The sequence below is a fragment of the Legionella sp. PATHC039 genome (assembly GCF_026191275.1).
Classification (GTDB): Bacteria; Pseudomonadota; Gammaproteobacteria; order Legionellales; family Legionellaceae; genus Legionella; species Legionella pneumophila.
Window position 1 is genome coordinate 57672 of sequence record NZ_JAPHOP010000002.1, and the last position, 114716, is coordinate 172387.

Consider the following 114716-nt stretch of genomic DNA (forward strand, 5'->3'; position numbering starts at 1 on the left):
TTGCATCCGCTTGCTTGAATCCAATTTTTGCAGCACTTAAGGATGCTTCAAACGAAACGCGAAACTGGCCAAAACAGGCTTTTAAATCACTCTCGGATTCTTTTTTGATTTTATCAATAACGATATAGCAATCTGTATGCGTTAATCGCGGTGAAAGCATCGTGTTGGTTTTAAAACCATGGATGGCGGCTTTTTGATAAAAGGCCTTAAGGTTATCTCCTAACAGGCTTAAATTTTCAAATTCGCTTTTTGCAAACTGGGAAGTAAACGCTTCAATATCATTCCCAACTTGATTGTGTTTGACGCAAATCAACTGTAAGGTGAACTCATGCGACACTTTAGATTGAAGCAGCGTATCCAGTTGTTCCGCTATGTGTTCATTCGCACCTGTTAAAGGAATAATGCGATAAATTAATCCTGCGTTGTATTCGTTAAAAAATAGCTTCGATTCCTCATCAAAATATTGATAAGGCAGTATTTTTTCAGTAAACGAAGGATATTGATGTGTCTTGAGGTCAAAATCGAGATCATTGCCCGTTAGCCCTTTGTCATTCCAGGTCTCCTTTAGCAACTCATAAGTATCTTGGACCCATTCTATAGCGTTTGTAAACATGGCTTCTCTCCTGTGAACTGGTCAGCGCCTACTTATAACCTGAATAAAGAACCTGGCTTTTTGCTTGCTGCACGAATTGACCATCGGGTGTGTAGCGTTTTTCCTGTACCATGCGATTCACCATCTCCATGCTTTGACAACCACCCCTGTCAGCAAAGGGGCATCTGGCATCCTCGTTGTCCAGGATGGATTTGGAGCAGGCAGATAACTGCGACACTAAGAAAAGGGTACTCAATAAAAATAGAGGTTTAATCATGAAGTGGCTCCTCATTTTGTACGGTTGAAAATAATGGGGTAGTGGGTTGTCCTGGTTGATTTAATAGTGGATTCTCAACAGGATTAACGGTTTGAACCATGGGCTCTTGATTATTGGACTGCATCAATGAAGCGCCATTCACAGGGTGTGTATTTAATTCATAGGCACGGCTTACAGTGGTTGTAACCCCAGACTCGTTTTGGGCACGTCCTTCATTGATGGCGCGTCCTGACTCATACACCTGATGTTCTTTGTCTATCCAAAAGCCTTTAGTAAATAAAACTGAAACACGACGACCAGCACGTGCCACAACCAGTGGATGGTAAATATCGGCAATGCGCATTACATAATCTGAAATACGATTGGCAGGATTACTAAGCGCACCACCAGCAGCCGATTGAGCAAGGGTTGATGCCTGCCCATAGGTTGTAATGGTGCCTGCCCCTGGATTGATTGTTTGAGCGGTATTTAAATTCTTTAAACCATCACCAAATCCTGCCAGCATGCCTGCCGCTGCCGAATAGGTTAACAGAGGTTTTGTTTTTAAAATGGAAGTCCCGCGTAAATCCTGCATGGCATCCAAATCAAATACAGAGCCGTAGGCCTTTTGTTCAAAATTGATATTGTTTCCTGCGCAAGACAGTGTTTCTAAATGCATCACCACGGAGCTTCCTGATAAATCACCATAAGTGGATACCAGTGCGACACAGTCTTCCAGATGAGAATGCTGGTTGTTAGGCATGATTCCTCCGCTGGTAAGGCGGATTAAAGCAGTTCCCATATTTTTTGAGCCGTTTATTCCTGCATCACCTAAAACCCCAGTCAGCAACACTCCTTCAACAAAGGTTCCCGCCCAAACGTAATTTTTAGCGGTTCGTACTTCCTTGTTTCTTTTGTTCCGGTTGTTAAATTGCACTGTTTCCAGTCCTGATTTTGCCAGCAGTTCGCGCTCTGCCTGATGCTTTTTCTTTTGCTGTGCTTCCATTTCTTCACGAGTTGGCGGCCTTACGGTGACCAGGCTTGCCTGACGGGTAGAAACCAGTGCAACCTGTAATTGTTCGTTCATTTTTTTATTTTCTTCTTCAAGGTGTGCAAGCTGCTCTTTCATGGCCTGGATCAAGGCTTTTGTTTCCGAATTTTCTGTATTCACAGGTGCTGCTTCCTGCTGTTTTTTATGATGTTCTGCCACTAACTCTTTTAAAGAATCAATTTGTTGCTGCTGTTGCAGAAGGAGTGCTTCGTCACTGCCCTGGTTAAAAGTACTTTCAAAAATACTCTCGAACGAAGCTTCTTCCTGGTGGATTGGCTTTTTTTTCTCAGCCGATGAGTAACAATAAAATCCATAGGACGCGCCACCCACCAGTAATAGAATGGCTGCATGCTTCAATTGTTCCTTTTTAGCGAGCTTATTGGCGTTTTGAGGCTTTAGCGTCAACCATTGTTTTATTTTTTTAAACATTACCTACTCTCCTTCCAACTCATTTTAAGCCGCTCCTGGTTTATCCCTGATTGCTGTATAACCCGTATAAATAAGCGATTTTTTTAGGTGGGAGTGCCTCATCACTTAATGACAGGGACTCTGCATCCTTATGGGCAAATAAGGCTGTTGTAAGCGCTAGTTCATGATTTGATGTATTTTCTAACCGATAGACATAGCCCGTGAAACGCTTACCCTGATATTGCTTTTCAAGAGTTACCTTAATGTTTTTTTTAATGTAAAAAGGACTTGGAATAACCCGTTTCTCATTAAATTCTTTGGGAGTCTCCCCTGCTTTCATGGCAGCGATTGCCTCATCTACTTCGCTGGCATCAGGGGTATCCAGTTTCACAAATTTCAATTTTGTTTGAGCGCGAGGCACAAGTCTTAAGGTTTTTCCAACCGATTCATCAGGTGTCAAGGTAAGTGATACGTGATGTCCTTTATCTGTAGTTAGGAACAGGGTAATGGGAACTTGAAAATTGGGCTTTATATACACCGAAGAATCCGTGCTTTCGGGATTATCCATCTCACTTTTATCTACTGTAATAGCATGCTCTGGGTAACTTAATTTAGTGATCGATTCCCCTTCAACAAACACACGATTAAAGTTAATACTCGATAAGGTCAGATTAAACTGCTCTCCTTCTTCAAAAGCGATGATCGAAGGAGCTGTGCTTGCACCAACAATTCCTGAGCACAAACAACTTATAAGAAAAATGGTTTTTTTAGCTTTATCATAAATTGAGTTAGTCATGGTGTATCTCCTGAATGGACACAAGATTTAAAAGGCCTGATTGATGTGAAAACTGAACTCGATACATTTTGTGTTGTGGCTTTAATTGAAGTCCATGGCTTGTGCGATACAACTGCCCTTCGATTTGACCTTGGTTTTTAGTGACATCCACCGATACTTTTTCAGCGTAAAATACTGAGCTTACGTTTTTGTCATGTACTGTTTTTCGCTCGGCATCCAATAGTTTGGAAAACGATTCCTGGTATTTCGCTGGAATCAGATGAGACAGCATGGTGTAGCGTGCATCAATGGTTTCAGGGTTGTAGGTCAGGCGTAAGTCGGCTGCTTTCTGCGTCATTTCTTTCAGGTACTCGGGTGAATAGCCTTTATCACCAATGCTAAACTCAGAACCAGTGCACACTGGAAGCCAGTGAACCTGCTTATGCAGTAAGGTATAAAAATTTAAGGCACAAAGAACAATAACTGCAAACGTACTCGATAGCGCCCAAATCAGCGTCAGCTTGAATAACAGTCTGTTTTTTGCAATCGCATTATCACGAAATGAAGTATCCATTAAATCACCTGATATAAATTCGGTTGGCAGAATCGGGCAAAGCTCGAAATAAAAGGGACGTTAACCGGTGAGGCAGCGACCAGTATACGATGGCAAACAGACTCCGAAGAGGCAGTCCGCCATACTTGATATGCATCGCAACGCTTAGGGCTGCGCCTATCATAAAAAGCTGATAGGCAAGTCCTGTTAAAAGCCCAATTCCCGTGAGTAAAAAAATGGGCAGGCCTGTGGTAACAGGAATACCCGCAATTTTGGGCTCATCAGAGAGCATAAAGGTTTGGTAATTGCGAGCCATTATTTCAATGCCCAGTGAGTAAACACCATCAATACCGGAACACCCGCAAGGACTGCGATATTTTTGGTTTTGATGTAGGCATAAGCCCCTGCAAGCCCTTCTGCTAACAAAAGAAAATAAGGGAGATCTGAATCCGCTCCAAAGGTTGCCTTTACTTCCTCTTTTAATCCAGAAAGCCGATTCTCAGCAGCGAAACAAGAGTCAGGCATCAAACACAACAGTGCCAAACCAATCATTAAAAAAGGGAGCAGCTGCCTGGCATACAGATATCCTTTAATGCTCAAATCGTTCATTGCTGTTCTATAGTTCATCACATTCTCCTTTTTTGGTTAAAAAAATCCCCTGAGCCCCAATTTGTGCTCATTTTTTATTCTTTTTATTTAATGAATCGTGTTTTTGTGGTTTTATAAAGAGCGTTTATCCATTCATGGTTACTCCTTTATCGAGCATGCTTTGACTTAATAGGTGGTTGTTCTTTTTAAGTTCAACTAAAATTTGTGTCAGTAGGTGATTTGCAGAATCCAGTTTTTTGAACAAAGCCACATACTCAACTGCTTTGGCTACGTCAGGAACCTCCTTATCCATTGATAGCAAAAGCGTAAAAAGCGCTCCACCGGAAAGAATGTGTTTAAAATATTCGACATCCTGTTCATCATTTTCAGTTGAAACGGCAGTCAGATTCTGATTAATCTTAAAGTTGTTTTCAGGCAGTGTTGTGGGCTCTGCGTGAATAACTCCAGTCACAACGATGAGAGTCATCGACAGCATGAGTGTTTTAATCGGGTTCATTAAGAGCTCCTTTTATTTTTGTTATGAACTTAAGCCTTTAAACTTAGTCCGATGTTTGGTCTGTTTCTGGCATGTCGATGTTCTCAAGTTCACTTTTCATCACAATGACTCGTGCAAGATAGGGTTTTACCTTCGGTGATAAATGTGTACAGTAGCTTCTTACATTGCTGATTGCTTTTAATTCATTGTATCCATAAGCCATAGAAACAACTGCTCTGTCTTTTTTATGATGCTGCAATTGCGCTCCTGCTGATTCCAGGTAGGCTGCAGCAATTGCGACATCTCCAGAACATAAATCGGAGTTGTTTTCTTCGGCAATCTGGTTTAGTTGATAAGACGTCTCAAAAATTCGTCTTTCTAAATCGTAGTGATTCGAACTGGTTGCAACAGCACAGGGTGAACCCAGTGCGGTGATGATAAGTCCTGCTATTACATTGATTCTCATTACTATTCCCTCTTTAACTAATTATTGTTTTTTTAAATCCTATGCGCTTTTTTTCATGAAGCTCTAATCAGGCTGCATCAAAAAATGCCCGCTAATGTTTTTACCAGACCTTGTTCCAGTGCTGGTCTTGCCTCTGCAAAACTCAGATTGACTTTATCGGCATTGGATACCACCCGCGTTCTATAGCGTTGGTAATCACTGTGTTTGCTCAATGTCTGGGTGGTTCCAGATGCAGTGCCATTTTGAAGGTTGGAATTAAACTGTTCATGAACGGCACCCTTTCCAACGCGCTCAGAAATTTGTACATCGGTAATCATCGTGTAATTCACTGCCTTGACTAGAGAATCTGCAGCCAAACCAATAATTCCTCCACCAATACCTGCACCAATCATGGTGCTTGAATGACCGCTTAATGCACCCAGTGCAGTTCCTGTTGCAGCCCCCGCCAATGCACTGCCATACCCGCCACCTAGCGCAGACTGACTTGCAGACACGCTCATTTTTCCAACCTTTAAAATATTGGCTTGTAGCAGGTAATGGGCTTTGGATGGATTTCCAACCACTTTATAGCCATGTTCTTCTAATGCCTGCTTTAGTGACTTATCAATGGATAATGACTCTTGAGAAGTATTCTTAATTGTGATGTAAATCGTTTTTTGACTTTGAGCCACAGGATCAAGAAAAATCGTTTGGCTGAGTTTTGTATCTGTTTCTAAGTTACGATGTTCAATTACTGTTGATGTAGCAGCACAGCTCACCAACAGGGCAAAAGATCCAGTTAAAGCTAAAGTGGTAATTGCCTTTTGTATCTGGTTAATGCATGGTTTCATTTTATTCCCTTAACTCGTTAGTATGATGATTTGATTGGTTAATGAGTCTGTACGCCACGCTCTTCCTTCCACTTACCAGGCTTATTTAAAAACAGAGATTGTTCATTTTTAATTTTTTGATGTATTTCCTGACGATGAATAATTACATCTTGTGGTGCATCGAACCCTAAGCGGACTTGATTCCCTTTAACACCGAGCACGGTGATATAAATGTCATCATTGATTAGTACGGTTTCGCCTATTCTACGTGTAAGTATTAACATGCTGTGTTCCTTTTATTGGTTAGTGAATTGAATATTCTTTTTTTTGTGAATCAATTTCGAATCGAAGCGCTTCGCATGCCAATCGTGCCTCCATCGCAATGTGCCAGAAATCGCATTCAGGGATTTCCTGATAGGCCAGAGCCAATGACTCGGAGCAGGCGTTTAAAAGACAGTACAGCTCTTCCTTTGTAAACAGTTTTAAACATGGAATTTGTTTCATCATGCAACTCCCAATAACTGGCGAATTTTCGCAAGGTGTGTTGTTGCAATGTCCTTTGATTGAGGCAAAGCGCACAAGACCTTCTCTTTAATTTCCGGGATCTGGTGTCCTTGTCTCATTAAATGACATACCTGTTCATAGGCTTCTTTAAATACTGCAAAAGAATGGCCTTCATTATCAATTTCCAGAAATTTAAGCCCCAGTCTTTTAGCAGTAAATTTAACCACTGCATGACTCCAGTTTGGGTTCGTTGAATAAGCGCTGTTTAATACCTCCCTATGCGCCTGGGCAGCAGAAGGCAGTCGCAAATCACTATAAAAGCCAAGACACAAAGCTCGAAACTGCAGGCAATTGGGTGGAAATTCACAAAACTTGTCGCCTTTATTCAAAGCCATTAATCGTTCCACACCACTGTCTAATGCTTTTGGAGTTAAATCTTTAAGTGCGGCAAACCAAACTCCCGTATCTTTCACTCCATGCTTACTGATAAAAAGTTGCCCGTATATTGCGGTCAGCTTCATCCAGAGGCTGGACAAGTGTTCCTTCGATAAATGCACCGGAGTTGAGTTCACTGTCCTGGGTGTCCCAGAGTGAGTCGATTGAAATGCCATGATGTTCGCTGACTCGTTCAAGTGCTGTTTGGTTAAGAGTGCTTTGATTGGTACCACGCTCATTGTGATGACTCCTTAATTGTCCTTGTGCCTTTTGTTGTTTGTTTTGGGTATATTGGGAATCTCTTTCCAACCAGTTAATGAATACTGGATTAAAATCAGCCCATTGAGTGTTGTGTTTTTTGTTATGTTTTATGAATGCCTGAATTTCTTTTAAATCGGTGACTTTGGTGAGTCCCATGGAAAATGCCATTTCGATGGTTTTTGGGTTTGGATAAAAGTCGTCATGAATTTGTTTTTTGCTGCAACAAAAATCATTATTCGCAGTTTGAGTTTGTTTGTTTGAGTTAGTTATATTAAATATTTTAATATTCTTTGCAGGACTTTTGAGTGTGTTAGCTTCTCTGTTAACTTCTATGTTAGATTGTACCTCCAACTTTCCTTCTATATCAGAATCCATAAGGGATTTAGGTGAATTAAGATCTGTGTTAACTTCTTTCTTTCTAATCAATTGATTATAGATCTGAGGAGCCTCAGGGAACATAAATTTTAAATTTTGCCCTTCAGTTATAACTTTAAAGTATTCACCACACTCATGTTCTATAGACTTTATGAAATTTCTGATGGTTTGCTTGGATGGAATACCACTGTTGATTCGACCTGGAGCGGATTTAATCTCCAAGGCTTTTGATAGATCACGATAACTAATATCAGATACAATGCCTGTAAGAGGATTTGCAAGATTTAATAGCTCATAAATAATTAATCTAGGACCATAGGGCAATAATTGAAACTTTTTTTCTATTTGTTTCCTAGCATTAATGTATAACTCAACATCCAACTTCATCAACAAGTCCTTTTATTTACATAATTTATTTAGATAAGAGTATCAGTTTATGGTAAAAATTACAATGATATTTTTACCATAAAGGTAAATTTATAATGCTTTATCACACCTAGAATGCTATAACGCATTGTATTTTGATGTTTTTTAAACTATTTTTTTGGTAAATTCTTACGAAGATTTATTAACCATTTTGGTATATCATAGAATAAACATGTATCTGACTGAATTATTTAAATATGAGCAATCCTGTAATAGACAATGTTTCATCCCCCGAGTCTCGGGGCAAAAGAATAAGATTCATACGCGAGCATCTTCTGTCTTTTACACGAGAAGATTTTTGTCGCGATTCTAATTTTACTGCTCAATCATTAAAGGGATGGGAATTGGCTTGGGGAGGGGGTTTATCCCAACAGGGGGCTGTAAAAATCGTTAAGCGATCTAAAGAGTTAAATATTTATTGCACAGAGTCATGGTTAATGCATGGCATTGGTAAAAATGCCACAAGAATCACAAAAGATTTAGATATCCAAGAGGGTGACGAAAGCCACATAGCTAAAGAATTACTACTATTCAGAGAACTACAAAACTCTATTGACACTGTCATAAAAGATGATGGCATGATACCTTTCTTATACCCTGGCAATTATGTTGGCGGTATAATAGTCAACAATATTGAGAGTGCCATTGGCAAAGATTGTATTATTATTGCGGACAATGATGAAGTATTCGTTAGGATCTTAAAGCATGGAGAAGAACCAGCTCGCTATGACTTAGTTTGTTTAAATGAAAAAACCACATTAGTGAAAAAAGAAATAAAAAATACCGCTATTAAATTTGCTGCCCCAATTGTATGGATCCGCAGAATATTTCGAGAAAGTAATTAATGAAAGCTTACAAAAAAGATATTTTGCCACATCAAGAATTTTATATAGTCAGATTTACTAAAAGCTCCAGCCTACCTTATGCTCTTTTCATTCATGGTGGTCCTGGCCTTAATTGTGGAACCATAGAGTATCTTATTGAGCATCATAATTTATTTAATCCTCTGCAGTGCAATATTATTCTATATGATCAACGAAATTGCGGTAAATCTAATAAAATTAAAAAGCTAGTACTACAGCAAGATAATATAATTGATTTGCAAAAAATAATTCTATACCTTGCTGACCATTTTAATCTTAACATCAATGCATTGATTGGACATAGTTATGGTGCAAAACTTCTTTTTGATTACTACAAAAGTTATGAGTCTACCATCCCTGGCGTTTTTGTTTCTACCGCTAAATCAATACTAACGCCTCGTTTGAATAATTTAATGCTTGACCTATCCTATTTGAAAAAAAGTAATTTAGACCTATATAACAAAATATTAAAAGAAATTAATAATCTTGATCTTAATAAAATCTGGGAACTATCAGAACAATTAACTCCAGTTTTCCAAGAAAATAAAGACAGGCCTTATCTGTATTGGGCCAATTTAGAATATTATAATTTGGTCCAAGATATTCAAAAGCATATCAATTTACCATTAAATACAAACACGTTTATCAGTGTAAGAAAAGATCTTTATTCAAAAGAGGCGAATTTTTCTGTTAATATTGATGAGCTTAAAATCCGCAAATTATGGATAAATGGTTTTCATGATTTTGTCATTAACGGACACCAAATAGTATTGTCAAACAATCATGAAATTATAACTTTCAATAAATCTTCCCACTACCCACATCTAGAAGAGAATGATCGTTTTAGTGAGCTTTTAAATGAATTTATTAAGTAGCTCTAAGGCCATCATATTATTATTTTCTATACTGATATCCACTGTTGTTTACGCACAATCTAAAATTAAAATATGTTTAACCGGAAGAGTTGTTGAAAATTTAAAATCATATGGCCAGTCTTTTTTAAATGCGGCATATCTTGCCAAAGAAGAAAATGATCCTGCTAATAAAGTTGAAATCAAGAGTTATTTTTATAATAACAGACCATTGGAGCCAATGCATATTTATAATCAAATGGTAAATGACTCCTGCTCCGCAATTATTGGGTTTGAATATCTTTCCGACTTGTTATTAGCTGTAAAAGAACAGAAAAATGACACCATACCTATTTTTACTTCTTACGCTAGCACCACTAACTCTGATCAATTACCCAAGAATATTTTTATCTTTATGCCCAGCTATAATTACCAAGCTGATAAAATGATGAGCTACTTACAAGATCGTTATAAAAATATAAACAACGTGTTACTTATAACGGAAATTAACCGTGATGAGATGCTAAAGTATAAGGAAGTGTACTCCAGCACTCTAAAAAAAGAACACATACAATATTCTACATTCGATTTTCTAGAAAATGACAGCGATATAGAGGGAAAACTGAAGAAATTTTTGAATGAGCGAAAATATCAATACGTTTTTTTATTGTCAGGTGCAATAGCATCAGCAAAAATTGCCAATATTATGAATAACCATTGTACTGTTTTTATTGGCACAGAAAACTTTGGTTCTTCAGTCAGTCAAACATTTTTTATGCGACTAAATGATAAAGTCATTCGTTCTCATTTTATCCGTAATTTGGATTTTATACAGCCCTATGATGCTTTAACCAGATTTGAAAATATTTATGTTCAAAAATACCATGAAAAACCCACTGTATTGGCAGTATACACTTATGATTCAATGAAGATCATTTTAAAAGCATTGGATAGAACCGGTATCGTCAATACAAATAGCATATTAAATACTAATTATACAGGAATTACTGGAGCTTATTTAAAAAACGGTCAATTTTATCGATCGACCAATTACGTTATTTTATCAGTTAATAGCAATGGATATGCTTATGAAAAATAAAAGCTCTTCAATCAAAGCAATTTTTATCAAGAAAATGGCATATTCTGCTCTAATCCAATTTATTATTTTTGGATTTATACTCATGCTTGCAAAAGATTATTTTCATAATCAGATGAGTGTTTTTTCCAGAAATTTAATTATTAATGACTCATTTACCACTGATGAAATTGGTAGGTATCAGCTGCTTAATAATAAGGATGCTCTTGATTTAGTACTATACAATTTAGGTAATGAACGCAAACTAGACTCAATAAAATTTGTTCCTTTAAAAAATAAAATAGAAGATGTAGGTACTTGCGAAGAAAACAGCAAAAGCAATTACCTTCTATGCAAAAAAGATAATGGGCAAATTTCTGGTATAACATTAATTAAAAATGATGAAAAGATATTGGGCTCGGTGGTTGCAAGTAAGCAATATAATTCCATCTATACTTTGCCAGTATCCTATGGTCTTTTGTTAATTTTATTGATCGTACTTGGAATATTTCTTTTTAATTTCTTATTTTTATTCCTTTCCATGAGAAAGAAAATAGCAAACAATACCGAATACTTGCTCGATTTCATTTCATCACATCAAACTAATAATGCTGTTGATTTTGCAAAAGTTGAAATTAATGAATACAGACAAATTGCTAATAAATTTATTGATGAACATCGACAAATAATCAATTTACAGAAAGAAAAAGCCTATTACGAGGTAAGAAAAAATATTGCTGAGCTTGTTGCTCACGATATTCGATCACCATTAGCGGCAATAAATACCGCAGTAGCTGATGTAACATCAATTCCTGAAAATAAACGCATTATGATCAGAAATGCAGCTAAAAGAATCAATGATATTGCTAATAACCTACTCATACAATCAAAAAATAATTTGCTTGACTGTAAGAGTAGCGAAATAAATATGAATAATTCTCCAGAATTAATATTTGTTGTTTTAGATAATATCGTTGCAGAAAAAAGATATGAATATTACGGAACCAACATTCAAATCAACTTACTTGGGTCGGACTACTCATATAATTGTTTTTCTAACATACACCCTGATTCTTTTAAGCGTGTTCTATCCAATCTCATTAATAATGGTATTGAAGCAGTTAATTCTAATGGCTCTATTATTATCTCTCTAACCTGCAATGCTACCCATGTCGAAATTATTATAGAAGATAATGGCTGCGGCATTCCTCGCGATATCTTGCCAAAGGTTACGGAGCAAGGATTTAGCTTTAATAAGAAAACTGGTGCTGGTTTTGGCTTATCTTATGCTAAACAATATTTAGAGCAAATCAATGGTTCAATGCATATTCACTCCGAAGAAAAAGTTGGAACAAAAATTCAGATCACTCTAATTCGGTCTACCCCTCCTAGCTGGTTCTGTGATTCAATGAATATTAGGCATGGTACTAATATTGTCGTATTAGATGACGATATATCCATCCATGATGCATGGAATGAACGGTTTTCAAATATTTCACACGTTAAAATGTTTCATTTTTATAACGCGATCGACTTATTACAGTATAAAGTTGATCCAGAAATCCCAGTATTATATTTAGTAGATTATGAGCTGCTCGCTGATGTTAAAAATGGTTTAGATGTGATTGAAGAGCTTAATTTAAATGGCAAAGCTATTTTAGTTACCAGTTGCTTTGAAGATATTGCTATACGAAATCGGTGCGAAAATATTGGTGTAAAAATCATACCAAAATCTTATGTACCCTATATTAAAATTATTGAAACTCCAAAGAAAGAACATATAAATACGGTTGTTTTTATTGATGACGATGAAATGATGCGAATGACTTGGATCTTTGCTGCTGAAGAGGCTGGACAATGTATTTCAACTTATTCTTCATTTGATGAGTTCATAAATGAAATAAATAATTATGGTGAGAATACTCTTATTTATATTGATTCAGATCTAGGAAACAATGTTAGAGGCGAGGATTGTGCAAAACTCCTTTTTGATAAGGGCTTTATTGATGTTCATCTTGCCACTGGCCATTCAAGAGATCGATTTAGCCAAATGCCATGGATTAAATCCATTGTTGGTAAAGAACCACCTTTTCGATTTGCACACGGGAATTTAACATGAACTCAACGGATAAAGATAAATTAAAACACGATTTTTTAAACTCAATTGTTATCATCAACAGCATGACAAAATCGGCTTCGAGTTTCATTAATACAATTTCACAGTCAATGGAGACCAGCGATATTAATCAAAAACAGATGGAAAAATTTTTATATTCCATGAGCACTATTCGTGAGCAGACTGTAAAGATTGAAAATTATTTTCTATCTCTTTTGAATGAATAATTCTGCCAAATTATCTCTCTGCTAGATATGAGGAATATGAAACCACCCTTCCCCAATTTATAGAATCAGTTAAATGATCTTTGGTAATACTGTAGTAGTAATTGTTATCTAGCTTTTTCGCATCAAATAAATAGTTAATCCACTCACTTATTGGTTTTTTATATTCTTTTTCTGATAACAAGAATAATATTTTCTCTTTTTTTGCAACAGCGGCTATAGTCTGTTTGGGTAGTTCATATCCCTGCATTAAATCTAATTGATCAGATAGCTCTTTTACATGTCTAATGATAAGCCATGTAGGTTTGGCATCTTTATCAAGAAATAAAACACTCCCTGAATTATCAACTAGATAATATTCAACAGCCTGTGCTTGCAGTAAAACACTGGCAAATAATTGTTGATATAATTCATTACCAAATAAATCACTAATGGAGTTTTCATACGCATTAACTATATTCTTTGTTAACTCTCTAAAATAGCGCTGAGTTAGGTCATCGACAGCTAATGTAATTTCTGGATATAGATTTTCGCTTGTCTTGAGTATAAATTTATCAATTAAACCGTTATTGAACGCGCTGATCGCTGTATCTTTATCTGCTTCTGCCGTTAGCATAATTTTAAAGATTTTTTTCTCTTTAATTTTTTTGCAAAATTCAATTCCATTAATAACGGGCATTTGATAATCCACTACTAACAGTGGGGCATGCTCAAACCTTGCTTTATCATAAATCAGGTTTAACATTTTACTAACATCAAAGCCAATAACCCGATCATTAGTAGTATCTAGATTAACATCATTCATCAATTTGAAAATTGATTGGGTAACATCCTGACTATCATTATCAATCAGATGAAAAGCCATATCTGAGCTTGTAAGTGTCAGTATATTAAATTTTTCGCCAAATTCTAAATCTAACGCATCCAAAAATGCACGGTTATCATCTAAAAAAATGACTTTTATCGGATGATAAAAACAGGTAGGTCTTGCATCAATAATAGTCATATAGTAATTCCTCTACGTTACAGCTTTAATTGCATCACACCCATGATAAATCGCCAATATTTCAGACTCCTAATTTATACTGTATTGTTCCATTATCATTGCTGTTAAGGAAAATTAAACTAACATGGATGTCGCTTTGTATAATAAATGATTATTCAAATTTTTTCCTCCTCAATTTTATATTTTGTCACTTAAGTTGTAGTTGTTTATATTTTGCGATTAAGTTTGAATACTTTTCCTGTTAATTTTTTTTCTCTCAAACGTTTGTTAATTTGTAATCACCATAATTTGCTTTAAAATTTGCCGCCTCATAAATCTACACCATTCCATAACCCCCATGTGAATTACAGAATATTGTTTATTTTTATTGTTTATAATCAATAAGTTACTAAAATTATCCCCCGGGGACAATTTATGAAACCGATAATTCCTAGTAGAAGTCTCGTAAAATTAAAAGCGCTTGTTGAAACAGAGACAGGATCGAATTTAATAAAAAATTCAACAGTCCAAAAACAAAAAACATCATCCTAAAGATAATTAAGATTATCATAAAATTAGAATGCAACCCTATTAATTAATATTTGTAGATAATTAATTCGTCACACATTTAGTATAGGTTGATTACTTTAATATTTAAAAAACAACAAGCTTTGCTTAAATCAGGAATAAATTTCTTAGATCTATAAATGAGTTAAATAAATACTGCGAGAGAAAAGATCTTATCGTTAAATGGATTATTGAAAAATGTTAAGCGATAAACCTATTTAACTTGATAATAGATACATAGTTATAAAAACTAATTTATCCATTCAAGTAGAGAAGCTAATCTCAGCTCCAACAACACCAGCGATCAATATTCGTTAAAAAAATATAATCTTCGCTATGGACAAAGACAAATAAGCAACCATCCATAATCTTTTATAAAACATAAAGATAGTGTAATGTCCGCATCAACTTTTAAGGAGTAGCTGAGTTTTAAGGATGGGTAAAGCGATAAAAGTGATTATCACGCAAGAGCAAAAACAAACACTTCTAAAACTAAGAGGCTCGCGAACGGGAAAAAATATAGGGGAGCGAGCGTATTATGTTTTACTGTCCTCATCAGGCAAAAGTATAGGTGAAATCTCAGCGCAATTGAGTCGTAATCCACACACGGTGAGATGTTGGATAAAACGTTATTTACATTTTGGCATTTCAGGATTAATAGATAAAAATTCAAGCGGTCGACCGAATCAATTGAGAGAAAAAGTCAAGGAAGAGCTCAACCAATTGCTAAGTGTATCGCCCAAGGAGTACGGTTACCAACAGTCTGGATGGCAAATTAATCTTCAATTAGATCAATTGACTAAAACGGTTGGCTCTGTGAGTGCGACAACAGTAAAGCGAGCACTTCATGAGCATGGATGGGTATATAAACGCTATTCTAAAAAGCCCCCACTGAATGCGCCGAGTAAAGAAGATAAAGCAGCTTATATTGAAAAAATGGTTGCATCGCTAAGTAAACAAAAGTTAGAGCATGAAATAGAAATATTATTTGCAGATGAGTCTCACTTCTCAAACGAACCCTATGTAGAGAGAGGTTGGTTTAAACGTGGCGAAAAAAAACCCGTCCACACCAACAAAATGAGAGAAAGTAAAACATTATTTGGTGCTCTGAGTTTAAGCTCACAAGCTTTTTATTGGAAACAAGCCGAAAGAGGAACTCTAAGATATTTATTCAATTTCTACATCAATTACATAAAAGCTAAACCCAACAAAAAGATAGTGATGATTATTGATAATGGCTCTATTCATCGCAGCAAAAAGGTTTCAAAATTTGTGAAAAAACACGAATGGGTGGAGTTATTTTTTTTACCACCATATTCACCTGAATATAATCCAATTGAGCTATTTTGGAAGTGGTTGAAGAGGAAAATATATGGTGCGAATGGATTTACTTGTATTGAGCAATTGATTGCTCGTATTAGAAAATTTATCTGGCATTACAATGAAAATAAATTTGCTTGACCCTATTCAATTTGAGTTTAACGCATATCGGGAGTTGTTATAAATGTTTTTGGATGGTTACTTATAATAGATTTAACTCAATACGTGGACCCTTATTACGGGCATATATAGCTGAATAACCAAGATACTTAGCAAGAATTAATCACAAACTAACACCGCTACAAAGTAGCAATTGGTATGATTATTTAATCGCAAATGAAGTTATTCTGTTACAACTAGAAATGAAATCTAGAATATGGAAATAACATTCGTTTATATCTATTCCCGAATTTATTCTATTATCAAAGTTAATCAATGTGCGACTTATTCGAGCAAACGCAAAAAGTATAGTGTGGTACTATCCAGTTAAACATATCTTATTGCAGGGTAGAGATTTAATACAAAAGATAAGTATACCCAAACAAACATCAGGATAATCTTTTACTGAGATTCGCAATACCACTTGCCACTCCGAATTTTCAAAGTTTCTAGAGCAAAAGATCCAGCCGCCTAAAATCTAGCATTCATTGCATTAGGTAGATTATGGATAAAAGTTAAAATCTCTCCCATAAATCTACACCATTATCATATAACTACACCACAATACCCCATAAAGCTACACATATGATTAAAAAACCTTTTGAACCCCATATTACTACACAGAAAAACTCATAAACCTACACTATCACTCCCAAATAGATACACAATTATCCTTTCATAAATCATTTAAAATCAATTAGTTACTGTGTTTTATATAAGGAATCTATGAATAGAAGAAAAAAGATATATATTTTTCTTTTTTATAAATTTAAAAGAATAGTACAAATTACCGCTTGCAAATTCATTTCAAAGAAGATAGCCTAATAACAAATAGTACAAAACACCTTATTGTAAGAAGGGGGATGGATGAAAGTAATTACAACAGCCGGAAACAAAGGAGGGATTGGCAAATCAACTATTGCACTCACTCTTGCACAATATCTAGCTAAATGTAAAAACATGAAAGGGGCATTTATTGATTTAGACCCACAAGGTAATTCTTCATCTAGCCTAATTCCAACTACCAGAGATCCTGCTCACCCAACGGGTTATATGCCTAAAGCGCATCCAGAGTGGGATCCTAATAACTTACCAGAAGATGATCCACATTGGGATGGTGTTAGTAGTATTGCAGATATATTCATAGGTAAATCTATTTATCCATACCCAACATGGGTTGACAATTTACATTGTTTCCCTTCTTTTGCTTCATTACTGGAAGATGCACAACGTGTTCTAAAAGTTGATGTAAAAGAAAAAGTTATAAATCGTCTTAAAGAATTTACCGAAATGCTGTCAACCCACAGTGATTACCAATTTGTTATTATTGATACGAATCCACAGTTTGGCCCACTAACAATGGCAGGGTTGCGAGCAGCAACTCATGGACTATTGCCAACCGAACTAGAACAATATGGTATTAATGGAACCATAGGTATGATCCAAGCAATTTCACAAGAGCAACTTAGAAGAGTAAAAGATGACACAATCAAAATAGCGGGAATTTTACCTAACCAAGTTCGTAAAACAGCAGTACATACTAAGTTCCTTAATGACTTGCGTTCGATAGAGAAATCAGAAGAATGGTTGTTACCTCCGATCGCCCAAAGAACTATTTATTCAGAATTGGTAGTAGAAGATGCAAAACCTAATTGTGTATTTAATCTACCGCAAACACATCTAGCTAGAATTGAGAGTGAAAAATGGTGTTCTTATGTATATGACAGGGTATTTCATAATGTATACAACAAAATAGAAGAAAAGGAGGCTTCTTATGGTTAGTAAATTCAAACTAAATCCAGTCAAAACCGGAGAGACAAAGGAAGCCATATCAAGAACACTGGCGATTGCCAATGATTATGCTGGGGAACTGTCAATAGAAGTATTATCCTTAGATAAAATAGAACTTGATCCAGAAAACAATCGTGAACTAGCACTAACTCTTCATGATGCTATGAATGGAATAGATCCTTCTGATCCTGACTATGCAAAAAAGAAAAATGATTGGAAGTCACTTGAGTCATTAGCAAAAACTATACTAGATGATCAGTTAATTAACCCCATATTTGTATACAGGTTTGGGAACAAATGTCGTTTAATCGCTGGTGAACGTAGAACCTTGGCCTCAGCGATTGCTGGTAAAAAGGAAATTATAGCAAGAATTGCAAGTCAACGACCTGTTGGTACAAAGTTAAGAGTTCTACAGTGGATTGAGAATAATGAGCGTGTTGACTTATCTCTGGCTGAAAGAGTTGCGAGCATTGAGGCTATTGTTAAGGAATATTTAAACGAAAATAAAGGAAAAAATGATAACGAGAAAATAACATCAAAAGTTTTAAGTGACTTAACAGGAATGTCCATAACACAATCTCGAAGATATATTCTGATTCTGCAAGCTAGCCCAGACATAAAACAAGCGATTGTTGAAGGAAAAATAGAGAATATAAAGTTAATTGAATTAATTATTTCAGTTGAAAATGCAGAACATCAACAAGTTCTTTTAAAGGCTGCCATAGAAAATCTATCCTTTGAAGCAATTGTTAAGCTAAAAAAAGAACTCGAATTTTCATTAGTTACAAAAAAAGAAATAAGAGGACGTAAACAATTAAATGTTAGTTTAGGTAAGGTAAAACCCAATATTGCCAAAATTATCTTTGATGCCTTAGTTTCAAGCAACATTCTACACGAGAGCATCGTCGAGCAAATGAATATGTTAAGCAATAATGTCCAATGGAATAATGGTAAATCAGTTGAGGAGTGCTTTAAAAAAATAATTCCTCTAATTGCTCAGGAAGTGTGATTAAAATGAATAAACTGAAACTCAATAATAATGAAGACGATAAGAAAATTATTACATTTACTATTAATAAAGAAATTAAAGAGTCACTCAGAGAAATTCTGTTAAATTCTGAAAAATATAATTTAAAAAAGAAAACTGATTGGGTAAACGAAGCCATCATAATGTTAAAGGAAAATCCTGATTACAAAGAAATGGTACTCAATGCAGAAGGGAATAGTGAAAATTTTGTATTTGATAAAATTTACATGACATTTAAGCAACGATGTTTTTTTTCTGATATGAGAAGTGAAGTTGTAAAGGAATATCCTGATATAAGAGGCCCTCAAACTGCCATAATACGCGCTGCTATTTTGAGTAGAATGATGAGGAAAAAATAAGAAAAAAGGCCAAACGGAATGGGTAATGTTCGCTGAAAAAACAATACGTAAACATGTAACAATTATTCATGCATACTCTTTAATGAGTGTATTGCAACGGAAAATTGTCAATGTGCTTTTGTATGAAGCAATAAAAGGAGATGGCCGCATAAATAACCATCAAAATTCGGTCGCTGTCGAATGCAATATGCCTTTTTCTAAGCTGTTAAAAGCAGTTAAGTTCAATAGTAATAATACCCAATATCTAAAAGAGTCCATTGATGGGTTGGCATCATTAAAAATAGAATGGAATTTATTGAAAGATAAGGTACCTACAGATATCTCTTTTTTAAATTTACGAGTTTTACATGGTGCACCTACGTTCTATCAGGATAATACCATCAATTTTTCTTTTCATAAAATCATGCTTGATTTACTAGTTAATCCATCTATATACGGTACTATTGACATTGATCTGCAATCTGAATTTGAATCGAAATATGGTCATGCTCTTTATGAAAATAGTACACGGTTTATTAACTTACAAAAAAATAAAATTATTTCGTTAGATACATTTAGAAAAATTTTAGGAGTTCCTGAAGATAAATATCCAAGTATGCGGGAACTTACAAGAAATGTCATTTCGCCTTCATTAGAAGAGGTTAATGATCGAGCTAATTTTGCTGTTAGTTTGGATCCAATAAGAGTTGGTAGAAAAATTACTGGATTTGAGGTGTTAGTCCAGAATAAAAAAAATACAATAAAATCAGAAGTCAGCTGTATTGATTATGAAAATGAGAAGATGCATAAAGAAATAAAAGTAACTTTTGGTATATTAAATGAGTCTATATTAGAAAATATTATAAATAACTACTCAGAAGAATATATTCAAGAGAAGATTAACTATACCAAGAAATATGCAAAAAAAGAGCGCACAGGTTTTTATCCAATTCCATATTTTATTAGTGCTTTAAAATATGATTATAAATTCAAGGAAGAATCTAAGCCAGACGGTTCTCAAGAAAAAGAATCTAATGAACAAATTGAGTGGGAAAAGAAATTATTCGCTTTACAGGCAGAGCTTAATCATTGGGAAAAACTATCAGGTTATACTAAAGCTGGAGATAATCAAGAGCATGTTAAAAACATGCAGAAATTTGTTCTGGAAACCCGGGAAAAATTAAAGCAACATTATTTAGAGAAGCCCATTAAAATGGAGGCGGTTTAATATGAAATTTCCTGCCTTTGAACCAATTAATCTAAAAAATGACATACAATCCTTGGAAGCAATTGATCTGTGTTTATCAAAAATTTATCCAGATCAAAATCAGGCTAGAAAGTTTTTTAGCGATGCTTCACTAGAAGAACTGGCCTCGTCAATTCGACAGCATGGGATTATACAGCCTATTCTTGTCAAAGAAAGAGATCATAATAGGAATGAATATCAAATTATTGCGGGTGAACGGCGTTGGCGTGCAGCTAAAATAGTAGGATTAGAAAAAATCCCTGCAATCATCAGAAAATATAATAAAGCAAACGGGATGGCAGTTTCTTTAATTGAAAACATTCAAAGAGAAGATTTAAACCCATTGGAAGAAGCACAAGCTATACAGCGGTTAATAGAAGAGTGTTACATGACGCATGGTGAAGTTGCTGAAACTTTAGGTAGATCGCGAACAACAGTTACTAATCTTCTTAGATTGCTTACTCTCACGGATGAAGTAAAAGAAATGTTAAAAATGGGATTACTAGAAATGGGGCATGCCAGAGCTTTATTAAGTTTGTCGAGTATACAACAAGCAGAAACAGCAAAAATAATTATCAATAAGTCTTTATCCGTTAGGGAAACTGAAAAATTGGTTCAGCGCTTAAATATGCCAGAAGATAAACAAGAGTTTTTTCTAGATCCCCAATTTGAACAAAAAACGAAAGATTGGATGGCACAATTATCGAAAAAACTTTCATCCAAAGTTAACATGCATTTTAATGATGGAGGAAAAGGTAGGGTGGTGATAAGTTTTGACTCTTTAGAGGAAGCAGATTGGTTAATGGCCCATCTTAAGGTGGAAGGGTAGGGCTATTTTTTTATTCACAAAATTAGTGGATAACTATGTGGAAAAATTAGAAGATGTTTGCCCTCGAGTCTGTAGTTATAATTTTACTGGTATACTGGAAAAAAATGACCTCCAAATTTTACCTTCAAGAGACGATTGGACTACGGCGAATGGTAAAGTGTGGCAAGAGCTCAGCTTCTTTCTAATCACTATTAGAGCGCTCTTAAATCGGTCTGATTATTTAATGATCACTTTTCTTTTTAGAAATTAAAAAAATAAGTCAAGTTGGAATGCTTTTGTATGAGATAAGTTGTTTTGAACAGTCGTGGAACAATTATTTTGACTCAACTCGGATCTTGGTTTTTCCTTCCTTTTGGCATGGGTTTTATTAGCATATTTTTGTGATACTAAAAGAAACAGCAGATTGTGAAGGGAAAAAATATTTTCACTATACAAAATTTTAAGTCGATAATTATGCTGATAACGGATTTTTATCATGATTAAGAATTGAGCAAACGCATTTGTGTACGTTGAAAAATCCAATATTCTTCTTTGTCCCAACTTGGATTTTATTCGTCCGTTAATAGCGGTGATTGTCCAATCATCTAGTAAATCTTTCTCTAAACGAAGTACATAATAGCGTTTGTCTTTTTCAAAGCGTGCCTCATGGTAGACTTCATTGTAGGTAAAATCCAAATAGTGTAACCAAGGTAAAGTAATAAACCATGGTGTCATTTAGAAAATAGCCAAGTTAGCAATACGTTTCAGGCGATCAGGGTTGTCTTCAACATAAATTGCGGTGGTGACAATGTTGGCATGACCTGCAAGACGAGAGACTGCTTTAATATCAGCGCCTTGCTCAATTAAGCGGGTAATGAAAGTACGTCGACCAGAATGGGAGCTTGCCCCAATGATTCCTGCCTTATCATAGAGTGACTTGAACCATTTTTGCAAACTATTGGGTGTAAAGCGACTTTTACGTTGGGTCTGAAATAAGGGTTTGTCTCGTGCAACAGGTTTTAGGGTATCGAGATGAGCTTGGAGTGCTTTACGGATTTTTTCATTGGCAAGATAAGCGTAACGCTGCTTTTCACCTTTGGTCATTGAGCGCTTCAAACAAATCTCTTCAGTCAATTGATAGTTGTAATCGGCTACATCTGCAATAGTGAGAGAGGCGATTTCTTTCACTCGCAATCCAAGTCCAAAAGAACAATACACAAGGGCACTATTTCTTATAGCGAATTGCCCATCTTTGGCAACAATAAGCAGTCGCTTAAACTCTGCTTCACTTAAGACTCTGGCCTTTCCTTCTTTTGGCATAAAAGACTCAATATTTTCCTGTTATAATGGTATTCTAAATAAATCAGGCTGTCTTGGCAAAAGCAAAAATAAAATTGTGGTTTATAGTAGAGCTTTAGTATGAATACACTCATCGATGCAGCAATAAAATATCTTTCCAATCATTATTGCAGTGAAAAAGAGCTCATAAGGCAATTAGAGAGGGATTTTTCGCATGTACCCGAGTTAGATGCTCAGATTCATGCAACCATAGCTCGCCTTCGGGAATTACATTTAATTAATGATAATCGTTTGGCTGAATCATTAAGTGCCCGTTATATCCATAAAGGAAACCGTTTTATTCAACAAATATTAAAACAAAAGGGCGTTAAAGAAGAGGTGATTGAGCAAATCTTAGAACATATTGAACTGGAAGAAGTTCGCGCCCTAGATGAAGCTCGGAAAAAAATGCGTGGATTTAAAAATGATACAGATGAGACGATAAATACAAAATTGGCTCGTTTCTTAAGTGGCCGAGGTTTTTCCCATGCTACGATAAAAACCGTACTTAAACAGTTAAGTGAAGAACAGACTACTTAAAGTTTTAGATAGTGTAGTGGATGAGTACAACAATCATTTGCATCCTTAAGAAAAGAACACAGTAAATTAAACTCTGAATGAAATGATAAACTTACAACGCATCATGATTATTGGTCGACCAGGAAGTGGCAAATCCACTTTTTCTGTTAAGTTGCAAAAGAGTCTAAATATTCCCTTGTTCCATTTAGACAAATATTTTTTTATTGCCGATTGGGTGCCACGAGAATATGAGGATTTTTTGTCACTCCAAAAAGAATTAGTTGCTAATCCTTGCTGGATTATTGATGGTAATTCCAGTAAATCATTCGAGATACGTTATCGCGAAGCCGACATGTGCTTGTACTTTAATTTACCCAAATGGCTATGTTATTGGCGGGTATTTAAACGCTTGTTTTATAAGGCTTCAGAAATCGATGATAGAGCCGCTGGTTGCAATGAAACGGTACGATGGTCGCTATTAAGTTATATGTGGAACTATGAACAACGGATTAACCCTTTATTAAATGCTTTAAAGAACCAATATCCAAAAGTGAAATTCATTGAGCTGCGTAGTCCATATGATGTGGCGCACTTGATGCGTGTGCTTACACATAAAGAAGAGTACAGTATTGTGACAGGATTTTAATAAATGATGCCGACGAATATGATGATACTCTTGATGGGTATTGCAGGTACCGGTAAAAAAACCATAGGCGAGGCAATTACAACACTGGCTTCTCAGTTTCGATTAGCGCATCACCATGCTTGGATCGATCCGGTTCTAAAACTTCTAGGTAACGATGATCAAGTATTTTGGTCTCTTGATGATAAAGGATGGGCAGCGCTTAACAAGGCCCGAGATGTGATTTTTGATACGATGACTGAGGTTTGTTCTAAAGAAACGAGCTTTGTTATTACCTATGAGCTCTTAGCGAATAATTCTTGGCATCAGGAGTTTTTTAATCAAGTACAAGCCGTTGCTCAAAAACGGGAAGCTATGTTTGTTCCTATCCGATTGATTTGTAATGGTGCAGAGCTTGTTAAACGCTTAAAATATTCAGATCGAAAAGGCTATTTTAAAACACAGGATGAGGCACTCATTACAAAAAGACTGTTTGAAGAAGACGTTTATTTTAGCAAAGAGCCGTATGAAATGACTCTAGATGTTAGCTGTCTTTCAGCAGAGGAGTCAGCGCGTCGTATTTTGGATTGGACTTCCTTAGTTTATGGGAGTAAAAATCAGAATCTTGAATTTAAACCATTGGGTCAAAGAGATTTGAACTTAATGACCCAATGGTTTGCAGAGCCTACGGTAAAACAAGGATACGCACGAAATCAACAGTTTTCTTTGGAAGATATTAGTGCAAAGTACTCACCCCGAATTGAAGGCATTGAGTGTATCCCCAGTTTTATTATTTATTTAAATCAAAAACCAATTGGTTTTATTCAATATTACTGTCTTTCCGACCATTTACCCGAAGGAATTTCAGGACATAATGCTTCCTTGTTTGACGAGGCAACACCTGAACAATTGGCTGGTATCGACCTTTTTATTGCAGAGCCATCGTTTCGTGGAGTAGGGTTGGGCAGACAAATTATAAGGCGTTTTATTGCCGAACAACTCTCCAAATTTAAAGCCGTTGTGGTTGATCCACAAATTGGAAACGAGCAAGCCATTGCGTGCTATCAAAAGGCTGGTTTTCTTCCCACGCAATACAGTGAAGACGCTAATTACCTACTCATGATAAACATGCTTTCTTATAGAGGCTCCTATGAATATTCTTGAAACTTCCCGTCTGATTTTACGTACTTGGAGAGAAGCTGATCTTGATCCTATGTCACTTATTGATCAAGATAAAAAGGTATGCCAATTTTTACCCGGAATAGGGAACAGGAGTGCTACAAAAGCAGGCATTGAGCGGATGATTGCACATGATAAAGAGAAGGGATTTTCTTTGTATGCTGTTGAACTAAAAAATACTGGAGAAATGATAGGATTTTTAGGGTTAATGACCCCTTCTTTTGAAGCGCACTTTACCCCTGCTGTTGAAATTGGCTGGAGACTTTCCTCAACGCATTGGAATCAGGGTTATGCTACGGAGGGAGCAAAAGCGGTTTTGCATTATGCATTTACCTCTTTAAATCTTCCCGAAGTAGTTTCATTTACAGCAGTGAATAATCTAGCTTCAAGACGTGTTATGGAAAAAATTGGTTTACAACATAATACAAAGGATGATTTTGATCATCCCAAATTGGAGCACAATAGTCCATTGAAACGACATGTGCTTTATCGATTATCCAGAGCTGATTATCTGAACAGTAAGAGTATCCAAAAATGATTTGGGAGACCACATTAAAAAAAATTACGGATGAAACGGCAAATCGTGCTGCTAATAAGTGGGTAAAAAACCCTACCCATCTTAAGCTTATCAATAATCAAATTAACTGTGTTTATCGATTTGAATCTAAGAACCAAGGCTTTTACCTTCGCATGACGCATGAAAAAATACGAAAAGCTCATGAACTTTTGAGTGCCATTGATTTTCAGAAGCATTTATATTTGCATCAGGTTCCTATTTGTGAACCGGTTGTATCCCAAGAAGGAAATGATGTCGAAACGGTACACCAAGATGATTTGGAATTTTTTGTTCATGTTTGCCGTGAGGTGCCAGGGCAAATCATGAATTTTGATTATCCAGATAAAAAAGCTTATCTAACATGGGGCCGTGCCCTAGGTCTATTGCATCAAGCCTCGCAAAGTTATGTTGCATCGGAACATCATTTTTTAACTTGGGAAGATTTGTGGCGTGAAACTTGGGATTATGCGCGTCAAGAAGAGGCTCTGATCCAGGATTTATACCAAACCATCACGACACGCTTCAAAACTTTTTCAATCAACTCAGCACATTTTGGCCTAACCCATGGGGACCATCGTCCTGGCAATGTGCTTTATGATGGTGAGAGCGTTCATCTGATTGATTTTGATGAGCCAGTTTATCATTGGTATCTTGCCGATATCGCTAAACCTTTTTTGGACTTATGCAATAAGCCATGGCCTCTCTGGAAACCCCTGTTTGAATGGTTTATAGAAGGGTATAGGCAAATCCGGCCATTGAGTTCAGACGAATTAAAAGAAATGAATCATTTTTCGCAAATGAAAAGCTTGGATATCTACCTTTGGTGTAAATACAACTGGTTTGAAGAAACAGCGCCAGGAGGAAAGCCACGCAATGAGTGGCTTCATGACTTAAAAACTATGGCATTAACGCCTTTGTTTTATGTACCATAATCGATTAAGGCGATTTATATTGGGGTGGGTAATGAATAATATCATGGATGCGCGATAGTTCATTGGTTGGATTCCGGTAGCCATGCGGTTGATTGGCATTAAAACGAAGCCCTTCTCCTTTAGAAAGTTTTTTCCAGCTCCCGCCTAACAAAAGCTCAATGGTTCCATCCACAACAATGACATGCTCAATGACTCCATGTTTATGGGGAGGTGAAAGATGTTCACATTCGGGCAATAACTCAATAACAAACAATTCAAAATGTAACTGCTCATCAAAAGGAAATAGAGGCAGTACTCGTATTTTTTCATCATCTGGATGCAAGGTTTCAGCATGTCCCGCCCTATAAACAGGATTGGTTGAATTATCCAGACTGTCTTCAATAAACGAAGAAAAGGAGGCTTGAAAGCCGCTCGCAATTTTCCATAAGGTAGAAATCGTTGGACTTGATTCTTCTCGTTCAATTTGCCCGAGCATCGCTTTAGAAACGCCGGTTTCAAGCGCTGTTTTGTCTAAACTCCAACCTCGTTCTTGTCTTAATGATTTTAATGTTTTTGCAATACGTTTTGAAATTTCTTGCATGATATCTCTTAATAAAAAAGCTTGTGCGTTTTAGCGCACGGGCATATACTGGTTTATTATGCGTTATAACGCACGAATTGGGAAGTAGATTGTGGAGAACTGTATGGTTGAACACCCTTTTAAAAACAAACTGGTTGCGGTACTTAATAAGCGTATTGAGCCAGGCAAAGTGATGAATGCGCTTGCTCATATGTGTATTGGTTTAGGTTCCGTAATTGGTGAAGAAGAGCTGCGTTTAACCGATTATCGAGATGCAGATGGAGGATCTCACCCTTATATTTCAGAAATACCTTTTATCATTCTTTGTGAGAACCCCAACAAAATTAGAACATTACGCCAGAATGCTTTAGCAAAAAATGTTCTTTTTAATGATTTTACCGATACGATGACTGTGGGTACCTATCAAGAGCAAATTGAAAGAACGGCACAGGTTAAAGAGAATGATCTGATTTACTATGGCATTGTTTTGTTTGGAGATTGGGATGTGGTGACAGAGCTGACTAGAAAGTGTTCTTTGTGGCGATGATGGGTGGGTGATAGCGATGAATGAAGGTAAAAATTTAAGTAAAAGCGCGCAAATCATACAGGATTTTTTATCTCAAAAGGGGATATCGTGTGAGGTCAAGGAACTTGATTCGAGCATACGCACTGCAAAAGATGCTGCTGATACTTTGGGTTGTGGTGTTGCTCAAATTGTGAAATCACTATTATTTTGTACTGAAAAAACCAACAAGCCGGTATTGGTATTAGCAAGTGGTGTTAATCGTGTGAATGAGAGCCTGATTGGGAATCTCATCAATGAATCTATTGGGAAGGCTGATGCAGATTTTACACGAGAAATAACTGGTTTTGCGATTGGTGGGATCCCTCCAGTTGGCCACAAAAATGTTATTAATACGGTTCTTATCGATGAAGATTTGTTATGCCATGAAGTCCTCTGGGCCGCAGCAGGAACGCCCAACGCAGTATTTTCATTATCTCCAGAAGCACTTAAGCAGCTAACCAATGGGATAGTGGTAAAGATTAGAGAGTAAGTTATGCAAAAAATATTTTGGGATAATCCCTATCAACGCCAATTAATGACTAAGGTGGAGTCGGCAAATGAGAATCGACTACTTTTTGCAGAGACTATTGGTTTTTCGTTTTCCGGTGGTCAAGAAAGTGATACAGTTCGCGTGAATGGCCTGATGGTCACTCATTCTGAAATAGAAGATGACTTGATTTATTATACATTACCTTCGGAGCATGGGCTTTCTGAGGGCGATGTTGTCCTTATGGAAATTGACTTCGTTCGTCGCTACAAATTGATGCGTCTTCATTTTGCTGCTGAATTAATCTTTGAACTTGTCCAAAGAATGTTTCCTATTGAAAAAATAGGTGCTCATATTGCTGAGCATAAGGCTAGAATCGATTTTAACTATCAGCACAATATCTCGGATATCTTTGACACTCTCTTGCTTGAATACAATCAAATTATTGCAAAAGATATGTCTATACGCACTGGGTTTTCTGATGAGAAGAGTCAAAGACGTTATTGGGAAATCGAAGGATTCTCTAAGGTTTCTTGTGGTGGAACACATGTAAAATCAACCGCGGAAGTGGGCTATATTACGTTAAAATGGGCGAATGTGGGTAAAGGTAAAGAGCGAATTGAAATTTATCTGGTACAATAAATCAGCCTAAACGTAGAGTGTTGGATGTTAGCCAAAAAAGAAGTTTTTAATACCATAGGAATTACGTGTGAATGCACAAGAAATTACAGTCTTAAATGATTTAAAAAACGACATAAACCAATTGCTGGGATTTCATGAAGAAACACCAAGGATTAATTATGGTCCTTGTGGTGCGTTTGCCAAATTATTTTTTGATGCGTGGAATAGCCGATTTAAGGATAAAGTGCATATTGTTTTTGTGATGGTGACATCCCATGAAGAGTGCTGGCATATTGCATTACGTATGCCTTCAGGAGAACTTTACGATGGTGGAATTGGCCTTCATTGTGAAGAAGTTTATGGAGAAGGTTATTTATTTGAAGACATGATCGAATATGACCATGAACGTTTGGAAAAATGGTCTTATGGTCTTGAACGTGACTATCCACGATTTTGTCCTGACTTTAATAAAGAAGTGGTTAATTCATTGATTACTCATCATCTAGATCGATTGCAATCTCAAGGAATTTGACTTAATGCGTTATTTACCTCAAGAAGCAATTCAAAAATTAAGTAATGAGCATCAACCCGAACCGCGTGCTATTTTTTGGCTGGCTCTGTTTCTCGAGAGGAAGGAATGCAAGCTCAGATATTTGATGAGAATATCGCTATGAAACAAGAACACCAACTGATTTATGAGCTAGAGATTTCTCTTTTAAATCCGCAAACGAGAAAATCGATTACACAACTGAAGCTACTGATTGCTGATGAATTTATTGAGTATGGTGCTTCTGGTTTAATTTACAATAAGAACGACTTACTTGATTCTCTCCCTGAAGAAGAGCCACAGAGCTATATGGTTAATGATTTTTCAGTTTTAGAGGTGTCGTCCGAAGTCATGTTGGCAACTTATAGGGTCACTGTTGCCTCAAAAAGTTCTTTACGTTCTTCTCTCTGGCAATACAAACACAATCGTTGGCAAATGGTGTTTCATCAAGGCACGCCTTGCCAAGAGTAATAATTTATTTTTACAGGTATTATGATGATTACAATAGCCTATTTAAAACATCACTCAGATTGCATACCAGAGCTTGCTAAGATTTGGCATGAAGTATTAGGGCAAATTTGGGTTCCTGATGTGCCCACCTCACGTGTAGAAGAAAATTTACGAAATCATTTAAACATCGAACAGTTACCGCTCACTATCGTTGCCTTTGATGAAGATAAACCTGTTGGGATGTGCTCTTTACGCGTGAATGATGGAATCCGCCCTGAATTAACCCCATGGCTAGGCTCATTAGTGGTATCACCAAGCCATCAAAAACAAGGTATTGCAAGACAGCTTATTCATCGAGTAAAAGAAGAAGCCCAAGCATTAGGGTTTAAAAATCTTTATCTTTTTGCTTTTGATCCTACTCTTCCAGAATATTACAGTCGTCTTGGTTGGTGCATGATTGGCATGGATGAATTTAAAGGACATCCTGTAACAGTTATGGAGATAATGTTGTGAAGATTAGACAGTTGTTTGATACGGATTGGCATCTATGGAAAGAAATTCGTTTGGAAGCTTTGAATAATTCACCAGAAAATTTTGGCTCTTCTTATGAAGATGAAGTGCATATGTCCGATGCTGATTTTCAAAATGGATTAAGTAAAGGATATGTATTGGGCGCATTTGTTGACGATTTATTGGTGTCTTGTGCTGGATTCTATACACTTAACTCAATTAAAACAAAACACCGTGGTGTGCTTTGGAGTATGTATACTCGTCTTGAATACAGAGGGAAAGGTATTGCAACAGCATTAATTCAGACCCTGATCCAACATGCAAAAACCAGCGTTACTCAATTGCACCTAACCTGTGTAGTAAGTAATTTTGTGGCTCAAGCTTTTTATCAAAAGCAAGGATTTCGAATTTATGGTACCGAACCTAAAGCACTTAAAATTAATGATACCTTTTATGATGAATATTTGATGGTATTGGATTTCAATGAGGAACCCATGAAAAAACTGGATACTTATCAGAGCCTTTGTACTGAAGTATATGATTTAAGTAAACCTAATGCACCACAAGATGAATACTCATTCTATCGAAGCTATGCCGCAGAGGTTAAAGGCTTGATTTTAGAGCCTATGTGCGGCACAGGTCGATTTTTACTGCCTTTGGCTGCAGAAGGATTTGATGTTCATGGCTTTGATGCAAGTCAACCAATGCTAGAACGACTGCATGCAAAAGCGAAGAGCAAAAATCTTAAGCCAAAAGCCTGGCATGGTTTTATTGAAGATTTAAATCAATCCGCTAAATATTCTTTAATTTTTATACCCAGTGGTTCATTTGGTCTCATCACAGAAAAGGTGGATATCCAAAAAGCCTTAAAAACCATTTATGAACATATGGAAGATAAAGGACTTTTTGTATTTGAAGTAGAAACACGCTATGCGGTTCCTAAAGAATTAGGTATATGGAGAGGCACAAGATGGCCAAAAGAAGATGGCACAATCATCCTACTCAGCCAATTAGCTATGCTCGATGAGGAGATTTGTTACTCTATAGGTAAATATGAACTGATTGATAACAACCGTGTCATTCAAACAGAGGTTGAGGAATACAAAATTCGAATTTATCAAGATCTTTCTTTCTTGCTCAATTTGCTCAATGAGGTTGGTTTTAGCAATGTACGAACGGTTAAAGCATTTGACCGAAATGCATCGCCTAATGAAACAGACGAAAGTATTGTTTTTGAGTGCAGAAAATAATTGAGGTAATAAATGAATATTCTATGTCCAGAACCACTACAAAGAGGAGATATCGTGGGGCTTATTTCTCCCTCGAGTCCTATTACGGAAAAAGCAATAGAAGTAGGAGTTCATTTATTAAAGTCGAATGGATTTAATGTAAAGTATGCAAAGCATATGTTTGCATCAGAACGATTTTTAGCTGGTAAAGACCGTGACCGTGCACAAGATGTGATGGATTTCTTTATAGACTCAGAAGTGAAAGCAATTATTGCAACCCGAGGAGGACAAGGTTCGCAACGACTTTTACCTTTCTTAGATTATGAATTGATTAAGAAAAACCCAAAACCATTATTCGGGTTTAGTGATACTACAGCGTTGCAATTAGGCCTATTTAAAAACACTGGCTTAGTAAGTTATACAGGGTTTACTTTGACCATTCATTTAAGTACCCAAGTTAAAAAAACATTATTTTCTTCTTTGTTAGGCCAAGAGTACACAATTCGCAAAGGAATAAAGGTTCATGGAGGCGTTAGCCGAGGTACTCTTCTTGGTGGCAATTTAACCCTTATGACTAATTTAATGGGCACGCCTTACATGCCTACTTTTAAAGGATGTATTTTGTTGGTAGAAGATGTTGGCGTCGAGCCCTATAATATTGATGGCATGTTCTCACAATTAGATTTAGCAGGAATTTTTGATGAAGTTTCCGGCGTTATTTTTGGTACATTTGAACAATGTAAAAGTAAGAAGTCGAATCAGAGCGATGGTACGGTAGAAGATGTAATCAATGAATGGGCTTCTAAATTAAAAGTCCCTTGTATTAAAGAGTTTTCCTATGGACATGGTAAGCAAAATTGCATTCTTCCAATTGGCAAAGTAGTTACTTTAGATGCAGATACTACTTGCGTTACGATTCAAAATTAAAAATGAAGAAATAACCACTTGATAAAACTGATGAGAGCATTGGTTTAATAGAGGCATAAATGAATACACAAGAAATACCCAAAGAATATCAACACACTTCACCAGCAGGAGCTGAAGTTCGATTGCTGATGAATAATCATTTAGGTGGAATGGCTCACTGTACTTTGAAGGCAGGCACAATTTCCAAAGCAGTTCGTCATAAAACTGTATCTGAATTTTGGCATGTCCTTTCTGGTGAGGGTGCAATTTGGCGTAAGTTGAACGATGAAGAGAGCATTACCCCTTTAACTGCTGGAGTCAGCATCGATATTCCCTTGGGAACACATTTTCAATATCGAAGTGATGCAGCAGATTTGGTGTTTATTTGCGTTACTATGCCACCTTGGTCAGGCAGTGATGAGGCAAGTTATGTGGAGCATGGTGCCTGGCCTCCTACAGTGGAATACATTAAATGACTTTAAAATTATCGTTTTTAGAAAATCCAAACCCTGATGATGTTCAAATATTAACGAATGGGATTAAGGCGTACGCCAAACAAGCAAGGGGCTTCGAGTCCTTAGATTTCTTTGCATGCTTTATTCGTGATGCAGACAATAGCATTGTGGGTGGTTGTAGTGGTGGAACACTCTATGGAGGACTTCATGTCGATAATCTTTGGGTGAGTGAGTCCATCAGGCATCAAGGATGGGGAACAAAGCTTATGCAAGAGGCATTGAAGTACGGTAATGAGAAAGGCTGTGCTTTTGCAACAGTTAATACTATGGATTGGGAAGCAATAGAATTTTATAAAAAATTAGGTTTCGAACTTGAGTTTGAGCGGCATGGGTTTCAGAAAAACTCTATTTTTTATTTTTTGCGTAAAGAATTTCAGGGAACAAGAGACATCGGGCTCTTAAATGATGATTCAGTCTCGGACTTAAGTCAAAATCTAAAATCGTCTATATCAGAATCTGTAGTGAGAGAAGAGGTTGTCTCAATAAGCAATGCGCCTCATTTTAAGTGGGGACAAAATTGTGATGCATGGTGGTTAAAAAATGATGGTCAGTTTAACGTTCTTTATGAAACGATGCCCTCAGGCAGTTTTGAGGTAAAACATTATCATCAGGAAACAGAACAATTTTTTTATTGTTTGCAAGGACAATTGGTTATTGAGTTTGAAGACTATGAACAGGTGTTACAGGAACAGGAAGGAATAAGTATTAAAGCAGGGATAACCCATAAAGTGAAAAATAGTTCCGGAAATTTGGTTTCTTTTTTGGTAATTTCATCTCCTAATCTAATCGGGGATAGAGTCAATCTGGAGTCATAAAGTGTCTTCTGAACTGATTATCCGCAAAGCATTAATTGATGATGTTCAACATCTTCACCCTTTAATGGAGCAATTGGGTTATCCACAATCGTCTGAAGAGTTGCAAAGACGACTTGAGCTATTTACTAGTGAACTGCATTACGGTGTTCTTCTTGCGGAAATTGCAGGAAAAGTTGTTGGTTGGATTGCTTGGTCTAAGAGCTATCTTTTTGTTTCCGAAACAACAAGATTTCATATTGAAGGCCTTGTGGTCGACCAAAGTTATCGTAATCAAGGAATAGGTAAAAAGCTTATGATTACTGTTGAGGAGTTTGCCAGGCAATTTAGTCCCTGTATCATTGATTTGACATCTGGACTTAGGCGAGCGAAAGAGGGCTCCCATGATTTTTACAAATCGCTTGGATATCAGAATGAAGGTCATATGGCGAAACTGTATTTAAGGAAAATGCTGTGAACATCAAAGAATTACAATCTGCTTTAAAAGTTGAGACAGCAACATTAGATGATTATCCTACCATCCAAAACATGGCACGATTTTATGTATATGAACTCTCGCGTGACTGTGGTTTTATTTCAGATGATTGGGCTTTGCCTTCCGATGGCCTGTATGAAAGCTTCGATTTTAAAAAATACTTTGAAGAGCCGACAAGAAAAGCCTTTCTGATTAAAGTTGGTAATAAATTAGCTGGTTTCGCTCTATTAAATCACGAAGGAGTTTACCCTGATACTGCATGGAATATGGGCGAGTTTTTTATTACTGCTAAGTTTCAAGGCAAAGGTTTAGGTTATTTAGTTTCCTCTGAATTATGGAAAATGCATCCAGGCTTATGGGAGGTTTCTGTGATTCCAGAAAACAAGCGAGGACTTAGTTTTTGGCGCAAGGCTATTTCAAGCGTTACAGCGGGCAATTATCAGGAAGAAATTAAAACAATCAATTATGATACGCACCAACCACAACGAGTTATTTTTCGTTTTGATAGTACAGCACATGAATGCAGCGAGCCTTTAGAAAGCGAGAACGAATATCAAATCCAATTTGTTGATGAGCTTGATGAAGCCACAGAAAAACGCATGACAAAAGGATTTATTGCCTATGAAGCTCAGCATGGTATTGACGTCAATTATCGACGTTTTTCAGTGACCATCTCTTCTGCCCAAGGAAAAATTTTTGGTGCACTTAATGCCTTTACTGCATTTGCAGAAATTTATGTGGATGATATTTGGGTAGACAGTGCTTATCGTGGTAAAGGGTATGGCAAGCAGTTATTGCTTGCTCTAGAACATCACTTCAAAGGCCAGGGCTTTAATAATATCAATTTAGTGACCAGTGCTTTTCAAGCCCCAGAGTTTTATAAGAAGTGTGGCTTCATAGCAGAATTTACGAGAATAAATAAAAAAAATCCCAAGTTAAGCAAGACATTTTTTGTTAAATTTTTTAACGAGGAATCAGAAACACAAGGCACTCTTAAGGCAGCTCATGGTGAATAAAAATCAACTGGAAACAATCTGTAAAAAATTAAAGATGAACCAACCTTGCGACTTGCCTCAAAGAGTTCACGGTGGTCTTTTACATAAAATGTGGTATCTGAAGTGCAATGGCTCGCAATTTGCTGTAAAACAGCTCAATAAAAGGCTTCAGTTAACTGAAGAAGTTAAATCCCAATATGAATTGACAGAAGAGATAGCCTTCCAATTTTCCCAGTGTACTATTCCCGCAGTTCATGCTCTAAAATTAGAAAATAATTACTTAATCCTTTCAGAAGATGAGGCCTTTCTTGTTTATCCTTGGATAACAGCAAAAACATTGGATAAAGACGCTATATCTGAGATGCATGCGCTTAAAATAGCCACTCTTTTGGCTAAAATTCATCGTATTAATCTTAATGTTCCCCAGCTAAGTGCTCAAGAATTTGATATTCATCCCAATGAAAAAATTAGTGTGTTAATAGACCAGTCAGCAAGCAAAAATTTGGTGTTTAAGGAGCAATTAAAAAGTAATCAACGAGTTATAATTGAGCTTAACGATATCTATCAAAAAGCAATACCTATTTTACAAAGTAGTAGTGTAGTAAGCCATGGTGATTTGGATCAAAAAAATGTTTTATGGGATAAAAATGATACTCCATTTCTCATTGATTGGGAGTCTGCGCGAAAACTTAATCCCACTTATGAAATAGTCAATTGTGCTCTTGATTGGAGTGGAATTACTACTCCGCTGTTTAATAAAACTTTATTTATAAAAATGCTAAAAACATATGCGTCTTCTGGAATAACAATAAATCAAGATCATTTGGAAGCTGCTTTTTATGGTGTTCTTGGCAATTGGATCAATTGGCTAGTATATAATATAAACCGTTCTTTTAGTTCTGATAAAGAGCAGCAGGACATTGGTATTGAGCAGGTGCTTCAGGTTTTACCTACTATTATTCAAGTCAAGGCGAGTATTCCAGAATTAACTCAATTAGTAACACATGAATTAGGAATAACCTTTTAACTTTCGCCAACTTTGATTACCATACCGCACGAAAGTAACTTAAGTTTCAAGGAATGCTTCATGACGAACATCAACAATAATAAAGCTGCATTAGTGACCGGAGCCAGCCATGGAATTGGTCTTGAACTTGCTAAAATTCTTTTAGGTGACGGCTGGGTTGTCTATGGAACAGGGCGGGATGTGAGCAGCTTAGAGGATACTAAAGCGCTATTTCCTCGTTTTGTTCCCATTCAATCGGATTTTACTCGCAATAGTGATATCGAACAGGTTGCTAAAACTATTAATGATTCTGGAATACCGCTTCATCTTTTAGTTCAAAATGCAGGAATGAAAAGTCCTCCACGTCCGTTGACCGAATACGATTGTGACAGTATTGACGAAGTTTTTCAGGTTAATTTATTAGCTCCAATGAAACTTACGGCACTACTTGCCGCGCAGATGCCTGAGAAGTCTCGGATTTTATTTGTTACATCAAGAGCAGCTACTCTGAAACTTAAAGAAAGTTCAACATACTGTGCCAGCAAAGCAGGTTTGGATGAAGTAACTGCTATTGTGAGAAAAGAGTTAGCAGAGAAAAATATTGGTGTGTCTTGTATTATTCCAGGAGAAGTGGATACAAGAATTCAAAAAATTTTAAGAGAAACGACTTCATTTCATTTACATAAAATGTTTGATGAAGCTTATCAGTCCGGTCAATTAATAAGTCCGGAAACTTGCGCGGAATTCCTTAAATGGTTTCTTTGCGACTTATCTTTTGATGAATTTAAGCAAAGCAATATGCCCGTTTCCATTTATGAAGAGTGGCACCATCCATTCTGGCTTAAAGATAGGAATCAGTTACCTCCTTTTCCTTTCTAATTTATTTATGAATTTTTATGATTAGTTCCAATAAAAATTCAACTCTGGAGAACAGATGCTTCGTTTCTTCTGTTCCTTTTTCAAGGCATACTCTCTTATGGGGGATATGCCCCACTCTTTCTACAATTGTTTTCTAAAATAGATCCGATCATGTCCTTCTAAATAATTTTTAATTGTCCCTATGTGCTGATAACCTTGTTTTAAATAAAATCCTTCTGCTTGAAAAGAAAAAGTATCTAATGTTGATGCAGGAATACCTCGCTTAATTGCTTCGGCTTCAACGCTGCGTAATAGTTCAGCACCGATACCAAGGCCACGGTATTCTTCCTTAACCCAGAGGACATCAACGTATATTGAGCTTTTATGAGCATACACAATAGCTCCGCCAATAATATTACCCTCCTTACCTTTCACATAGACTGAGTAACGCTCTGGTTTAGTTCCCGTAAAAGGAGCATTATAATTTACTATCCCATCACGAATAATTTTATCTTGCTGTTCCAGTAGATTGGTGTCTATAACAAGCTCTAGTTGGTAATTTATTTGCGATTGATTCATGAGTTATATCTTCTAAAATTAGCTTGAATACAATAAATCATTGACCACTTCCATAGTAATTTCGGGTAGTTTTTGTGTTTGATCAATACACTCTTGGATGGTTATAACCGCTTTTCTAATTTCATTGGGTAACATCTCAGATGGTGCATTGTCGCCTGGCCAAGAAGCATCTCGAGTAGCTTTATCGGGCCAACGAGAATAAGCAAGCCACATACCATCGTTAGTTTTATGCAGGCAAGAACCTAAGGCACCGCGATATTGCACAAAATAGGAAGCAACCTGATGCCAAGCTTTTTGATACTCCATCTCAAGTCCAGGCTTAATAAAGGCTCGGTAAATAACAGCAAAACATTTTTTTGAAAGCAGCTTAAAATGTTCAAGCGCTTCTTCAGGTGTTAAATCCTGGGTACCCAAAACCTCCTCTGCTTTGAATATGTTTATACCTTTGGGAATTGAAAATTGGGAAGTAAAATACATCTGATCAAGGCCTATTCCGAAAGCACAATCCTCATAGCCTAGAACACGAAAGTAATTAATTGATTGCTGATTTTCATTAGTTAAGACATAGTTTCTGAATTTGGGATTATAAAATCCATAAGTCATGTAGTAATGAATACCTTGGCTTTCAAGATGTTGAATGATTTGCACCAAATTCTGGTGCAGTTTTTCAGGCGAATAAAGTTCAATATACATCCCAGCTTTTTCAAGCGTCGAATGTTCATTCTCTGGATAAGGAGGATTCAGCGCCACAAAATCACCAGGTGACGCAATCGAAATCACTTCCATAAAATCCCCGCTTTTGAAGGTAACCCGATTAGCATTGAGTAGAATAGATACTCGGTCAATTTCACTTAAAAACATTTCCAAAGACAAGTTCGCTTTCTCAAGAAATCTATCAGCCTTTTTTCCTTCAAATAGTTCACCTTCACGGTAGATAATGTTTAATTCCTTATCATAAAAAAGGATTCCACCCCATGAATGATTAATGATAAAAGGGAGCAGTAATGCTTTTTCTTCATCAGTTATTTGGTTGTAATTCCTAATCACTTCAAGGAAAAAATCTTTTTTTGATAATGAGGCATCATATTTTTCTACTAATGCTGCATAGGGCTCTTTGATTAGATCTGGTTTGTCTTTAATTAATTGAAGTGTATTAATAAGAATTTTATTGCTGTCATTGATGATATATTCCTCTGCAAGACCGATCTCCATTGCGGCCATACTCCAGGAAGCAGACCCTGCAAAAGGTTCGATTGCTTTCTTGTATTTTTGACCATTATTATTTGCCAATAATACAGAGAGATGCTCATTCAACCAGCTAGTATCAGGGGACATATGCCCTGTCAAATCTGGAAGAGTCAGGTACCTATTTCCGAGATAATGGAGCGGTCCCCCATGATTTTGAGTTAATTGAATAGAACGTGGATTCATAATGGTCACTATGTGGTAAATTTATTTATAAAGCTGCACATCTTAACATGAAATAATAAATTTTTTATTGTATTGAACAAGCATATCTTATTTTTTAATTATTGATGTGGCTCATTATTGTGATATTAAAACATACTATTTGGATTAGCTGATTTTACCGGAATATCTTGTATTGCGTCCCAATGCTCTATGATTTTCCCGTCTTCTAATTTGAATAAATCAAAAATAGCTCTACCCCGAGTGCCAGGCTCACGAATAGAATGTACATGAAGAATAACATAGTCCCCCTCAGAAAAAATTTTTTTAATTTCACTATGAGAATTAGGATAATATTCAATTAAATATTGAATAAATGCTTTTAAACCTTCAGGTCCATCAGCGGCAGCAGGATTATGTTGTTTATAATTTGTTCCCAGGTACTTTGATGCTGCTTCAAAATTTTTTTGATTAATTGCTTTTTTATAAAACTCAGTAACTATTTGTTTATTCATTTTTTGTTGCTCATCAATAAATGCATAGCTATTGTTAATAATTGATAGAAACAAACTTATAGCAAAGATTTTTGATTTATTAATAATCATAAAACACCATTGGTTATTTATTCTCAGGGTTTATCTTGAGATAGCCATCAAAAAATTCGGGTAAATCTTTCAATGCTTGTGCTCTTGCTGCTTCATTAAAACCAATATGATAATGTTCTCCTTTTTCGTCAATAACTTCTTTTGAAACTGGAAACTCAAAGTTATCAAATCCATGCAATGCATTTTCATAAATTTGGATGGAAACATTTTGATTGCTACCAGTACTTTGGTTGACTAACTGAATGCAATCTTGGGTTGTTGCACGATCATCATGTTCTCCAATAAATAGTTTGGTGATTGCCCTTAGTTTTGTTCCTTCTTCAAGTCGATGACATACGCCATAAAAAGAAGCCGCTGCTTTAAAAGAGAGCTTTTGGTATGGTTTCGGATCTTGTTGTGATAACGCCATGATTTTCAATACATCAAAGCCTCCCATAGAGAATCCCAAAAGTCCTATTCGGTCAGGATCAACAGAAGGAAGCTGCTTAAGGTATTCATAGGCAGGAACGATATCATCAAGTTGTGCTTGTGTTGCTCTTTCCCAGCCTACTGAGCGACGATCTTCCCAACCTCTGGGTTTAAAACTGTCTATCATATAGACTACGTATCCATGCTCTTTTAATCGGGTGGCCCAATCATAATTCACTTTTTCGATACCGGTACTCGCGTGCAATAATAAAATAGCAGGGGATCTCATCGTTGCATCAGGAATATAAAGACTGTGATGTGGATCATTGGGATCAAAGATATAATCTTCATTATGTGCTAGTACTTCAGTACACACTAATAAAATAAATAACATAAAAAGCATTTTGGGATGGAAAAACATAATTTTAATTCCTTAGTTTTAAACAGTTAGCTTTAGACTGGATGCCTCATTATTTTCTAGCTTTTCCATGTGCTCTTTTAGATTGCAAATTTCATCAAAACGAGCACCTTCATGAATTCGAGTGAGGGCAGCCGCTTCTTTTTCCTTAATCTCTTCCGCTTTATTAATAGCATTAACTGCTTCTTCTTTATTCATGACAATAATGCCGTCTTCGTCAGCAAATATCAGCTCACCAGGATTTACCTCAACAGAACCACAATTGATTGGTTTTCTTATACTGCCAATTTTATTTTTACTTCCTGATTTGGCGCATTGTCCCTTAGCAAAAAAAGGGATATTTGTTGTTCTGACTTCAGAAACATCTCGACAATTTCCATCAGTAATAATGCCACCAAAACCCTTCGTTTTTGCTACATCTGCACACATGCCACCTGCTACAGCAAGCTTGGTGCCGCAGGAAGCGATAACCAATAAAATGGGAACTCTATCATCATAACAACCAAGGGCAAGCATAAAATCAGGCAAGTCATCCAAAGCCTGCATGGTAGATAAAGAATCTTGAGCCGAGTTAACAGTATAAGCTCTTCCTACAATTCTTGTTTGTGGCGATGTGTTAAAAGAATGAATATCTGAATCCATGAGACGCACACTGGGTAAAGCATCACAGATTAAGGGCGTTGTCAGTTGAGATAATCGCTTACATAGTTCAACATAGCTATGTTCGATCTTTAGTTTCATAATAATCCTTAATATATCGATTCAGTTCTATCCAATTTGTATGAGGTTTTAGGGATAAAATAGGTGAAAATCTCCCTCATTTAATAAAGTTGTTATTTGTTGATAATCTAAAGTATTTGCTGTTTGAGAAGCATTTTGGAATTTCAATCCGATGACGGATGCCATTGCTGACCAGGAGGAGGGTTTAAAATTGTACTGTGTAACATAGCCTTTCTCATAAAGGTTTGTTGTTACAAAATAATCATAACCTCGAGCAATATTATCAGGTTTCCAAAGTATTTCTTCTCCAGGTGCTGGGGTAAGGATAATTTGGTTTGCTTCTGCTATTTCTTTTTCAAGATTGTAATTATCAATACCATAGGTAGATAATAATATTTGTATTTGATATTGCTTGAGTAATTCCTGAGTCAAGCTTTTGAGTTTATCTTTCTGGGATTCGGTGTCTAGATAAACAATATCGGGATCATAAACTTGATTGTCAATTAAAAGTCCACCGCTTTTGATAACAGTACTTTTCCAATATTCATATCCTCTTAGCATTTCACGACCTTTAGAACCATCCTTCCCTGTCAATGGTAAAGCAACTCCCATGCGCAGTTTTTTGTGTGTTCTTTGGGTAAACTCAGGGATGAATGCTAAACCATTTGGTCCAGCATGGGTTGGAATAGAGATGAGTTCAAAATTATGCAAATCTATTTTAGATAAATGCTTGTCTGTTGCATTAGATACATAAGCATATTGACCCTCTGGGTCAATTAAAACGTTAATCGGATTTAATCCGGTGACTAATCGTTTTATCACTTGGCCTGAATGAACATCAATCACTGCAACTTGGTGATCAAAGGGCGCCGGTGCTAATATATAGTTTTGATCAGGAGTAATATCTGAGTAAAGAATCGGTCCTAGATTCAAATTAGTGAATTGTTTTTTAATGGCGAGGGTATCGGGATCAATAAAGACGATCTGATTGACAGCTGATACCATCAAGGAACGATGATCTGGCGTATATTTTAAACCCCGTACAGCTGAGGGCAATGTGAGGTTTCCAGTAATTATTCCTGAATCAGGATCGATTCGAATGACGCCATCTTTACCCGCCATTAACCACAAGGTTTTTCCATCATTAGAAAAAAACAGATTATGTGTATTAGGACTGACCGCAATTTTTTTGACGATGGTTTTGGTATCAACATCAAAGACGAGAATCTTACCGCCTTTTTCCACATTCACAAAAAGTTGTTTTTCAAAAGGAGGTCGTAACTTAACACCATGAGGCGCACTATCGATGTCTGCATAGTCTTTGTTCTCTAGTGATTCAAAAGTAAATAGCCGATATTTCTCGACTTGATTTAATAAATCGATAACAGAAATGGACACACCAGGTATACCAGAGCCACTATCGTAGTCTCTAATGCCGAAATTGCTGACAAAAGCTGTTTTCCCATCTTTTGTAACAGCAATCTCATGAGGGAGGAAGGCAAGTTTCAGGCTACCTTTTCTTGCACCTGTATCGGGATTATAGAAACTGATACGATCGGCATTTTCTTCAACAACAGCTAACGTGGTGTTGATAGAAGAGGAATAAGTGAGGCCATTGAAAATCGATAGAGCAATAAATAGGCTGCTAACTTTTTTGAACATCATTAAATCCCTTTATAAACACAAAAAGTGCCGCCATGATAGTAAGGGAATACGATATTGTCAATATATATAGGTGCCTATATAATAGCGCAAAAAGGAACTATCCATGACATTTAATTTGAATGAACATACTGGTGTCTTGATTAAAAAGGCAGCTCGCTTGTTTGAACGTGTTTCAAATCTCAACCTTGAAGAACTTGGTGTGACCTATAGTCAGACTATTTTTCTGGTTCGCTTGTGGGAGCGGGACGGCCAAACGCAAATGGAACTCACAAAAAGTGCGGGACTGAAACAACCTACCGTAGTAGGTATACTTGATAAGATGGAAAGAGACCAGCTTATCACACGTGTTCGAAGTGAACAGGACAAACGTTGCTATCATTTTTTTCTTACTGAAAAAGCGAAACATGCTTGTCGCGAATTAGAAAAGCAGGGGATATTGATGCAGAATTTGTCTGCGGGTAATTTACCCAATAAAGAAGTTAGCAAGTTAAATGAGAATCTATTATCAATTATAGAAAACCTAGAGCGTTTTATTGAAAAAATTCAGGGGTAGACTTGATGGCCCCATGTTCAGTCACCTGAAATGTAGAAGCAAATTGATCCATCACCAAATCTACATCACGATAAACCATAAATGAAGAATGTGGTGTAGGAACAGGATGATTGTAATTTGCTACAGGCCCTATACAAACTAGATTTTCATGTACCTTTCCGTATGTATCGATCACTTGATAATGATCCGTTAAATGGATGCCACCATAAGGCTTAGTGCTTATTAATCCGGTTTGTGCCAACTTGTCTAATAACATGGGCTTGACACTATTGGGATCTGGTTTGTAACGATATCCAGTTGCATCAATAAGAGTTGCAGCATGCAAGACTTCGCCTGATGTAAATAATAATTGGAATCTGTGATTTACTTCATCATAGCTTACAGAAGCCAAGCTATGATGCTCAATAATTCTATTTTTCTCATAGAGATGGAGCATGATTCTAGCATTCACTGGTGTGATACCAGTCAAATAAGCCATTAAAAGAGAATAGAAGTATTTTAGAAATTGTTCTTTGCCTTCAACATTCAAGCTTTGCCACATGTGAGTATAACAACCACTAAAATAAAAAGTTTTAATAAATGCTCGTAGCTCATCAATATTACCCAGTATGGGATTGTTTTCTGGCAGATGATCAAATTTATTCATTTGATAACGTAAAGTCTCAAGAGCACCAGGGGAATGGGTAGGAGTAATAGGATTTTTAGCATCATTTTGATAAGCATTCCAAAATAATGTTTTTGCTTCGGAAAAGGTTAAACTGTCAGGAAAGCGTTTTTGTAGACTATTTGATAATTCCTGTTGTTTCGTAGTGTCACAACTATCTGTATTGCCTTTGGTTGTTAATATATTAGGATTTCGCGTGACACTGTGTATTTTTCCTGAGTACTGCTTTTTCATAGTTAACCAAAGTGCGGCATCAACAAATGCTGCCTGACCACCAATGATATAAACATCATCTGCTAAATCCCATGCATCTGGATTTCCTGTTGTGTTTTCAAAACGGAGAAAACCTGGTTGATTCTCGACAGTATGAAAAAAAGGATTTGTTAAATGTCCAGTTGTTATAAAAAGTCTATCAGCGATATAATTTTGATCCATGCATGCTATCTGATAATTCCCTTCTTTTAGTGGACAAATATCTGAGATTGGCAAAAAAATTTCTTTGACTGTTATCCCTAGTGATTTAACCAGTGTTTTATGTTTTTCATATTGAGCGCGTAAATAATGACCCACTACAGCACGAGGAATATATTGTTTGTCTCTATGTGGATAATGATCTTGGAGCAACTCTGGATTAGCATCTATCCATTCTGTTAGGCTATCTGTAGTAGAAGTAAATTTGAAACCATCAGCTGGATTATTTAAAGTCCAGAATTCTGGGCTATCAATAGAATAAGCAAATCCTGTAGCAAGGTATTGTGGATTTTGTTCAAAGATTAAGATAGTAATGTCATCGTCAGAATATTTCATTGTTGCAAGCAAGTGACTTAAACGGCAAAAAATAGCATTTCCGCAGAGTCCCATTCCCGCAATAGCAATTACTTTTGGCATTATATCAAGACAATTGTTGGATCAGAGGAAAATTCTAGGGTTTAACCTCGATACTGTCAATTTGTAGATTTCTTATCTTTAAATGACAACAGATTGATCGATCCACATCCTTAATTTAGAGCTAAATCGTCCCTGACGGCAAAGAGTTTTGACGGCCTTTGTAGTGATGCTTTTAATTAAGCGATATTCCCCCAGTACTGCATGTATAGACCAACATTGGTTAATAATTGTATAGTCTATTATTCTTCAGTTTCACTGGTGTAAAATTGAAAGTGTCTTTTAAATAGGAGTCCTTAATGCAGGATGCAATAACGATTGAGAACAATTGGCGCTCTCGTGGCTTTAGTTTTGAGCTTTGGGAAGATCCCCCAGGTCAAATTTGGAAGGATTTTAAGCATGAAACGGATGAGTTATTCATGTTGCTTGAAGGTGAAGTCATTTTAACCGTGGGCAATAAAACGTTAAAACCTGCTATTGGAGGTATTGATTTCAGGAGGAGTAGATCATACGGTTCAAACCAGTTCCACCACAGGAAGTCCTTGGTATTATGGTTACAAAATAAGAAGGTAAGGGAATGACACAAAAGAAAATATCACTAGAAAATGATGCTGTTCTGCAATTCATTGTTGATGAATTAATATCTTTACATCATTGCCATACAATTATTTTATATGGCTCGCGCGCACGAGGAGACTTCACAGTAACCAGTGATTATGATTGCAGGGATTAGGGAAAAAGGAGATAAGCAACGAATTGCACGCTTTGATGAAGCACATCAAGTTTATCATGATATTTTTGTTTATCCCGAGAATGCTTTTGATTCAATTTCTGATGAACATTTATGTATGTCAGATGGCATCGTTGTTCTTGAAAAAGCTCATTTTGGCACAGAGTTATTAAAAAAACTCTCTGCTTTTTTAATATTGCCTGAGTCCCTCCCTCCTGATGAAATTACAGCACGTAGAGTGTGGTATCAAAAAATGCTGGCAAGGGCGTATACTAGAGATTTAGAAGGAAAATATCGCCATATTTGGTCAATCTTCACAATTCTAGAGGATTATTTTGTATTCAAAGAATTGCGTTATCAAGGTCCAAAAAAGCATTCAAGTATTTAGAAACACACGATCCAGAGACTTTATCATTATTTGATGAGGCCATAACGAATATCGATAATTTGGATGCCTTAAATAGGCTAATTACAAGAGTTATAAAGATAGACAAAACGTAGGATAATTATGCCAGAATTAGATATTGAAATTATCAAAGATAATCCAGAGTACTTTCTTGTGAAAAGGCATCTATTATTTTTATTTAGAGTGCCTAGTAATGAAATTTAATATTTATATTAAAATTTTGACTGCGTTCTTTGTGATTTTTTTAATTCTTGTTTTGGCATTTTTTAAATATTTAAAGTCAGTTGAGACAAAGATAGTTGTTAATGCTGGAAAAACGACCTCGCAAGGGCTTTTAATTAGTTTAGAAAAAGAGTTAATTAATAACCCGAAATCAAACTGGGATGCGATAATAAAGAAGAAAACAGATAATGTTATTCATCTTATAGCAATCGACAGTCTAAAACTCACCCTGGTGCAGAATAATCAATTAAATAATGATGAAATCATTTTTTTATCAGGTACAACCTATCAATTTCTAAACGAGGTCATTGTAGAACATACTGCGTATAAAAAAATTGGTAATACCCCATATGCATTAGCTTACAATTTTTCAGATCCTGGCGAAATTATTTTTAATTATATGAATCCTGTTTTAAAACAAGTCGTTCAACATTTATTATCAAAATCAAAAAATACCTGGAGTAATGAACTATTACATTTAGAAAAAATATATGGTTTCCCTCTTCATGTTTATAAAACTAAAAGTAAATACTTACCAGGTAATATAATTAATTCTTTATCAACAAAGCGTCTAGTATTTGAAACAAATAAAAACTCGTCACAAATTGTTATTCTCTATTATCGTTTTAGTGGTGGAATACTCAAAATTGGCCCACTAAGCTATCTGCCAGTTATGGCAAGAATCAGTGATGTTATGTATTATTTTATAGGAACTTTCTTTTTTATATCCCTTTGTCTTATTGCCTTATTTTCATTGCTTTTTGTTAGAAATATGAAAAAGGTGTATCAGATAACTAAAAATTTCAGTCAAGGGAACTTTGATTTTCATCGGAAAATAGGTACTACCTCTGTTTTGTATGGGCTGTATAGAAATATCATCCAAATGGGTGAGCAATTAAAAGAACTGATTGAATCACATAAACAATTGTGCCGGTTTGTCGCGCATGAAATTAGGACCCCTTTGTCAACCATACAAATGGCGACGGATAGTATCAAAAGGAAAAACGCTGAAGATGCATTGCTCAATAAACAGATAAACAGCATACAAGAAGATATTGCAGACATAAATCGCATCGTCAGCACTTTTTTGATTTACTCAAAAATGCATTCAAACGAATTGAAATTAAAACAGTCTGAGACCGATATAATAGTATGGTTAAGAAAGTTATTAGAGTCTTATTCTTCCTCAACATTTGAAATTACATTTTATTCTAATGAGTTAAATTCTTTGAAAGCATACATAGATGAAAATATTTTAAAACACGCTGTTACCAATTTGATTACAAATGCCATGAAATTTGCAGAGCACACTATTTCTTTAACCATTTCGCTGGATAATAGTCATATTTTACTTCACGTAGACGATGATGGCCCAGGCTTGCCGGAGGAGGGTGCGGATGACATTTTTTCTGAATATACAATTGCTGAAGACGCAGGAATTGGAGATAAACATATTGGGTTAGGATTAGCTATTGTTAAAAAAGTTGTTAATCTCCACGGAGGAAAGGTCATGGCTACACAATCACCGATATTAAAAGGTGCTCGATTCACCATAGTACTTCCAATATATTCTTAACGATTAAGATTTTAGTTTTGGAAGTTGGTCCTCAACTGTAGTATCTTTTGAAGTATCCATCTCTTGTTTCATCCCAACCAGTGCGTCGATAACCGCTGTTAACTGGAGTTTTGCATTTTCAAAACGTTTAGGGATAAATTCATCTTCCTCACCATCAATCGCTTCTCCAGTTCCAATGCCTTTTTCAAGAGCGCTGATAACCACACTAAGCTCTGATTCAAACGCCGATAATAGTTCATTACTCCCCGTTGCAGATTGCAAGATTCCATGCAATTTTTCCACTGCATCTTCAGGAATATAAAGAGTGCCCTCACTGCATTTGCTATATTCACGTTTCGCAATAGGTAATGAAAGTAGTTCATCAGCCTTGTGTTGACTCATCTGAAATATTTGTCTAACAGATTGTTTTAGTTCTATGGGAGTTGGTGGCGAATTGCTAGATTTCAAAGATGCGAGAAGCTTATCACTAGCAGTTACTCTTCCATCTTTGCTATGTTCTTGCGCTGTCTCGATAGGAGTCTGTCCTTTTTCATTTCGCACTTCAAGACTAGCACCACACTCTAATAACTTTTTAATGAGATGTAACGGCTCTTTTCTATAATTATAAAAATTCTGTACCGCATAGTGCAAAGCCGTCATGCCTTTTTTATCAGCACTATTAATATCAGCGCCATGTTTTAATAATAAAGCAATGACGCTATCATTACTTGGGTTACCAATAAGGACTTTTCCACAACTTACCATTGCCAGGTTTAACAAAGCTTTATTAGCTAGAATTGACTCTAGCAAGTCTTCATGACCTTTAAATACAGAAGGTTCTTTTAAACCTAAGAGAAGTTCTAGTACATCTCTATCTGTCAGTTGTTCTATAGGGTCCGCCCGACCTAAGATATCACGGACATGTGTTAAATAATTTTCTTGTTCTTTACCTAATATTTGATTTTCCTGTTCAACAAACTTTGCAACATCTTCTCCTTCAAATCGCAATTCTGGAAAACCCTCAATTTTCTTTAAATCTTGAATGTTTAGAATATCTCGATTTAAAGCGATTTTTGCTATCAGTTCATCGGCTCCGTCTTTACCTAGAATTGCACGGGCATATTCTATGGTGTTAACTTTTAGTTCTTTAGCTGTTTGTGTTGAGGCAAATAAAGATTTTCGAACGGCAACTTGATATTCACCATGATGAAAAATAACACTGTTTCCAGCCTTCCAAATATTTCCTGCCATCGATGTGATAGGGGATGCCGGCGAAAGGGATCGGAAGCCGGTCTGTACATCTTGCGCATTCCATGGTCCAGTTCCACCAAACGTGATTTCTGGATGTTTCACTGATACTCTTTCTAAAAATGTTTTTTCCTGTGAGTTTGCTGCAGCATTAAGTTGATTGTCTGTATTACAACCTTCTAAAGTCACAAAAACTTCACCATGATGTGCGGGCAATGCTCGTTTAAAACCATGTAATAAATTATCAAAATTATCATCATATAACTGCTCACTTGGGCCATGGCAATTACCCATACCATATTCGCCACCACCAGCATGGCCCATAATAAATAATTTTGGGTTCTTCTCAAATATATTGTCTAGTTCTTTCGGTAAGTCTCGTTTGAGTTCATCCAAACTACTATAGATTTTTGGGGATTTATCACACTGATCGAAAAAATAATACTTCAAATCAGAGCCTTCTAAATAGACGCCAATTGGAACAAATTGCTTGAACCGTTGTTTTAAGTGAGGATTTATCACCACACCTCTCTGATTTTCAGGCAGTGGATGATCTGGATCTGGTTTATATATTAAGATTTCTATTGCAGCGTCTTTCATGACTCATCTCGACTATTACTTAAAATAATAGGTTGATTTTATCAAAAACACTCGGCTCAAATGTATATATATTGTACAAACGTTCTAAAATGATACTTTTGTCGAGGGCAAATGATTATAGATTTGCGATATATTTGGTGAAGCTTTCATAACTGGACGAAAAATCTCAAGATCGAGGCAAAAGAATTTTTTACTATTTTTCATAAGTCTTACATAAGATCGGTGGCTGTGATCTGTATTTATTCCCAAGCCGCTGATACAAATATATATCCTTTTTTATGGATTGTTTTTATACGATAGGGCTTTTTATTATTATCATTCAATGCTTTTCTTAAACGTGATATTTTTAAATCGATACCTCTATCAACCCCATCATATTCATGCCCAGAAAGAGCATACATAATGCTATCTCGACTCAGCAACCTATCATGGTTCTTAACCAACAAAGCAAGCATTTCAAAGTCACTGGTGCTTATTGAAATTTCTTCATCAAAGAGATGAACACTCTTAGTACTAAAATTGATAGAAAAATTGCCAAATTGAAATTGATTTTGATTATTAACTAAATTGGGTCGACGTAACAATGCCTCTATTCTTGCTTTCAAAACCTCATCTGCAACAGGTTTAGTTAAGTAGTCATCTGCTCCTAAATTTAAAGAGGATACTTCACTTTCAATATCATTAATTGCTGTTAGCATGAGTATTTTCCCCAAATACTCATCTCTAATGGTATGGCATATTTGATCTCCATTCATGCCAGGAAGCATTATATCTAATATGACTAGGCAAGGTTGCTCACGAATGATGCGATAGACCGCTCTATCACCACGTTTTTCAATAGAAACATCATAACCTGCTTCTTGTAAGCTTTCTTTGAGGTAATTGGCTAACTTAACGTTATCTTCTACAAGCAATATTGATTTATCTTTCATTCGTTCTGTCTAAGCCTCTTTAAATAAGAAAACTCTCTAAACAAATTTAGTCTGAATTGATTTTTAAGTTCAGTGTTACATAGATATCAGTAGGTAAGCAAACACACGGCGCATCCGTACATTTTATATACAATTGATCTGTTTTAACTCGATATAATGATAGCTAATGGGCGAATCTGTGGAGATAAATTATGAGCGCTTATGTTAAAAATTTTGATGAACATAAAGAAATCAAGTCTTCACGTGACATTTGCAAATCATTAAAACCTGTTCCCACAGCATATATGGACAATAAACATTGTGAGCATTGCTATCCCGAAAAACGTTCTCATTTTCGAAGAAAATTTTTTAATTTATTCCATTATTTTATATTCAATCCATTTATCTATCTTTTATCTAAACTCTTTCTCCTATCAGAGCATGATTTTTTACGATTCAATAACCTATTAAATCAGTTGGTCATTAATATTTTTCAAAAACTAAAACTATATACCAAGACTCAGACCATTGATAGGAAACAATTCAATAACAGTGTCCTTGCATTTTGGGATGAAGCACAAAAAAGAGGGCTAGAGCTGTATAATTTTAAGGAATCTAACTTGCATACTCTGTATTTTAAGTTGGTCTACAATAAGAAAAAATATTATTTCATACAGACTCCAATCTCTCTTATTTCTCAAAAAAATACACGCTTTGATGAGGATACTAAATATGATAATAAATGGATCTTCAAGAAAAAATTATTAGATAGCCAAATTCCCTGCCCCTTAGGGAGGGTTTTTATTTCCAGCAAAAAAGCCTACAACTATGGCATTTCATTGGGATTTCCTCTTGTGGTTAAGCCATTATCTGAATCTCTAAGTATTCACACTTCATGTACTATTCAAACTCCAAATGAATTAAAAGAAGCGATAAACATAGTAAAGCAAGTTGATTTTCGCGTGCTGGTTGAAAAACACATACCTGGGGATGTTTATCGGTCATTAATTATTAATGATTCATTAATCGCTTGTGTGAGGCGACAACCTGAGAGCATTGTTGGCGATGGTGTCACTATACTTCAAGAGTTAATTGATAAAAAAAATAAAGTTACGTGGAAAGAAGGTCATGGTAAATATCCATATAAAATTACTCCAAATAGCAACTTGATAAACATTTTGTCAGCCCAGGGAGTTGCTCTTAATACGGTAATAAACAAGGGACAACAAATCTTTATTGCAAAAAAAGTTACTATGAGTAGTGGTGCAAAAATCAGTGATGTTACCGATCTGATACATCCTGAGAACAAACTATTATTGGAAAAAGCACATAAAATCCTCAATATACCGCTTACGGGTCTTGATTTTATTTGTCAGGACATTTCTCTTCCATGGCATAAGCAACAATTTGGAATTATTGAAAATAATAGCTTCCCTTACATTGAATTACATCTCAATCCGTCTGATGGGAAAGGAATTAATGTAGCAGGTAAAATTTGGGACTATGTACTCGATGTTTTAAGTCAAAAAAACGAGTAACCCAATAAATGTACAATTTATATACAATTGGGTTTTTTTAACTCGGTATAATAACAGATAAGTAAATCTTTATTCGGATGAAACCATTATGAACTTGCACTGGAGTATTCTCATGAAAAAAGACAAAGAAAAGCATCAGCCTGTCCTTGAATCCATAACGGCAGATGAACCCAAAACCTCTTCTATAGCATTAGCTTTACAACAATTTAGAAAGGAAGCAGAAAAAAAAGAGGCTGCTGAGGAAGGTGCAAAAGTACGCTGTCCGACTTGTTTTAAAGAAATCGCACCTAAGCGCCTTTGTTCCGGACATGGCGCAGGTGGTAGCGGAGGTGATAGTGCCACCTCTGATAAGAAGACATCTGAGGAAAAAGCGAGTCCTGGTGAAGATAAATTCCTAACTAAATCAGGCAAAGTAGTTGGGTCTGAAGATGAATTGGTAGGAGTGTTTGGTTCAGAAGAACTTGATTTAGAGTCTGGTTTTGACCCAGAAATAATTGAAAAATTAATTGCTGATGGGAAATTGTTGGTTGATAGTGATCGTGAATCAATGACTCTTAAGCTTGAATTACAATGTGATCCTAATGAATTAACTCCAAAGCAACGACATGAATTAAAAAAATTCATGGAAGCGATTATAAACGAATTCAGTGAATTTAAAGAAGAAAATCATCTTTCTGATGATTGCATACAAATCCTTCAGGATGAGGAGGGAAACATACATTCTCTTCGCATTACCATGCCCACATTAGCTTTATACGATGCATTTATCCAACAGCTAGCAAATAATTTAGTACCCGTACCCAGTCCGAAAGCACAAGAAAGAGATGAGGTAACAAAAGAGCAAAGCTTTGCTCCAAATCCACTTTCGAGGGAACCCAGGCCGTCTAATAAAGATCAATCCTCCACACAAGAAGCTAATGAGATACATACTAAATCTGAAGATGGGGAACAAGAAATTTTTAACCCATCTCCTTTTAATATGAAGCCGTGGTAATAAAGAGCAGGGGTTTATTGATTATTGAAAAGAACTATTCAAGATCCCCTTTCGTATCCAATAATACGATTACGTAATTGGGAAATACCATTTATGCTTTCTCCAAGACGGAGCCCTTAAGTCTTGGCACAAGAGCGTTGAGGTCATTGGTTGTAGTGTTGATGCTCTTCAGTGGGGCGTCGATTTATAACTGATATTTATTTTTCTGGTTTTCCTATTTATCTGATTGAATGGTGTAGCTTTTTAGGCTATGATTGAAGCTTAGTTGGCTTCAAAATAAAAATCATGTTTGATACTTCAATATTGTTTTCTGAATATCGGCGGCGTGTGCTGGCACTTTTATTGCTTCATCCTGATGAGCGTTATCATGTCCGAGAGATTGCGCGGTTAACGAATACCACAGCGGGTACACTTCATCGAGAACTATCCAAACTTGCTAAATCCAAAGTACTTCTGCGCGAGCAGAGTGGTAATCAAGTTTATTACCAAGCAAATCGAAATTTTCCTATTTATATGGAGCTTACAAGCATTTTAAAGAAAACGTCTGGTTTGGTGGATGTGTTGTTTGATTTTTTAACTCCATTAGCTGAAAAAATTGAAGTGGCTTTTTTTTTGTTCGGTGGCCAAAGGAACTGAAAACCTTGGAAGTGATATTGATGTGCTTATTATTGGTGAGGTTGACTTTACAGAAGCAGTTGAGGCTCTTTATGCTGCTCAAGCTAGTTTAGGGCGAGAAATTAATCCCAAAATATATTCCAGGGAACAATGGAAGGCATCTTTACAAAAACAAGATCTTTTCATTCAGGAGGTTTTAAATAATCCCAAGCTATTTATTATGGGAGCTGAACATGACCTTGGATAATTTAATTGGCATCAGCCTGGAACAAATGGATGTGTATCAATCCGATGAGGTGCAGGATTCATTTGATGGTGTTAAGCCAAGCATTAATGGGTTTTATGCAATAAAAAAAGAACCTCCATTTTTGTCTGTCCCTACCCATGGAGTTGCGATGGTCGCTGTAGTAAGTGGAGCTATTTTTCTTGAGGACTGTGTTTGAACAGGCATTGGCTTTAAGATTAAAATGCCCGCATAGGGAAAACCCATCAATTAATGCTTTTTTGCAGCATTTATTTTGAACTAAAACGAGTAAACTAACATGGAAATAAGAACCGTAGCCTTTGAATCCGATTTAATTATTACCCTGGAAGGCAATCAGAAGGTAGTTATTACTCCCTTTAAGACTCTTGAGCCTGGCAACTTTAAGTTGGGTATTGAGGCTCCTAAAAATATATCCATTAACAGACAGGAAATCCATTTAAGAAAACAAGAACAATTAAAGAAATATGAGGGTTAGGGAAGACTGGTGCTATTTTCGTAATCTGCTGCATCGCAAAGAGGTGAAAAAAATTATTCAATAGGTAGAAAGTAGATTGAATTAAAAGGAGGTTCCTCTATATTGATATGATGGTGATCGTGTTAATGGGTATTTTTGAGCATTAATTGGGAACAAGAAAAGGCCATTCTAATATGTCAGTCAAAATCACACTGTATCGTTGGGAAGGACAATATGGGGCTTTCAAAATCAAAGTCCCTTGTGGTGAATGTTCGCTCACCAAGGATATTATCTTGGATGCGATTGCAACGGATTTAAAAGACATTCCTGTCGAATTGGACATTCATGCCTGGCTTAATGAGTGGTGGAAGCCGTTATTGAAAGGGGCGTGGCATGCCCCTATTGTACTGGTTGAGGGTAAAGTGATTAGCCAAGGCCATGCTCTGAATCGTGGGGTGTTAACTCAAGCGGTGATTGAGGCCCATGCAAAACAAACCACATTAACGGGGAATCATATTTTTGGTAAACCCCATTGCATCCACTGCCAGCATGCCAAACAGTATTTCGAAGAAGCCAAACTTTCTTATGAATTTCACGATGTGGTAAAAAATCCAAGGGATTTGTATGAGATGCTGGCACGGGTTAAGCCCATTGTTGGTGCAAAAACACCGATAACTGTTCCTCAAATATGGCTTGATAGTCAATACGTTGGAGGAGCTGAGGAATTAAGTGCCATTCTTGGGCGAGAGGTTGAGCCTAATCCTGAGCGAGGGATTTGCTCTCTTACCGCAAAAGGCCATGAGAAAAATTAAACCACTGATTAAATCAGTTCAACGTCTTCTGCTTGCAAAGACAATGTGATTAAAGATACCAAAGACTGGAGAAAAAGTAATTATTTTCTTGTGCTGATTATTATTGCACCGCCTAAGATAATCATAGTTCCATGTGAATTAGTCATGATGATTCTCCTTAGGCTCCAATGTGGTGAAAAGAAGGGCAGAGGTTATTCGGTCGATGCTGTTTACACGGATGCAGTAAGTGCTGCAATGCCACCTTTAATCGCCTTAACTCTTCAATTGGTGGATATCATTATTCTGGGGATTTTCCAGCAAGATTTTTATGAATTTACTGTAACTCCAAACGGAACAAACAGTGTTTTCCCATCGATTTGCACTTGGGCGAACATTTTAATAAATCCTACTTTGTTAGGTTTTATATGAAATAGCAATTCAGGTCCTCCTCGTTCCGTATTATTTGTAGGCTCCTTGCCCATTGGATGAACATGAGTTACTGTTTTAAAGTCCTCATTAAAACCAACGATGTGGGCATAAGCACCCATAATGGGCTCTAAGGTATGAACTGGGTTTTCCTTTGCATCGGTGATGTCAATTTTGCCCATGACTGCTTGACCGACGTGCAATGGTGTTTTATCAAAAGACAATTTAAAATGGTAGCCATCAACACTACTTTCAAATAATGGTTGTCGATGAATAGGATTTTCCAATTTCTTTTTTGTCTTTGGGAAAGGTAAATCGGCAACTACATATTCTTGGGTTTTTGTATTAGTCGGTATAAGATCAGCCCATGCTCGATAGGAGGCACTCTTAAGCGTAGGCTGCCATTCAAATTGATAGATGCCTGGTATCGTTGTTTCGACTGGATGGACATGACTATAGTCAAGGAGGCTATCATCGATAATCAACAAATGAATCTTTTGTGTATGTGCTTCAATAAGATCGTTTAAGGTGATTGGTTTATTGTTTTTTGTGTCAATTAATTTGATGAACACCAGTTTCTTGTCCTTTTTATCCATTATCTCTTGAATAGATAATTGCAAGGTATTTTTTGATTTCAAAGAATGTGTTGCTTGATTGTTCATCATGCGCTGATTAGGCTTTTCCGAGAAAGCAGTGGGATGATATAAGTTAATGAATATCAAGCTCATTAGGGTGATGGCAAATTTCTTCACAATATTTTTGTCTCCAAGAAAACCAATTGGTTATAAAATAATTTCTTATAGTCCTATTCTGTAAGCTATTTATTTTGATCAGCATATAGAATGATATCATGATTGTCCTTTTAAGACAGGCATTAAATATAAGTAGAGGTATCTTAAATGTTTATTAGGAGCGTCATCGATGTAATTGATTGGGATGACGAAATTGATGTGATATGTGTCAATTAATAGTTTAATATTTCAAAAAACCAGCTCAAATTTTGAATCGGTTTAGGATACGAAAAAAGTGAGCTAAAAACAATTCAACTATCATTCAATTAATTCAAAACAAAGGGACAAAATTTTCTTTTGCACGCTAAATCTTTTTAGGTTTTTTTGAGGACACATCAAGACATTTTAATTGGGTTTCTCAAAGGTTATTCTTAGCTAACTGTCTGTCAAAGCAGAGAACACTTTGTTTTGACTTATCCATACCAAAGAGTCTATATTGTAATTATTTCCCTTTAAAATCAAGGATAGAAATCATCATGAAACAAAGTCATTGGATGGTTTTGGCGTGTTGTTTTATTCTTACTGCATGCATGAGCAGTGGCACGAGCAGTAAGAATACTAAGAGTCTGGAAGAACATGTCGCTCAAGGCCATGTTGGTCATGGTGGCGGTGGTGGTCGCTAACACTAAAATCTTTTACTCAATCCTAAAGGTTAACATGAGCGCTCACTCTATTAAATAAGAACTATTTGGGCACTAAAAATTGGGATAAAATGATGCGCACCACATCATAATGGATGGCGAATGCAAAGGATGGCTGTTATGGCAGAACAGTGGCACGAAAAATCACCTGCAGATATGGCATTGTTGTTTGAAACTGACTTATCTTTAGGACTATCTGAGAAAGAAGCACAACAGCGGTTAAAAGAAGTGGGACTCAACCTGCTGAGTCAACAGAAAAAAACGTCTCCTTTCCTCATTTTTTTGCAACAATTTGCAAGTGTGGTCACCTGGGTGCTTTTAGGTGCTGTTGTTGTGTCTTTTTTGTTGGATGAAAAAGCCGATGCCATTGCCATTTTGGCCATTGTCATTTTAAATGCCATCATTGGATTTGTTTTAGAATATCGTGCCGATCGCGCCATGCTTGCTCTTCAACAAATGGCCGCTCCTAAAGCCACCGTGTTGCGAGATGGCCGCGTGAGGGTGATAGCTGCTTCTGATATCGTACCAGGAGATATTCTTCTATTTGAAAGCGGTGATTTAATCGCTTCCGATGCTCGCCTTTTTGAATTATCAGCGCTTAAAGTCAATGAAGCACCACTCACCGGAGAATCGATACCAGTCGCTAAAAACCTAGAGATTTGTGCTAAAGAAACGCCTCTAGCCGATCGTAAAAACATGGTGTTTATGGGCACCTCTATAGCCGATGGCACAGGTCGCGCGCTTGTCGTGGCGACTGGTATGCAAACGGAAATGGGGCACATTGCCAAAATGCTGGGTGAAGCGTCTCGTGATGAAACGCCTTTGCAGAAAAAACTCAATCAAGTGGGTTCTCGTCTATTGTGGCTTTGCTTTTTCATTATCATTGCCATTTTTGGCTTAGGTCTCTTACGTAACATCCCTATCTTCAGTTTGTTCATGAGTTCAGTCAGTCTTGCAGTGGCTGCAATTCCTGAAGGATTACCTGCTGTAGTCACAGTGGCTTTAGCGCTTGGCGTGCAGCGTATGGTACGGCGTGCCGTACTGGTAAGGCGATTATCGGCGGTTGAAACACTCGGCTGTTTACAAGTCATTTGCACCGATAAAACAGGAACGTTGACGGTAGGGGAAATGACGGCGCGTAAGCTTGTGACAGCAAGTGATGTTTATAGCATTCAGGGAGAGGGTTATAACCTGACAGGGGGATTTTCACTACAAGGCCAGGAAATTAATGTGTCTGATGACACGTTGTTGCAAGCTACCTTACGAGCAATGACAGTTTGTAATAACGCAGAATTTAGCGAGCAAAATGGACAGACGACAACCGTGGGAGACCCAACTGAAGTGGCTCTTTTGGTTGCTGCAGCCAAAGGAGGCGTTTGGCAAGGGGAACTGCGATCCTCTTATCCTCGCATCAAAGAGTTACCCTTTAGTTCCGAACGCAAACGCATGACGGTTGTGTGTCGACAAGACCATCAAAACATCGCTTTTGTTAAGGGAGCACCCGAACTCATTTTGGAGCGCTGCACCTATATTTTGACCAAAACAGGCATTAAAAAATTAACACCTAATGATAAAGCGCGCATGAAACAATCCTGCGAACTCATGGCCAGCGAAGCATTAAGACTGTTAGCTTTTGCTGAGCGTCAAATAGAGCCTATAGCTTTAGAAAAAGAAGAGGAAGAGATTGAACATAACCTGGTTTTCTTAGGTCTTATTGGTCTTCAGGACCCCCCTCATGCGAGTAGCAAGGAATCCATCAGTCGCTGTAAAAAGGCTGGCATTAAACCAGTGATGATTACAGGAGACCATCCTGATACAGCAAAAGCCATTGCCAAAGAGCTTGGCATTTTGGAGGCAGGGGATCGATTGCTCACTGGCAACGAACTTGAAAACATGTCAGAGGAGGAGTTTAACCATTGCGTCAAAGACATTGCTGTTTATGCTCGTGTGACTGCGGAGCATAAATTAAAAATCGTACGGGCCTGGAAAAAACAACAAATGGTGGTGGCGATGACAGGCGATGGGGTGAATGATGCACCTGCTTTAAAAGAAGCATCTGTGGGGATTGCGATGGGAAAAACAGGCACTGCAGTTACCAAGGAAGCCTCTGACATCATTGTCATGGACAATAATTTCACCTCGATTGTGGCGGGCATTGAAGAAGGCCGGACTATTTACGATAACATTGCCAAAACACTTGGCTTTTTATTAGCAGGCAATAGTGGGGAGTTACTGGTTGTGTTTGTAGCCCTTTTAATTGGTTGGCCATTGCCGTTGCTTCCTATCCAATTATTATGGATTAACTTAGTAACCGATGGTTTACCGGCCATTGGCTTAGCTACCGATATGTCAGAGCCAGGGATTTTGAATCGTCCCCCCAGAGCCACGCAAAAATCCATGATGGATATGGCGTTTTTCAAACGAGTAACCTTTGTGGGTTGTTTAACGGCTTTAGTCACTCTTGGTGTGTTTGCTTATGAATATTTAATCGATAAGGATTTAGTCCAAGCCCAGGATGCGGCGTTTTCTGTCTTAGTAACCGCCGAACTTTTACGGGCCTTTGGAGCACGAAGCGACACGAAGAACATCTGGCAAGTAGGATTGTTTTCCAATTTAAGACTCTTTTTTATTGTGAGCATCAGTTTTTCCCTGCAGGTCTTGATTCATCATATCCCGGCGCTGCGCGAATTATTTGGCATTGAACCGGTCTCACTCACTCAGTGCGTTGTTTGGATTCTATTAGGCATGGTGCCTTTGTTAGTGATAGAAGCTCAGAAGCGGCTAAGGAAGGCACCAAATGAAGCATTTTAGTGTTAAAAAAATGATTTGGACTATTCTCTTAGGTTTTTCATGTTTTACAGGACCAGTATCTTATGCCAAGATACCGCCTGCTTTATCGCAGCTAATCAATGAGGCCACGCAAAACAATCCTCAAATTCGTGCGGCACGCGACCGACTGCTGGCAGCAATCCATGTGATTCCACAAGCGCGTGCGTTACCTGATCCCAAGTTGAATGCAGGGTACATCAACATGTCTGAGAATATCCCTATGGATGTGGATCCAAGGCGAGAGCAAATGTTGGGTGGCCAACAAGAAATTCCTTTTCCTGGTAAACTCATTGTGCGAGGAAGGATAGCAACGCTAGAGGCCAAAAGAGCGGAAGCAGAATATCAAGCCACTAGTTTCGCCGTTATTGCTGAATTAAAACGGCTTTATTACGACCTTTATTTTGTCAATAAATCCATTGAAATCGTACAAAGAAACCAAGAGCTTCTTCATGAAATGGAAAAGAGTTCCGAAGCCAATTACAGTGTGGGGAAAACACCACAACAAGATATTTATCGTGCCCAAACTGAGATTTCTCGTCTGCTGATGCGTTTAGTCATCTTAAAGCAACAACGGGGATCCCTGCAGGCGGGTATCAATCGCCTTTTAAATCGTTCTTTAGAAATTACAATCCATACACCAGCAGTGCTCCCTGTAACGCCAATGTGTCATAATTTAGAGTATTTTTATACGCTCGTTAAGAGCCGAGCGCCGCAATTAATCATGCAGCAACGTGCTGTTCAAAAAGGACGGCAAGCCATCCGCTTAAGTAAAATGGAGTATTTCCCGGATGTGGAAATCGAAGGGGGACGACTTCATGATACGGGAATGCACACCAAAGGCTATCAAGTCTTGTTAAAAGCAACCGTGCCTCTTTATTTCATGCAAAAGCAAAATCATGCCGTGCGCGAATCACTTGCGCGGTATAATGCGGATATTGAGGATTTGCAGACCACCTATCGTATGCTTTCTTTTCAAGTGAAAAATGCTTATTTGTTGGCAGAGCGCTCTGCAAAACTCATTCATCTGATTCAACATACCATCATTCCACAAGCCAGCTTAACATTTACTTCATCGCAAGCCACCTACGGCGTGGGCAAAGTGGATTTCTTAACGATGCTGAATAATTTATTGACGCTGCAAGAAAATGAATTGGAATGGCACGGTGAACTCGCTGAACATGAAAAAGCGATAGCACAAATCGAAGAAAGCACAGGGACGTTCTTATGAATTTTAAGATGATAATCAAGGGTGTGGTTATCTTGAGTTTACTTTCGTTGTTGCAGGTAACTCAGGCGCAACAGGCCATGGATAATCATGACAAGATGGACATGAAACAGTCCACTCAAGGAAATGAGATTGTGATTGATCCGGCTCGTTTACAAGCCATTGGCATTACGTCAGAGCCGGTGCGTCGCCAAGTGGTTGAAAAAATAATCCGTACCGTGGGGCGTGTTGAAGCCGATGAGCGGCGTGTTGCCCATATTCATGTGCGCTTTGATGGGTGGATTGAGAACTTATTCATTAATTTTACTGGAGAAAAAGTCAAAGCAGACCAAGCTCTTTTCACCGTTTACAGTCCTGAATTGGTCGCCACCCAGCAAGAATATTTGCTCGCCCTTAATGCCCAAAAAATATTAAGCAAAAATACGACATCGAGTGCGGCTCGTGGTGCGCAGTCTGCTTTTCAAGCAGCCCACCAAAGGTTGTTGCTGTGGGGGATTTCCGAAAAAGACATTGAGCAATTAAGACGTACGGGCAAAATCACTCGGACGATGACGATTCATTCCCCCATCCAAGGTACGGTGCTTAAAAAAATGGCGCTGGTGGGCATGCGCATTGAGCCAGGAGATGAACTCTATACCATTGCTGATTTATCACGCTTGTGGGTTTTAGGGGACATTTACGAATATGAGCTTCCTTATATTCGTCTTGGTCAAATGGCTGATTTGACCCTTACCTACTTGCCCAATGAATTATTTAAGGCCAAGCTTGATTTTATCTACCCTACGATTGACATGAAAACACGTACAGCCAAGGTTCGCTTTGAAGTGGACAACCAGAAGGAGCAATTAAAACCGGGCATGTATGTGAATCTGGAACTCAAAGTACCTTTGGGTGAACGTCTTGTGGTCCCTAAAAATGCTGTTCTACTCACAGGTGAGCGCGCAGTGGTGTTTATTTACCATGGTAATGGCAAAATTGAATGGCGGGACGTGACCTTAGGGGTTAGGGCAGGGGATTTGCTTGAGATAATCAAAGGGGTTAAAGAGGGCGATCAAATTATTACGTCTGCCAATTTCCTCATTGACTCAGAGAGCCAGTTGAAAGCGGCCATGGGAGGCATGCAACATCAATAGATTTTCTTTCTGAACCGCTATAATGGGAAAGAAGCTCTAATAAAGAGGCGTGATTTGGCCTTGGAATAAAGGGATTTTATGGTCGAACGGATTATTGAATTTTGTGCACGCAACCGGTTTATTGTGTTGCTTTTTGTGCTCGGGTTTTCTTTCATGGGCTACATTGCCTTGAAGAATACCCGTATGGACGCATTGCCTGACATTTCAGACACTCAAGTCATTGTGTATACGACCTGGATGGGGCGCTCGCCCGATCTGATGGAAGATCAAGTCACTTATCCCATTGTAACCGCCCTCTTATCTGCACCAAAGGTTGTTGCTGTGCGGGGATTTTCTGATTTTGGCTTTTCTTATGTCTACATCATTTTTGAGGATGGCACGGATATTTATTGGGCGCGCTCTCGGGTCTTGGAGTACATGAGTCAGCTGGCTGGAAAATTACCTGAAGGAGTGACTCCTCAATTGGGGCCTGATGCGACACCGGTGGGTTGGATTTATCAATACGCCTTGGTGGATGACAATGGCAAGCATAACCTGGCTGAGTTACGCACATTTCAGGATTGGTATTTGCGCTATTGGTTAAGAGCGGTTCCTGGGGTGTCTGAAGTAGCCAGTGTGGGAGGTTTTGTCAAGCAATACCAAGTCAATTTGGATCCAGTCAAAGTCCTTGCCTACAACCTATCGGTTCCTGAGATTGTTGAAAAAATTCGCATGAGTAATAATGACACCGGCGGACGGGTCATTGAGTTTTCGGGTGTGGAGTACATGATTCGTGGCCGCGGGTACATTAAGTCGACCGAGGATATTGAAAAAATTGCCGTGGGCACTAATGCCAATGGCACACCAATTTTATTACGTGATGTGGCAACTGTTCAGCTTGGCTCTGACATGCGCCGTGGGGTTGTCGATTTAAATGGCCAAGGCGAAGCCGTGGGCGGTATTGTCATCATGCGCTTTGGTGAAGACGTGCTGCAAGTAATTGGCCGCATCAAGGATAAATTGAAAGAATTAGCTTCCGCCATCCCGGAAGGGATAAAAATGGTTCCTGTGTATGACCGAAGTAACTTAATCCGGGAAGCGATTTCCACGGCCAATTGGAACTTGATTGAAGAACTGGTGGTGGTTGGGTTACTCATTATTGTGTTTTTAGGTCATTTTCGCTCGGCATTGATTCCTATTATTACTTTGCCGCTGGCAATTTTGATTTCGTTTATCCCCATTTATTTCTTACATGTTGGACTTAATATCATGTCCATCGGGGGCATTATTGTCGCCATCGGCGATATGGTCGATGCGGCCATCATCATGGTCGATAATGCCCATAAGCGCTTGGCGGATTGGGAAGCGAAAGGAAGTCCGGGCGATCGTACCCAAGTCTTGATTGATTCGGCAAAAGAAGTGGGGCCTGCGATTTTTTCATCCCTTTTGGTCATTGCCATCTCCTTCATGCCCGTTTTTACCTTGGAAGCTCAAGAAGGGCGGCTGTTTTCGCCCTTGGCTTATACTAAGAATTTGGCCATTTTCATGAGCGCTTTACTTGCCATCACCTTAATTCCTGTCCTATTGCCTCTTTTGGTGCGTGGTCGAATCATCCCTGAACAAAAACATCCGATTACTCGCTTGATGCAAACAATGTACGCGCCCGTGTTGAGGCTTGCTTTGAAATATCGTCAATTCGTGGTGGGAATTGCCATTGTATTGGCTCTTGCCACCATTCCTCTTTATAAACTCATTGGCTCTGAATTCATGCCCCCTCTTTATGAAGGGACGATTTTGTATATGCCGGTTACTTTACCAGGTATTTCAGTCACTCAAGCGACGGGTTTACTTCAGGAAATGGATAAGAAATTAAAAGCATTTCCTGAAGTGGCGCACGTTTTTGGCAAGACGGGAAGAGCCGAAACGTCCACCGACCCTTCTCCATTTAATATGATGGAAGTGATTGTGGAGTTAAAGCCTAAAGAATTTTGGCGCAAAGGAATGACTTATGAAAGCCTGGTTGCCGAAATGGATGAAGCGTTGCAATTTCCAGGTGTGAGTAACGCTTGGACCATGCCCATTAAAGCACGCAATGACATGCTCACCACAGGCATCCGAACGGCTGTAGGGATTAAAGTTTTTGGTCCTGACATTAAAAAGATTGAAGCCATTGGTAAAGAAATTGAAATGGTGGCCAAAGAAGTGAAGGGCACCAGTACGGTCTATGCAGAGCGGGTGGCTGGAGGTTACTTCCTTGATTTTCAAATTAATCGGGACCAGTTGGCTCGCTATGGCTTAACCATTATGGACGTCAATCGCATCATTGAATCCGCTGTAGGTGGTGAAAACATTGCTACCACGATTGAGGGGCGTGAGCGCTACCCAGTGAATGTGCGTTATTTGCGAGAATTGCGTGATGACCCCGACAAACTCAATCGTATTTTAGTCAAAACACCCAGTGGTGCGGAGGTACCCGTTGCGCAATTGGTGACTTTAACCTTTCGTTCAGGACCTGCCATGGTTCGCGATGAGAATGGCATGTTAGCAGGTTACGTCTTCATTGACATCAGTGGCCGAGACATTGGTGGCTATGTGGAGGAATTAAAGCAAGTGGTCAACGCCAAAGTGAAATTGCCTCCAGGCTATACGCTTGCTTGGTCGGGACAATATGAGTTCATGCAACGGGTCTATGAGCGACTTAAAATTTTTGTGCCACTGACCTTGGCCATCATTTTTGTCTTATTTTACTTTACTTTCCGCACCATTACCGAGACCTTGATGGTGATGCTTGGCGTACCCTTCGCTTTATTTGGCGGCTTTTTGCTGCTTTATATATTAGGGTACAACATGAGTATTGCCGTTTGGGTGGGGATGATTGCGCTTGCTGGTGTTGCGGCTGAAACCAGTGCCGTGATGCTCGCTTACCTTGATTCTGATTACAATGAACAAAAGGAAAAAGGGTTGCTCAAAACATTGCCCGATTTAATTCAGCTGGTACAACTTTGTGCGGTCTCCCGCATTCGTCCCATGGCCATGGCGGGTCTTGCTAACATCATTGGCCTATTACCGGTGATGTGGGCTACAGGCATTGGGGCTGATGTGATGAAGCGTCTTGCAGCACCCATGGTCGGTGGGGTTTTTTCTGCCCTTTTATTGACTTTAATTGTGATTCCTGTGGTTTATGTGATGTGGCGTTGGCAAGTGGATTTGAAAAAAACAGCAGACTTAACGGAGGCAAGATGAAATTAACTTTTTTAGGAGCAACTGAGACGGTTACTGGTTCTAAATATCTTTTGACCATTGGTTCTAAAAAAATCCTGATTGATTGCGGTCTTTTTCAAGGCTACAAAGAATTACGATTACGTAACTGGGCGCCCTTGCCAATTGATCCCCATGATATTGATGCGGTGATTATCACTCATGCGCATATTGACCATTCAGGCTATCTTCCCTTGCTCGTCAAAAACGGATTCCAAGGCAAAATTTATACAACACCGGGTACCAAAGCACTGTGTTCCATTTTGTTACCCGACAGTGGTCATCTGCAGGAAGAAGAAGCACGCTTGGCCAATAAGTATGGATTCTCCAAACACCAACCTGCTCTTCCTCTTTATACTGAAAAAGAAGCTCGGACAGCATTGCAGTATTTTGAAACCATTGATTTTGATACCCCGCATCAATTATTCCATGATTTCAGTTTTGAGTATCATCGTGCCGGTCACATTGTGGGTGCGGCCATGGTCAAAATAAAAACCCAAAAGGGTTCCATTGTGTTTACTGGAGACATTGGCCGTCCTTATGATCCCGTTATGAAAGCCCCTGCCTTCATTCAAGAAACGGATTATCTGGTGATGGAGTCCACCTATGGTGACCGATTGCATGATGCCACAGATCCCTTACCCCAAATGGCTCAGGTGATTAATCAAACCGTTAAACGAGGGGGCTCAGTCATTATTCCTGCGTTTGCAGTAGGGCGTGCGCAAAGTCTTCTTTATTTTATTTATGAACTGAAACGACAAGGGCAAATTCCCAAAGACCTTCCTGTCTTTTTAGACAGCCCCATGGCCATTGATGCCACTCATTTACTCTGCGCTTATAAAGAAGACCACCATTTAACTGCAGAACAATGTCGTGGACTATGCCATGTTGCCACCTATGTGAACACACCTGAGGAGTCCAAGGAGATTGACCGTCATCACATGCCGCAAATCATCATAGCGGCCAGCGGCATGGCGCAAGGCGGCCGCATTCTGCATCATTTAAAAGCCTTTGCGCCTAATCCTAAAAATACTCTACTTTTTACTGGCTTTCAGGCAGGTGGCACTCGTGGTGCTCGAATTGTGAATGGGGAGAAGCAAGTCAAAATTCACGGGAGTTTTATTCCGATACAAGCTAAGGTCGTAGTCATGAGCAGTACATCGGCTCATGCCGACTACCTGGAATTGTTAGAATGGCTAACTCATTTGACTAATCCGCCTAAAAAGGTTTTTATCACCCATGGGGAGCCTCACAGCGCCCAATCGCTAAAACAGAAGATTGAGAAGCAATTAGGTTTTTCTTGCACCATTCCTTCTTATCTGCAAACGGAGGAATTGTGGTGAGTAAGAAAACCTCTCATGGGCTTCGGTTAAAACATTTAGGGATTAAAACTTATCACGAAGCTATTATTTACATGCGCGAGGATTGTCATGTTTGTCATTCGGAAGGATTCGAAGTACAGACGCGTATCCAAGTGACTTTAGGTCAGCACTCTATGATAGCCACTCTTAATGTGGTGACCTCAGAGCTACTTCAGCCTGGTGAGGCTGGTTTGTCGGATTACGCCTGGGAGTCTTTACATGCCAAAGAAGGCGATGAAATTCAGGTCTCCCATCCAAAACCCTTGGAATCCTTAAGCTATGTGCATACCAAGATTTATGGCAAAGAACTGTCTTATGAACAAATGAAGATCATCATTGATGATGTGTTAAGCGGTCGTCTTTCTGATGTACAAATCTCCGCTTTTTTAGCGGCAAGTAGTGCAGGACGTCTAACCCGTACGGAAATCATGAAACTCACCAAAGCCATGATAGACAGTGGTGATCGCTTATCCTGGTCTTCACCTCTGGTCGTCGATAAACATTGCGTGGGAGGATTGCCGGGAAATCGCACAACTCTGATTGTAGTTCCCATTGTGGCCGCTTTTGGATTGATGATTCCAAAAACATCATCGCGTGCCATTACATCACCCGCGGGGACTGCGGATACCATGGAGACTTTAGCTCCAGTCCACTTAAGTCCCCAAAAGATGCGCCAAGTGGTTGAACAAGAAAACGGCTGTATCGTATGGGGTGGGGCTGTGAGTTTAAGTCCTGCTGATGACGTGCTCATCCGTGTGGAACGAGCCATTGATTTAGATAGTGAAGGGCAATTAGTGGCTTCCATTCTTTCTAAAAAAATTGCAACAGGGGCCACACACGCGGTTATTGATATCCCCGTAGGACCTACTGCCAAAGTGAGGAATCAGTCTATGGCGCTCCTTCTGAAACAATTGCTTGAGGAGGTAGGTAACGAGTTAGGGCTTGTTGTCCATACTTTATTTACGGATGGGACGCAGCCGGTAGGCCATGGCATTGGCCCGTCGTTAGAAGCTCGCGATGTATTGGCAGTATTACAAGGGTTGCCTGATGCGCCCAATGATTTGCGTGAACGAGCGTTGACGCTTGCAGGTGCTGCGTTAGAGTGTTCTTCGAAAGTACCAACGGGTTTAGGTAAATCCATTGCGACGCAATTATTGGATAGTGGACAAGCGTTTAAGAAATTTCAGGCCATTTGTGAGGCTCAGGGTGGGATGAGGGAATTGACCAAGGCACGTTTTACTTATCCTGTTGTGGCTGCAAAGGCAGGAAAAGTCTCCCTCATTGACAATCGAAAGCTTGCAAAAATAGCTAAGCTTGCTGGTGCGCCTAAATCGAAATCGGCGGGTATTGACCTCCATTCCCATGTCGGCGAATCCGTTGAAAAAGGCGAACCTTTGTTTACAATTCATTCGGAGTCTTCAGGGGAGCTCCATTACGCCTGTGATTTACTTCGCGATAAACAAGACATCATTATTTTAGGAGAAAATTCTTGAAGCCTCTGTTATGTTCATTATTTGATTCTTCAGAAATTGCCGGACAATTACAAAAGACACTTCAAGTGGAAGTGGGTAAGGTCACATTCCACCGTTTTCCTGATACAGAATGGTACTTAAAAATTGATTCAGAGGTTAAAAGTCGCAGCATTATGGTAGTGGACAGTTTAAACCAGCCGGATGAAAAAATACTGCCTTTGTTGTTTTTTGCCAAAACGGCTAAAGAGTTGGGGGCTAAAAAAATCGGTTTGATTGCTCCTTATCTTTCCTACCTACGGCAAGATAAACGTTTTCACGAAGGAGAAGGAATTACTTCACGTTATTTTGCGGACATTTTATCGACTTCATTCGATTGGCTCATGACGATTGATCCGCACTTGCATCGCTATCACTCTTTAGATGAAATCTACTCAATTCCCACTTTTGTTTTGCATGCCACATCGATGATTGCCACATGGATTAAACATCATGTTCCTAAGCCAATTCTTATTGGTCCTGATATGGAAAGTGAGCAGTGGGTTGCCGATATTGCAGAAAAAGGTCGTTTTCCTTATGCGATTTTGGAAAAGATTCGGCATGGTGATAAAGAGGTGACTATTTCAGTACCCTATATTCCTGAGCTCGAATCTTCGACACTCGTGCTCGTCGATGACATCATTTCCACCGCCAGAACCATGGTAGAGACGGTGAAGCATTTACAACAAGCAGGGAGCAAGTCCATCGTTTGTATTGGTGTGCATGCGCTGTTTGCAGAAGACGCTTATTCTCTATTATCTGCGATGAAAGGGGTGCAAGTCATCACGTGTAATACCATTCATCATGTCACCAATGCGATCGATGTGAGTGGTTTGGCTGTGGACGTTTTAGTCCAAAACAAACTGGCCGCTTTAAAAAGTAAGCGTAAATGAGTTGATTATTAACAAGGAGTATCCATGTTGAAAGCCTTTAGAATGATTGCAGTGCTTATTGGGTTAATCGGAGGACCATTCTTTTTGAGTTCCTGCGATGGAGCAGTGAAGCATGGCTCCCAAGAGGTCGATGGCGGCTATGGAGGACACAGCGCGGGTGGGCATGGTGGTCATGGCGGTGCTGGGCATTAAGCCCATTCGCTGCATTGGTAAATCAAGCCAAAGCATACTCACACTTAACAGGTAGGGCAAACCATGAAACACGACCACCATCAAGGACATACCCATTCTGGTAAAGGACATGCTTGTCCTCACGAACATAATTCTCCCAAGACTCAGCAAGCCTCTTCCAAAATGGAGGGGCCTATTGTTTATACGTGTCCCATGCACCCAGAAATTCGCCAATCTGCCCCTGGTCATTGTCCTCTTTGTGGTATGGCTTTAGAACCGGAAACGGTGACGGTTTCGGAGGTTGTGAGCCCTGAATATCTTGATATGAGACGTCGATTTTGGATTGCATTGATGTTAACTATACCTGTTGTGATATTGGAGATGGGTGGACATGGTTTGAAGCATTTTATTTCTGGTAATGGTTCCAGTTGGATCCAATTGCTTCTTGCCACGCCAGTGGTGTTATGGGGAGGTTGGCCTTTTTTCAAGCGCGGTTGGCAGTCTCTAAAAACAGGCCAACTCAATATGTTTACCTTGATTGCCATGGGTATTGGTGTGGCGTGGATTTACAGTATGGTGGCTGTCCTTTGGCCAGGTGTATTTCCCCATGCGTTTCGAAGTCAAGAAGGAGTAGTTGCTGTTTATTTTGAAGCGGCAGCAGTGATTACTACGCTTGTCTTGTTGGGGCAAGTGCTGGAACTAAAAGCTCGAGAACAAACGGGTAGTGCCATCCGTGCCTTGTTAAAATTGGTCCCTGAAAGTGCACACCGAATTAAGGAAGATGGCAGTGAAGAGGAAGTGTCCCTGGATAACGTTGCCGTTGGTGATTTGTTGCGTGTTCGGCCTGGTGAAAAAATACCAGTGGATGGTGAAGTGCAAGAAGGCCGAAGCTTTGTCGATGAATCCATGGTGACGGGTGAGCCCATTCCAGTTGCTAAAGAGGCCAGCGCTAAAGTTATTGGTGCTACGATTAATCAGACGGGTAGCTTTGTCATGAAAGCGCTGCATGTGGGCAGTGATACCATGCTTGCACGCATTGTGCAGATGGTGAGTGATGCCCAACGAAGCCGTGCGCCGATTCAGCGACTAGCCGATACCGTCTCAGGATGGTTTGTGCCCGCTGTGATTTTGGTTGCGGTGCTGTCTTTTATTGTGTGGGCACTGTTGGGTCCGCAACCAGCGCTTAGCTATGGTTTGATAACTGCTGTGTCAGTACTCATCATCGCTTGCCCTTGTGCGTTAGGTTTAGCAACGCCCATGTCCATTATGGTCGGTGTTGGAAAAGGAGCACAAAGCGGGGTATTGATTAAAAATGCCGAAGCGTTGGAACGAATGGAGAAGGTCAATACCCTGGTGGTCGATAAAACGGGCACGCTTACTGAAGGTCACCCTAAATTGACACGCATTGTGACCGATGATTTCGTGGAGGATAATGCTTTAGCATTAGCTGCGGCACTTGAGCATCAAAGTGAACATCCGCTGGCCAATGCTATTGTGCATGCTGCAAAAGAAAAAGGATTGTCCCTTGGAACAGTCGAAGCGTTTGAAGCGCCCACTGGAAAAGGGGTTGTAGGTCAGGTAGACGGCCATCATGTTGCTATTGGTAACGCCAGATTAATGCAAGAGCATGGAAGCGATAATGCCCCTCTTTTTGAAAAGGCTGATGAACTTCGTGGTAAAGGCGCCTCAGTCATGTTTATGGCGGTTGATGGTAAAACAGTAGCTCTCTTGGTGGTTGAAGACCCTATTAAATCGAGTACTCCAGAGACCATCCTCGAACTTCAGCAAAGTGGCATTGAAATTGTCATGCTCACCGGAGATAGCAAAAAAACAGCAGAAGCGGTGGCAGGGACCCTCGGCATTAAAAAGGTGGTAGCTGAAATCATGCCTGAAGACAAGAGTCGCATCGTGAGTGAATTAAAAGACAAAGGTCTTATTGTTGCCATGGCAGGAGATGGGGTGAATGATGCCCCAGCGCTTGCCAAAGCTGATATTGGTATTGCCATGGGAACAGGCACTGATGTGGCCATCGAAAGTGCTGGGGTCACCTTGTTGCATGGAGATTTGCGTGGTATCGCCAAAGCGCGACGTTTGTCAGAAAATACCATGAGCAACATTCGCCAAAATCTTTTCTTCGCATTTATTTATAATGTACTGGGTGTGCCTTTGGCTGCTGGGGTTTTGTACCCCCTAACCGGCTTGCTCTTAAGTCCTATGATTGCAGCAGCGGCGATGGCGCTTTCTTCAGTGTCAGTGATTATCAATGCGCTGAGACTAAAGAGAGTGACACTATGAAAAAAGGATGGTCAGATGAGCTTAAGATGTGATTAGTCTTTATTGTATTGGCTAAACAAAAATCATCACGATCACTTCATTGAAGAAAAATCAAGTCTATACTAAAAAAATAGTTCAGACTGTATTTAAGGCAAAATCATGGTTATCCCAGTTGTTATGATAGTGTTTGGTATTGTCTTTCTTGCTAAAGGAGCTTATTTAATCAATGGATTAGTGCAACAAGGGAATCACTATCGGCGACTAAGGTTTGTTTCTCTTTCTTTTATTGGCATTTTTATCCTCAGTTATATAGCCAGCATTTTTTATGGTTTATTGGTCGATCCTCATTGCCTTAATTATTTTTATGGCAGTGTATTTTTGTTAGCAGCGACTTATACTTATTTTTCGTGTCATTTGGTGACTAAGACCATTCAAAAAGCGGAATTAATGGCTGATTTTAAAAGTCGCTACGAACTATTAAGGCAGCATGCTCAGTATGATTCGCTAACTGGCTGTCATAACAGAGAGACCCTTTTTGAGGTTTTGAACACAAGGCTCCAACAAATTAAGATGCATGGAGGATGGGTTATCGTTCTTTTTATTGATATGGATAAATTTAAGACGGTCAATGACCGTTATGGTCATGATGCGGGAGATAACACGTTACAAACATTTGGGCAACTCCTAACGCAGCGATTGCGAAAGGATGATATCGTGGCTCGTTATGGTGGGGATGAGTTTATTGCCGTGATGGAAAACATCTCTATCGATGAGGCGAAAAAGATTGCTGAAAATCTTATCACTGTGACGAGACAATCGTTCAAAGAAGGTATTTTATCGGAGCTTAATCTAGGTTGCTCTATTGGCATCACTCAGATGAATCCTCACTCGGCCTCAGTGAATACCGTCATCAAAGAAGCGGATTTGGCGTGCTACGCGGCAAAACAAAGAAAAATCAATGGCTCGGTTTGTGTCTATAGTCCAATGCTTGCAACAACAAACCATCTCATCGACACGAGTATCCATCCAATCGCTGACTAGAAAAAGAGAATGCATAAAACAGTCATCTTACTGCAGAAGCAGGTACGACATCATCTATTATTTTACAACCCATTGTTTAATGGCATTGGGTGGGAGATACTAGAAAATAAAAATAATAAAAAGAAGGGATTAATTTATGACTCATTATCTGATGAAACGCACCCTCCTGGTGATAATTCCCGCCTTTCTGGTGGGTTGTTCCTATAATGCCAAGTTAACCCCTGAAGGAGAAAAAGTAACCATTCTCCAGTCAGGTCAGCTCTCAAAAGGCTGTACTTTTTTAGGGGAAGTCAGAGCCTACGATCGCAATGGCATGAGCCAATCCTATCAATCACACGAGCATTTGATCAAGGACGAACGAAATATCCTAAGAAATGAAGCGGCGTTATTAGGTGCTAATACGGTTTTGGTGAGTCAACATCAGCAAACTTATGAAGGCAATCCCAAAAATGATTTCGTGGCAGACCATTGGATGGTAGGTCGAGCCTACCGATGCAAGATAAAACAATAGATAGACCTCTTTGAGCCATTGTTTATGGAATATCATCGTGCTTGGCGGTTTTCTTATAGGGTCGTTCTTCTGTTGCTGTATGCCTCTTTGGCAACAGCGGGGAAGGCATGGACTCTTCAGGAAATAACTCAAATGGCTTTTGCAAACAACAAGGATTTAAAAGCCGCTCGTTATAATGTGGCTATTGCCAAGGCCCGTTTGCTACAAGCTGGCCTTTGGCCCAATCCAAGCCTCAACCTCTCCAACAACGACGATCGCTTATTTAATGATGAAGGGGAATATTCACGAAGTGCTGGGTTTAATCAAGCATTCCCTATTTCTGGGCGTATTGCAAAGCAAAAGACAGTGGCGCGTTTAGATGTATTGAAAGCCATGGCAGAAATCAGGGAAGCAGAGCGCCAATTAAGCGCCAAAGTAGCAAATGCATTTTATGCCGCGATGATTACTGAGCGTCGCACGCAACAGGTGAATTACTTATTACGGATAAACCAAGAGCTTGTTGATGTGATTCATAACCGTTATCACGCGGCTGAAATTTCAAAGCTGGATGAGAATGCGGCACGCATTGAGTATCTGCGTATCGGGCAAGAAAAGCACCTGTTGCATAGTCTTCGTATTAGCCAATATGCGCTACTGAATCAATTGATGGGGCGAGAAGCCAATTCACCCTTATCCCTTAAGATGGATTTTATCGCTGAGAGAATGCTCCTTAAATTACCCCGCTTAAAAGCCTTAGCGCTTAAAAATCGTCCAGACCGTCAATCCATCGCATTATCGATTGAACGCGCCAATGCCGATCGCCGTTTGGCCAAAGCCGAGCGTTTTGCTGATTGGACGGTAGGGCTTGGGGTACAACAAGATAAAATTGTGGTCGAAGAGGGCCCACCTCAACCTGCCGATAGGACTTTGGGTGTGACTCTTTCCGTGCCTCTTCCTCTGTTTAATCGTAATCAGGGGCGAATTTTAGAAGCAAGTCACACAGGGACTCAGGCAATAATGGCTTTGCGTGCTTTGAATTTAAGTATTGAGACGGAAGTAACCAGTAACTATGGGCAATTAAAAGCGCTGCAAATGAGTCTTAGGGAAACGCAACAGGTTTCTCTGAAATTAGCGGTTGAGAATGTCACACTGGCTCGTGACTCTTATGAGAATGGACAAATTTCTTTTTTGAATGTGCTGCAAGTACAAAAACAACAAAATGATTTACAAACGACTTATCTCAACACGTTAGAAAAGTATTTGCAAGTGTATGTGGCTTTATGTACAGCTATTGGTCCTGGTAAAACCAATGGGTTTTGCCCTTATTTAGCGTATCAAAGGAATGGGGATAGTAAATGAGATGGCAACAGCGCATGAGAAGGATGGCATTAATTAGTCTGTTTCTTAGTCTACTCTTTCCTATTCAAGGGTGCTTTGCCCATGGAGAAGAAATTGAAGTGAGTGAGGGAGGAGCTAAAGGCCCAGTTCATTTAACACCCCAGCAAACCAAGATGCTTGACATCAAGGTAGTGGAAGCAACCAATCGTCCTATGGCGCAAATGCTTGGTTTAAATGGCCAAATTCAATTGTTACCTGATGCGCAAGCGGATGTTAGCATTCGGATTAGCGGAAGTGTGACGGCCATTGATGTGAATTTAGGAGATAATGTCAAGGCAGGACAACGCTTAGCCACAGTGCAATCAAGATTAGTGGGTAATCCTCCACCAAGTGTTGCGGTCACGGCACCCATTGCGGGCATCATTGATGCCAGGAACATTAACTTAGGTCAAGCCGTTGAACCGAACACCGTTCTTTTTCACATCAGCAATCGCGACAAACTGTTAGTCATCGCTCAAGTGTATGAAGAAGATTTAGATAAGATTAAGGTAGGGCAAGAAGTGAATGTTCATGCCCTAAGTTACCCCAAGCGAACTTTTCCAGGCCAAGTGACTTTAATTGAACCCAATCTTGACTCCTTAACCCGTACCGTGAATGTGCGCATCACCTTGGATAATGAAGAGAAACTCCTAAAGCCCGGAATGTTTGTACGCGCCAACGTCATTTTAGCGCGTAATGAAGCAGCACTTGCCGTACCCAATGCGGCCGTGTTGCAGGCAGATAACGAGTCGTTTGTTTTTGTGCAAAATAAGGATATTTATGATCGCGTCGTTGTTCAAATGGGTGCCGTGGATGATGAGTATTCAGAAATTAAAGACGGGCTAGTTCCTGGCGACCTTGTTGTGACGCAAGGACATCGTGAGCTTTATACTTTGTGGTTGAGTGGGGGTAGTAAGCCTCATTCAGGCCAAGAGGAGCCTCACTAAATGTTTACGCACTTAATTGCCTGGTCGTTACATAATCGCCCCTTGATTTTGGCCTTAACGATTATTCTTTGTTTGCTGGGTGGTTATACTTTAAAACAAATGCCAGTAGATGTGTTTCCCGAATTTGCCCCACCGCAAGTGGTGGTGCAAACGCAAGCGCCTGGCATGGCCACGCAAGATGTAGAAACTTTAATTACTTATCCTTTGGAAAGTGCGATTAATGGCACGCCAGGGGTGGTTAGTGTGCGCTCTAAAACGTCTGTGGGACTGTCCACCATCACGGTGGTGTTTGACGACCAAACTGACATTTATCGTAATCGCCAGTTAGTTAATGAACGCATTCAACAAGTAGTCAATCGCCTCCCTCCTGGCGTTGAGTCACCCATCATGTTACCGGTTACGTCTGCCGTGGGGTGGTTGGTCAAATATGCGTTGGTGAGCCGCACCGAAAGTCCTGAAACCTTGCGCACTATTTCGGATTGGACGATTCGTCCCAGGATTCTAGCATTAGGTGGCGTAGCTTCTGTAGTTTCCCTGGGTGGTGAGGTCAAGCAATACCAGGTGCGCCTCATTCCTGAGCGTATGCTCGCTTATCGAATCTCGGTGGAAGACGTGCGACAAGCGCTGACATCGGCGAATCAAAACGTACCCGGTGCCTTTGTTCACCAGGCAGGAACCGAATTCGTAGTGAGTACCCTTGGGCGGATTAAGACGCTTAAAGACATCAAAAAAACATTGATTGTGGTTCGTAATGGGGTACCTATTACCATGAATAATGTGGCAAATGTTGCTTTTGGTGGAGAAATTAAGCGAGGTGATGGAGCTTATAATACCCAAAATGCGGTGATTGGGACAATTTCTAAAGCCTATGGGGCTGATACGGTCACGACCACAGAGAAAGTCGAAAAAGCACTTGCGGAAATTAAAAAGTCCTTGCCTCACGATGTGACCTTAATGACTAATGTGTTTCGCCAAACCAGCTTTATTGAATCTGCCATTCACAATTTAACTCGGGCTTTGCTTGAAGGGGCTGTGATTGTTATTGCGGTTCTTTTTGTTTTTTTGATGAATTGGCGCGCTTCGTTTATTACGTTCCTTTCGATGCCCGTTTCGTTCGTAGTGGGTATTCTAGTGCTTCATTATTTTGGTATTGGCATCAATTCCATGACCTTAGGTGGTATGGCCATTGCCATTGGAGAAGTAGTCGATGACGGCATCATTACGGTGGAAAACGTGGTGCACCGTTTACGGATTAATCGTCAGGAAGCCCATCCTTTACCCACCATACAAGTAGTTTTTGATGCGGTGCTTGAAATTCGAAGTTCAGTGGTTTATGCCACGATTATCATTAGTTTGGTTTTTTTACCCATCTTCTTTTTATCGGGGATTGCTGAGCATATTTTTAGCCCCTTAGCCATTGCCTACATTGCCTCGGTATTGGGCTCTCTCGTGGTCTCCATCACTATGGTTCCTGCTTTGTGTTACTGGTTACTGGTGTGTGGTCAAGAAAAACAGCAAGATGTTGAAGTGAGTCTGCACGCTTTATCGAATAAGGAACGGCATTATGCCGTAGAAAAGGAAGGTAACCATCAGGCGGAGTCCGAAACTCGCTTTGTCTTGTGGCTTAAAAAGCATTTTTTAACAGCACTCCAATGGTCTATTGCCCACTGCAAAATGGTTCTTGCGTTTGCATTATCGGCTTTTGTCTTTGCACTGGCGTTACTTCCTTTTTTTGGCACGTCTTTTTTACCGGAGTTTCATGAAGGCAACTTTATTGTCGTGATGAGTACCTTGCCGGGAACCTCCCTTAATGAATCCATGCGTTTAGGTCAACAAGTACAAAAAGCATTGCTTCGCTATCCGCAAGTGATTTCCATTGCGCAGCGGGCAGGGCGCAGTGAGCTTGATGAAGATGCGCTACCACCCAACATCAGTGAATTTGATGTGCTTCTTAACTTTGATAAAGACAAGTCCATGAGACCTGATGAATTGCTGCGTCGCATTCGTGCGGATTTGGCGAATATTCCTGGAGCCGTATTTAACGTGGGGCAATTCATTGCTCATCGTATGGATGAAGTGCTTTCTGGGGTACGCGCTCAAGTGGCCGTTAAGATTTTTGGGGATAATTTATCCACACTCAATGAACTAGGACAATCGATGGAGACCCTGTTAAAATCAGTACCAGGGGTGGTGGATGTGAATAAGGAACAACAGATTAAAGTCCCTCAATTGGTGATTCAACTCGATCGCGAAAAAGCAGCGCGCTATGGAGTCAATGTGGGGCAGATTTCGGAAGACGTGCAAGTGCTTCTGAATGGCGTGAGTGTTTCCAGCGTTTTAGAGGGGCAACGCACGTTTGATTTGTATCTTCGAATGGATAAACCAGGGCGTGACAGCGTCAAGAACATTCAAAACATGCTGATTGATGCTCATGGCGTGGGGCAAAATACCATTACGCAAATCCCATTGCGGGCTGTGGCTGAGATTGCATTGGAACCGCAACCTTTTGCAATTAATCGTGAGAACGTGCAACGGTTGCTGGTGATTTCTTTTAATGTGGAGGGGCGGGATTTAGGTAGCGTGATTGCTGAAGTGCAACAAGAAGTGCAGGAAAAAATCAAACTACCCACTGGTTATTTTATTCAATACGGCGGCCAATTTGAAAGCCAGCAACAAGCCTCCAGAGTGATTTTGGTTTTTGGTGGCTTGGTGATTTTTGTGATGCTGATTTTGCTGCATAAAGCGTTTGGGACGTTTCGAGAGGCTTTATTGGTGATGTTTAATTTGCCCTTGGCACTTATTGGTGGGGTCATTTCATTGTTTGTGGTGAGTGGCGAGATGAGTGTGGCCGCCATGATTGGGTTTATTACGCTGTTTGGAATTGCGGCGAGAAATGGCATTATTTTGGTGAGCCACTATAATCAATTACGATTGCAGGGAAAAACTCGGGAGCAGGTGGTCATTGATGGCACCATGGACCGCTTGGTGCCCGTATTAATGACAGCTGCTACAGCGGCACTGGGCTTGATTCCTTTGTTGTGGGGTTCGCCTGCCGGAAAGGAACTTGAACGACCTTTGGCCCAAGTGCTTTTAGGTGGGTTATTGACTTCTACGGTTCTCAATATGTTGGTAGTACCTACGGTGTATAACGCCATTGAAGTATGGCGAAAAAAACGGATGCAATTCAATGAAACAGAACAAGGAGAAATAACATGAAGCACATTACTTTGAAACAAAAAAACCACTTCTGGTTGGGGCTTATAGCCAGTGTTTTGATGGTTTTCGGGAGCTCCCAGGTTTTTGCTAATCCAACTGAATCTATTCCTAAAACCGTCCCAGCCATTTGGGAAGCAATAGACAAGCATTCTGCATCCATTAATCAAATATTAGGCGGGGATGATTTAACGTCCATACACGAGCATGCGTTTGCCATTCGTGATTTAGCCAATGCATTACCTGCTTTAAGCAAGGATTTATCAGAGGAGCAGAAAAAGACACTGCAACAAAATCTAAGCTATGTTGGTCAATTGGCGACTCGTCTTGATAAAACAGGAGATGCCAATGATAAAGAAGGGACGCAAGCCAACTGGCAAAAATTGCAAAAAGTGTTAGCACAGCTGCGTGCGCTGTATACTCCCAATGCCCCTAATTAATCAAGGAATGAGTCATGAGGGGTGCAGGAATTCAATGGATTGAACATTTTTGTAAAAATCTGTCCACAACAGATAAAGATGTGGATTATTCAGGATGGTGGTGACGCATGGACAAGGAAAACACCGATTCGCCTTATCAAATGGGGCATGATTTTATTTCTTATCAACTGGATTGTTGGCAGCGTTCTATTTTATTTTGGGATACCTTGCGTGAACGCGCCAATAATATGATGGAGCACGAACAACAAGGGTTGCCACCACTGCTTAATTTCAAATATGAATTAGTTTTGGATGGGAAATCATTGGAACCCAAAACCAATTATGCATTGGTTAAAATTCTTGAGGTCGGTGATGTGTGCTTTGAAGAGTGTTTTGATCCTCATGCTCATCCGGTGATTATTGTGGATCCCAGATCAGGCCATGGGCCAGGGATTGGTGGTTTCAAACGGGACTCTGAAGTGGGCGTAGCACTTCATAGTGGTCATCCTGTGTATTTTGTTATTTTTTATCCTAATCCTGTGCCTCATCAAACGCTCGCCGATGTCCTGATGACTTTGCGCCATTTTGTTGAAAAAGTCCAAGCCTGGCATGAAGGTAAAGCCCCCATTCTTTATGGCAATTGCCAAGCCGGTTGGATGCTGGCTTTATTGGCCTCTGATTGCGCGAGATCGGTTGGCTTGACAGTCATGAATGGCTCACCGGTTTCTTATTGGTCCAACAGCGAAGAAGAAGCCAATCCCATGCAGTTATTAGGGGGACTCTTGGGTGGCTCCTGGAGTGCCCGTTTTCTATCGGATTTAAAAGAAGGGATCTTTGATGGGGCGTGGTTGGTCTCTAATTTTGAGTTACTCAATCCCACCACAGCCATTTGGGATAAGTATTATGGCTTATTTGATGAAATTGACACAGAGCAGGAGCGATTCTTGGAGTTTGAACGCTGGTGGAATGGGTTTTACCAATTTAGCCAGGAAGAGATAATGGCCACCGTGAATAATCTTTTTATTGGCAATCAACTAGAGCGCGGTGAAATGCGGATTCATAAAGGATGTGTTTACGATTTGAAACGCATTCAAAGCCCTATTGTTCTCTTTGCTTCCCAAGGCGATCAAATTACCCCACCGAGGCAGGCTTTACATTGGATAAGAACAATTTATCCTACGACACAAGCATTGAAGAAGGCCAAACAGCGAGTGGTGTATCTGCTTCATCCTTCCGTTGGGCATTTAGGAATCTTTGTATCGGCTAAGGTCGTTCGTTTGCACCATCGTGCTATTTTAGAGCATAGTGATGCCATTGAGCAATTGCAGCCAGGGCTTTATGAAATGATAATCGTTAACCCAACAGGCGATCCCGATTGCAGTAAAGAACAATATCATGTGCGTTTTGAAGCGCGCGAACTCACAGAACTTTGCACAACGAGCTCCACGCAACAGTTTGACAAGGTTCGTCAAACATCCGAAGCCAATGACTCGATTTATCAAAAAGTTATCCAACCTTCCGTGCAGAGCTTAAGTAATCCTTTTTTATCCTGGTGCCTTGAGAAAACGCATCCCATGCGCCTAAGTCGCTATGTGTTTTCTGAAAAAGTGAATCCGCTGATGAAAGCAATCGAACTATTAAGCCCACCCATTCAAGCCAATCGCCGCATGGCTACACAGAGCAATTGTTTTAAAAAAATAGAGCATGGTGTTGCGCAGATGATGAGGGATTCGTTGGAATCCTCCCGAATCATGCGTAATGACGTGATGGCAAATTGGTTTGAAGCCCTTTATAAGGATCCCGATTAACAGGCGAGGAAATTAATTCATGGAGCGTATGGCATCAAATTCCTCGTCAAGGTTCATTTCACTCTCTAAGTCCGCTTCATGAACCCCTTTCTCATCAAAAAGAGGGTTAGTTTCTCGAGCTTTTTCTTCGTAGTCATTCTCTACAAAACAATCCTTAGCGTTCATAACAATTCCTTCAAAATGATTGTTCTTGTCCTTGCCAACGACTAAAGACAACCCGGTTTATTGTTGCTATTTTCATCTCTGACATTTAGCATAACGGATACGATTCAATGAACAAAAATAAGAAATAAAAAGGGGTCAACTGAATAGCCATTTGGCTATTTTTTTATAAGAAGAAACGAGGGAATGGGATGTTGGTTCCCCAAACTGGAATAAGGAACGCATCGACCATGATAGAAATTATCCCCAATTGGCACCCCATTTTTGTCCATTTTACCGTGGCCTTATTTACTGTTTCGGTGATTCTTTATGCCCTAACCTATGTATCCTCTTACATTCATTGGAACACCAAGCCATTGATTGTCGAATTGGAAATTGTGGCGCGTTGGTGTTTATGGCTGGCCGCATTGAGCACGATGACCACCGTGTCCGCTGGGTTTTATGCCTTTTATACGGTAAAACATGGTGCTATGGCGCACGCCGTAAAAGTGATTCACCGCAACTGGGCACTGGCTACTGCAAGTGTCATTTTACTTATGGCGTTTTGGGTTGTTTGGCGTTATATTAAACACCAAAAACCGACGCTGCTCTTCTTAATGGCTTTATTCCTTGTGCAAGTGCTGTTGCTCACAACCGCTTGGTATGGGGCGGAATTAGTCTATCGGCATGGGTATGGTGTTTTGCCTGTCACAGCAGAAAAGACGGTATCACCGCATTAATACGATTTTTATGGAAGGATGGAAACATGTTACAAAAGGATTTGCGTTGTTCAATTAGGAATTATTGCTTTATTTTTTCCTTTTTACTGCTCGGTTCTTCTGCTGTGTTTGCCCAGCATGAGCAACATGGTGCCTCAACACAACCGTTAACTTCCTCGAAGAGTACACCATCTCAATCGAAACCTGCACAATACAAAATGGAACAACCTACCACTAAAAAACAATCTCCTAAAGCGGTGACGCCTCTAACTATTACAGGTGGAGCAAAGCGTACGGTTAATTTGGTGGTTGCTTATAAAACGGTGAATTTTGCAGGCAAACCAAGACGCGCCATTGCTGTTAATGGGCAAATTCCAGCACCGACGTTGCATTTTAAAGAAGGGGACGATGTCACCATCAATGTGTATAACCATTTGGATGAGGGAACGTCCATTCATTGGCATGGTCTTTTAGTCCCTTGGCAAATGGATGGGGTGGACGGGGTGAGTCAAAAACCAATTCCCCCAGGAGGCGTGTTCCATTATCGCTTTAAGCTTTACCAACGAGGGACCTATTGGTACCATGCCCATGCCAAGGTTCAAGAACAAGAAGGCTTATACGGGACTTTTATTATTGACCCGCCTAATCCTCCAAGCTATCACTACACCAAAGATTATGTGGTGGTGTTATCCGATTGGAGCAACACCCCTGCGGAACAAGTACTTGCGAATTTAAAAAAAGACGGCGACTATTACGGTCCTCGATTTCCCCTACAACCCTCGCTTATGAAGTTTCTTCATGATTATCGTAAAGCGTCATCCGAAGAGCGTAAAAAATTAATTGCTGATTATAAAATGATGCAACAAATGCGCATGAGTATCTATGACTTAAGTGACGTGGCGTATGATGCGTATTTATTAAATGGTCACCCTAAATCTCATCCTTGGACCGCCCCTGTGAAAGTAGGGGATAGGGTGCGGCTACGCTTCATTGGCGCAGGAGCAAGCACCATCTATCGTGTTAAAATTCCTGATGCCAAAGTGGAGATGGTGCATATTCAGGGAAATGATGTAACCCCCTATCCCATTGAGGATTTTTGGATTGCACCAGGTGAAACCTATGATATCCTGGTGACCATTCAAAAAAACGAGCCTTACATTATTTATGCCGAGTCGATTGACACGCTGGGCAAAGCGTATGGGGCTTTAGTGACTCATCCTAATCAAGTCGTCAACTATCAGCACGTGACTCCTTTCCCTGAGCCACTTCCTGTCACAAGAGAAATGATGGCCAACATGATGCAGTCTATGAATAGCGGGGGGATGAGTGGAAATCAACAACACGCCTTGATGAACAAAAAAACATCATCAACGGCGATGAAACCCTCCATGACCATGCCTTCGCACTCTCAAGCAATGAGTTCGCAAAGTGCTAATCATTCGATGTCCTCTAAGACTATCCAAAAGAAAATGGACAATGCATCCAATCATTCCGCTCACACCTCATCAATGAAGTCCAAATCCTCATCGACCTCGATGAACAAGAGTATGGACATGCCAGGTATGAATCATGGGGCAATGAGTCAGAGTAAGACGCCTAACTCTGCTCAAATGAAATCTGACCCCTCGTCGACCTTAATGAACAAGAGCATGGCCATGCCGGGCATGAATCATAGCGCAATGGGTCAGAGTAAGAAGTCTCACTCTGCTCAAATGAAGTCTGACTCCTCGTCGACCGCAATGAACAACAGCATGGCTATGCCGGACATGAATCATAGCGCAATGAGCCAGAGTAAGACATCTCACTCTGCTAATGACATGTCTATGAATAGGAACATGAAGTCAGATAGGCCTATGGAACATGGCATGTCGATGAATGATTCCATGAACATGCAGATGCCTATTGAGCCGACCATCATAGGCGATAAAATAGAGCCGCCTGATTCAGCAAAAGCCACCACCTTAGGAACCAAATACCAAGAGTTAAAAGCAGCAGTGAAAACCAATAATCCGAATAAACCAGTCGATGGGATTATTAAAATGGAATTGTTTGGTTATATGGACCGTTATATCTGGTTTATTAATGGCCTACCAGAATACAAGGCCAAACCGATTTTGATTGAGCCAGGCAAGCGTTATCGGATTATTTTTACCAACAATTCGATGATGCGTCACCCCATGCATATTCATGGTCATTGGTTTATTTTACGCAATGGTCATGGGGCTTACGATCCCTTATTACATACCATTGAGGTGGCTCCAGGAGCTACTGCCGTTGCCGATTTTGATACTGAAGCCAGCGGCCAATGGTTTTTCCATTGCCACCATCTTCTGCACATGACCGCAGGCATGGCGCGGGTATTTCAATACACCACCATCATTGAGATTGCCAAAGGCACTCGAAAGCCAGACAATTACGCCTATCAGCAAGCCTACATCAATCGGCCGGTCGTACGAGAAGACGAAGTCATGCCACTGGATGCTTCTCTCATCAAACACCCCGCAGGGCATCATCAAGGTTTCTATCGTTCAAGCTATATTGAACTCGGTGAAGATCCTTTTCATAATGCTCAGGAAATGACGTTTAGAGGCCTCTATGGCCCAGATTACAATAAGCTCCAGTTGTATACTGAGGACGCTGAAATTTATAAAGGAACCGTTGAAAACGCAGATATCGATGTGTTCTATTGGCATTTGATTAGCCAATTTTGGGCAGTTAAAGGAGGAGTCAATTATTTTTATCGCCCCGGAGGCCCTTATTGGCAACCTGGTATTGGTATTGAAGGGTTAATGCCTTGGTATATTGATACCAATATTAGAACGTATTATCGTGATGGCAGTGTGAAGTTTGACATTCAGTTAGCACGGGCTAACCAACTGACCAATAACTTCTTCTTCCTCACTGGGCTTCGCAGCATTCTGGCCACTCATACCGTCGTCAAAAACGAGATTGGCAATGGCTTAAACCAAATGCGTTACATCCTTAGGCCTTATTATCGTCTTAAGCCAGGGCTTAATATTTTTACAGAGTACGAACATGATGAAGAATATGGTGCTCTTAAGAGAATTCTTCGAAGTCAAGGAGAGCCTACCACTCAAGATACAATCACGTTAGGAGTAGCTGTTCTTTTTTAAACGGTCACGTGAGTTGCTTATACCAGGATACTGGAGTCCTGGTGCACTAGATAAAAGTACCGGTTTAAGCCCACGCTCTTGCTCATGGGTTTGAAATTATTTTGAGTTCAGAGTAGGCCAAATAACAAATAGTTAGTACCCATGGTTTGTCCAGAAGAAACCTCGTGAATGCACTAATTGGAGGAATGTATGTATTTAGATGCTCTTTCACGGCTTGATAAGGCCGCTTCATTTTGTCGTATTGATTCCGAAGCTTTAGAGAAACTGAAACACCCTAAATCCTGTCTGGAAGTATCTCTCCCAGTTCGGATGGATAATGGTGAATTAAAAATTTTTACAGCTTATCGAGTCCATCATAATGACAGCCGTGGTCCTATGAAAGGGGGCATACGGTTTCATCCAAAATTGGATTTAGATGAGATAAAAACTCTTGCATTATGGATGACAATAAAATGCGCTGTCGTCGACATCCCCTTTGGTGGTGCAAAAGGTGGGGTAATTGTTGATCCAAAACAATTATCTCGCATGGAGTTGGAGCGATTAAGTCGAAGCTACATTGAGTTAATAGCGGATTTTATTGGACCAGACAAAGACATCCCTGCTCCTGATATGTATACCAATGAGATGATCATGGGCTGGATGATGGATGAGTATGCCACCATTGTTCGGCAAAATAGTCCAGCGGTAATCACAGGCAAGCCTATTTCTTTGGGAGGGTGCTTGGGGCGTGAGGGTGCGACCGGTCTAGGTGCCTACTATTGCATTAAAATTCTTGAAAAAAAGAAAAAATGGCAGTCTTCTGAGCTACGAGTTGCTGTTCAAGGATTTGGTAATGCGGGACAAAGTATTGCTAAGCTGCTTTACGACAATGGCTATAAAATTGTTGCGATAAGTGATTCGAAAGGAGGAATTTATAATACCAAAGGCATCGATATACCTCGCATGATTGAAATAAAAAACAGCTCTAAAGAGGTGCAGTCCATATATTGCAAAGAGTCTGTTTGTAAACTTGCGAAGGATGCTACCATTACGAATGAAGAGTTATTGGAACTCGATGTCGATTTACTTATCCCAGCTGCTGCACAAAATCAAATTACCCAAGAAAATGCAGCCAGAATTAAGGCGCCAATAATCATTGAAATTGCAAATGGTCCAATAACCTTAGAGGCCGATGCACTATTGCAGAAAAAGGGAGTATTAATTGTACCCGACATATTAGCCAATACGGGTGGGGTCATCGTAAGCTATTTTGAGTGGGTTCAAAATAAATCAGGTTATTATTGGAGTATGGAAAAAGTTCAAGAAGAATTACAGACTATCATATCCCGTGAATTCAAGAATATTTGGCAGCTGATGGAACAATATCAAACAGATATGCGGCAAGCGGCATACATTCATGCCTTGAGTCGATACGATAAAGCAGTTACAGCCCAAGGAACTCGCGGATATTTTTCAAATTTAAGCCTAAGCCTATAAGGAGAGTTATCCTGCTTGAATTTCATGCCTCTTCTTACTGGGGCTCATTGTCCTATTATTGGTGTTGATTGGGGTATTAGGCTTACTCTCCCCAAAGATTAGAAGGTCCTTCCCCACGTCTTTATGACGGTGACTGATTTACCTGACTGAATATATTTGGCACAAAAAAAACCTCTTAACAACATGTTAATACAGTACCACGCATCAAGAGAATGAGCTCCCTTCTTCTTAATGTCCGCTGCCATGCCCGCCTTGCCAGCCGTGTCCACCTTGTCCACCGTGATGCCAGTTTTGTTGGTGCCAATTTTGATGCCAGTTATGATGCCACTTGTAGTGGTATTGAATCCAATGCCATCTATGTCCATCCCAATGCCACTTACCATGTCCACCATGAGGTGTCCAATGAGGTGGATGATGGACACTGGCAGCCAATATCATAGAACCTAATTGGGAATCATTTTTGACTGAGGTATCAAAAGCAGCGGCTACAGCAGTTGAGCCTATCAAAGCGGCTACAGCAACAAACCGCTTCAACGTCTTTAAAGTCCACATATTGCCGCTCCTTGTAAAGGATGTGATAGCGTTATTTCTAAGCTAGTCTAAATCCAATACTTATCAATCTAAGTATAGACAAGATAGCACTTTAGTTCGAAATTTGAACAATATATGGGTGATACTTTACTGGCGCAATCTTTTATCAGGATGGACTATACTAATAAAATTTAATGAGCAAAGGAGGGCACATCATGTCGCCTGAACCTAAGCATCACCCGCAGTCATCAAAACCACAAAAAGAGATGCACTTTTGGAGTTCTCCTTCTGGTATGGTGGCCATCATCATTATTGGGATTATTGGCTATTTCTTGATTGTAGAGCATGGTGCTCACATTGCGAGTTTTCTTGGGGCTTCGCCTTTTTTGCTGTTAGTCTTACTCTGTCCACTAATGCATCTGTTTATGCATAGAGGACATGGAGGTCATGAAGAGGAGCATCATCATAAGTCTGATAATGAGGACGACTCGTCTGAGGATAAGGATTAATCGAAAATGGAACATACTTCGTATGCCTATGGTTTGTGGTTATTGGTCATTGTCAATTCGGCTATTTTCATTTTGTTTGCGTACAGTTTTACCACCACGTTTAAAACAAGGCGAGATTGGCGCGCCTTTGGTGCTTTTTCTGCGTTTGTCATCGCTTATTTTACCGAAATGTATGGTTTTCCTTTAACCATTTATTTTCTGTCAGGATGGCTTTCTAAATATTATCCTGGAGTAGATTTATACGGTCATGACAGTGGTCATTTACTCCATACCCTGCTTGGCTTGAAAGGTGATCCCCATTTTGATGTCTTTCATATCTTAAGTTTTGTCTTCATTATCGGCGGTCTTTGGATGATTGCATCCGCCTGGGGTACTCTTTATCGTGCTCAAAAGAAGCATCAACTTGCAACCAGTGGGCTGTATGCCAAAATTCGTCATCCGCAATATGATGGGTTTATTCTGGTGATGATTGGTTTTTTATTGCAATGGCCAACCATTCTGACCTTAATCATGTTTCCTATACTGGTTTATATGTATGTTCGTCTCGCACGTAGGGAAGAAAAAGAGGTTTTGGCGGAGTTTGGTGAGGAATATCAACGCTACGCTGCGGTTACTCCTGGGTTTATACCTCGTTTTGGTAAACAACAAGACAGTAAAGGAGGTGCACCATGATGTTTATGTTTCACAGTGCCGAGATGCTCGGCCTTATCGCAATAGCGCTTGGAATCATGTTGGTCGTCTGGGCATTACGTAATGAAGGCAACAGTACTGGATTAAGCAAAGTATTTGGATGGCTGATTGTCATTATTGGGATTTTAGGGGAATTATGCAGTTCTTATTACGCAATTAAATACTGGTATGCAGGCTATTTCCAGATGCCAATGATGTCAGGTGAAGCATTCCTATTTCATGTGGCTCAGATGTTGTCTTTGATTGCTATAGCGTTTGGTATTATTTTGGTTGTCTGGACTTCACGTCACGAAGGTTTCGGTATTTCGTTGGCAAAAGTTTTTGGTTGGCTCATCGTTCTCTTTGCGATTTTAGGAATGATTTGTAGTGCTTATTATGCCACTGTGTATTGGCATAAAGGATATATTCAAACGCCTACTGGTATGCCTCTGTTGATGCAACATCAAATACCGATGCAGAAACAGTCACCCAATCAATAGTCCTGGTAAGTGCCATAATAAATTGTTATGGCACTTACAATTTTCCATTGTAGAGAAGGAGTCCCTCAATGATGCTTATAAAACCCAACTCCTTTAATATCAGTCCACAACGTGGTTTGGTGGCAAAGGAAGCATTGATCGACACGGGCTTCATGCTCATGAGCCACTTTTTTTGAAATCATATTAAAATGCTCCATATAATGACTGGGTGGCGCTTGGTGGCATTGAGCACAATCCATTGAACTCGGAGATGGGTGCCTAAATTCAGAGAGGCTCCAATGAGCCGTTTCATGACAAGCAGAACAATCGTCGCCAAATAACTTAAAGTGCTTGTCCTTGTTTTGATGACATGAGGCGCAGCGTAAAGTCAGTTCTTGAGGTGATGAATGGGGGTTGACCCGTAATGTGGACTTATTGGATTCGTTCTGCGCTAAAAAGAGCATAACTTGATTAATAATCAACTGTTCTTCTTCATCATTTGCATTTGAAAAGGCACGAAGTTGCTGAAGTCCTAACGAAACCAAAGCATTGTGATCCATCTGGGTGATACGTGCTGTTCTGCCCTGGTGCTCTCTATGACATTCAACACAACTGCCTATGTTGGCATGAAAGGAGGTCGGCTGGCGTTTTAACAGAGATTCGTTGTTGGCATGGCAGACGTTACAGTTCGCTGCCTCAACCCCTTTCACAGGCGTATGACATGCAGTGCAGTTGTGACTTAAAAACGAGTGGGCTTTGGAAAGTTCTCCGGGGCTTGCCATTCTTTGCCACTCCGCTACGTTCGTCAAACTGCTCACCTCATCTCCATGAGAAGACAGATAATAGGCCATAAAAGACAGTGCCGCGATTACGGTAAGGGCAGCGAGGGTAGCCCAACTCAGCTTCATTGAAACCACCTTAATCCAAAATAAATTCCAGACCAAACGTGCAAACCCAGCAGAACATACAATACCAGTGCTGTAATAATGTGACAGGTTAACCATTTTTGAAACAGGCGCTTGAAGTGCTCGTGAAAACGAATGGCGTATTCCAGCTCAGAGATGGCATCTGCTAAACACAAAGCGCGTACTTCTGCTGACTTGATTAACTGACCATCCAGTGCGGTGTCTTCAAGAAGCCAGGAAAGAAAGCGAGCTGTCATAAGATGTAATTTCCCGATGTTTTGCTTGGGGTGTGCGCTTGCTTGTAATTCTTGAGCTACGATTTGGTATTGCTGTTGTAATCCCAAGAGGATTGTCTTTTTTTCATCGATTTCCTGAGTCATAAAGCCCATGAGATAACGGCCAATAAAACCACTGAGCGTGACAATGAGCGTCATAGCAGTCAAAGCAATGCCTAGCGCGCTATTAAATTTATGTCCTGTATGAATCAAGACTAAAATCGAGCCGATAATACCTGTGTAAATATGCCACGACAACAGCGTATTCATGGACACATAGTGTGTTACCCAATTTTTCAAAAATGAAATGCGTTTAACAAAGAGGTAGAGGAGCGGAATCAGCATCAATATCGAGCCACTCACCCCAAACACACCACCCCAAAAACTCCCGGCAAAACGAGAAGACGTATGGACTGCAAAGCCTAGCCATGTAATAAGCATTAGAAGTACTAACCCCAAAACCATCATACGTCCTTGCGCATTCATTAAGCATCCACCTCAATGTTTTGAGTCGCTTTGGCCTGACAGGCTAAGATAAGCCCCTGTTGTTTGTCTTCCTTGGAAAGTGCATCTTCACAAGCCATGGTCACTTCCCCCGACAGCAATTTCACTTTACATAACCCACATTGCCCGGTTCGGCACGCATTATCAATCGCTATCCCATTGGCTTCAGCGATTTCAAGAAGGGTACGGTCCGGCAGAATTGGAACCATTTTTTCGGATTTCCTAAACGAAACCATCGCACGGGTATCGGCTTTGATGAAGTCTTCTTGGACTATTTCTGGTTTCTTTTCTGGTCCAAATGCTTCTGTTAGAATCAAATCAGCGGGCACGTTAAGCTCTTTTAAGATACCAAGGATAGCTTCCATCATCGCAGGAGGACCACAAACGTGGATACGATGAGAGGCAATATCAGGGACAAGATGGCTGATGATATTCTTGGTAAATAGGCCTTGTAACCCCATCCAAACGGTTCCCTCTGAACGCAGCATCGACGCATACACATGGAGATTCAGGTATCTTTCTTGAAGTTGCTCTAATTCTTCGCGAAAGATAAACTCACTCGTCGTGCGACAACAATACAGCAAATAAATGTCATTGTGCCATCCAATATCGGTGAGATAGCGGATGATACTCATCATGGGGGTAATGCCGACCCCGCCACAAATCAGTACAATGCTCTTTGCCTCTTCCCCAGTAAAAGTAAATTTACCATTAGGTCCCATCACCTCCAGTAAATCCCCTTCCTTAATTTCGTCATGCAAATAACGGGAAAACACGCCTTGTTCTTCCCGCTTGACCGTGATGGCACAATAATGCAATTGGGTTGGGGTGGACGCCATGGTGTAACTGCGTCTTATCGTTTTACCATTAATTAAGGCGGTGAGCGTAATGAACTGGCCAGGATAATAGGTAAATGGCAAAGCCACCTCATGGGTTGATGCCAAATGATACGTTTTGATTCCTGGTGCTTCTTGAAAGATACGGCAAACACGAAGTTGTCCTTCCCATTTCTCTTCCGGTTCGGTGAGCGATCTCATGACCGGAAATTGGGGGACTGGACATTTATGCGCGGGGCAGGTAGGAGGGGTAGTTGGGGCTGTTTCTGATGGCACTTTAGAAGCTTGAGAGGATTTAATGGGCTCCACTGATGTTAAGGAAGGGGTTGGTTCAGGTGTTTTTGAGAATTGGGGTGAGGTATCCAAAGGAGCAGCCGTATTTTGTTGGATTAAGCGATCGAGCAAAGCAGCCGCTCTTCTCATTTTGAAAAAATACATCCAAATCATGACCAAAAAAAACAGAGCAAATAGCGCAATAATCGTTAAATGAAAAAAAGGCCCCCCTAAGACATTCTCGGCTTGCGGACTAGTTGGAAGAAGATTCATTTCTCGTTTAAACCACTGCAAGGCGATGTCGCTTGGATTTTTTCCTTCAGAAAGGGCGCGAAGTGCGGCCAGTGCACTCTCATATTGCGCAATCCCTTCTCGTAATTTCTCTAAAGCTTCCTGCATTTTAGCGTAATTGTTAGTGCTGGATGCCAACAAAAGCTCGTTAAGCCCACCTTTCATGAGCGCGATGCCTGAGGTGATGCGCTGGTGTGCCTTTTGTTGAATTTCAAGGCGTTTTTCAGGGGATAATGTGGGTAAACTCATTAAAGAAGGGTAAAGCTCCTTAGAGGGAGTCCCTATATTTTTCATCATGCCACTCATTCCCTCGCCTTCTTTCTCCTTTTCTCCTGGATGATGTGCGGCATGCTCATCCGCTGTGGGTTGTGCAAAGGAAACAGAGGCCATCGCCAACAGGAAAGAAATGGATAATGTTCGAACCCATCGAAGTAAGGTAAACTTTTTAGTGTATTGAAACAGCATCCTTTCTCTCCAAAAGCTCACTTAACATGACGATTCAAAAAATGGTTAAAGTGGAGCAGTCTGCACGAGTGTTTTCCCGCCTCATATGAGTTTATTCACTATTCTGTAACCGATTTCCAATCACTCGAAAGGGATGACTACGAATTTATAGAAAATTCATTTCATTGATTAGAAACCCAGTCCAATCAGTATATTATAGTTTACCTTGTCTTTCTATGTGAGCTCATGACCAATAATCGCTTCGGCGCTTTGTACAATATTCTGAATTTCTTCGGTAATTTCTTCTTGGCGCAGTAAATTGAGACGATGGTTTAATGCATTTTTTTTATTTTCTAAGCGATCTAATGCCTGGTTTAAGTGAAACAGTCTTTGATGATTCTCCGCAAAAAACGATTGATATAAAATCGAATAACACATGGCCAGTAAATAATGCTCCACCAAGTCAGCGAAAAACTGGTCTTTGGAACCATTCAAAACGGGTGGCACAGAAAAATAAGGCGCAGGACTTGTATCCAACTCTTTAAAGGGTTGCCAGGTTTTTGCTTGAATTTGATTGTGCTCTTCCTCATTGAAGAGAATAGTCCATTGCCAAGAATGCCATGTCTTATTTCTTTGCAATAAGGCTTTTTCTAATGTTTGTAACACGTTTGAAATCACGTCTGGGATTTCTTCAATGGCATTGGGTCCATCGATTGTTGCTATGACACGAGGGTCATTAGGCATTTTTAATGCCAGTTTATGCCCTACAAGAATGAGTGCTGGTTCCAATTCAGAATGGTGCTCTTTGTGCACGTCTAACTGATGAAGCACATTATCATTAAAAGAACCACAAAAGCCGCGTTCTGAGCCAATAAGAATAGAAACTAAGGGAGGATTTTCTTGTTGATTCATGGGGGGCATGGGATAGAAACTTAAAAAATCATGACTCACCTCACTAATGGTTTTAATGACGTTGTCCTGCATGGAAAGACATTGAGTGATTTTGCCCAGTTCAATTAAAGAAAGATTTTTCATGGCCGTCATAATGTGGCCAATTTCTTCTAAAGTATGAAGATGTTCTTTGAGTTTGGTTCGTTTCGTCATGATACCATCCGGGTATTAAGTGATACTCATTGCTTTGGAGTGGATAATGAGTCCGTTCTATGCCATTAGCCATTCTTTTATCGCTTTTTCCCATTGTTCTCGTGGGTTTCCCAAGGATAAAGTGCTCTGTTTTATTTCTCCCTCTATTTTTTTGAGAATTTTGGGGATGTCTTCTAAATTCAATTCGTCAAAGAAACCCTCATTGTAAGCAATTAGCCATGCGAGTTGAAATTCAATGGGTAGTGGTGAAAAACGTTCTTGTTTTAGAATTTCTCTTAAAATTCTCCCTTTTTGAATCTGCTTTTGCATTTTGGCATCCAGTTTCGCCCCAAAGCGGGTGAACAGTTCCAAATCAAGAAATTGCAGGTAATCAAGTTTCATTCGACCGGATTCTTTTTTAATTTGTGGATGCTGCGCTTTACCACCGACTCGTGAGACCGATTTGGTGATATCAATGGCGGGAAGAAATCCAGAAGAGAATAAGGATTCATCAAAAAAGATTTGCCCATCGGTGATGGAGATGAGATTCGTTGGAATATAAGTAGCCATTTCACCTTCTTTGGTTTCAATAATAGGCAACGCGGTCATACTGCCGCCGCCCATAGCAGGGGAAAGACAGGTGGAGCGCTCTAATAAACGGGAATGCAGATAAAAAATGTCCGCAGGAAATGCCTCACGTCCAGGAGGTCTACGCAGTAAAAGGGACAGTTCACGATAACTATTGGCATGAGCACTCAAATCATCATAGACCACCAGGGTATCTAAGCCCTTTTTCATCCAGTGCTCGGCAATGGCGCACCCTGCAAAAGGAGCTAGATAAAGTAATCCTGGTAAGGCCGTCGCTTGGGCCACCACAACAGTCGTATAGTCCAAGGCATTGGCTTCTTTTAATAATTGAATGGTAGAGCTTACTGTAGAACGTTTTTGGCCAATCAACACATAGACACAATACACATTTTTATCTTTTTGATTCATCACAATGTCAAGGGCTAAAGCACTTTTACCAAGCCCATTATCCCCAATCAGTAACTCCCTTTGTCCTTTTCCGATGGGAATTAGATTATCAAGCATCTTATTTCCCGTGTACAATGGTCGATTCACAAAGTCGCGGTGAAGAATAGGTGGGGACAGCCTATCCAGTAATCCTTGTTCTTCATGGGGCGGAATCTCACCGCCGTCTAATGGATGGCCTAGAGGATCAATCACCCGCCCAAGCAGTTTATCGCCTACTGGAATACTCAATACGCGTTTCAGAGGAAAAATAGGGGTGCCTGCCTTTAATTTTTTGGTTTGTACCAGCATCACAGCGCCAACCAGATCTTCGGTGAGATGGAACACCATGGCAATACAGCACTCATCTTCTGAAATAAGAATTTCATCGATGGCAGCCCTTGGTAAGCCCTTAATCCAGATAATCCCATCTCCAACAGAAACCACCCGCCCTTGTTCGGATACCTTGATTTGAAATTGATAGCGCTCAAGGCGTTGTCGTTGCTTCTCAAGAAAAGAAGGGGTGTTAGGCCAATTCATTTTTTGTCTCTGTAAAGAATTTTAATTCATCACGAAGATTGGCTTGCAAGCACATGGGGCCCATTTGCAGGGTTAATCCCGCGAGAAGCTTTGGATTTTCCGTGAAACAGACGGTAAGTTTTTTAGGCGACAATTGTTCAATGACTTGCAAGAGATCCTGTTTCTGATGTTCTTGGATGGGGTAGGCCGTTTGTATCGAAATGGTTTCTTCTTCCGGCACAGTATTGAGCCATTGCCATTGTTCTACCGGAAAATGATTCAGATCCTCAATGGTTTTTTTAATGATGTTCTCTTCAAGATGGGCATCCGCAAAAGGCATTAACAATTTTTCAGCAAATTTCCCAGCCAATAGAAACGCTTCCTTGGCATTGTTTTCAATGGTGGCTGCGGCTTTTTGCATTTCATGGGAAAAAACCTGCTCTTTTTCTTGACGCAATTGTTTTTCAAACCGGAGTCTTTCTTCTGATTTCCATTGCTCCATCGCCTCATGCCACTCGTTTTGTAGGGTCGCTTTCTCTTGTTGCCAATCGGCAAGGCGATGTTCATAGGTTGTTTGCAATTGCGTTGCTTGCCTGTGCAGTGTTTGTGCAGTCTCTAATTGTTCTTGCACTCTTTTTTTTCGTTCTAATATGGTTTTTTGTATGGGCTCATAAAGAAAGCGTTTCAAAATCCAAATGAGAATAAGAAAATTAATGAGTTCTAATGAAAAAGTGGTCCAAGAGAGTTCCATTGGTTTTATCCCTGTTGCGTTACAAAATAAGACAATAATGGATTTCTAAAGAGGATAATCAAAACAATCACCAAACAATAAATGGCTAACGACTCGATCATGGCCAAACCAATAAATAAGGTTCTGGTGATGGATTTTTCGGCTTCAGGTTGCCTTGCCAAAGCATCTAAGGCGTGACTAATCGCGCGCCCCATGGCCAGAGCTGGCCCTATAGTTCCTATGGCAATGGCTATTGCTGCAATAACGGTTGACGCTAAACTAAACCAACTTATGTCATTCATAACGATTCTCCTTGGCTTTTAAGCTCATGGGCTTGAATGCCCCCAGCAATGTAAATTAAGGCCAGCATGCCAAAAATATACGCTTGGATGATGGCTTCAATAATATGTAAAATGAGTATTGGAATAGGAACTAAAAATCCGGCAATCATGAGGACAATCAGGGCGGTTAATTGCAAGCTCATGATATTACCAAACAAGCGGACGGCCAATGCTAAGGTTCGAGAGATTTCGCTGATTAAATGAAAAGGCAATAAAAAAGGAGTTGGCTTAATATAATGTTTCAAATACTCTCGCCACCCCTCGGCACGAATTCCAAACCAGTGTACCGATAAAAAAGTTATTATCGCAAGGGATGCCGTCACCGATAAATCCGCCGTTGGTGAATAAAATCCCGGGATAACACCGATTAAATTGGAAACAAGGATAAAAATCCACAAGGTGGCTACAAAAGGAAATATCAACTCAACGTGGTTGGGCAATACTTCTTTTATCGCATCGTACATGGTGCTCAAAACACCCTCCCAAAGGAGTTGGTACGTGCTTGGCTGTAGGAGAGAGCATTTGTAAGTGGTACTCCATGCCATGATGAATAAGGAGATCATAATGAACCACGTGGTTAAGACGCTTTGTGTGATGGGTAATCCACCGATTGAAAAGGCAAAATGCGCTAAGAATCCTTCTTCTCCCACGGTTAGTCCTTAATTAAAAGATACACGTTAATGGCACCAATAATCACCCCAAGGAGGATTAAATTGATGGTCCAACTCATGGAATACCCTTTTATTTTCTCATCGAGCCAAACCCCGAGATAGGCTCCTGCAATGATGGGTAACACAAAAACAAAGCCTAAAGTACCCAGGTAAACTGTTTGGGCTAATAACGTTGATTTTCCCTTTTTAGCTTTATTGATTTTGCGGACGTTTCGTTTCACTTGTTGTTCCAGTTCCTTGTTTGAATTTTTAAATTCCATAGCTGTTCTGCCGGTTTAATTCCCATAAACGCTTTAACATTTCTTCATCCAAACGATGCACGCTTTCTTTAGTGCGCAATAGATTGTTTTCTTCCCAATGTAATTCTTCCGCCAGGACCCTTTGTATGGCTTGGTATTCTTTATGGCGCACATAATGTCGTGTCGCAATATGCAATTGATTGTCAATGAAATAAACCACGGCACCTGGCAATGCTAAGTATTCCGTCTCTTGATTTTCATCACGAAACCAGGCCAAGCCGAATTTTAAGCACGTCATCATTCGGCTATGATGAGCTAAAATTCCAAATTGCCCAGAAGCATCCTCACCCACAAAACTGATGACCTTATCGATTTTTTCATATTGTGTGGCACTCTTAAGATGGATAGTAAAAAGCTCCATGTCCGTCGTTATCTCCCTTTATCCATGGCACCTCTCATGTAACACTCTTCTTCTGAAAATTCATCGTAATCGCCTCTTAGAAAGGATTCGCAATCGGTTAATGTGTGTTCTAATGAAACCGATTTCCCTTCCATTCCTGTTTGAAGCTTGGTGACATGAAAGGGTTGGCTAAGATAGCGCTGCAGTTTACGTGCTCTTAACACAATAGCACGGTCTTTAGGAGAAAGCTCTTCAATCCCCATCATAGAAATCATGTCTTCTAATTCTTGATAATGTTCAAGGTGTTCTCGTACGGCTTGTGCAATGGAATAGTGTCGCTCGCCCAATAGGATTTTATCCATAAATTGACTCTTGGAAGCTAAGGGATCTACGGCGGGATAAATGCCTTTGCCTGCTTGTGCGCGAGAGAGTACGATGATGGAATCCAAATGAGTAATAATCCCGGTCACCGCCGGATCGCTCATATCATCAGCCGGAACATAAACCGCTTGTACCGAAGTCACTGCTCCTTTGGCAGTCGATGTCATGCGCTCTTCAAGTTCCGCTATCTCAGTCATTAAGGTGGGTTGATAACCGACACTGGCCGGCATTCGGCCGAGTAGGCCTGAAATTTCACTGCCGGCTTGCACAAAACGATAAATATTATCCACAAGAAAAAGAACCTCATGGCCCAACGTATCACGCAAATATTCCGCATAAGTTAATGCCGATAACCCTGTGCGAAAACGCACTCCCGGTGATTCGTCCATTTGACCAAACACCATGAGGGTTTTATCCATTACGCCTGCGGATTTCATCTCATGCCACAATTCATGTCCCTCCCGAATACGCTCGCCAACACCAGCAAAGACGGAGGTTCCTTGATGCAATTGAATAATGGCATGCATCAATTCCATCAGGAGTACGGTTTTTCCAACTCCTGCACCACCAAACAATCCCGTTTTAGAGCCCCTGACGAAGGGACAAAGTAAATCAATGACCTTAATTCCTGTCTCAAGAATGGTTTCTTGAGTGCTCGTCATTTGAAGTGGTTCTGATTTGGCTAGAACATCACGATATTCATTGGTTTCTAATGGTGGGCCGCCGTCTAACGGCTCACCAAAAATATTTAAAAGGCGGCCCAAGCATTCTTTTGAAACGGGAATTTGTAACGAAGTGCCTTGGTCATAAACTATTAAACCTCTTTGCAATCCTGAGGCACGGTGGAGCGTGATGGCTCTCACATGATGCTCATCAAGGTGCTGACACACTTCCAAAATGTATTCATCACTGTCCGTGTAAGTTTTAAGAGATTGATGCAAAGGAGGCAGTACATCACAATGTATCCTGACAACAGGGCCATTGATTTCGATTATCCTGCCGATGGGAGTTCCATGACTTTGAGCAACAGCCGTGTTTTTATCCATCATTTTCCAATTGTATTCATGACCCATGAATTAGGTGTCGTCCTATTCTCTCTATTTTTACATCACTTTATGGAATTTTAATATAACAGAGTTTGAAAACAGAGAGCAAAATGCTAATTAATAACAGCCCGCCTCAAATCTAAAAAACAAAAGCTATGTAGGAGGTCTCATCAATCTGCACACCCATGTCACTGGGTTATATGATGATACACCAAACCATCCCTTTATAGAGTTCAATGAAATAGGTAGGCTCTGAATAGGCCAATCTTAATGGGCTACTGACAATAGGGCTCTTAGACATCTCATAAGAGCTCAGGTGATTTGAGTCAATTACCCTAGGATAGGCCTCTCTTATAGAGGAGTTATTGGTTTTTCATCATGGGACATCCCATCATTTGCCTATCCATCATCATCTGCATCATTTGCGTCATCATTTGCATCATTTTCATACGTTGATCCATCATCTCGGGTTGTTTTGCTGTATCATCGTGCATACTTTGCATCATCTTCATGCCTTTTTGCATGGTGTGCATGCCTTCTTCCATCATGGGCATTTGTGTTTGCATCAACGATTTCTTTTCTTCCGTTGTTTTTGCATTCATAAGCTTATCATGCATCTCCTGCATTTGTTTTAGTGCTTCTTGCATTTGCTTCATTTCGTCTTGCAGTTGGGTTGACTGCTGATTAGAGCTTTGCATTCCCATATTATTCATTTGAGAACCAGAAGGCATATCTTCTGCGAAGAGTGGCGTGGCAACCAAGCTGCAAGCGGCCAATAAAATGAACGCATTCCTTTTTAACATAATGAAATCTCCTTATTATTTTTTCAATGAATTGTTTGGACTGAACATCCTACTATAGCACTACATGAACAGGGGATGAAAAGCAAAAAACATACTTGTTCATGTTAATGCCAACCTATTCCTCCCGTGTTGTGTCCTTCATAAGTATGAGAAACACGGTGTGAATTATTGGTCGTTGTTGATGGGGCGCAAGAGATCAACAAAAGTATCGCGCTCATTATCCCAATAACTGCTTTAATAAGTCTCTGCTTTGGCATATCTATGCTCCTTGCAATGAAATAAAGTGAGAGAGAATCAATATAAAAACAACCCACCTCATTTTATAAATCATTTATATAATATAGCACCGTTTAGAAATACGCAGTGCCAGTCATGACTACTTGTTGAAAAAATCAGTTGTCTTTTGGAATAGGGAATCTATACCTCCCCAAGCTTAATATAAGTTCAAATTATTATTTGAATTCACTGCCAAGGATGTGAATAGATGTTGGAGTTAAGGAAGACGATAAGTAGGGTATTTAATTATTGCGAAGATTCTACCATTCTTTTATGAAGAAATTTTAAGATGATTCAAAAGGTAACATGCCAGTTAAGAAGCGATTTGGTGGCTATCATCACCACAGACATGGGCATTGACACCATTAGAAATGATCCAATGAACACTCATTATTAGTGATAATTAATGCCTGATATCGTATGAAAATATTGAGTATACGAAGACAAGTACTTTTGTTATAACTTTATTAATTTTCCTTATCCTGCAGGCATTTTTTACATGGGTTTTTATTTCAATTTTCCACTTCTTTATCAAGCATTAGATTAGCCCCTTACTCATCATGGTTTATGAGGCTGAGTTTTTAGTTATTTTCCTCTTCAAGCTCACATAAGTTGAGGGCGGGAACAACTCATTTGGTGTGACATCTAATCCTTTAAGAATTTTTAGAAGATTTAAAATGGTTATATTGGCTTCGCCACGTTCCACAGTCCCGTAGTAACCCCGATTCATTTCGATGAAATTGGCAAAACCCTCTTGAGAAAAACCTTTCTCTTTTCTGATTTTGCGAATTTGCTTGCCTAGTACAATTAAGTCGGTTTGTTTTTTCATTCAAAAAGCATATGTGCTATGCTTCATATATAGCCACACGGTATGTCTATCATTTTTGAGTTTTGTTTAGGAAATGGTAATAAAATCCTATTTTGTTATTTTTAACATTGTTAATTTTTAACACGGTAAATAATCGTTATTTGAACTATATTGATACGATTAGGAGAAGAAAATAATACCTGACTCACTGGATAGTTATCAGGAATTAAAGTAGGTTAGAGTTCTTTAGTTAAATTGAGCGGACTCATGAGGAATTCATCTGTAGGTAAACCAATTTTAGTATTGAGAAATGACGTGCTACTTAATTAAAAGGGATTTAAAGATTTGTTTTATGCTGGAGACCATAGATGAAAGGTATCGTTTTTACCTCCTTAAATAACATGATTATAGAACAATTTGGCATAGAAACCTGGGACCAACTCGTATCCTCACTAGACCTTCCAAGTGGTGGAAGTTATACAGCAGGCGGCACTTACTCGGATACAGAACTTCAGCAATTGATTCAGGCCATTGCGAAGAGGACCAATCAGCACGCTTCTGTTTTTTTAGAGGCCTTTGGTGAATACATGTTTCCTATCTTATCGAGTAAGTACGCAATTTTTTTAAAAAAGGACATGACATTAAAAGAATTTTTAAAAAGCATTGATGGAACAATTCATGTGGAAGTAGAAAAGTTATACCCAGATGAAACATTACCTACCATTAGCTATGAAGAGCCTGCTGCAAAACAATTGGTTATGTTATATCGATCACATAGAAGGCTCTGCCATTTTGCAATAGGTCTCATCCAAGGAGCCGCTCAACATTTTAAAAAGAGAATTACCATTAAGCAGACTCACTGCATGTTAAAAAAAGATGATCATTGTCGTTTGGAGATTACCTTTGAGTAATGAGAACAAAGCAATATTTGAGCGCTCTTATTATCGCGAAAGAAAAGCACGCGAGGAAGCCGAATTATTGTTGGAAAATAAGACAAGGGAACTTCATTTACTGAACCAGGATTTGGAAAAAAAGAATGCTGAACTGCTAAAAACGCTAAAAGATTTAGAAAGCGTACAAAAGAAATTATCGAAATTAGCCCATTTTGATGTATTAAGCCGATTACCCAATCGATTGCAGTTTGAACTGGATTTAAAACGTGAGATTGCCAGGTCAAAAAGATACGGTCGTCATCTGGCTCTGTTAAGCATCGATTTGGATTTTTTTAAAAATGTGAATGATCGCTTTGGTCATGATGTCGGTGATGGTCTATTGCGTGAAGTAGCGAAGCGTCTTTGCTCAAGTCTTCGCGAAGAAGATTGTGTGGCTCGATTAGGAGGAGATGAGTTTGCTGTTATTTTGACAGAAATTAATAATCCACAACAGGCAAAATTAGTGGCCAATACTATGATTCAAAAGATGGGTCAACCATTCCTTATTAAAGGTCATACCGTCATGATTGGACTAAGTATAGGAATTGCTTACTTTCCTGATGCCGGTGAGGAGGCAGTAACCCTTCGTAAGAATGCCGATATTGCTTTATACAACGCCAAAGAATGTGGTCGAAATAATTGCCAAATCTTTACACCGTCTCTTAGAAAACAATATTCAAAACGCTTGGGAATAGGGACCGAGTTGCATCTTGCTTTGGAGCGACAAGAGTTTTTTCTCGTTTATCAGCCTCGGGTTGACTTAAAAACGAATTCTATGGTTGGGATGGAGGTCTTATTGCGTTGGCAACATCCCAAGCGAGGTGTTGTTTTTCCTGATGAATTCATTTCCGTTGCAGAGCATTTTAACTTGATTATTCCAATTGGTGAATGGGTCTTACGAACCGCGTGTAGGCAGTATGTGGATTGGAAAAAGAGTTACGCTCCTTTCAACTGCACCCTGGCGATTAATATTTCGCTTCATCAATTTCAACACAAAGGGTTTATTTCTTCTGTGAAGCACATTTTACAAGAATATCAAATGCCATCGGATTGGTTAGAGCTTGAAATTACGGAAGCAACGGCAGTCAATTTTTTGGGAAAGATTGAAGATACATTAAGTACGCTTCGCAATATGGGGGTAAAGCTTGCTTTTGATAATTTTGGCTCAGGCTATTCTTTTTTATCTCACTTAAAAAATTCACCAGTCCAATCCATCAAACTGAAACAAACCTTAATTGAAGATGCTCATCTCAGAGAAAATGATAATTTAATTATCAAATCGACGATTGCTTTGTCGCAAGAATTAGGATTGAATGTGGTGGTGGGTGGTGTCGAAACAGAAGAACAACTCAATTTTTTACGGTCAAGTCACTGTTTCGAAGTGCAAGGTTATTACAGCAGTAAACCGTTAACAGTAGGACAGATGACGCAATTTATCGAGGAAAGGAACTCCAAAGGGCTGTAGCTTTATGTTATTTCATTCCTATCAAAAAATAACACCAATTAGGTTACCAAAAATAATTTAGCCTAAAATGGATAAGTTAATAAGCCCCGCTTTATTGACCAAAATCTATGAGAAAATGTTTCTTGTAGGAAAGTAGGAGCGCTGTTTGGTCAAGGAGACAGCAAGGGGTGACTATTTAGCCTTTCTATTTCCGAAGAGAGACTCCTTAAACGGAATTGATGGGTTAAATCTTGTGCTATGCTGTATTATATCGTGTTGATTATAGGGCATAATGCCAGGGATGTCGTGGCCATGAAGAGATCAGAAAAACAATGTTGTCCTAAGGAAAGGATACTCACTCAGAGTCAAGAATTGCAAGAAGGGGTAGATTTCTCGTGTTGTGCACAGGCTGATAGAGGTACTTCCGATAACTTCTTTCCATTTTTCACTCGATTAGTGCAAGCCAACTTGGCTAAATGGACGGCAGGAATAAGTCCTGCTGCCATCGGCTCTTCTTATTCCACCTGGCTTTGGCAATTGGCCCAATCCCCTGGGGTTTTGTGGGAACTTGCTTTTTATCCGTTTTTTCATGCCAAGGATTGCATTAATAATATCGTTTGTGTTGAACGTGCTGCGGATGGTAAAGACGTGCGTTTTAAAAAAGACAGTTGGCAGCCCATGCCTTGGCGTTTATTCGCCGAAGGATTTTTGCAGATGGAGGATTGGTGGCGACGCGCCACAACGGACGTACCAGGATTGCCCAACCAGGTGGAACGTATTGTTTCGTTCTGGGCACGTCAATCCCTTGATGCCCTATCCCCTTCCAATTTTGTTTGGTCTAATCCTGATTTATTCCATGAAGCCAGGCGCACTGGGGGCCTTAATCTCATCCAAGGAGGCCAAATCGCATTCGAAGATTGGCTAGAAAAGCTAACCGGTGCACCACCTACAGGTTCTGAACATTTTATCCCTGGGAAACAAGTGGCTATTACCCCAGGGCGGGTGGTCTTTCAAAATCATTTAATTGAGCTCATTCAATATGAGGCCCAAACGAAAACAGTCTATAAAGAGCCGATACTTATCTTACCAGCCTGGATTATGAAATATTATATTCTCGATTTATCACCACATAACTCCTTAGTGAAGTGGCTCGTAAGTCAGGGGCACACCGTATATATCATTTCTTGGCGCAATCCTGACAAAGAGGACCAGGATTTGGGGATGGATGATTATTATCGGCAAGGAGCTATGGCTGCATTTGATGCGGTGTCGACCCTTTTGCCAGAAACTAAAATCAATCTGATGGGGTATTGTTTAGGGGGCACCCTGGCCATGATTACCGCAGCTGCGATGGTAAGAGACAAGGACGAACGTTTAAACAGCTTGACCCTCGTGGCAGCCCAAGGGGATTTTACTGAGGCTGGGGAATTAATGCTTTTTGTGACTGAAAGTCAAGTGGATTTTCTTAAAAGTATGATGAGGGAGCAAGGGTATCTGGATACCAAGCAAATGGCCGGTTCTTTTCAGATGTTGCGTGCTTATGACTTAATTTGGTCCAAAATGGTTCAAGATTACATGCATGGCATGCGGCGCGGGATGATTGATTTAACCGCTTGGAATGCGGATGCTACACGAATGCCTTATAAAATGCACAGCGAATACCTTGAAAAACTGTTTTTAAAGAATGATTTTGCCGAAGGGCGTTACACCGTTGAAGGAAAGCCGGTGGCTGCTGAAAATATTCAGTTGCCTGTTTTTGCGGTGAGCACTGAAAAAGACCATGTAGCCCCTTGGCAATCCGTCTATAAAATCCATCTTATGACAGAAGGGGATGTGACCTTTGTTCTCACTGGCGGTGGGCATAATGCGGGCATCATCAGTGAACCTGGCCACTCAGGACGTTCTTATCGTGTTCATGAGCATAAACAAGGCGAGGCTTACTTAAATCCTGGGAGCTGGCTTGCGATGGCAGAGAAGCGGGAGGGCTCCTGGTGGCAAGCATGGCATGCGTGGTTAGTCCAGCAAAACACTAAAAAACGCATTGCATCATCGGTCATGAATCCCTCACTGCCAGCGGCACCGGGAACTTATGTGCTTCAGAAGTAGAGCGTTCTTCTTGAACAATAAAACAGGAGTCAAGGACGGATGAAGAGTAAAAACGCTTGATTGTCGATTTTGCTAATCCGCATTCTATTGGTGCTGCTCAATAGGGCAATGAATTGGTCATTACTTATCAAAATTGAAAAACCAGGGAATAGGTACAAATTTTTAGCCCCCCATTTTCATGCCGCTGGATATTATTAAGCATCTGATAAAGCCGCACCCATTGCTGGGCAAATCCTTTATGTGGATGGCGGCTTTAAAATATAAACGCTCAATGGACTTTCGAGTGAGTTACATGTATTGCCCACCATTGACATCAAAATTGGCGCCGGTAATAAAACCACTTTGCTCTTCTGCAAGGAAAGCAACAACACGAGCAATTTCCTGGGGTTTGCCTAATCGTCCCACAGGAATTTGAGCAACAATCGCTTCTAAAATGTCATCCCTCAGAGAAGCAAGCATCTCGGTATTAATATAGCCAGGGGAGATGGTATTCACTGTGATGCCTTTCTTTGCGACTTCTTGTGCCAGACTTTTGGTAAAACCGTATAATGCGGATTTAGTGGCCGCGTAATTACACTGGCCAAATTGACCTTTGCGTCCATTAACGGAAGAAATGGTGATGATACGTCCATAACTATTATCCAACATGGTGGATATCACGGTTTTCGTCATATTAAAGACACTATTTAAATTGGCATGGATGACATTCTGCCATTGTTCTTGAGTCATCTTTTTCAAAGTGGCATCGTTTGTAACACCGGCATTATTCACTAGAATATCGATCTTGCCGTATTTTTCGATGACCAATTCGGTCACTTTCTCACAATCATTGAAGGAAGAAATATCGGCGTAGACAATGTCGATATCAAAGCCTTGCATGGCCTGTTTTTTCTGCCATTCTTTCGCCAAATCATGATTGCCTTGTTTAAAATAACAGGCAATGACTTGATAATCTAACTTTTGCATTTCCTGGCATATGGCAGTACCAATACCACCAGTGCCCCCTGTGACTAAAGCAACTCGTTGATTCACTTCTTTCCTCCTTGATGGTTTCATACAGTAAAAAAATAAGTGTTATTGTCATCAGAACGGTTTTGCCTAGATCTAATAGTGGTCATTTATTAGATAACTTCTACTTCCTCGGCCTGAGGTCCTTTCTGTCCTTTTCCCATTTTAAAAAGAACAGTTGCCCCATCAGGAAGTGTTTTAAAGCCGTCACTTTGAATTGAACTAAAGTGGACAAAGTAGTCTTTGCCACTGCTTTCAATAAAACCAAAACCCTTGTCTTTATTAAACCATTTGACTTTACCACGAATTTTATTGGCCATTTTTGTTTATTTCCTTATAATCAAGCAGGTTACATAGTGTCATGCCACGTTGTTCTTTTTGTCAATACTTGTTAACCAGAGAGCTCTTAGTGATTTAATGGATTGAATCAGTGGACTCTCCAGTGTTTCCCTTTGTTTTTTTCAATGAAACCACTTTATCACATTGAATCTCAATGGTATTTGTTTTAGCAGCAGATACTCCCCAACATCGTATTCTTTTTCCCTCTTTCTCGATGAATAGCACGTGAATAACCAAATTTTTCCCATAAGTGTTGTCGATGGTGATGCCTTGAGTCTCATTCGTTTTTGTCAGGAGTCTTCCCAGTGAATTGCCACTACGGTGGAACTCTATTAATACTTCAGTATTGGATAAGGAAACATTGTTTATTTTGGAGTCTTTGTGGTATTTGATGTGATAGGATTGCAAGCCAGCATAGGCATTGAGTGTCGTGCAGGAAAAAATTGCCGCAAAAGTAATTTTAAGAAGAACTATTTTTTTTATTTTAAATGACTTGATATCGTTCATGTGATTCCTATCCTTATCTTTGTCCATGTACTTTTACTATTTTGTGTCATAAAATTTTTACATGCCCAATCTTTAATAGCAAACGGATTATCTGCTTAGACGTTGCACTTCTAACCTTAATATGTATAATTCTCAAAAAATTTACATTTCATTAAAATTTAAAGGCATCCATTAAATGGCTCATATAAGCAAATTTTTACCCCAATCTATTGAAGAGGCAAGTAAAATAACCACCGATCCTTTTAAAATTGGAGACCGTGTATATTTTGTAAATGATCAAACAAATGAAACATGGACAATTGTGAATTTTTCATTGAGCTCTATTGATAAAAAACCCGTGGCTATTCTCAGAAGCGATACTTTTGATACCTATTCTTCCCTGGGAAATATCAAATTAATTTGTTAATTGGGCTGATTTCAAAATTAATCAGCTAAATGCTTTACCCAATCAGCAAAAGCCTCATCTTCGAACTGATAAGTTCCAAAATCAATTTTAGTAATCAAATTTTTATTCGATAATCTTCTTAGTGCATTATGAGTGGTATTTTTATTAACACTATCAATTCCAAGGGCTTCACCGAGTTTTTGCAAAGCTAGTTTTCCATGTAAGTCACTTATTCCATTGGCAATCATTGACATTATTATTTTATCGGCCGGCAATAACGTTTCCCATTGACGCTTAAAATTATCATCACTAAATACCCTGCTTTTAGTAGCCGCTAAAGCTGCAGCCGTGCCCTCCTCCGGATTACTTAAATAGTATTCTATGTATCTTCGAAAAAACTCAGGAGTCTTCTTCAGTTTTTCAAATGCATCAAGAGCGTCATGAATACTCATTGGGTATTTCGATATTTTATTTACCCTTTCGACCATAGCCAATACGAAATCTTTTCCTAATAATTCGAAGGGTTCTAGAGGCGCCCAGTTATAAAATGGCTCTGATGCAACCCCAAACATACGTCTTAGAGTGGTTTCCGAACTGCCAGCAAAAATTACTTTTATACGCTCTTTCCTGATATCCAATGCTGCTCTTAGAGCATGAGCAAAATGAGAGTTCTCTTCATATGCCAAAACTTGGGCTTCATCTATTACCAAAATCATTTGATCTTTTGTTTTATCGAAAGCATTCATTGCTTCCATTAATAAAGTACTGGTTCCTTTTTTTGTTTCTGCTAAATCTGTCTCAAGAGTCCTTTCCCCTAGACCTGTAATTTTTCCTGAGGCCTTAACTTTTTTAATATTTATAGGCTTGTTTAAACTGGTCCAAATTTTATTAAATCCTTTTGGCTCAATTGTCTTATAAAATTCGGAAACCAAAGCTGTTGCAGGATCAATTTCTAATTCCCAAAGATTACTATAGACGACAATATAACCTGCCTTTTGAGCTGCAGGTATAAAATCTTGTTTCAAAAATTCGGTTTTTCCCATTCTTCGTCTAGCAAATAATCCTCGGGCAGAGGTTAGACCTATTTCAAATAGATCGAGATATTTTTTAGCTAGTTCGGGGCGGGCATAATGCCAATTGTTGTGTTTTTTCATAAGTTCTTAATAATTCTTAAAGGATTTAAGAATTATTCTATAGGATAGCCTAATCATTAACAATGAAAGTCTTAAAAATTCTTATCGTATTTAAGACTTTTTAAGAATTATCAGAAGTGTCTTAGTATGTGCATAAACCTTCGTGGTCTATTTCTTGCTTTAGAAAATGTTTACTTTTGGGTTGATTGAATCTCAAACATTTTCTTTATAATCGATATATCCTTTAAGGATCAAATATAGACTCTTATTCGCAAAATGTCCTAAACAATTTGTCATTTAATGTATTTGCTACATTGCTACACGACCATCAAATCATTGAAACCTGATGGATAAAATTATCCATTAAATCATAGGGTAATTCGGTTTTTTCTGTTATAAATCCGATTAATTAATTGTAGCAAAACTCGTGCTACTGTATTGCTACATAACGCTACACTAAGAACACCGAAAAAACACATCCTGAAATAGGCAAAAGAGGGTGTCCTCAGTTGTGGCTTGGGTTTCTTCATGTTTTGTTTTTTTAAGTTCTTTTGTTTTTTGCAAAGAGTTCCTTATTTATAATAATTTTCTATAAATAAGGAAAATGGCAGAAACAAGACGTGATCCAGTGAAATTTATTAATCTCTGAAATTGTAGCGATATGTAGCATTTATGTAGCAATATATTGCTACATAAATGCATTCATTTTGATGCGATGAATATTGTTATGATCCTTGTGAACACTGTATTATCTGATCAATATAGGTATGCTCGTTTGTCAACGAGTAGCAAAAGTAGCATGGTGCTCAATGGGTGAATATTAGAATAACGTTTAAATCAAGGGGAAGTTAATGCCTTCTGAAAAATCTCGGTACCTTAACAGAGGACCTAAATCACCTGTGGATATGCATCAGCTGAAAAAGTATTTAAACTCTTTTACTAAAGAACATTTGGCTGAAATTGTTCTTTTAAATGCACAATATAATTCTGTCTTATGGAGGGCTTTAAGTGCATCTATTGGAATGCGACTTGCCAATGGAGACTGGGAAGAGATAAAGAAAGCCATTGACTATGCATTTTATTTCCCTGAGTACATCCGTTATACAGAAAATGGGTATGGATTCATTATTTATGAAATGATTAATGCGCTTGAGTTCTTGTATAAAGATAGAGACAAGCAATTTATTTTGCAGGTTGCTGATTATATGTTTGAGCAGGCAGAACAGGCTCTTGAATCTTTTGAAGAAGGTTGGGATTGGACTTGTGCATTAGAAAGCCTTAAAGACTGGATAAGAAATAAAAAATCAAATGTAAATGAAGGTGTAACTTAATAGAATTAACACAGAAAAAACAACTTTTATCTCATTGGCTTTCTCCTAAATGAAAGGGATCGCAAGCAGGCGCACAATCGTGAAAGAGATGTTGCTTAAAATTTTTTCTTAGGGATACTTAAATAATCTTTTGATTCAACTTCCCTAATCCCCTTTATAAATTTCGTGATGATTGACCTTTTATTATAAAAAGCACTATAATTAAGTCATAATAAAGGTATTTATTTAGGTCATTAAAATGCAAACTTTATATGCAACACAAGTCGCTAGCATTAGCGAATTAAAGAAAAATCCCACAAAACTTATTAATGATGCGCATGGGATGCCCGTGGTGATTCTTAACCATAATGTAGCTGCTGCTTATTTAATTCCAGCAGAAACTTTTGAAAAACTGATGGATGCTGTTGACGAAAGCGAGCTAAAAAGCATTGTAGAACAACGCCTTTCAGAGCCCTTTACGCCAGTTAAGGTTGCGCTTGATGATCTATGAGTTACATTTCCATCCGCTTGCGTTAAAAGAATGGAAGAAACTATCGAAGGAGTTGCAGGAACAGTTTAAAAAACTATTAAAACGGCGACTGGAAAATCCGCATGTTATTTCTGCCAAACTTAGTGGCCATCTTAAAGATTGCTATAAGATAAAATTGCATCAGGCTGGCTATAGATTGGTCTACCAAGTTAACGATAATAAAATGATTCTCCTTGTTGTTGCTGTAGGCAAGCGAAACAAAAATAAAGTCTATGAGTCAGCAGAAGATAGGACTTAAGCTGATGATGAATAGGGTATTTGATGGTGTGCACCTGAAGTGATTCTTAAAAATAACAACTACAGAAACTTGCTAATTTAACTTAGTTTATGCAATCAATTTGATGACTGGATTAATGGTCGTTTTAACAGGTTTAAAAAAATTATTATATCTATTGACCTTGCCGTTACGTCAACCCTTATCGTGTATGTTGTCAATTAGAGGAGAGCAAAATGGCATACACGATTAATCAATTGGCGAGGCTTTCAGGGGTCAGTACCCGCACTCTGCGATTCTATGATGAAATTGCTTTATTAAAACCTGCCTACTATGGTGGCAATCAATATCGTTATTACAAAGAAGAGCAGCTGCTTATGTTACAGCAGATTTTATTTTTTCGTGAGCTTGGTTTTCCTCTAAATGATATCCAACAGATTATGAGTAGTGATGATTTTGATAAAATAGAATCATTAAAAAGACATAAATCTGCTTTGGAATCTAGTCTTGAACGAACAGCAACGCTCATCAAGACGATTGATAAAACCATTTCACATTTAAGAGGAAAAATAATTATGCGTGATGCGGAAATGTATGATGGCTTCGATCCCATCAAACAACAAGAGCACGAAAAATATATGCTCGAAACAGGAGTGATATCACAAAAGCAAATTGATGATAGTTGGACGCGTGTTTCTCACTGGAAAAAATCAAATTGGGAACAGTTTAAAAATGCGGGTGAAAAGCTTAATCTTGAGCTGGCCAATGCATTAGCAAAAGGAGTTAGGACTGATTCGGATGAGGTTCAGGCATTAATCCAAGAACATTACGATTGGGTTAATAATTTTTGGACACCAACAAAGGAGACATATTTAGGACTTGGAAAAATGTACCTGGACCATCCAGATTTTCGATTATTTTATAATAAATATCACCCTGGTTTGGTTGATTATTTGGTAGCTGCTATGAGAGTTTTTGCTGAACGTAAGCTATCGTGATCATCTTGCTCTGCTGATAGAAGCATCAGTAGAGCACTATCTTTCTGGGAAATTATTATGAATACCAAAATTTGCTTTACTAATTCTACTATTCTGTTAAACGATGGCAGAACACTTGGATATGCTGAGTTTGGAGATCCAAAAGGAGAGGTAGTTTTTTATTTTCATGGACTTCCAGGTTCTAGGCTTGAGGCTGGGCATTGGGAAAATATAGCATGTTTAAATCATTATCGATTAATTAGTATTGATAGACCAGGAATGGGTTTATCTTCTAAACATCCAACGCGCACTATTCTTTCATGGGCTGATGATGTTGAGGCTCTTGCCAATTACTTAGGTATCCCTAAATTTTCTATTATAGGTCACTCTGGTGGAGCTCCTTTTGTTGCAGGATGTGGATATAAAATACCTCATCGGTTAAATAAAATAGCGATTGTCTCAGGTATGGGGCCTTTTGAAATACCTGAGGCTACAGCAAGTCTAGGACGAGGACAGCGGTTTATAAATAAAATGATTAAAGCAATACCCCCAATTGCTACCGTCATGGTAAATCTCATGTTTTTGATGCTGAAAAAACCCGGGATATTAAAAAAAATGACGAGTAAAATGTCAGAGGTAGATCAGCGTATTTTAGGTGACACAGAAGCTGGTGATTTATTTATCCAATCATCGTTAGAGGCTTTTAAAGGTGGTATTACAGGCGTATCTCAAGAAATTCAATTAAGCCTAAAGCCTTGGGGATTTGATATGAGCCATATAAAGTGCCCTGTTGTCATTTGGCAAGGTAGATTAGATAAACAAGCTCCGTTAGCTCATGCCAATCTTTATGCAAAATTAATCCCTAACGCCTCACTAAAAGTTTTGGATCATGAAGGACATATCTCGTTGCTCATTAACCATGGTGAGAAAATTTTGCGCAGTGTTCGTGAATAAAATTTTGCATCGTCGCTACTATTTTAGGTTACAACCGTATTGGAAGTAACGATCGTGATAAAAGTGGCATACAAGAGAACATTTTTATTTATATTAGAGCGTTAGATTCAACGATTTTCCCCCAATTTCACAATTGTCGCTATTGCCTGTAAGATAAACGTAGCCCATCGTTTTAAGTTCTGTTTGCAATCCCAATAAATTATAAAACTGCTCACATTCAGCAAGTTTATTAACTGCTAGGGCTATATGTCCCAAACTGGCATTTTTGGGTAACATTTTTTAGGTCCTTATTTGAATGTAAGTTGGTTCATATTGGAAGCATTGTTTATTATTAGATACTCTCAACCCGAAACGCTTGATAAGAAGGTGATTCATAGGGATGAGCCTTCTTTAAGGCCGCAACAGCCACTGTGATTTGCTCTTCAGTACAGATAATTTCTACTTTATATTCAGGTACTCTTTCAAGCTGATTGATTTCCCCAATAAAAGCATGGCTTCCAGGTAATGGCATAAATTGCCCCTCACCCAATGTTTGCCAAGCACAATGCTGATAATGATCAACACTCCCTGCGCCTGTAGCAAAAATAGCATTTTTAACAATTTCTAAATGGGTTTCTGGAACACAAAAACAAAGCATGTACATGATATCACCTATGGGGAAATTAATTCTGATTTCCAAGAATCTTCTATCTTCGTATAGCGAATTACTTCAGAAAAAGAAATAGAGCCGACCGTGTAGAAAATCCATGTTTCTGGGATAAAGCGAAAACCGAAATAATACTCGCTCATAGGGATAGGAAGTCCTGCAAATTGATCACTCAATTCTTTTTTCCTGGTTTCCAATTGGTTTAAATCTTTAATGACAAGTCCTGAAGTAGGAGCATAAGCAGAGAATCTCAATTGGCGTTCACGAGGAAGAGTACTCCAAAAAGCTTCATTTTCTTCTTGAGAAATGGGGATTGCTGTACCTTCTAAAATAACTTGTCGGTTCTGCATCGCAAATAAAAAATTTAAACAGGATTTAGGGTTATTTAATAATTCAGCAACCTTGCGTGTTTTTTGCTGCGTAAAAAATAAAAGACTCTCTGTTTCAATTTCCCGAATGGCCACCACTCGACTATGAGGTTCGCTAGAGCTGCTACAAGTACTTAAAACAGCACAGGAAGGATCCTCAATCCCCCTTTCTTTTTCCTTGTTCAACCATTCTTTTAGCATGTTAAAGGGCACGAGTTTCTCCTGTAAATTGGTGTGATAAAGTTAAAAGTATTAAACAAAACTCATGTTGGCACTTTGCATGCGCGTGGATTCACTTCCACCATCGTTTTTGAACCTGATTTTACAATGCGTATTTGATTGTGCTCCACTAATAATTCAACCGCTTGGTCGCGTTTTATTTTATCTCGCAATGGACTTAATTGTTGAATAGTTCGTAAGGTTGTTGAACTAATATTTTTTTCAATAAACCAGTCCATAAGTTTTAGGGCATCGGAAAACTGCAAAGAAACGGTTTCAGTAGGCATAATTCGTCGTGCTTCTTGCAAATGCCAACTAATTATTTCAATGGCATTTTCGGTATGCTCTACACCAATATCCCCATGGCGTCCTTCAAAAAGATGAAAGAGTGCTGCAAGCCGCGCTGTATTTTCAGCGGCCTTTGACGCGAAATCAACGACATCGACCCACTGGCCTTGAGGTTTTAACCCAGCTTCCACTGCATTAAAAAATAAAATCCATTGTTGTTTTGCGGCCATACTCATTTTCAACAATGGAAGTTGAATACAACCTTGATGGCTTAATTGTTCTGACTGGTTTAAGCAGGCAGTGACGCGTTGCTCATAATGGGTTAGAGAATGTAAAGAGGCAGGCGGCTCTTGGTAAAATCGATTTCCCATACTATTGGCAGGATAAGCCATAAGGCAACGAGCTAAAAAACCGCTTTGTCGGCTAATACCGGATGCTTGCTTGGTAAGTTGTTGTAAGATAAGCGGTTGCATCATCAAGTTAAGTGTTAAACGCCGATTTTCAATGGTAAATCCTTGCGTTGTCTTACGATGTGCTGTGAACGTCTTACCGTCCCACAAACGATTAAGCAATGCTACAAAACGAGTTGGATTGCCTTGCATGCTATGGCTACCCAAGATGATGCCTGCCTCATCAGACCATAAGGATGCAGAAGGCCAACCTTGGGCTAAATGAATAGCCAGTGCTTCTTGGGTAGCATCTTCAAAATAAAGAGTGGGTTGCAAAGGAATTTCCGGTTCTTGATGAATTAACTCATCAAGCATTTCTTTGGCATAATC

The 114716-nt window shown here is 39.3% G+C and carries 126 protein-coding genes and 1 pseudogene (2 of these 127 cut by a window edge); 75 read left to right on the top strand and 52 right to left on the bottom strand.

Annotated features, from left to right (window positions below):
• The 14 genes from traC to OQI99_RS15555 form a co-directional block, all read right to left on the bottom strand.
• Positions 1-613, bottom strand: the 5' portion of a protein-coding gene (gene traC, locus OQI99_RS15490; RefSeq protein WP_021460421.1) for a type IV secretion system protein TraC. Its footprint begins 1937 nt before the window's first position; only the first 613 of its 2550 coding nucleotides appear in the window; the start codon lies at positions 611-613; its stop codon lies beyond the left edge, outside the window.
• Between the two features lie 28 nt (positions 614-641).
• Entirely contained in the window at positions 642-869 is a 228-nt protein-coding gene (locus OQI99_RS15495) for a hypothetical protein (RefSeq protein ID WP_021460420.1), read from the bottom strand.
• Positions 862-2328 carry a TraB/VirB10 family protein gene (locus tag OQI99_RS15500; RefSeq protein WP_042238376.1) on the bottom strand — a complete coding sequence of 489 codons (1467 nt, stop codon included), beginning with the start codon at positions 2326-2328 and terminating at the stop codon, positions 862-864. Before OQI99_RS15500 ends, OQI99_RS15495 begins: the two co-directional genes overlap by 8 nt.
• Before the next feature lie 40 nt (positions 2329-2368).
• The gene (traK, locus tag OQI99_RS15505; protein WP_021460418.1) at positions 2369-3103 is read right to left on the bottom strand and encodes a type-F conjugative transfer system secretin TraK; all 735 of its coding nucleotides are present in this window, start codon (positions 3101-3103) and stop codon (positions 2369-2371) included.
• Positions 3096-3656, bottom strand: a complete 561-nt coding sequence (locus tag OQI99_RS15510; RefSeq protein WP_021460417.1) for a TraE/TraK family type IV conjugative transfer system protein — start codon at positions 3654-3656, stop codon at positions 3096-3098. Before OQI99_RS15510 ends, traK begins: the two co-directional genes overlap by 8 nt.
• Before the next feature lie 4 nt (positions 3657-3660).
• Positions 3661-3951 (bottom strand): type IV conjugative transfer system protein TraL, encoded by a 291-nt coding sequence (gene traL / locus OQI99_RS15515; protein ID WP_021460416.1) that lies wholly within the window; start codon positions 3949-3951, stop codon positions 3661-3663.
• Positions 3951-4262 (bottom strand): type IV conjugative transfer system pilin TraA, encoded by a 312-nt coding sequence (locus OQI99_RS15520; protein WP_014845152.1) that lies wholly within the window; start codon positions 4260-4262, stop codon positions 3951-3953. Before OQI99_RS15520 ends, traL begins: the two co-directional genes overlap by 1 nt.
• Before the next feature lie 106 nt (positions 4263-4368).
• Complete coding sequence (locus OQI99_RS15525) at positions 4369-4740, bottom strand: hypothetical protein (protein ID WP_021460415.1); 372 nt, start codon at positions 4738-4740, stop codon at positions 4369-4371.
• A gap of 43 nt (positions 4741-4783) precedes the next feature.
• Positions 4784-5185: a hypothetical protein gene (locus OQI99_RS15530; RefSeq protein ID WP_021460414.1), complete on the bottom strand. Its 402-nt coding sequence runs from the start codon at positions 5183-5185 to the stop codon at positions 4784-4786.
• 77 nt (positions 5186-5262) lie between these two features.
• A complete protein-coding gene (locus OQI99_RS15535; protein ID WP_021460413.1) occupies positions 5263-6015 on the bottom strand; it encodes a complement resistance protein TraT in 753 nt (250 codons plus the stop codon).
• A gap of 38 nt (positions 6016-6053) precedes the next feature.
• Complete coding sequence (gene csrA / locus OQI99_RS15540; RefSeq protein ID WP_042238390.1) at positions 6054-6278, bottom strand: carbon storage regulator CsrA; 225 nt, start codon at positions 6276-6278, stop codon at positions 6054-6056.
• Between the two features lie 19 nt (positions 6279-6297).
• Entirely contained in the window at positions 6298-6498 is a 201-nt protein-coding gene (locus OQI99_RS15545) for a hypothetical protein (protein ID WP_019350435.1), read from the bottom strand.
• Positions 6498-6971: a hypothetical protein gene (locus OQI99_RS15550; RefSeq protein ID WP_237758679.1), complete on the bottom strand. Its 474-nt coding sequence runs from the start codon at positions 6969-6971 to the stop codon at positions 6498-6500. Before OQI99_RS15550 ends, OQI99_RS15545 begins: the two co-directional genes overlap by 1 nt.
• 7 nt (positions 6972-6978) lie before the next feature.
• Positions 6979-7956: a hypothetical protein gene (locus OQI99_RS15555; protein ID WP_021582609.1), complete on the bottom strand. Its 978-nt coding sequence runs from the start codon at positions 7954-7956 to the stop codon at positions 6979-6981.
• A 236-nt stretch (positions 7957-8192) separates the two neighbouring features.
• Between OQI99_RS15555 and OQI99_RS15560 the strand changes: the two genes are divergently transcribed.
• Genes OQI99_RS15560 through OQI99_RS15580 form a run of 5 tightly spaced genes read left to right on the top strand, consistent with a single transcriptional unit; the run spans position 8193 to position 13127 of the window.
• Positions 8193-8840 carry a hypothetical protein gene (locus OQI99_RS15560; RefSeq protein WP_021582608.1) on the top strand — a complete coding sequence of 216 codons (648 nt, stop codon included), beginning with the start codon at positions 8193-8195 and terminating at the stop codon, positions 8838-8840.
• Positions 8840-9733: an alpha/beta fold hydrolase gene (locus OQI99_RS15565; protein WP_021460407.1), complete on the top strand. Its 894-nt coding sequence runs from the start codon at positions 8840-8842 to the stop codon at positions 9731-9733. Before OQI99_RS15560 ends, OQI99_RS15565 begins: the two co-directional genes overlap by 1 nt.
• Positions 9717-10808, top strand: coding sequence for an ABC transporter substrate-binding protein (locus OQI99_RS15570; protein WP_021582607.1), 1092 nt, complete (start codon positions 9717-9719; stop codon positions 10806-10808). Before OQI99_RS15565 ends, OQI99_RS15570 begins: the two co-directional genes overlap by 17 nt.
• The gene (locus OQI99_RS15575; RefSeq protein WP_021460564.1) at positions 10798-12903 is read left to right on the top strand and encodes a sensor histidine kinase; all 2106 of its coding nucleotides are present in this window, start codon (positions 10798-10800) and stop codon (positions 12901-12903) included. Before OQI99_RS15570 ends, OQI99_RS15575 begins: the two co-directional genes overlap by 11 nt.
• Positions 12900-13127 (top strand): hypothetical protein, encoded by a 228-nt coding sequence (locus OQI99_RS15580; protein WP_021460565.1) that lies wholly within the window; start codon positions 12900-12902, stop codon positions 13125-13127. The genes OQI99_RS15575 and OQI99_RS15580 overlap by 4 nt, the downstream gene beginning before the upstream one ends.
• A gap of 10 nt (positions 13128-13137) precedes the next feature.
• Here OQI99_RS15580 and OQI99_RS15585 read toward each other — a convergent pair whose 3' ends face one another.
• Positions 13138-14130 (bottom strand): response regulator, encoded by a 993-nt coding sequence (locus tag OQI99_RS15585; RefSeq protein WP_021460566.1) that lies wholly within the window; start codon positions 14128-14130, stop codon positions 13138-13140.
• A 981-nt stretch (positions 14131-15111) separates the two neighbouring features.
• Between OQI99_RS15585 and OQI99_RS15590 the strand changes: the two genes are divergently transcribed.
• From OQI99_RS15590 to OQI99_RS15615, 6 genes are all read left to right on the top strand, one after another.
• Complete coding sequence (locus OQI99_RS15590; protein ID WP_021460567.1) at positions 15112-16137, top strand: IS630 family transposase; 1026 nt, start codon at positions 15112-15114, stop codon at positions 16135-16137.
• 885 nt (positions 16138-17022) lie between these two features.
• The gene (locus OQI99_RS15595) at positions 17023-17937 is read left to right on the top strand and encodes a ParA family protein (protein WP_010655313.1); all 915 of its coding nucleotides are present in this window, start codon (positions 17023-17025) and stop codon (positions 17935-17937) included.
• A complete protein-coding gene (locus tag OQI99_RS15600) occupies positions 17930-18955 on the top strand; it encodes a ParB/RepB/Spo0J family partition protein (RefSeq protein ID WP_021582606.1) in 1026 nt (341 codons plus the stop codon). Before OQI99_RS15595 ends, OQI99_RS15600 begins: the two co-directional genes overlap by 8 nt.
• A gap of 5 nt (positions 18956-18960) precedes the next feature.
• Positions 18961-19332, top strand: a complete 372-nt coding sequence (locus OQI99_RS15605; protein WP_021582605.1) for a hypothetical protein — start codon at positions 18961-18963, stop codon at positions 19330-19332.
• 25 nt (positions 19333-19357) lie between these two features.
• A complete protein-coding gene (locus tag OQI99_RS15610) occupies positions 19358-20539 on the top strand; it encodes a replication initiation protein (protein ID WP_021582604.1) in 1182 nt (393 codons plus the stop codon).
• A gap of 52 nt (positions 20540-20591) precedes the next feature.
• Positions 20592-21386 carry a ParB/RepB/Spo0J family partition protein gene (locus OQI99_RS15615; protein WP_237758678.1) on the top strand — a complete coding sequence of 265 codons (795 nt, stop codon included), beginning with the start codon at positions 20592-20594 and terminating at the stop codon, positions 21384-21386.
• A 246-nt stretch (positions 21387-21632) separates the two neighbouring features.
• Here OQI99_RS15615 and OQI99_RS15620 read toward each other — a convergent pair whose 3' ends face one another.
• Both OQI99_RS15620 and OQI99_RS15625 read right to left on the bottom strand, forming a co-directional pair.
• Positions 21633-22100, bottom strand: coding sequence for a hypothetical protein (locus tag OQI99_RS15620; protein WP_021460573.1), 468 nt, complete (start codon positions 22098-22100; stop codon positions 21633-21635).
• The gene (locus OQI99_RS15625) at positions 22101-22685 is read right to left on the bottom strand and encodes a tyrosine-type recombinase/integrase (RefSeq protein WP_021460574.1); all 585 of its coding nucleotides are present in this window, start codon (positions 22683-22685) and stop codon (positions 22101-22103) included.
• Positions 22686-22784: 99 nt separating this feature from the next.
• On the opposite strand from OQI99_RS15625, the gene OQI99_RS15630 reads away from it, so the two are divergent.
• From OQI99_RS15630 to OQI99_RS15650, 5 genes are all read left to right on the top strand, one after another.
• Positions 22785-23243, top strand: coding sequence for a regulatory protein RecX (locus OQI99_RS15630; RefSeq protein ID WP_021460575.1), 459 nt, complete (start codon positions 22785-22787; stop codon positions 23241-23243).
• A gap of 82 nt (positions 23244-23325) precedes the next feature.
• Positions 23326-23868, top strand: a complete 543-nt coding sequence (locus OQI99_RS15635) for a DNA topology modulation protein (protein ID WP_025520183.1) — start codon at positions 23326-23328, stop codon at positions 23866-23868.
• A gap of 3 nt (positions 23869-23871) precedes the next feature.
• A complete protein-coding gene (locus OQI99_RS15640; RefSeq protein ID WP_021460591.1) occupies positions 23872-25008 on the top strand; it encodes a GNAT family N-acetyltransferase in 1137 nt (378 codons plus the stop codon).
• Positions 24995-25561, top strand: coding sequence for a GNAT family N-acetyltransferase (locus OQI99_RS15645; protein ID WP_021460592.1), 567 nt, complete (start codon positions 24995-24997; stop codon positions 25559-25561). The genes OQI99_RS15640 and OQI99_RS15645 overlap by 14 nt, the downstream gene beginning before the upstream one ends.
• Positions 25558-26511, top strand: coding sequence for a phosphotransferase enzyme family protein (locus tag OQI99_RS15650; protein ID WP_021582668.1), 954 nt, complete (start codon positions 25558-25560; stop codon positions 26509-26511). The genes OQI99_RS15645 and OQI99_RS15650 overlap by 4 nt, the downstream gene beginning before the upstream one ends.
• 4 nt (positions 26512-26515) lie before the next feature.
• Here the strand turns inward: OQI99_RS15650 and OQI99_RS15655 are convergent, their stop codons facing one another.
• Positions 26516-27091, bottom strand: coding sequence for a helix-turn-helix domain-containing protein (locus OQI99_RS15655; protein ID WP_011212585.1), 576 nt, complete (start codon positions 27089-27091; stop codon positions 26516-26518).
• A 103-nt stretch (positions 27092-27194) separates the two neighbouring features.
• Between OQI99_RS15655 and OQI99_RS15660 the strand changes: the two genes are divergently transcribed.
• From OQI99_RS15660 to OQI99_RS15730, 15 genes and pseudogenes are all read left to right on the top strand, one after another.
• Positions 27195-27617, top strand: coding sequence for a DUF2000 domain-containing protein (locus OQI99_RS15660; RefSeq protein ID WP_021460594.1), 423 nt, complete (start codon positions 27195-27197; stop codon positions 27615-27617).
• Positions 27618-27633: 16 nt separating this feature from the next.
• On the top strand, positions 27634-28125 hold the full coding sequence (locus tag OQI99_RS15665; RefSeq protein ID WP_021582670.1) for a YbaK/EbsC family protein: 492 nt from the start codon (positions 27634-27636) through the stop codon (positions 28123-28125).
• A 3-nt stretch (positions 28126-28128) separates the two neighbouring features.
• A complete protein-coding gene (locus OQI99_RS15670; protein WP_021460595.1) occupies positions 28129-28764 on the top strand; it encodes an alanyl-tRNA editing protein in 636 nt (211 codons plus the stop codon).
• Positions 28765-28831: 67 nt separating this feature from the next.
• Entirely contained in the window at positions 28832-29275 is a 444-nt protein-coding gene (locus OQI99_RS15675) for a hypothetical protein (protein ID WP_010655431.1), read from the top strand.
• A gap of 105 nt (positions 29276-29380) precedes the next feature.
• Positions 29381-29761, top strand: coding sequence for a DUF4440 domain-containing protein (locus OQI99_RS15680; protein ID WP_231296972.1), 381 nt, complete (start codon positions 29381-29383; stop codon positions 29759-29761).
• Positions 29762-29785: 24 nt separating this feature from the next.
• The gene (locus tag OQI99_RS15685; RefSeq protein WP_010655429.1) at positions 29786-30253 is read left to right on the top strand and encodes a GNAT family N-acetyltransferase; all 468 of its coding nucleotides are present in this window, start codon (positions 29786-29788) and stop codon (positions 30251-30253) included.
• A pseudogene (locus tag OQI99_RS15690) lies at positions 30250-30702 on the top strand (GNAT family N-acetyltransferase); the annotation flags it as partial. The gene OQI99_RS15685 and the pseudogene OQI99_RS15690, both read left to right, overlap by 4 nt.
• A gap of 42 nt (positions 30703-30744) precedes the next feature.
• On the top strand, positions 30745-31500 hold the full coding sequence (locus tag OQI99_RS15695; RefSeq protein ID WP_031297877.1) for a class I SAM-dependent DNA methyltransferase: 756 nt from the start codon (positions 30745-30747) through the stop codon (positions 31498-31500).
• Positions 31501-31512: 12 nt separating this feature from the next.
• Positions 31513-32406, top strand: a complete 894-nt coding sequence (locus OQI99_RS15700; RefSeq protein WP_058393171.1) for a S66 peptidase family protein — start codon at positions 31513-31515, stop codon at positions 32404-32406.
• Positions 32407-32465: 59 nt separating this feature from the next.
• Positions 32466-32861 carry a cupin gene (locus OQI99_RS15705; protein WP_021460598.1) on the top strand — a complete coding sequence of 132 codons (396 nt, stop codon included), beginning with the start codon at positions 32466-32468 and terminating at the stop codon, positions 32859-32861.
• Complete coding sequence (locus OQI99_RS15710) at positions 32858-33715, top strand: GNAT family N-acetyltransferase (protein WP_021460599.1); 858 nt, start codon at positions 32858-32860, stop codon at positions 33713-33715. Before OQI99_RS15705 ends, OQI99_RS15710 begins: the two co-directional genes overlap by 4 nt.
• A gap of 1 nt (position 33716) precedes the next feature.
• Entirely contained in the window at positions 33717-34169 is a 453-nt protein-coding gene (locus OQI99_RS15715; RefSeq protein ID WP_021460600.1) for a GNAT family N-acetyltransferase, read from the top strand.
• The gene (locus OQI99_RS15720) at positions 34166-35203 is read left to right on the top strand and encodes a GNAT family N-acetyltransferase (protein WP_021582671.1); all 1038 of its coding nucleotides are present in this window, start codon (positions 34166-34168) and stop codon (positions 35201-35203) included. Before OQI99_RS15715 ends, OQI99_RS15720 begins: the two co-directional genes overlap by 4 nt.
• The gene (locus tag OQI99_RS15725) at positions 35196-36209 is read left to right on the top strand and encodes an aminoglycoside phosphotransferase family protein (protein WP_025520168.1); all 1014 of its coding nucleotides are present in this window, start codon (positions 35196-35198) and stop codon (positions 36207-36209) included. Before OQI99_RS15720 ends, OQI99_RS15725 begins: the two co-directional genes overlap by 8 nt.
• Positions 36210-36269: 60 nt before the next feature.
• A complete protein-coding gene (locus OQI99_RS15730) occupies positions 36270-37067 on the top strand; it encodes an SDR family oxidoreductase (RefSeq protein WP_021460602.1) in 798 nt (265 codons plus the stop codon).
• Between the two features lie 120 nt (positions 37068-37187).
• On the opposite strand, the gene OQI99_RS15735 is transcribed toward OQI99_RS15730, so the two are convergent.
• The 6 genes from OQI99_RS15735 to OQI99_RS15760 all read right to left on the bottom strand — a co-directional run bounded on the left by OQI99_RS15735 (position 37188) and on the right by OQI99_RS15760 (position 42845).
• Entirely contained in the window at positions 37188-37625 is a 438-nt protein-coding gene (locus OQI99_RS15735) for a GNAT family N-acetyltransferase (RefSeq protein WP_021460603.1), read from the bottom strand.
• Positions 37626-37643: 18 nt separating this feature from the next.
• Positions 37644-39056: a DNA adenine methylase gene (locus OQI99_RS15740; RefSeq protein ID WP_025520170.1), complete on the bottom strand. Its 1413-nt coding sequence runs from the start codon at positions 39054-39056 to the stop codon at positions 37644-37646.
• Positions 39057-39181: 125 nt separating this feature from the next.
• On the bottom strand, positions 39182-39637 hold the full coding sequence (locus tag OQI99_RS15745; protein WP_058393170.1) for an ester cyclase: 456 nt from the start codon (positions 39635-39637) through the stop codon (positions 39182-39184).
• A gap of 13 nt (positions 39638-39650) precedes the next feature.
• A complete protein-coding gene (locus OQI99_RS15750) occupies positions 39651-40466 on the bottom strand; it encodes a dienelactone hydrolase family protein (RefSeq protein WP_021460554.1) in 816 nt (271 codons plus the stop codon).
• A gap of 18 nt (positions 40467-40484) precedes the next feature.
• A complete protein-coding gene (locus OQI99_RS15755; RefSeq protein ID WP_021460553.1) occupies positions 40485-41204 on the bottom strand; it encodes an RraA family protein in 720 nt (239 codons plus the stop codon).
• A gap of 48 nt (positions 41205-41252) precedes the next feature.
• Positions 41253-42845, bottom strand: coding sequence for a hypothetical protein (locus tag OQI99_RS15760; RefSeq protein WP_058393169.1), 1593 nt, complete (start codon positions 42843-42845; stop codon positions 41253-41255).
• A gap of 106 nt (positions 42846-42951) precedes the next feature.
• On the opposite strand from OQI99_RS15760, the gene OQI99_RS15765 reads away from it, so the two are divergent.
• Positions 42952-43401 (top strand): MarR family winged helix-turn-helix transcriptional regulator, encoded by a 450-nt coding sequence (locus tag OQI99_RS15765; RefSeq protein ID WP_021460551.1) that lies wholly within the window; start codon positions 42952-42954, stop codon positions 43399-43401.
• Here OQI99_RS15765 and OQI99_RS15770 read toward each other — a convergent pair.
• Positions 43379-44953 carry an FAD/NAD(P)-binding protein gene (locus OQI99_RS15770; RefSeq protein WP_021582645.1) on the bottom strand — a complete coding sequence of 525 codons (1575 nt, stop codon included), beginning with the start codon at positions 44951-44953 and terminating at the stop codon, positions 43379-43381. The genes OQI99_RS15765 and OQI99_RS15770 overlap by 23 nt on opposite strands.
• A 296-nt stretch (positions 44954-45249) precedes the next feature.
• On the opposite strand from OQI99_RS15770, the gene OQI99_RS15775 reads away from it, so the two are divergent.
• From OQI99_RS15775 to OQI99_RS15790, 4 genes are all read left to right on the top strand, one after another.
• Positions 45250-45531 carry a hypothetical protein gene (locus OQI99_RS15775; protein ID WP_021460548.1) on the top strand — a complete coding sequence of 94 codons (282 nt, stop codon included), beginning with the start codon at positions 45250-45252 and terminating at the stop codon, positions 45529-45531.
• The gene (locus OQI99_RS15780) at positions 45528-45683 is read left to right on the top strand and encodes a nucleotidyltransferase domain-containing protein (protein ID WP_021460547.1); all 156 of its coding nucleotides are present in this window, start codon (positions 45528-45530) and stop codon (positions 45681-45683) included. The genes OQI99_RS15775 and OQI99_RS15780 overlap by 4 nt, the downstream gene beginning before the upstream one ends.
• A complete protein-coding gene (locus OQI99_RS15785; RefSeq protein ID WP_261411088.1) occupies positions 45661-46068 on the top strand; it encodes a hypothetical protein in 408 nt (135 codons plus the stop codon). Before OQI99_RS15780 ends, OQI99_RS15785 begins: the two co-directional genes overlap by 23 nt.
• Before the next feature lie 211 nt (positions 46069-46279).
• Positions 46280-47884: a sensor histidine kinase gene (locus OQI99_RS15790; protein ID WP_021582647.1), complete on the top strand. Its 1605-nt coding sequence runs from the start codon at positions 46280-46282 to the stop codon at positions 47882-47884.
• 3 nt (positions 47885-47887) lie between these two features.
• Here OQI99_RS15790 and OQI99_RS15795 read toward each other — a convergent pair whose 3' ends face one another.
• Entirely contained in the window at positions 47888-49711 is a 1824-nt protein-coding gene (locus OQI99_RS15795; protein ID WP_021460542.1) for an ankyrin repeat domain-containing protein, read from the bottom strand.
• Between the two features lie 239 nt (positions 49712-49950).
• On the bottom strand, positions 49951-50643 hold the full coding sequence (locus tag OQI99_RS15800) for a response regulator (protein ID WP_021460541.1): 693 nt from the start codon (positions 50641-50643) through the stop codon (positions 49951-49953).
• 191 nt (positions 50644-50834) lie between these two features.
• Between OQI99_RS15800 and OQI99_RS15805 the strand changes: the two genes are divergently transcribed.
• The 7 genes from OQI99_RS15805 to OQI99_RS15835 all read left to right on the top strand — a co-directional run bounded on the left by OQI99_RS15805 (position 50835) and on the right by OQI99_RS15835 (position 55300).
• On the top strand, positions 50835-52160 hold the full coding sequence (locus OQI99_RS15805) for a hypothetical protein (RefSeq protein ID WP_021582648.1): 1326 nt from the start codon (positions 50835-50837) through the stop codon (positions 52158-52160).
• A 112-nt stretch (positions 52161-52272) separates the two neighbouring features.
• On the top strand, positions 52273-53154 hold the full coding sequence (locus OQI99_RS15810) for a hypothetical protein (RefSeq protein WP_021582649.1): 882 nt from the start codon (positions 52273-52275) through the stop codon (positions 53152-53154).
• A gap of 285 nt (positions 53155-53439) precedes the next feature.
• Positions 53440-53790 (top strand): winged helix-turn-helix domain-containing protein, encoded by a 351-nt coding sequence (locus OQI99_RS15815; RefSeq protein ID WP_021460536.1) that lies wholly within the window; start codon positions 53440-53442, stop codon positions 53788-53790.
• Positions 53774-54016, top strand: coding sequence for a nucleotidyltransferase domain-containing protein (locus tag OQI99_RS15820; RefSeq protein ID WP_021460535.1), 243 nt, complete (start codon positions 53774-53776; stop codon positions 54014-54016). The genes OQI99_RS15815 and OQI99_RS15820 overlap by 17 nt, the downstream gene beginning before the upstream one ends.
• Positions 54003-54212 carry a hypothetical protein gene (locus OQI99_RS15825; protein ID WP_029345383.1) on the top strand — a complete coding sequence of 70 codons (210 nt, stop codon included), beginning with the start codon at positions 54003-54005 and terminating at the stop codon, positions 54210-54212. The genes OQI99_RS15820 and OQI99_RS15825 overlap by 14 nt, the downstream gene beginning before the upstream one ends.
• Positions 54213-54311: 99 nt before the next feature.
• Positions 54312-54509, top strand: coding sequence for a carbon storage regulator (locus tag OQI99_RS15830; protein WP_021460533.1), 198 nt, complete (start codon positions 54312-54314; stop codon positions 54507-54509).
• 173 nt (positions 54510-54682) lie between these two features.
• Positions 54683-55300: a glutaredoxin family protein gene (locus OQI99_RS15835; RefSeq protein ID WP_021460532.1), complete on the top strand. Its 618-nt coding sequence runs from the start codon at positions 54683-54685 to the stop codon at positions 55298-55300.
• Positions 55301-55605: 305 nt separating this feature from the next.
• Here the strand turns inward: OQI99_RS15835 and OQI99_RS15840 are convergent, their stop codons facing one another.
• A complete protein-coding gene (locus tag OQI99_RS15840) occupies positions 55606-56457 on the bottom strand; it encodes a hypothetical protein (protein ID WP_021582650.1) in 852 nt (283 codons plus the stop codon).
• 515 nt (positions 56458-56972) lie between these two features.
• Here OQI99_RS15840 and OQI99_RS15845 point away from each other — a divergent pair.
• From OQI99_RS15845 to OQI99_RS15925, 17 genes are all read left to right on the top strand, one after another.
• The gene (locus OQI99_RS15845) at positions 56973-57119 is read left to right on the top strand and encodes a hypothetical protein (protein WP_021460531.1); all 147 of its coding nucleotides are present in this window, start codon (positions 56973-56975) and stop codon (positions 57117-57119) included.
• Between the two features lie 138 nt (positions 57120-57257).
• Entirely contained in the window at positions 57258-59948 is a 2691-nt protein-coding gene (locus tag OQI99_RS15850) for a cation-translocating P-type ATPase (RefSeq protein ID WP_165482334.1), read from the top strand.
• A complete protein-coding gene (locus OQI99_RS15855) occupies positions 59935-61194 on the top strand; it encodes a TolC family protein (RefSeq protein WP_021460529.1) in 1260 nt (419 codons plus the stop codon). Before OQI99_RS15850 ends, OQI99_RS15855 begins: the two co-directional genes overlap by 14 nt.
• A complete protein-coding gene (locus OQI99_RS15860; protein WP_021460528.1) occupies positions 61191-62324 on the top strand; it encodes an efflux RND transporter periplasmic adaptor subunit in 1134 nt (377 codons plus the stop codon). The genes OQI99_RS15855 and OQI99_RS15860 overlap by 4 nt, the downstream gene beginning before the upstream one ends.
• 78 nt (positions 62325-62402) lie before the next feature.
• Positions 62403-65546 (top strand): efflux RND transporter permease subunit, encoded by a 3144-nt coding sequence (locus tag OQI99_RS15865; protein WP_131795769.1) that lies wholly within the window; start codon positions 62403-62405, stop codon positions 65544-65546.
• Complete coding sequence (locus OQI99_RS15870) at positions 65543-66904, top strand: MBL fold metallo-hydrolase RNA specificity domain-containing protein (protein ID WP_021460526.1); 1362 nt, start codon at positions 65543-65545, stop codon at positions 66902-66904. The genes OQI99_RS15865 and OQI99_RS15870 overlap by 4 nt, the downstream gene beginning before the upstream one ends.
• A complete protein-coding gene (locus OQI99_RS15875) occupies positions 66901-68415 on the top strand; it encodes a thymidine phosphorylase family protein (RefSeq protein ID WP_025519943.1) in 1515 nt (504 codons plus the stop codon). The genes OQI99_RS15870 and OQI99_RS15875 overlap by 4 nt, the downstream gene beginning before the upstream one ends.
• Positions 68412-69323 (top strand): ribose-phosphate pyrophosphokinase, encoded by a 912-nt coding sequence (locus tag OQI99_RS15880; protein WP_021460732.1) that lies wholly within the window; start codon positions 68412-68414, stop codon positions 69321-69323. Before OQI99_RS15875 ends, OQI99_RS15880 begins: the two co-directional genes overlap by 4 nt.
• Positions 69324-69347: 24 nt before the next feature.
• Positions 69348-69515 carry a hypothetical protein gene (locus OQI99_RS15885; protein ID WP_015961484.1) on the top strand — a complete coding sequence of 56 codons (168 nt, stop codon included), beginning with the start codon at positions 69348-69350 and terminating at the stop codon, positions 69513-69515.
• A gap of 63 nt (positions 69516-69578) precedes the next feature.
• A complete protein-coding gene (locus OQI99_RS15890; RefSeq protein ID WP_058393167.1) occupies positions 69579-71789 on the top strand; it encodes a copper-transporting P-type ATPase in 2211 nt (736 codons plus the stop codon).
• 138 nt (positions 71790-71927) lie between these two features.
• Positions 71928-72809: a GGDEF domain-containing protein gene (locus tag OQI99_RS15895; protein ID WP_025519938.1), complete on the top strand. Its 882-nt coding sequence runs from the start codon at positions 71928-71930 to the stop codon at positions 72807-72809.
• A gap of 136 nt (positions 72810-72945) precedes the next feature.
• Entirely contained in the window at positions 72946-73320 is a 375-nt protein-coding gene (locus OQI99_RS15900; protein WP_021436947.1) for a DUF4156 domain-containing protein, read from the top strand.
• A gap of 24 nt (positions 73321-73344) precedes the next feature.
• Complete coding sequence (locus OQI99_RS15905) at positions 73345-74658, top strand: TolC family protein (protein ID WP_265678177.1); 1314 nt, start codon at positions 73345-73347, stop codon at positions 74656-74658.
• The gene (locus OQI99_RS15910; RefSeq protein WP_015961479.1) at positions 74655-75623 is read left to right on the top strand and encodes an efflux RND transporter periplasmic adaptor subunit; all 969 of its coding nucleotides are present in this window, start codon (positions 74655-74657) and stop codon (positions 75621-75623) included. Before OQI99_RS15905 ends, OQI99_RS15910 begins: the two co-directional genes overlap by 4 nt.
• Complete coding sequence (locus OQI99_RS15915) at positions 75624-78839, top strand: efflux RND transporter permease subunit (protein ID WP_058393166.1); 3216 nt, start codon at positions 75624-75626, stop codon at positions 78837-78839.
• Positions 78836-79276, top strand: coding sequence for a hypothetical protein (locus tag OQI99_RS15920; RefSeq protein ID WP_021460701.1), 441 nt, complete (start codon positions 78836-78838; stop codon positions 79274-79276). The genes OQI99_RS15915 and OQI99_RS15920 overlap by 4 nt, the downstream gene beginning before the upstream one ends.
• A 107-nt stretch (positions 79277-79383) precedes the next feature.
• Positions 79384-81063, top strand: a complete 1680-nt coding sequence (locus OQI99_RS15925; RefSeq protein WP_058393165.1) for a DUF3141 domain-containing protein — start codon at positions 79384-79386, stop codon at positions 81061-81063.
• Between the two features lie 12 nt (positions 81064-81075).
• On the opposite strand, the gene OQI99_RS15930 is transcribed toward OQI99_RS15925, so the two are convergent.
• Positions 81076-81228, bottom strand: coding sequence for a hypothetical protein (locus tag OQI99_RS15930; RefSeq protein ID WP_021460683.1), 153 nt, complete (start codon positions 81226-81228; stop codon positions 81076-81078).
• 188 nt (positions 81229-81416) lie between these two features.
• On the opposite strand from OQI99_RS15930, the gene OQI99_RS15935 reads away from it, so the two are divergent.
• The 3 genes from OQI99_RS15935 (at position 81417) to OQI99_RS15945 (ending at position 86533) form a co-directional block, all read left to right on the top strand.
• Positions 81417-81944 carry a DUF2231 domain-containing protein gene (locus OQI99_RS15935; protein WP_031297968.1) on the top strand — a complete coding sequence of 176 codons (528 nt, stop codon included), beginning with the start codon at positions 81417-81419 and terminating at the stop codon, positions 81942-81944.
• 26 nt (positions 81945-81970) lie between these two features.
• The gene (locus OQI99_RS15940) at positions 81971-85057 is read left to right on the top strand and encodes a multicopper oxidase domain-containing protein (protein ID WP_021460681.1); all 3087 of its coding nucleotides are present in this window, start codon (positions 81971-81973) and stop codon (positions 85055-85057) included.
• Positions 85058-85246: 189 nt separating this feature from the next.
• On the top strand, positions 85247-86533 hold the full coding sequence (locus OQI99_RS15945; protein WP_011946137.1) for a Glu/Leu/Phe/Val family dehydrogenase: 1287 nt from the start codon (positions 85247-85249) through the stop codon (positions 86531-86533).
• A 228-nt stretch (positions 86534-86761) separates the two neighbouring features.
• Here OQI99_RS15945 and OQI99_RS15950 read toward each other — a convergent pair whose 3' ends face one another.
• Complete coding sequence (locus OQI99_RS15950; protein WP_021460680.1) at positions 86762-87085, bottom strand: hypothetical protein; 324 nt, start codon at positions 87083-87085, stop codon at positions 86762-86764.
• Between the two features lie 194 nt (positions 87086-87279).
• Here OQI99_RS15950 and OQI99_RS15955 point away from each other — a divergent pair, with 194 nt between their 5' ends.
• From OQI99_RS15955 to OQI99_RS15965, 3 genes are read left to right on the top strand one after another with little or no spacing between them, the layout of a single operon-like run.
• Positions 87280-87573: a DUF2933 domain-containing protein gene (locus OQI99_RS15955; protein ID WP_021460679.1), complete on the top strand. Its 294-nt coding sequence runs from the start codon at positions 87280-87282 to the stop codon at positions 87571-87573.
• 6 nt (positions 87574-87579) lie between these two features.
• Entirely contained in the window at positions 87580-88245 is a 666-nt protein-coding gene (locus tag OQI99_RS15960; RefSeq protein WP_021460678.1) for a methyltransferase family protein, read from the top strand.
• Positions 88242-88742 carry a hypothetical protein gene (locus OQI99_RS15965; protein ID WP_021460677.1) on the top strand — a complete coding sequence of 167 codons (501 nt, stop codon included), beginning with the start codon at positions 88242-88244 and terminating at the stop codon, positions 88740-88742. The genes OQI99_RS15960 and OQI99_RS15965 overlap by 4 nt, the downstream gene beginning before the upstream one ends.
• 65 nt (positions 88743-88807) lie before the next feature.
• Here the strand turns inward: OQI99_RS15965 and OQI99_RS15970 are convergent, their stop codons facing one another.
• The 14 genes from OQI99_RS15970 to OQI99_RS16035 form a co-directional block, all read right to left on the bottom strand.
• Positions 88808-89629 carry a hypothetical protein gene (locus OQI99_RS15970; protein ID WP_021582716.1) on the bottom strand — a complete coding sequence of 274 codons (822 nt, stop codon included), beginning with the start codon at positions 89627-89629 and terminating at the stop codon, positions 88808-88810.
• Positions 89626-90387, bottom strand: coding sequence for a hypothetical protein (locus OQI99_RS15975; RefSeq protein ID WP_021460709.1), 762 nt, complete (start codon positions 90385-90387; stop codon positions 89626-89628). The genes OQI99_RS15970 and OQI99_RS15975 overlap by 4 nt, the downstream gene beginning before the upstream one ends.
• Positions 90387-92270, bottom strand: coding sequence for a 2Fe-2S iron-sulfur cluster-binding protein (locus OQI99_RS15980; RefSeq protein WP_021582717.1), 1884 nt, complete (start codon positions 92268-92270; stop codon positions 90387-90389). Before OQI99_RS15980 ends, OQI99_RS15975 begins: the two co-directional genes overlap by 1 nt.
• Before the next feature lie 213 nt (positions 92271-92483).
• Positions 92484-93353 (bottom strand): F0F1 ATP synthase subunit gamma, encoded by an 870-nt coding sequence (locus OQI99_RS15985; RefSeq protein WP_021460706.1) that lies wholly within the window; start codon positions 93351-93353, stop codon positions 92484-92486.
• Positions 93354-93410: 57 nt separating this feature from the next.
• Complete coding sequence (locus tag OQI99_RS15990) at positions 93411-94883, bottom strand: F0F1 ATP synthase subunit alpha (protein WP_021582718.1); 1473 nt, start codon at positions 94881-94883, stop codon at positions 93411-93413.
• A complete protein-coding gene (locus tag OQI99_RS15995; protein WP_021460705.1) occupies positions 94870-95613 on the bottom strand; it encodes a F0F1 ATP synthase subunit delta in 744 nt (247 codons plus the stop codon). Before OQI99_RS15995 ends, OQI99_RS15990 begins: the two co-directional genes overlap by 14 nt.
• 5 nt (positions 95614-95618) lie before the next feature.
• Complete coding sequence (locus OQI99_RS16000; protein WP_011946148.1) at positions 95619-95894, bottom strand: F0F1 ATP synthase subunit C; 276 nt, start codon at positions 95892-95894, stop codon at positions 95619-95621.
• Complete coding sequence (locus OQI99_RS16005; RefSeq protein WP_237758685.1) at positions 95891-96544, bottom strand: F0F1 ATP synthase subunit A; 654 nt, start codon at positions 96542-96544, stop codon at positions 95891-95893. Before OQI99_RS16005 ends, OQI99_RS16000 begins: the two co-directional genes overlap by 4 nt.
• 41 nt (positions 96545-96585) lie before the next feature.
• Positions 96586-96864 carry an AtpZ/AtpI family protein gene (locus OQI99_RS16010; protein ID WP_011946150.1) on the bottom strand — a complete coding sequence of 93 codons (279 nt, stop codon included), beginning with the start codon at positions 96862-96864 and terminating at the stop codon, positions 96586-96588.
• Complete coding sequence (locus OQI99_RS16015) at positions 96854-97264, bottom strand: F0F1 ATP synthase subunit epsilon (RefSeq protein ID WP_058393158.1); 411 nt, start codon at positions 97262-97264, stop codon at positions 96854-96856. Before OQI99_RS16015 ends, OQI99_RS16010 begins: the two co-directional genes overlap by 11 nt.
• 8 nt (positions 97265-97272) lie before the next feature.
• Entirely contained in the window at positions 97273-98697 is a 1425-nt protein-coding gene (atpD, locus tag OQI99_RS16020; RefSeq protein WP_058393157.1) for a F0F1 ATP synthase subunit beta, read from the bottom strand.
• Positions 98698-99032: 335 nt separating this feature from the next.
• Positions 99033-99473, bottom strand: coding sequence for a substrate of the Dot/Icm secretion system (locus OQI99_RS16025; RefSeq protein WP_021582720.1), 441 nt, complete (start codon positions 99471-99473; stop codon positions 99033-99035).
• A 104-nt stretch (positions 99474-99577) separates the two neighbouring features.
• Positions 99578-99730, bottom strand: a complete 153-nt coding sequence (locus tag OQI99_RS16030; RefSeq protein WP_165481402.1) for a hypothetical protein — start codon at positions 99728-99730, stop codon at positions 99578-99580.
• Positions 99731-100314: 584 nt separating this feature from the next.
• Complete coding sequence (locus OQI99_RS16035; RefSeq protein ID WP_015961459.1) at positions 100315-100578, bottom strand: helix-turn-helix domain-containing protein; 264 nt, start codon at positions 100576-100578, stop codon at positions 100315-100317.
• A 347-nt stretch (positions 100579-100925) separates the two neighbouring features.
• Here OQI99_RS16035 and OQI99_RS16040 point away from each other — a divergent pair, with 347 nt between their 5' ends.
• From OQI99_RS16040 to OQI99_RS16050, 3 genes are all read left to right on the top strand, one after another.
• A complete protein-coding gene (locus OQI99_RS16040; RefSeq protein WP_021460711.1) occupies positions 100926-101468 on the top strand; it encodes a heme NO-binding domain-containing protein in 543 nt (180 codons plus the stop codon).
• Positions 101434-102954, top strand: coding sequence for a putative bifunctional diguanylate cyclase/phosphodiesterase (locus OQI99_RS16045; RefSeq protein WP_031297987.1), 1521 nt, complete (start codon positions 101434-101436; stop codon positions 102952-102954). The genes OQI99_RS16040 and OQI99_RS16045 overlap by 35 nt, the downstream gene beginning before the upstream one ends.
• A gap of 291 nt (positions 102955-103245) precedes the next feature.
• Positions 103246-105039 carry a PHA/PHB synthase family protein gene (locus tag OQI99_RS16050; protein ID WP_031297984.1) on the top strand — a complete coding sequence of 598 codons (1794 nt, stop codon included), beginning with the start codon at positions 103246-103248 and terminating at the stop codon, positions 105037-105039.
• 288 nt (positions 105040-105327) lie between these two features.
• On the opposite strand, the gene phbB is transcribed toward OQI99_RS16050, so the two are convergent.
• From phbB to OQI99_RS16065, 3 genes are all read right to left on the bottom strand, one after another.
• Positions 105328-106071 (bottom strand): acetoacetyl-CoA reductase, encoded by a 744-nt coding sequence (gene phbB, locus OQI99_RS16055; RefSeq protein WP_021460714.1) that lies wholly within the window; start codon positions 106069-106071, stop codon positions 105328-105330.
• An 89-nt stretch (positions 106072-106160) separates the two neighbouring features.
• Complete coding sequence (locus tag OQI99_RS16060) at positions 106161-106367, bottom strand: cold-shock protein (RefSeq protein ID WP_021460715.1); 207 nt, start codon at positions 106365-106367, stop codon at positions 106161-106163.
• Between the two features lie 94 nt (positions 106368-106461).
• Positions 106462-106893, bottom strand: a complete 432-nt coding sequence (locus tag OQI99_RS16065) for a hypothetical protein (RefSeq protein ID WP_021460579.1) — start codon at positions 106891-106893, stop codon at positions 106462-106464.
• A gap of 175 nt (positions 106894-107068) precedes the next feature.
• On the opposite strand from OQI99_RS16065, the gene OQI99_RS16070 reads away from it, so the two are divergent.
• Positions 107069-107299: a hypothetical protein gene (locus tag OQI99_RS16070; RefSeq protein WP_021460580.1), complete on the top strand. Its 231-nt coding sequence runs from the start codon at positions 107069-107071 to the stop codon at positions 107297-107299.
• 17 nt (positions 107300-107316) lie between these two features.
• Here the strand turns inward: OQI99_RS16070 and OQI99_RS16075 are convergent, their stop codons facing one another.
• The gene (locus OQI99_RS16075; RefSeq protein ID WP_021460581.1) at positions 107317-108432 is read right to left on the bottom strand and encodes a hypothetical protein; all 1116 of its coding nucleotides are present in this window, start codon (positions 108430-108432) and stop codon (positions 107317-107319) included.
• A gap of 830 nt (positions 108433-109262) precedes the next feature.
• On the opposite strand from OQI99_RS16075, the gene OQI99_RS16080 reads away from it, so the two are divergent.
• The 5 genes from OQI99_RS16080 to OQI99_RS16100 all read left to right on the top strand — a co-directional run bounded on the left by OQI99_RS16080 (position 109263) and on the right by OQI99_RS16100 (position 112416).
• The gene (locus OQI99_RS16080; RefSeq protein WP_021460582.1) at positions 109263-109742 is read left to right on the top strand and encodes a hypothetical protein; all 480 of its coding nucleotides are present in this window, start codon (positions 109263-109265) and stop codon (positions 109740-109742) included.
• A gap of 238 nt (positions 109743-109980) precedes the next feature.
• Positions 109981-110232: a type II toxin-antitoxin system Phd/YefM family antitoxin gene (locus OQI99_RS16085; RefSeq protein WP_011212545.1), complete on the top strand. Its 252-nt coding sequence runs from the start codon at positions 109981-109983 to the stop codon at positions 110230-110232.
• Positions 110222-110509, top strand: a complete 288-nt coding sequence (locus OQI99_RS16090) for a type II toxin-antitoxin system RelE family toxin (protein WP_011212544.1) — start codon at positions 110222-110224, stop codon at positions 110507-110509. The genes OQI99_RS16085 and OQI99_RS16090 overlap by 11 nt, the downstream gene beginning before the upstream one ends.
• 212 nt (positions 110510-110721) lie before the next feature.
• The gene (locus OQI99_RS16095) at positions 110722-111483 is read left to right on the top strand and encodes a MerR family transcriptional regulator (RefSeq protein WP_011212543.1); all 762 of its coding nucleotides are present in this window, start codon (positions 110722-110724) and stop codon (positions 111481-111483) included.
• Positions 111484-111540: 57 nt separating this feature from the next.
• Positions 111541-112416: an alpha/beta fold hydrolase gene (locus OQI99_RS16100; protein ID WP_011212542.1), complete on the top strand. Its 876-nt coding sequence runs from the start codon at positions 111541-111543 to the stop codon at positions 112414-112416.
• 93 nt (positions 112417-112509) lie between these two features.
• Here OQI99_RS16100 and OQI99_RS16105 read toward each other — a convergent pair whose 3' ends face one another.
• The 4 genes in view from OQI99_RS16105 to OQI99_RS16120 are tightly spaced (at most 55 nt apart) and all read right to left on the bottom strand, a layout consistent with a single transcriptional unit that may run on beyond the window.
• On the bottom strand, positions 112510-112692 hold the full coding sequence (locus OQI99_RS16105) for a hypothetical protein (RefSeq protein ID WP_011212541.1): 183 nt from the start codon (positions 112690-112692) through the stop codon (positions 112510-112512).
• 55 nt (positions 112693-112747) lie between these two features.
• Positions 112748-113059, bottom strand: coding sequence for a hypothetical protein (locus OQI99_RS16110; RefSeq protein WP_025520126.1), 312 nt, complete (start codon positions 113057-113059; stop codon positions 112748-112750).
• 8 nt (positions 113060-113067) lie between these two features.
• On the bottom strand, positions 113068-113643 hold the full coding sequence (locus OQI99_RS16115) for a pyridoxine/pyridoxamine 5'-phosphate oxidase (protein ID WP_021582681.1): 576 nt from the start codon (positions 113641-113643) through the stop codon (positions 113068-113070).
• Positions 113644-113693: 50 nt separating this feature from the next.
• A protein-coding gene (locus OQI99_RS16120; protein WP_021460635.1) for a YfjI family protein crosses the window boundary here: on the bottom strand, positions 113694-114716 show its 3' portion. Its footprint extends 486 nt past the window's final position; only the last 1023 of its 1509 coding nucleotides appear in the window; its start codon lies off the right edge, out of view; its stop codon occupies positions 113694-113696.

Excerpts from the sequence above, each read along its gene's own strand:
- OQI99_RS15995 (WP_021460705.1), bottom strand. The coding sequence starts at position 95,613 with ATGGAACTCTCTTGGACCACTTTTTCATTAGAACTCATTAATTTTCTT.
- OQI99_RS15920 (WP_021460701.1), top strand. The coding sequence starts at position 78,836 with ATGAAGCACATTACTTTGAAACAAAAAAACCACTTCTGGTTGGGGCTT.
- OQI99_RS15535 (WP_021460413.1), bottom strand. The coding sequence starts at position 6,015 with ATGAAACCATGCATTAACCAGATACAAAAGGCAATTACCACTTTAGCT.
- OQI99_RS15925 (WP_058393165.1), top strand. The coding sequence starts at position 79,384 with ATGGACAAGGAAAACACCGATTCGCCTTATCAAATGGGGCATGATTTT.
- OQI99_RS15630 (WP_021460575.1), top strand. The coding sequence starts at position 22,785 with ATGAATACACTCATCGATGCAGCAATAAAATATCTTTCCAATCATTAT.
- OQI99_RS15510 (WP_021460417.1), bottom strand. The coding sequence starts at position 3,656 with ATGGATACTTCATTTCGTGATAATGCGATTGCAAAAAACAGACTGTTA.
- OQI99_RS15580 (WP_021460565.1), top strand. The coding sequence starts at position 12,900 with ATGAACTCAACGGATAAAGATAAATTAAAACACGATTTTTTAAACTCA.
- OQI99_RS15850 (WP_165482334.1), top strand. The coding sequence starts at position 57,258 with ATGGCAGAACAGTGGCACGAAAAATCACCTGCAGATATGGCATTGTTG.
- OQI99_RS15525 (WP_021460415.1), bottom strand. The coding sequence starts at position 4,740 with ATGAACCCGATTAAAACACTCATGCTGTCGATGACTCTCATCGTTGTG.
- OQI99_RS16075 (WP_021460581.1), bottom strand. The coding sequence starts at position 108,432 with ATGAAAAAACACAACAATTGGCATTATGCCCGCCCCGAACTAGCTAAA.
- OQI99_RS15560 (WP_021582608.1), top strand. The coding sequence starts at position 8,193 with ATGAGCAATCCTGTAATAGACAATGTTTCATCCCCCGAGTCTCGGGGC.
- OQI99_RS15945 (WP_011946137.1), top strand. The coding sequence starts at position 85,247 with ATGTATTTAGATGCTCTTTCACGGCTTGATAAGGCCGCTTCATTTTGT.
- OQI99_RS15975 (WP_021460709.1), bottom strand. The coding sequence starts at position 90,387 with ATGAATGCGCAAGGACGTATGATGGTTTTGGGGTTAGTACTTCTAATG.
- OQI99_RS15500 (WP_042238376.1), bottom strand. The coding sequence starts at position 2,328 with ATGTTTAAAAAAATAAAACAATGGTTGACGCTAAAGCCTCAAAACGCC.
- OQI99_RS16035 (WP_015961459.1), bottom strand. The coding sequence starts at position 100,578 with ATGAAAAAACAAACCGACTTAATTGTACTAGGCAAGCAAATTCGCAAA.
- OQI99_RS15910 (WP_015961479.1), top strand. The coding sequence starts at position 74,655 with ATGAGATGGCAACAGCGCATGAGAAGGATGGCATTAATTAGTCTGTTT.
- OQI99_RS15575 (WP_021460564.1), top strand. The coding sequence starts at position 10,798 with ATGAAAAATAAAAGCTCTTCAATCAAAGCAATTTTTATCAAGAAAATG.
- OQI99_RS15695 (WP_031297877.1), top strand. The coding sequence starts at position 30,745 with ATGAAAAAACTGGATACTTATCAGAGCCTTTGTACTGAAGTATATGAT.
- OQI99_RS15965 (WP_021460677.1), top strand. The coding sequence starts at position 88,242 with ATGATGTTTATGTTTCACAGTGCCGAGATGCTCGGCCTTATCGCAATA.
- OQI99_RS15520 (WP_014845152.1), bottom strand. The coding sequence starts at position 4,262 with ATGAACTATAGAACAGCAATGAACGATTTGAGCATTAAAGGATATCTG.
- OQI99_RS15985 (WP_021460706.1), bottom strand. The coding sequence starts at position 93,353 with ATGACGAAACGAACCAAACTCAAAGAACATCTTCATACTTTAGAAGAA.
- OQI99_RS15900 (WP_021436947.1), top strand. The coding sequence starts at position 72,946 with ATGACTCATTATCTGATGAAACGCACCCTCCTGGTGATAATTCCCGCC.
- OQI99_RS15955 (WP_021460679.1), top strand. The coding sequence starts at position 87,280 with ATGTCGCCTGAACCTAAGCATCACCCGCAGTCATCAAAACCACAAAAA.
- OQI99_RS15730 (WP_021460602.1), top strand. The coding sequence starts at position 36,270 with ATGACGAACATCAACAATAATAAAGCTGCATTAGTGACCGGAGCCAGC.
- OQI99_RS15750 (WP_021460554.1), bottom strand. The coding sequence starts at position 40,466 with ATGTTTTTCCATCCCAAAATGCTTTTTATGTTATTTATTTTATTAGTG.
- OQI99_RS16045 (WP_031297987.1), top strand. The coding sequence starts at position 101,434 with ATGATCATTGTCGTTTGGAGATTACCTTTGAGTAATGAGAACAAAGCA.
- OQI99_RS15570 (WP_021582607.1), top strand. The coding sequence starts at position 9,717 with ATGAATTTATTAAGTAGCTCTAAGGCCATCATATTATTATTTTCTATA.
- OQI99_RS15810 (WP_021582649.1), top strand. The coding sequence starts at position 52,273 with ATGAAAAAAGACAAAGAAAAGCATCAGCCTGTCCTTGAATCCATAACG.
- OQI99_RS15620 (WP_021460573.1), bottom strand. The coding sequence starts at position 22,100 with ATGACACCATGGTTTATTACTTTACCTTGGTTACACTATTTGGATTTT.
- OQI99_RS15885 (WP_015961484.1), top strand. The coding sequence starts at position 69,348 with ATGTTGAAAGCCTTTAGAATGATTGCAGTGCTTATTGGGTTAATCGGA.
- OQI99_RS15825 (WP_029345383.1), top strand. The coding sequence starts at position 54,003 with ATGACCTTGGATAATTTAATTGGCATCAGCCTGGAACAAATGGATGTG.
- OQI99_RS15935 (WP_031297968.1), top strand. The coding sequence starts at position 81,417 with ATGTTGGTTCCCCAAACTGGAATAAGGAACGCATCGACCATGATAGAA.
- OQI99_RS15735 (WP_021460603.1), bottom strand. The coding sequence starts at position 37,625 with ATGAATCAATCGCAAATAAATTACCAACTAGAGCTTGTTATAGACACC.
- OQI99_RS15625 (WP_021460574.1), bottom strand. The coding sequence starts at position 22,685 with ATGCCAAAAGAAGGAAAGGCCAGAGTCTTAAGTGAAGCAGAGTTTAAG.
- OQI99_RS16050 (WP_031297984.1), top strand. The coding sequence starts at position 103,246 with ATGAAGAGATCAGAAAAACAATGTTGTCCTAAGGAAAGGATACTCACT.
- OQI99_RS16060 (WP_021460715.1), bottom strand. The coding sequence starts at position 106,367 with ATGGCCAATAAAATTCGTGGTAAAGTCAAATGGTTTAATAAAGACAAG.
- OQI99_RS15640 (WP_021460591.1), top strand. The coding sequence starts at position 23,872 with ATGATGCCGACGAATATGATGATACTCTTGATGGGTATTGCAGGTACC.
- OQI99_RS15865 (WP_131795769.1), top strand. The coding sequence starts at position 62,403 with ATGGTCGAACGGATTATTGAATTTTGTGCACGCAACCGGTTTATTGTG.
- OQI99_RS15585 (WP_021460566.1), bottom strand. The coding sequence starts at position 14,130 with ATGACTATTATTGATGCAAGACCTACCTGTTTTTATCATCCGATAAAA.
- OQI99_RS15650 (WP_021582668.1), top strand. The coding sequence starts at position 25,558 with ATGATTTGGGAGACCACATTAAAAAAAATTACGGATGAAACGGCAAAT.
- OQI99_RS15680 (WP_231296972.1), top strand. The coding sequence starts at position 29,381 with ATGCAAGCTCAGATATTTGATGAGAATATCGCTATGAAACAAGAACAC.
- OQI99_RS15905 (WP_265678177.1), top strand. The coding sequence starts at position 73,345 with ATGGAATATCATCGTGCTTGGCGGTTTTCTTATAGGGTCGTTCTTCTG.
- OQI99_RS15610 (WP_021582604.1), top strand. The coding sequence starts at position 19,358 with ATGTTCGCTGAAAAAACAATACGTAAACATGTAACAATTATTCATGCA.
- OQI99_RS15605 (WP_021582605.1), top strand. The coding sequence starts at position 18,961 with ATGAATAAACTGAAACTCAATAATAATGAAGACGATAAGAAAATTATT.
- OQI99_RS15960 (WP_021460678.1), top strand. The coding sequence starts at position 87,580 with ATGGAACATACTTCGTATGCCTATGGTTTGTGGTTATTGGTCATTGTC.
- OQI99_RS15765 (WP_021460551.1), top strand. The coding sequence starts at position 42,952 with ATGACATTTAATTTGAATGAACATACTGGTGTCTTGATTAAAAAGGCA.
- OQI99_RS15895 (WP_025519938.1), top strand. The coding sequence starts at position 71,928 with ATGGTTATCCCAGTTGTTATGATAGTGTTTGGTATTGTCTTTCTTGCT.
- OQI99_RS16080 (WP_021460582.1), top strand. The coding sequence starts at position 109,263 with ATGCCTTCTGAAAAATCTCGGTACCTTAACAGAGGACCTAAATCACCT.
- OQI99_RS15555 (WP_021582609.1), bottom strand. The coding sequence starts at position 7,956 with ATGAAGTTGGATGTTGAGTTATACATTAATGCTAGGAAACAAATAGAA.
- OQI99_RS15845 (WP_021460531.1), top strand. The coding sequence starts at position 56,973 with ATGAAACAAAGTCATTGGATGGTTTTGGCGTGTTGTTTTATTCTTACT.
- OQI99_RS15870 (WP_021460526.1), top strand. The coding sequence starts at position 65,543 with ATGAAATTAACTTTTTTAGGAGCAACTGAGACGGTTACTGGTTCTAAA.
- OQI99_RS15645 (WP_021460592.1), top strand. The coding sequence starts at position 24,995 with ATGAATATTCTTGAAACTTCCCGTCTGATTTTACGTACTTGGAGAGAA.
- OQI99_RS15755 (WP_021460553.1), bottom strand. The coding sequence starts at position 41,204 with ATGAAACTAAAGATCGAACATAGCTATGTTGAACTATGTAAGCGATTA.
- OQI99_RS15795 (WP_021460542.1), bottom strand. The coding sequence starts at position 49,711 with ATGAAAGACGCTGCAATAGAAATCTTAATATATAAACCAGATCCAGAT.
- OQI99_RS16010 (WP_011946150.1), bottom strand. The coding sequence starts at position 96,864 with ATGGAATTTAAAAATTCAAACAAGGAACTGGAACAACAAGTGAAACGA.
- OQI99_RS16030 (WP_165481402.1), bottom strand. The coding sequence starts at position 99,730 with ATGCCAAAGCAGAGACTTATTAAAGCAGTTATTGGGATAATGAGCGCG.
- OQI99_RS15530 (WP_021460414.1), bottom strand. The coding sequence starts at position 5,185 with ATGAGAATCAATGTAATAGCAGGACTTATCATCACCGCACTGGGTTCA.
- OQI99_RS16015 (WP_058393158.1), bottom strand. The coding sequence starts at position 97,264 with ATGGAGCTTTTTACTATCCATCTTAAGAGTGCCACACAATATGAAAAA.
- OQI99_RS15800 (WP_021460541.1), bottom strand. The coding sequence starts at position 50,643 with ATGAAAGATAAATCAATATTGCTTGTAGAAGATAACGTTAAGTTAGCC.
- OQI99_RS15915 (WP_058393166.1), top strand. The coding sequence starts at position 75,624 with ATGTTTACGCACTTAATTGCCTGGTCGTTACATAATCGCCCCTTGATT.
- OQI99_RS16090 (WP_011212544.1), top strand. The coding sequence starts at position 110,222 with ATGATCTATGAGTTACATTTCCATCCGCTTGCGTTAAAAGAATGGAAG.
- OQI99_RS15745 (WP_058393170.1), bottom strand. The coding sequence starts at position 39,637 with ATGATTATTAATAAATCAAAAATCTTTGCTATAAGTTTGTTTCTATCA.
- OQI99_RS15600 (WP_021582606.1), top strand. The coding sequence starts at position 17,930 with ATGGTTAGTAAATTCAAACTAAATCCAGTCAAAACCGGAGAGACAAAG.
- OQI99_RS15775 (WP_021460548.1), top strand. The coding sequence starts at position 45,250 with ATGCAGGATGCAATAACGATTGAGAACAATTGGCGCTCTCGTGGCTTT.
- OQI99_RS15990 (WP_021582718.1), bottom strand. The coding sequence starts at position 94,883 with ATGAATTGGCCTAACACCCCTTCTTTTCTTGAGAAGCAACGACAACGC.
- OQI99_RS15790 (WP_021582647.1), top strand. The coding sequence starts at position 46,280 with ATGAAATTTAATATTTATATTAAAATTTTGACTGCGTTCTTTGTGATT.
- OQI99_RS15930 (WP_021460683.1), bottom strand. The coding sequence starts at position 81,228 with ATGAACGCTAAGGATTGTTTTGTAGAGAATGACTACGAAGAAAAAGCT.
- OQI99_RS15565 (WP_021460407.1), top strand. The coding sequence starts at position 8,840 with ATGAAAGCTTACAAAAAAGATATTTTGCCACATCAAGAATTTTATATA.
- OQI99_RS16065 (WP_021460579.1), bottom strand. The coding sequence starts at position 106,893 with ATGAACGATATCAAGTCATTTAAAATAAAAAAAATAGTTCTTCTTAAA.
- OQI99_RS15940 (WP_021460681.1), top strand. The coding sequence starts at position 81,971 with ATGTTACAAAAGGATTTGCGTTGTTCAATTAGGAATTATTGCTTTATT.
- OQI99_RS16000 (WP_011946148.1), bottom strand. The coding sequence starts at position 95,894 with ATGAATGACATAAGTTGGTTTAGTTTAGCGTCAACCGTTATTGCAGCA.
- OQI99_RS15635 (WP_025520183.1), top strand. The coding sequence starts at position 23,326 with ATGATAAACTTACAACGCATCATGATTATTGGTCGACCAGGAAGTGGC.
- OQI99_RS15700 (WP_058393171.1), top strand. The coding sequence starts at position 31,513 with ATGAATATTCTATGTCCAGAACCACTACAAAGAGGAGATATCGTGGGG.
- OQI99_RS15590 (WP_021460567.1), top strand. The coding sequence starts at position 15,112 with ATGGGTAAAGCGATAAAAGTGATTATCACGCAAGAGCAAAAACAAACA.
- OQI99_RS15545 (WP_019350435.1), bottom strand. The coding sequence starts at position 6,498 with ATGAAACAAATTCCATGTTTAAAACTGTTTACAAAGGAAGAGCTGTAC.
- OQI99_RS15970 (WP_021582716.1), bottom strand. The coding sequence starts at position 89,629 with ATGAAGCTGAGTTGGGCTACCCTCGCTGCCCTTACCGTAATCGCGGCA.
- atpD (WP_058393157.1), bottom strand. The coding sequence starts at position 98,697 with ATGGGTCATGAATACAATTGGAAAATGATGGATAAAAACACGGCTGTT.
- OQI99_RS15890 (WP_058393167.1), top strand. The coding sequence starts at position 69,579 with ATGAAACACGACCACCATCAAGGACATACCCATTCTGGTAAAGGACAT.
- OQI99_RS15760 (WP_058393169.1), bottom strand. The coding sequence starts at position 42,845 with ATGTTCAAAAAAGTTAGCAGCCTATTTATTGCTCTATCGATTTTCAAT.
- OQI99_RS15855 (WP_021460529.1), top strand. The coding sequence starts at position 59,935 with ATGAAGCATTTTAGTGTTAAAAAAATGATTTGGACTATTCTCTTAGGT.
- OQI99_RS15655 (WP_011212585.1), bottom strand. The coding sequence starts at position 27,091 with ATGCAAGAAATTTCAAAACGTATTGCAAAAACATTAAAATCATTAAGA.
- csrA (WP_042238390.1), bottom strand. The coding sequence starts at position 6,278 with ATGTTAATACTTACACGTAGAATAGGCGAAACCGTACTAATCAATGAT.
- OQI99_RS16110 (WP_025520126.1), bottom strand. The coding sequence starts at position 113,059 with ATGTACATGCTTTGTTTTTGTGTTCCAGAAACCCATTTAGAAATTGTT.
- OQI99_RS16100 (WP_011212542.1), top strand. The coding sequence starts at position 111,541 with ATGAATACCAAAATTTGCTTTACTAATTCTACTATTCTGTTAAACGAT.
- OQI99_RS15595 (WP_010655313.1), top strand. The coding sequence starts at position 17,023 with ATGAAAGTAATTACAACAGCCGGAAACAAAGGAGGGATTGGCAAATCA.
- OQI99_RS16085 (WP_011212545.1), top strand. The coding sequence starts at position 109,981 with ATGCAAACTTTATATGCAACACAAGTCGCTAGCATTAGCGAATTAAAG.
- OQI99_RS16105 (WP_011212541.1), bottom strand. The coding sequence starts at position 112,692 with ATGTTACCCAAAAATGCCAGTTTGGGACATATAGCCCTAGCAGTTAAT.
- OQI99_RS15980 (WP_021582717.1), bottom strand. The coding sequence starts at position 92,270 with ATGCTGTTTCAATACACTAAAAAGTTTACCTTACTTCGATGGGTTCGA.
- OQI99_RS15770 (WP_021582645.1), bottom strand. The coding sequence starts at position 44,953 with ATGCCAAAAGTAATTGCTATTGCGGGAATGGGACTCTGCGGAAATGCT.
- OQI99_RS15660 (WP_021460594.1), top strand. The coding sequence starts at position 27,195 with ATGGTTGAACACCCTTTTAAAAACAAACTGGTTGCGGTACTTAATAAG.
- OQI99_RS15705 (WP_021460598.1), top strand. The coding sequence starts at position 32,466 with ATGAATACACAAGAAATACCCAAAGAATATCAACACACTTCACCAGCA.
- OQI99_RS15665 (WP_021582670.1), top strand. The coding sequence starts at position 27,634 with ATGAATGAAGGTAAAAATTTAAGTAAAAGCGCGCAAATCATACAGGAT.
- OQI99_RS15710 (WP_021460599.1), top strand. The coding sequence starts at position 32,858 with ATGACTTTAAAATTATCGTTTTTAGAAAATCCAAACCCTGATGATGTT.
- OQI99_RS15860 (WP_021460528.1), top strand. The coding sequence starts at position 61,191 with ATGAATTTTAAGATGATAATCAAGGGTGTGGTTATCTTGAGTTTACTT.
- OQI99_RS15805 (WP_021582648.1), top strand. The coding sequence starts at position 50,835 with ATGAGCGCTTATGTTAAAAATTTTGATGAACATAAAGAAATCAAGTCT.
- OQI99_RS15670 (WP_021460595.1), top strand. The coding sequence starts at position 28,129 with ATGCAAAAAATATTTTGGGATAATCCCTATCAACGCCAATTAATGACT.
- OQI99_RS15815 (WP_021460536.1), top strand. The coding sequence starts at position 53,440 with ATGTTTGATACTTCAATATTGTTTTCTGAATATCGGCGGCGTGTGCTG.
- OQI99_RS16070 (WP_021460580.1), top strand. The coding sequence starts at position 107,069 with ATGGCTCATATAAGCAAATTTTTACCCCAATCTATTGAAGAGGCAAGT.
- traL (WP_021460416.1), bottom strand. The coding sequence starts at position 3,951 with ATGGCTCGCAATTACCAAACCTTTATGCTCTCTGATGAGCCCAAAATT.
- OQI99_RS16040 (WP_021460711.1), top strand. The coding sequence starts at position 100,926 with ATGAAAGGTATCGTTTTTACCTCCTTAAATAACATGATTATAGAACAA.
- OQI99_RS15685 (WP_010655429.1), top strand. The coding sequence starts at position 29,786 with ATGATTACAATAGCCTATTTAAAACATCACTCAGATTGCATACCAGAG.
- OQI99_RS15740 (WP_025520170.1), bottom strand. The coding sequence starts at position 39,056 with ATGAATCCACGTTCTATTCAATTAACTCAAAATCATGGGGGACCGCTC.
- OQI99_RS15780 (WP_021460547.1), top strand. The coding sequence starts at position 45,528 with ATGACACAAAAGAAAATATCACTAGAAAATGATGCTGTTCTGCAATTC.
- traK (WP_021460418.1), bottom strand. The coding sequence starts at position 3,103 with ATGACTAACTCAATTTATGATAAAGCTAAAAAAACCATTTTTCTTATA.
- OQI99_RS15835 (WP_021460532.1), top strand. The coding sequence starts at position 54,683 with ATGTCAGTCAAAATCACACTGTATCGTTGGGAAGGACAATATGGGGCT.
- OQI99_RS15830 (WP_021460533.1), top strand. The coding sequence starts at position 54,312 with ATGGAAATAAGAACCGTAGCCTTTGAATCCGATTTAATTATTACCCTG.
- OQI99_RS16095 (WP_011212543.1), top strand. The coding sequence starts at position 110,722 with ATGGCATACACGATTAATCAATTGGCGAGGCTTTCAGGGGTCAGTACC.
- OQI99_RS15950 (WP_021460680.1), bottom strand. The coding sequence starts at position 87,085 with ATGTGGACTTTAAAGACGTTGAAGCGGTTTGTTGCTGTAGCCGCTTTG.
- OQI99_RS16025 (WP_021582720.1), bottom strand. The coding sequence starts at position 99,473 with ATGTTAAAAAGGAATGCGTTCATTTTATTGGCCGCTTGCAGCTTGGTT.
- OQI99_RS15495 (WP_021460420.1), bottom strand. The coding sequence starts at position 869 with ATGATTAAACCTCTATTTTTATTGAGTACCCTTTTCTTAGTGTCGCAG.